This window comes from Nostoc sp. T09 (assembly GCF_002154695.1).
Taxonomy (GTDB): domain Bacteria; phylum Cyanobacteriota; class Cyanobacteriia; order Cyanobacteriales; family Nostocaceae; genus Aulosira.
Genome location: NZ_MTAV01000028.1, coordinates 1 through 90,435, shown reverse-complemented (window position 1 = coordinate 90,435; position 90,435 = coordinate 1). Strand labels below are relative to the sequence as shown.

Below are 90,435 nucleotides of genomic sequence, written 5' to 3'. Positions count from 1 at the left end.
CAAGCATAAAGACTGTTTTACTTCTGAATTCTGAATTCTAACTCCTGAATTCTGCTGTAAGTAGGTGTATGCAGCGCACATCCCAGTCAGTGGGTTTTTGAGCCTAAGTTACTGCCCTAGATAGTTGCGGCTAATTCTTGGCAGGTAATTTCATAACTGATAGCTTCAATTAAAATCCTGATGAAGGCGAGTTTGAGGGATTAAGGTTGACCTACGTGCAAGGGAACGCGGGGAACTTTAATTTTCTTGCTCTTAGCGTCCTCGGTGTAAAACTGTCAATTCAAGCTTGACAGAGTACTAATCCTTAATCCCTAGCCTCTTTTTCATACCTGCGAGTATACGCACAGCGCGATCGCAGTCATTCCACGAGCGGGATACCAATCACCGCGCATTTACGCAGAAGTATCTAGCTAATTAATTGTATCGATTATGTTTAATTACCGAGTTTATAGTGCAATGAGGTGTCATACCCCTGATAACAAATAAGGGAAATTACTGTATTATTAGTCAAATGGGTCAGAAAAAAATATTCTCTGGCAAAATAACTAGTAAATACAAGTAGCCGAATCATAGGGTTACAACTCTTCACCACAGGTTTTCATTTCTGCTTAGTGGTTTGGTAGTACACGCCCAAATATAGTAGGTAAGGCATAAGCCCTACCTATGGTGAATCTGCATTTCAATCAATTGTAAAGTTCTAGATTTTTCCAACCTCGACCTTACATCGAGTAAAAATAAATTTTCTACAGCTTCTGTCCTGTGTAAATTGATCGCACTTCGCCATTACGACGAACGATCGCTTCACCGTTATTGACATCTACTAACGTCCAACCACTTGAGCCAATGCTTTCACCGACAACAAAGCGGTGCGTTGCACCATCGACTTTAAACAAAGCCGCAGATTTGCTTCCTAACTCTAGTATTCCCTCGAGGATATGGCTAGGAGTAGCAGCATTTGTAGTAGTTGATGTAGCCTGTTGCTGGGATGCGGAATATACCGATGCTGTAGCCATAGGAAGTTGTGGCGGTGCAGCCCGGAAAGGTACAACTGGTAATGTTGGCAGCAGATTAGATGATTGTCCGATGACAATCGGTGCAGTGCGTACATTCACAGGTTTGAGATCTGTGCGCACAGCAGCGGCAAACATATTGACACTTACAGGCTTGGCTGGTTTACGCACAGAATTTAAGGCGTTTTTCACAGCATTAGGTCGGGATGTAGCCGATGCAGTCTTTACTGGTGCTATGAGTGTGGGAATACCAGGAAGCAGCGGTGGTGCATAGCGCATTGGAGAAGGTGCTTGATATACAGGTATGTATATGCGCTCAACAATGTTTTTGGCGACGTTAGGGGCTGGTAATGTATTGTTAGCTGTCAGAGGTGTTGGCAAAAGCAGACTTTTTTGATTGCTAGCCAAAGCTAAGACTGGTGACTTGGGAGTTGCGCTAATGGCGAGTCCTGAGTTGGCGTAGCTTTGATTAGTTCTGTTCTGTTGCTGATCTATGACTGACAGTGCTCCTAGCATATAGTCAACCAACTCAGCCTGGACATCAACTCTTTGAGGTGACTGCGTCTGCGGTACCTGAAGATATGCTGCTGTGATTGGCTTGAAAGGGAAAGTTAGCACCCTAGAGTTTAGCAGGTAGATAATGCCAGCGATCGCCACGCCGACAATGGTTGTGCCGACAATTACTAATCTCGCCAATGGACGCCTGTTTTTCTTCAGCTTGCGAGTAACTGCTTTTCTCACAGGCGTGTCAACTCCAAACTTACTCAAAGGCTTTTCCCTCATTTGGGAAACTCCTTGTATGGTTTGGTGCAGTTCATTTGGCAAGACAATCTGCGGTACTTTAACTGTTTGTAGAGGAACATAATCTACATTCACAGTTTGGGAAGCAAAATTCCCACTAGCATCCAGAACATTGTCGATATCGGCAAAGAGTTCATCCATCAAGCCATCAGCATAGACATCTATCGTCCAAGGCTCGTTGGCGATCAAGTCTTCTGATGGTTCTGGAATAATCACATGAGTGCTGGCTTCTTTTAACATAGGCTTTTGGGTGGTAGCTGCTAGGACGGGAAAATACCGCCCCTACTGCCTGGGAATTAGGATTTTCTGTGAAGTTGGCAATCTTCCGCCTAAGTAGACTGGTTGATTGCTCAGTGGTATTAAATTCAACTTAGAATCCAGAGACTGCTGATGATGCCAGTTCTTAATCCATGTCATCTATCATACCCAATCTCTTCCCTACTACTATACTCATGCTTCATGAAGTTTTTTTGAAGCCAACGCTGGAAACTCTGACTGGAACTTTGTTTTACGTAATTCTAGATATATTAACAAGGCATTAAGATCTGCGGGGTTCACTCCACCAATACGTGCTGCTTGACCAACAGTCAGCGGTTTTACTTTACTTAACTTTTCTCTCGCTTCCTTAGAAAGGGTATCAATTTTTGTGTAATCTAAATCCGTAGGCAACTGGCGGTGCGCCTGACGGGAAATCTGCTCAATCTGATTTTGTTGCCGCGCCAGGTAACCAGAATACTTGATGTCAATTTCTGCGCCATCTTTCTCAACAGAGTTGAGGCTGGGATTGCCCAATCCGTACCTATCGAGGTGGAGGTAGTGAAATCCCGGACGCCGTAGCAAGTCAGCTAGAGTAATTGAGCCTTTAATTGCTTGTTGGGTATCAGCTGCGATCGCAACTCCGATTTCATCATGTTCTTTAACCCGTGTGGCGTGCAGCCGTTCTTTTTCCGCAATAATCTGTGCTTGTTTGCGGGTAAATAAATCCCAACGGCGATCATCAATTAACCCGATTTCCCGTCCTAAAGGTGTTAATCGCTGGTCAGCATTATCAGAACGTAGTATTAAACGGTACTCAGACCTACTTGTGAGCATACGGTAAGGCTCACGTAAATCCTTCGTACACAGGTCATCAACCAAAGTTCCTATGTAACTTTGCTCACGCGGAAACACAATCATTTCGCGATCGCGTACAAAGCGCGCCGCGTTTACACCTGCCACAAATCCTTGAGCTGCTGCTTCCTCATAACCTGTTGTGCCGTTAATCTGCCCAGCACAAAACAGTCCCGCAATCTTTTTAGTCATCAGTGTGGGATAACACTGAGTTGCAGGTAAATAGTCATATTCCACTGCATAAGCTGGACGTAGCATCACACAGTTTTCTAAACCAGGAAGACTCCGTAACATTTGCAGTTGCAAATTTTCCGGCAACCCTGTGGAAAACCCTTGAATGTAAAGTTCGGGAATATCCCTGCCTTCTGGTTCAATAAATATTTGATGGCTTTCCTTATCGGCAAAGCGCACAATCTTATCTTCAATACTCGGACAATATCGAGGTCCTTTCGCTTCTACCCAACCACCATAAACAGGCGACAGGTGCAAATTTTCTTGAATCAGGCGATGGGTTTCGGGGGTGGTGCGGGTAATGTAACAAGGCATTTGCTCCCGTTCTACCCATACTTCCGGGTCAAAGCTAAACCAGCTTACTTGTTCATCCCCGGGTTGGATAGACATTTTACTGTAGTCTACCGATCGCTTGTCTACCCTGGCTGGGGTGCCGGTCTTCAGTCTTCCAGTTTCAAATCCCAGACGATTTAAAGTATCCGTCAATCCTTCAGCGGCAAATTCTCCCGCACGTCCCGCCGCCATTGACTTGTTACCAACCCAAATCTTTCCGCCTAAGAATGTACCAGTCGTCAAGATAACTGCTTTGCAGTGGAAGGACACACCAAAGTAAGTCTGAACGCCAATTACTTCATCATTAGCGCCTAGCACTAAATCCGTTGCCATTCCCTCTCGAATGATCAAGTTATCTTGATTCTCAACAATACTTTTCATCACGGCTGCGTATTCCCGCTTATCTGTTTGGGCCCGTAATGCCCATACTGCTGGTCCCCGTGAAGAATTGAGAATCCGCTTTTGCAGATAAGTCCGGTCAGCCACCTTACCAATTTCCCCACCTAGAGCATCAACTTCATGGGTTAATTGGGATTTGGCTGGGCCACCGACTGCTGGGTTGCATGGTTGCCAAGCGATTTTATCTAAATTAAGCGTCAACAGCAGAGTACGACAACCGAGGCGGGCAGTGGCAAGGGCTGCTTCGCAACCGGAGTGACCTGCACCGACGACAATGACATCAAAAGCGTCATGGAATTCAATGGAATTGTGCATGGTCATACTTACAAATTCGGCAAGCTGAGAGTTATTTTCAATTTTAGCTGATACCGTAGTTTCATGGATGTGTTTGGATATGCGATCATATTATCCGCTATTAATCAATATGCATTAAAAAGGAATATCTTGAGATTTCCATTTTTACAATTTAGTTCTAGGCAAAATATATTATATTTCTACTACAAATATTAGGTTAGTAATTTGATAAATTAACTTTCAGCCCATACCAAGCATATATATTAAATAATATTATTTGATATTTGCGTAATGATAAATTAAGTTAAAATCATCTTACTACACCAATGAGCCACTTTTTTACTTTACTAGGTATAAATTATGAAAATAAATCAATTATCATATTATGATCATCAGCGAGAGTGGTGTTTTGAGCCAATACAGTTTTCGGACTTAAATCTTTTGGTTGGTGCTTCTGGCGTTGGTAAAACTCAAATTCTTGAATCGATTATAAATTTGCAGAAAATAGCTAATGGAAAATCCTTCAATGGAGTAAGTTGGAATATAGAATTTACAGTTGATACAAATTTATATAATTGGCATGGAGAATTTGAAACTGGAAAACTGGTCAATTTGATATTAGATAATCAAAATGAAAAAAATCAATTTAAGATAATTAACGAATTTTTATCAGTAAATGGTAAGACTATTATTCAAAGAAATGCACAAGAAATAAATTTTCGTGATCAAATTTTACCAAAGCTATCTTCCTTTCAAAGTGTAGTAGCAATATTGAGCGAAGAAGAAGATATCGCTCCAATTAAATATGGATTTAGTCAAATTAAAGAAAATAGTGAGGATTATGGCAGTAATAGTATGATATTTCTAAGTTTTTTTGCTAATAAGAAAATTTTCGATCATTATTCTTTATTAAGAGATAAGTATTCATCATTAACTTTAGAGGATATCCAAAAAAGTAATCTATTAAATCAAATAAAATTAGGATTAGCATACGAATATTTTCCTGAGATTTTTGATAAAATCAAAAAGCATTTCATGGAAATATTTGTGCAAGTTGAAGATATTAAACTAGAACAAGATGAAGAATTATTTAAATTTCTTAATTCAAAAAACTATCCTTTAGTAAAAATTAAAGAAAAAGATGTAAATAATTGGATCAATCAAATTCAAATTTCTTCAGGTATGTACAAAACGCTAATGTATATCAGCGAACTTTATTTATCTGCTGAAGAAACTGTTATTCTAATTGATGAATTTGAAAATAGTTTAGGAGTTAATTGTATTGATATTGTGACAGAACTCTTATTAGAAAATAAGAAGTTACAATTTATAATTACTAGCCACCATCCTTATATAATTAATAACATCGGCATGGAACACTGGAAAATTGTGACTCGTCGAGGTGGTATTGTGAAAGCGAGAGACGCTAAAGAGTTTAATCTTGGTAAATCTAGACATCAGGCATTTATGCAACTGATTAATCTTGATGCTTACAAAGAAGGCATTGCAGTGGGATGAATCTTTACTTTCTTGTCGAAGGAAAAAGAACTGAAAGAAAAGTTTATCCAGCTTGGTTAGCTTATCTTTTACCAGAACTAAAACAAGTTCAAAGTTACGATGAAGTTAAGAAAAATAATTATTACTTATTCAGTGCCGAAGGTTATCCTTCAATAATTGATATTCATTTACCTAATGCGATCGCAGATATTCAACAACAGGGAAATTACAACTACCTTGTAGTATGTCTAGACGCAGAAGAAAATACAGTTAGTGAAATCCAACAAGAAATTTATGATTTTTTAAATGCTGAAAAAATTCAGATGGGAAATATTGAGCTTGTACTCATCATCCAAAATAGGTGTTTAGAAACTTGGTTTCTAGGAAATCGAAAAATTTACTCAAGACAACCTCAAGATCTTACATTACTAGACTACACTCGGTATTATGATATTTCAGTGAACTGTCCAGAGTTGATGGGTAAATATCACAATTTTAATACTCATGCTCAATTCCATGAAGCTTATTTAAAAGAATTATTTAAAGCCAAAAATATTAACTATTCTAAAAGAAACCCAGGTGATGTATTGAAGCCATATTATTTAGAGCAATTATTAACAAGGATTAAGGCTCAAAATCAGCACTTACCTACTTTTCAAGAGTTTGTAAAATTTTGTACAGAAATTAAAAGCCAATTATCTATTTAATTTATCACTTAATGCAACGAATTCTGCGTAAAATAGCTTTTTTGTCAATTATTTTCTTTATTTCTTTTGCTTTAGTTGCTAGCAATGGAGTTGCTCACCACCAATCAGTTATTAACACCGCACAATTCAACAGTTGCTTAAGTGCTACTTCAATTCCATGTCTAGGCAATCCCCAACAGATAACTTTACCTACGCCAAGTAAACTATTTACACCTAATCCCCAATTAAACGAGCAACAGCGTTTTTTGTCTACTATTGCTAATAAGTTACCAATAATCCCCCAACCTGGTACTTTTGAATATATATTGTTAGATAAATATGGCGCAGCATTTGTCAATCAAGAACCAGAGACTAAACTGCCGCAAAAAGTTATCTTTGCTAACGAGCAAGAAACCAAAGAATTTCAATCTACCCTGACAATGATTAAAGTTGATGGGACGAATGATTGTTATTTACAGCAATCAGCAGGATTAGCTTTTAATAAAGCGCGATCGCTCCAAAAAATTCCTCTCAAATCAGGTTATGGTAGCGGTGATTGTACTCGTACTTTCACCACAAATTTGAGATTTTGGCAAAAATACGCTAACGATAGAACCTTAGAGAAAGTTCGCCAGGGTAAAGAAACAGCAATTCTGGGGATAGTTGCACCACCTGGAACATCACAACATCTTTGGGGATTAGCCATTGATTTACGTGTATCAAGTCAAAAGCAGAGACAAGCTTTAAATCAAAATGGTTGGTTTCAAACTGTAGAAAGTGATATTCCCCATTGGACTTATTTAGGTTTAACAGAAGAACAATTACCTCTGTTTGGTTTTAAGAAAACAGTGGTAAGAGGCATTACTTATTGGTTAACGCCAATTTAGTCAATTGGCAAATATCTTTACAGCTAACTAGAGGAATCTAGTTTAATATTTGAAAAAATTTCTTATATGTCTAAGTACCTTCTTTCCTATTTCCTGCCTTGACAAATAATTTCACAAATCAAATAGGAATGCTATATATAGATAATAGAGCAAGAGCATTTTTATTTGTATCTTAGTGTCTTTATCGCTCATTTTTCAACTCAAAAACACTAAGACACGAAGTATTTGTCAAAGATTATCGAATCTCTACATAACGTAGCTCTGCATTTTGAGTTACTTCATCAACAGTTTCTAAATAGGTTTTAATGGCATCTTTGATATTCTCTAAAGCCTCTTCTTCTGTTTCTCCCAAAGTCCAACATCCTGGTAAAGCAGGGCACCAGATAGCATATCCTCGCTTCGTTTTATTTAACTTGACTTTGTAACGCATATCTAAATAACCGCTTTTGTCTGCCATTCTATATCGTTAAATTAAACAAAAATTGATCATCTGATACTGCACAAACTGAAACTATTGCTTAAACGTACTGGAGTTGAAGATTTGTTGACATAAATCCCAGCGATAATGAAAAAATCAACTCTATTGAGATTTATAGGGTGATGCTACAAATTGCAGGAATTTTAATTGATTATTTTCCCATTTATAGTAGAAACGCCCAATACTTTGTTCTGTGTCCTGACCTCCAGCTTGACCAACAATTATGAGTAACTTGCTATTAGCACGATAGTGTAAGCCACCGTCAGGTCTGGGAGGATTATATCCAGCACCGCGTTGATCGTGATAGCCATAAAGTTGTGTCGGTAGATAAACCTGACCAGTTTTGAGATCGACAATTGCTGCTGTATCTACACCACCCATAGCACGATTGAGATGATCGGCGATCGCATAATGACCTGCAAAATTCGTACCTTTGTTAACAGTCGCGTTCAGTTGTGGTTCGTAGTCTTTGATTTCTTGGCTACTGGCGGCTAGTGCAGCTGGCTTCCCTTGGAATACTGGCTTTGCTGGATAGTTTTTAAAATGCGGTTGTTGAATGCGAGAAGTTTGCTGCTGGGATGCTGCCAATATTGGTACACTTTGGTTGACTACACTTAAGCCAATAACTGTAGTAAAAGCAGCAATAATCAAACTACGTTGTAACATTGAATGCGCACTCTACTAATAATTATAATTAACCTGTTTAAATCAGCTACAAGCTCAAGTTGTAAAATTCCTGGAAATTATCTCAAGTAACTTCTGATTTTGCGGAGAAATTAAAATAGTTTGCTTATGTTAAATTTACCTATATCTTTAGTTATATTTTGACTAGTTAAAGAGCAGATTTTTGGATAAAACCATTATCATAAAAGGGTGTTTGATTAAAAAAAATCTGTACACCTCTATCTTCCTTCTTTCCTGTTCCCTATTCCCCTCCTCTTTATAGTGAACTGTTACAAGTAGCTTTTCTCCCATGATAATAATTACTACAATAAAGTCACACACCTGACTCTGGAGTTCTAACAGTGGGCTTATTTGATGATTTAAGTCGGTTTCTGGAAAACCGTTTAGAAGAATTCTTGCGTAATAATCCCCATTTGGAATTAGAAGCGCTGTTAGAACAGCTGCGGGAGCAAGAGGAAGATACGTTAAAGCTGGTTGCAGATTTGCAATTACAGGAAAAGCGATTGCAAGAGGAAATTCTGTCTACCGCTCAAGAAATTCAGCGTTGGCACATCCGCGTTCAAAAGGCGAAAGCTGCTGCTAGAGAGGATTTAGCCGTTGCGGCCCAAGAAAGAGAAGCAGCTTTATTGCGTGAAGGAAATCAGCGATGGGGACAGATGCAAGGGTTAAAAGAACGCATTAATCAATCTAAAGAATTACTCAAAAAAATTCAGGTTCGACGACAAGAGGTGCAAGCCAAAGCTACCGAAGCGCAAACAACACGTGCAAAAGCTCAAGCTCAACAGCGCTTAGAAACTGACGGGTGGTCAAAAGCAACTAGCAATTATTCTAGTAGTTTTGACGACTTAGAAGATAAGTTTCGCCGTTGGGAAACTCAGGATGAGTTAGAACAAATGAAACGAAATCTCGGGAAATAATTAGTAACCAGTAATCAGTAATCTGCGTACTGATTACTGGGTAATAGTATTCAATTATATTTAATGTAATTTTTTGATTATTTAAGTTAGACGCATCTAAAAATTGAATTATTGAAATTTTATTTAATTTATTAAGTTAGCTTGCAATTTTTGTTAAATTTGATTTAAACAGACTTTTACACCTCCTTATTGTTTGTCTATTCACTATTTTTTGCAATTGCCGCAGTATTCCCTAGAGTTTCCAAATGAGAACTGAGGCATGGAACACAGTATACTTCTAGATGTTTTATCTAGCCTACAAAGATTATTTGTAGGTTATATTCCAGCCGCTATTTTAGGTGGTTTCATTGGATACTTAATTAGTATCAATGGCACAATTTACCAGCTATTCAAGCGGATATTTCAAATACCTCATAGTATCCCTCCTATAGCCTTACTACCGATTGCGCTTATAGTATTTAAAGATAGTGAAGTCGCAACTGTAGTCGTAATTTTCATTGGAACTCTCTGGACAATGATAGTGAATACTGCAATAGGAATGCGGCATTTTTACAGACAGAACAATAACTTTCGAGCAGCAATATTTCATATATTTCATGCTTTGAAAGTAGGCATTTGGGTAGCGTGGTTCACAGTTATTGCTACAGAAATGTTGACAGGCCCAAAAGGACTTGGCTCACTCGCCTGGGATGCTTATAAAATTGGCAACACAAATTACATCATCCAGGCAATACTCTACATTGGTGTTATTGGTAGTTTACTAGATCAGTTTTTAGACATTAGTGCATATCTTCTGACACAAATGGTCTCACAAGGTAACAGATCTGCTTAACAATTAAATAGCTGTTTAGAGCCTACATCTATGATATATAAAACTTCTATGAGAATCCGGTTTAATTTTTGAAATAATGACCTACTTTTGGAGCTTAATCGTAGGCAATGCCCACCATATCTAGGTTTTATTGGGCAATACCCTTAAGCAAAAATTTTTGCTCATATCTCCGAAGTATTCAATAAGTCAGGGATCTAAATCCACCTTATTTCAGCGATATTCTTAAGTATGTGATGTTGCAGACATGTAATGATTTAAGTAGTTGAGACTATGAAAACTAGCCGTCAGGCACTGCATTTGATAGGGTATTACTACAAGTTAATGTTTACTTTCTAAAGTATCTCTTGCCTTTATTTTGTTAAGATAATTGCAAATTTTGGAGAGTCTTGCCGTGTTAACCCACGATAAAAAACTACTTTTGATTGGTCAAGTAACAGATTTAAGCGGAGTACCAATCAGAACAATTCGCTATTATGAAAGTTTAGGTTTAATTAAGTCATCAGGAAGAACTGAAGGAGGTTTTCGACAGTTTTCAGCAGATGTGCTGGCTCGTTTAGCCTTCATCAAAAGGTCACAAAGTCTAGGCTTGAGCCTAGAAGAAATTGGGGAAATTTTGAATGTCTATGACGAAGGACAACCACCCTGTGATGAAATCCAAGAAAAGCTTGAAGAAAAGCTGATGCAGATCGATAGCCAGATAGCTCAGTTGCTAAAATTACGGTCTGATATAGAAATATTGCTTTCCGGTTGGAAGAATGTGGATAATAAGCGTGAGGATACAATTTGTCCTATCATCCAACCTTAATGTTGTCTTTAAAAGCAGCACAATGAATACAAAGCAGCTTTTGCTATGAATCTAAGGCTATACAAAGATAGACACAGGTTTCTAAATGGTTGCCTACAAAAATAAGATGCTTCTGTATTGTTTTATGGTTGAAGTTGAAACTCTGTAGAGACGTTACATATAACCTCTCTACACTTAACGCTGTCAAGGATTAGGCAACTGGATAACCAGCAGCAGCTAACGCTTCCTTAATGACATTTTCTGAAGCTTGAGTATCTACACTTACAAGCTTAGTTTTAGGATCTGCCTGAATATTAGCATTGGCATCTACTGCTTTAAGTGCATTAGTAATAGTGTTTGCACAAGCCGAACAAGCCATGTTGGGAACTGTGAGTTTAAGTGTCATAAGTTTAAAATAACGAAGGGAAAACCGATCGAGACCAAGCTTGATACCATTGCTGCATTTGCTAAATTTCAGCAATTTGCGATTTGATGATAGCTTGAGCGAGGTCAAGAATTTGTGAGTGAGTAGCTATATTTAAAGCCATCCTCGACAATTTTTGCATTTCAGGATCTTTAGCTTTTGGCAAAGCCGCTATCTCAACTGCTCCTAAATGTTAGGGCTTATCTAGAGTTTTGCTGTTACTGATTATTGGCTGAGATTTACCTTAACTTCATCCTAAAATCTCTACCCAACTGGAGAGTCAAGAGTATATTACAAGTTTTTCGCTAAATTTAAAGTTCGTTTACAAGTTTGGTCTAGCTGAGTTAACTATAGCCTTCTGTAATTTAAGCGCAGTACAAAGTACTACAAAATGCTTGTCAACCTATAAAAGGTTATTTTATGAACGTTATATAACCTGTTGTTTTCCCCACAACGCTGGGAAAATAACTCCTTACAACAATTGAGACGCGGCTGCTGAACCCAAGTCTCCTAATCTCTTCAATACCAAGAGTCTTTTTTAAGACTACTCAGGAATTTTCATGCAGCCAAAAAATCTTCAACGTCTCTTGCGTGCTTTAGCGCGGCAAGGTTTGGATGTTAGCTATAGCGATGTCTCACGACAAGCCGCTAGCCTGCGGCAACGCTCCCGAACGCGTCTACGCACTTATTCTGTCCGTTTAGGAAATTCTCCTGATGCACCAGTAGCAGACATACTACTACCTGAAGGATTCCCCGTAGAAGCTAAAGCACTCAAGCAGTTAGCAAATCTCGCCAACGTTCACCACCCAGGAGGTGGATGTGTCTGTCGCGCCTGTGCTACGCCTGACTTTCACCCTGTTTTGCAATTCAGCATCGCATGGCGCGGGAAGAGTAAAGTCGCGTTTTGACCTCAACCGTAAAGGTGCATCTCAAAGTGAAGCCGAACTGGGATTAATTGGAGTTGACTGCATCACCTTACGAGAAGAACGTCGAATTGAAGAAGCACCAGCTGCTTACAAGCCGATTCAGTCTGTGATTGATGTGCAAGTCGAGGCGGAGATGGTGGGTGTTGTAGCGCGGTTGTGTCCGGTGTTGACGTTTAAGGCGTAAGCGATTGTCAATTGTCAAATCTCGAATAACATTGCGCTAAGGTCGTTCTAGAATGTGTGACAATTCTATAAATATAAAAAGACCCAGATTCCCGAATTCCTAGAGAATTCGGGAATCTTATTTTCAGGAATAATCATTAAACTTTGTTAGCTAAATTGATCAACTGTTTAAAGTTGACCAAATAAATGATGTTATTTGTGCTGTCAATTTCCAGCCAGCCTTTTTCATGCAGTTTTTCCATGATTTTGCCAGTTTCGTCAACACTGATTTCTGTCACTTCTGCCAAATCTTTGAAGGGAATGTTAAAAATTTCTCTTCCTTTGTCTGATTTTTGACCGTAGCTTTCGCCCAAACTAACTAGGGTCTGAGCTAGTTTGACTGCTGGTGGTGAAGAGCGCATTTGCAGGCGCAGATTGATTTGTCGCAATCGCCGCACCATCAGTTGTAGCATTCGGTGATGTAAATGCGGATCTTTAAATAAGATTTGAATAAAACGCTCTCGAGAAACACTAAGTAACTTTACAGGCGATAGAGCAATCACATCAGTTGAGCGCGGCGATTCATCTAAAACTGCCATTTCTCCAAAAAAATCGCCTCGACCTAAAATTGCTAGAGCGACAAAATTATCTCCGGATGTGCGCCGAACTTTGACCCAACCAGAAACTAAGAAATAAACTGCATTACCCCAAGCATCTTCCATCAAAACAGCTCGTTCAGCCGGGTATTCATGGTCAATTGCAACATTCAGCAGCCATTCCAAAGTTTGGGGATTGGCTGTACTTAGTAAGGGAAAAAGTTCACTAAAAACCTCAGTCTGCATGAAATATCTGCAAAAAATTGATTCAGGAGGAGCAAATTAGGTCGGCTATTATATTTTTTAAAACCGCAATCATTGGTTGAATACGGTAGCAAAATAGTTACAAATTAATTAAGAATTTTCAGATTTTTAAGTCTGAGATTCTAGTACAACATAGCAATTATGTCTGGGATCGCAATCAGCGGTTTTACTGACAGATGTATTATTTACTGTTTTTTGGTAGCTGACTATCTCCAGCCAAGACATTGAGTTGTTTGTCTAAATTGTCCACTAGTTGAGTTAGGGCGACCATAGCCTTGAATTGCTCAGATTGTAAGTTAGGGGTAAAGAGCAGTCTTTGCTCTAGTTCGTGCAACTTGAAGCTTAGTTGTTTAGCCATTACTAATGTATCGTGGCTAAGTCGGTTCAACTGTTGCTGTTGATAGAACTTTAATGCTGCTCCCCGTAGGACTTGTAGTGTCGCCTCTTCACCGTAAATTCCAGGCATCACTCGTAAGCGTAATAACAAACTATGGTTTTGATATAGCCATTCCTTCTCTACCTGTTTTGGTTCGGGAAAAGTAGCGATGGGTAGACCAGCAAATTGCTTGAATTCATTGATTACGTCTTGGAAAACTGCAAGCGGCAAATTTTCGATCACCGACTGCAAGACCCCATTGTCGCTCCAGAGTATTCTGCCTTGGTCATGTTGTCTTTCTAAATACAGGCGGCCAATTCCCCCAAGCAAGACTCTTGCTAATAACTCTTCTAGTAATTTTTTTGATGGTAGCGTTGCCAACACTTCAATCGAGCTTAATGTATCTGGAATTTGCACTGGCAAAACAGTTAAATTGCTCGGAAGTACTACCTCAGTCGTTTGCTCCCCTTGACTTTGATCAACAGAGGTAGCTGTAAGAGTTCCAGACACGCTATTTGAATTGGGGGTTGCGGATAAATCGGCTTGTGAAATAGAATCTGGCAGAATTTCTGTTTGCGTCTCAATCAGTGAGGGTTGTAGATCTAATTCAGAGTAGGTAGTTGCAGAAGAATTCAGTTGCTCGCTGAGGGGAACTGCCCTGTTGTTTGAGGTAAAGTCTACTTTTGACTGATGCGTTTGTTTCGCATCTGAGGAGTATCGGTTTTTATAGTTGAGGTAGGCTGACAGGGTAGTGTGGTGAATCTCGCCTTCAATTGGCTCAGTCACCAATATGTAATTGATAGAAGACAGAATACGGCTAACGTAATCTAATGCCTCGCTGTCTTGCGGATCAACCATACCCAGTAACAGTTGATTGCCTTTTAACTTCAAAGGCAAAATTTGGTGGTAAAGGCAAGCTTCTAAGGACAAGAGAGTATCAATTAACGAGAAGATGTGCTCGCGATCGCTAGGTAACTCCTTGGGATTATTGGATTCTGGCTCACCCGTAAGTGGAGTTACATCTGGGATCGGCGGCTCAGTTTCTTCGTTATCAGTGAGTTTGCCCTCGGAAGACAACATATGCTTATTTAATATTTGCTTTATTTTCTTATAATTCTATTGTGCTTCTAAGTTAGTGTGTAGTAAATAAAGATACTTTATATGTTAGGGAAAGTTTGATTAAATACAAAGGTCTAGAAGTTAAATCTAGGATTGTGGATTGGGGATAAATCCCAAATCCAAAATCTGAAATACTTACTCTCAAGGCATTTTTATTCTATGTATGAATAGAGATAGCTCCAAATTGAGCCTTATACGAGTACATCAGAATATATACCAGGCTCATAGCTAAATTTTGTTACTCTTGAGTTCTTAAACTTTGGGCTACAAGATAGACTTTTGTCCATTCGCCCAACACCTGATGGGTTTTGAGCTTTAATTCTTTAGCTGTGGCTTCGATTGAGTTGCCAGCTTTTCTTAAATCTAAAATCTGTCGCCCAAGTTGACTCAATTGTTCATAGAGTTGCTGCCATTGGTTTTGTGTTAGCCCCAAGTTGTGTTCTTGCAAAGAAATTGCTAGCCAGTTATCCACTAGTTCTGGCTTACCTTTGAGAGCAAAAACACGCACGGCATGGTAGCTAATTTTTTCCCGCAGTCGGTATACTTCCTTAATCTGCTTCTTCAGTCTTTTGGCGATTTCGTCTTGAGACTTACCTTGCAGATAAAGTCGCAGCCACTCTACGGCTTCTGCGCCGAGATTTGCTTGTAAATATTCTTCAAATTCTTGTTGTACAGCCTGACGCAACATCTGTTGCTCTTCTAGTTCCTGTGTCTCTTGATATTCTGCGATCGCCTGACTATCAACCAAATTAACTCTATTGTCACTGTCATCCGTAAGGATTTCTTCTGAGACTAGCCTAATCAAATCACTGCTTGGCACTTGAGTTAAGCCACCACGCTGAGTACGGCGCAGATAGTTCACAAAGCGGTAAACCAGCAGGGGTTGATTGCGTACTGGTCGCAAACAGTATTCTTCTATACTGGCAAATAGTAGAGTATCTCGCAGTCGCCGATCGGTTGTAATTTCAGCGATGCAAGCCATTTGATCTTGAATGTAGCTATCGCCTTGTAGTAATTCCTGGATGATTTCTTGTAATACATCAATTACACTGCGCTGGCGATCGCGGCTGAGGGAAACCCAAGTCTGAATTTTATTCCGCAATGTCATCAGACTGGCTAGCCGAGTTATCAGGTTGCGATAAGCACGTTCTCGTGCTATTCCCAGGTAACGTTGCAGTAAAATCCGATAACGGTATTCCATTGCTTGCTTGGCAATCTCAAGTTCCTTCGGGTTGAGCAAATCAAACCGTTGGAAGTCACGTCCCAACAGCCAAAGAATGATACTTTCTTTGGCTGCTGCGCTTTGTTCTGGACACTCGGCCACTAGACGTTTTCGCCAATATTGCGCCAGTTTTTCTGCTTCCGTTGCCATAACGAGATTGCGCTCCTCGAAACCCTGTTTTAAAGTTTGCATCACAACCCCCATTTGTCACACTTAACTTATTAACTGGCAGCTGCCCCTAAACTCATCTTCTTGATGAAGATTTTTTAGTGATTCCATTTTTATTACGTCTGGAATAACTAAACTTATGCAAAAATTATCCATTGCTAGTCTTAACTTTTAATCTCCAACTCCTGAAAACCCCACTATCTAAGGCATTTTTCTCAATTCTGCAAATTTTAAATTTTTGTAAACCTATGCATCAGCAACCCAGAAAAGCAACCTGCATAGCCTAAGTAAATTATGATACACTAATGCTGTATAGGGGTTTAGGAAAGCTGGCATTTTGCATTTGACTCAGAGGAGCGAAGATAATTCACCTCAATCCAGACGTAGTTTGATTCATATAAGTTTCACTCCTCTAGAGTTTGTCTGTGAGAATATAAACATTTTTTTAACTAGCCTCAACAATTTTTGCAAAATTGTTTACATTAAAGGCAAGACATACGACTTTATTCTGAAAAGTCCACTGAAAATTTCATAGTACCCATCATGGTAATATCTTGATCTAGGACATGAAACATAAGGCAAGTTAATTCATTGCCTTAGTATCCCAGTTTTTGGGGTACTCTTTTGAATTGTTTAGTATCTTGGTAAAGGCTGACAGGCTCTGTAGCGTTCGGCAATGCGCCCTTTCAATGCTGGGGAAATTTCTGTGTGGGGTGTGGCTATAGCTGGCCAGCGATGCCTTCGGCAGGCTACTCCAACGCAGTACTATTTCATCAATTAAGCCTACAACTATATAGTCTACTTCTGGCAACAGTGCGTGCCATGCATCTGTACCGACGATTTTATTAAAATTCGATGGGGTTCAGGTTTCGGAACTACAGCTACGAAACCTGCGATCGCTTAATTTAGGAGTCCTATTTGATTCGTGAACTTACTCCTAAAGTCAGGCAATAAGCCGATTTTTCAAAATCAAATATGATTCACATAGAAAATATAACGCACTCATCAGTACAGATTTTCATTCTTTGAGTAGATACTTGCAGGCTCGCCATCTACTAGATGAATTAATCCTAAATATATTGCTAGTGTTATCCTTTGCATTCATACGTACTATAAGACATAATCATCAGATTTTATTTCTATAAACTTATAACCCAAGAGGTGATTTATCTCGTTATGCTCTAAGCCTTCTGATAGTGTATTTCTCAAAACCAAAAAGTCTAGGCTAGGTATGTTTAGTTATAGTACTTAACGGACTTTTTAGTAATTGAAACAAGAGGCTTAATGAACGTATCACAAATTAAAGAACACTTGCCCGTTTATGCAGAAGGCCCTGGCGGTTTAGAAGGAGCATCTGACACACATATTGGGAATATCGACTCTGTAGAGGGGGGCAATTACGTCAAATTGACGAAGAATAATGCTCCTGATGGTCAACATCACTGGTTTCCCATTAGTTGGGTGAGAGCAGTAGATGAAAGAGCTGTGTACCTCAACAAAACAGTGGACGAAGTGGCTAAAGAATTACTTAACGAACAGCCTGCTGGTGTTTAGATTCCTGACTGCTGAAGTTGATACTACAGCTAGATTGCGATCGCTATTCTTTTGATAGGCAAGAGGCAATAATATTTATCTCTTGCCTATTGCCTAATTTAAGTTTTGACAAATACTTCCAAGCTAGACCAACGTTCTTGTAAAACCCCAGCTAAAGAACGTAAACCCCACCATTCGCTGCGACGATGACCAACTGCGATCGCTCCTATTTTAGTTTCTTGCATTGCTGCTGCGGCTGGTTGTCGCAACTGTCCTGTGATGAAAACATCAGCACCACGATTAGCTGCTTCCCGAACTAAGGAATCTGTCATAGCACCAACTACAGCAATGCGTTTCACATCAGAATTAATTGGTAGATGTACTTGTTCTTGTCCGCCGAAAATTTGAGTAATACAATTGCAAAGATGCGTAAAGCTCTGAGTCGGAATTTCTCCAATCATGCCAATTGCTCTGTTTTCTTTTGCTCCTAATACTTCTAGCTGAGACATTCGCAAAATTTGAGCTAGGCGGAGGTTGAAACCTAGCGTCAAGCACTCATCAAATGGTAGATGATAGGAAATTACTCCAAGTTCGGGCGAAATTTCTTCTGTTGTTAATTTCCAAGGGCGATGTAAGAATAGCGCATCTAAATTTTGGGTTTTTATCCACTCGTGTAACTGCGTGTCTGGTTCAAGTGCTAATCCTAGTCGTGTTACAGGATGTGATGATGCTAAATATATGCCTCCTTTTTCACTTATGGGGAATAGTTCAACATTAAAGAAGCAATTAAGGAAATCTACTATTTCTTGTAGAAAAATTGAGTTACATTGAGATGTCATTGGTATATATAACTAATAATGTTGTTTAGCAAGTCGCAAATATTACTATTACACCTATTTTTCGAGTAAATAATCTATCTAAATATGGTTTGATTTTTGAAAAAGTTACCTATGTGAGTAACCAGGACAATTAAATTGTCGAATTATCTTCCAAATTCCTGGATGTCCATCACCTAAACAGGTTAATGGCGAAATTAGTTAGGCACGCTCTGCTTTGAAACATAAAACCTTATAGAGAAAGGCTTTTGTGGGAATCCGCCACAATGCTTATTGACGACGTTAGAATAATACGTAAAATAATACGTAAGAGTGATAAACACACATTAAATGATTCAGCGTTTTCAGAAAACGCAAAAATTATGTCTCTTGCATTTGTGAACAACGCTTACTTAGATGAGCTAATTTCCGCTACAGAGTTAAACCGTCAACCAGGTCATATTCTCGATAAAGCTGCTAAACATCCCGTAACAATTACACGCAATGGACAGTTTTTTGCTTTATTGCCTAGAGAGGAAGTAACTTGTCTAGTTAAAACAGCTACTCAAAGTAAAACTGTTTTTGAATCATTAACTGTCGCTTTTTCTCTGTTATTAGGCAAAGAAATTGGCTTTGAACATCCTTACGGATGGTTGAGTGTGTTTGACTCAGATGAACTTCAAGAGTTTATTAAGGAATTAAGTAAGGCTTTTCGGTTGGTAGATTCTTCAACCACAGCATGGGAGATGATTGACGCAATCATTCATGAATGGCATGAAAGCGCTATTGCAATCTCTAGCCCTGAGCTTGCGGCTGCTTTTAATGACGAGACAGATGAGATACTATTGACACAACCATCTGTTGAAAATGCTAAGTGAATTCTCTTATGTCTGATATTCCGCCAGACCAAGAAATAAGCAATGATAATTTGGAGCCGCCAGAAGTTAAACTGACGGCTCCAAATGTATCTGAGGTAAACAAAACATGGTTAGTTGTTGCCAAGAATCGAAGGATTAACAAAGCGTGGGAAGCTTTAATGCAACGTAGTCCAGAAAACACAAAACGTTGCTATGAAGATTTATGTACTGCACCAATGACACGGAAACCAAAACGAGTATTTCCTTTAAAAGGTAAGAAATATAAAGGAGCGTGGGAATACGAAGTAACTTCTGGAGATAGAGTCTTCTACATTCCTGATGAATCTCAAAGAAAAGTCTTAGTTTATTATGCTGGGGAACATATTGAACCTGCTCCAACATCATAATTGACACATTTCATCACAACTGTGCTGTTTTCTGGTTATGCGATCGCAGTTTAACATTAAGATAGAAGGGGACCACGGATAAACACAGATGAACACAGATTATATCTGTTTATCAGTAGTTTGATATTCAAAATATTGACTGATGCTAGAGGTTTGATCAACAGCAATTAATGAACGCAATCCAGCCTGAATTAATCTCTGCTGTAATTGGGTGTAGCGTTGTTGTCTATCGGTAGAATTTACAGCTAAAGAGATTGCTTTTTTCGCACCAATTATAATTGCTAACTGTTTAGCACGAGTCAAACCAGTATAGATGAGGTTACGGCTCAGCATCATGTAGTGCTGCATATATATTGGCAGAATTACTACTGGATATTCAGAGCCTTGGCTTTTATGAATTGAGGTAGCAAATGCCAGGGATATCTCATTTAAATCAGCATAATCGTAAGTAACAATGCGTTCACCATTGGGGTTGCCGCAGGCATCGCAATACTGGACATTCACTTCTTGCTCAACAGTATCAATGGCGGTAATTATTCCCAAATCTCCGTTGAATACTTCCCGTTGATAATCGTTCGTCTGCTGAATCACTCTGTCGCCTACCCGCAGCTTAATTCCACCTCTGGAGATTTCCACTTTCTCAGCACTGGGAGGATTAATCAGTTCTTGTAAGACTTGGTTGAGGTTGCGAGTACCTACTATTCCTCGTGACATTGGGCAAAGTACTTGCACATCGGTGGCGGGATTAAAGCCTAAATTCGGAATTAAGTCTGTAATTAGTTCGCAAATCGCTTGAACACCGTGTTCTGGTTGATATCCGCCACCATGCCAAAGACAATCGGAAACAGGGCGATCGCATATCGGTTCAATGGCTGGGTAATGTCCGCGATTGATTTGATGGGCTGCTGTGACGATCGCACTTTGTTGGGCTTGGCGAAATACTTGATTTAAGCGGACTAGTGGCACTCGATTAGAATTAATCAGGTCAGCGAGTATGCTTCCTGGTCCTACAGATGGTAACTGATCGATATCGCCTACTAACAACAGTTGAGCATTTTTGGCGATCGCTTTCAGCAGCGAGTTAGCCAGAAATAAGTCCAGCATACTGGCTTCATCAACGACAATTGCTGTTACTGGCAAAGGATTCTCGCTGTCGCGCTTAAAGCCCATTGTTTTGGGGTCAAATTCCAACAAGCGATGTATGGTTTTTGCTTCCAAACCAGTCATTTCACTCAAGCGTTGGGCGGCGCGTCCTGTGGGTGCTGCTAAGGCAATGGATTTACCCATCGCTTTCCACAGTGACACAATGGTGTGGGTGGTGAATGTTTTGCCGACTCCGGGCCCGCCTGTAAGTATCATTACAGGGGCGTAAGCTGCCATTTCTACTGCTTCTTGCTGCTGGGTGGAAAGTTCAATTTTTTGGCTGGTGGTAAAGCGTTCCAGCCAAGAACGAACACGGGGAAAGTCGGTAGCAACAGGTTGATTCAGGCGTTGGTGTATCAGTTGTGCTAGGTTTTGTTCTGTGTGGAAGAAAGCAGGCTTGTAGCAATTCATTATTTTATCGGCGCTACTTTCTCTAATTAGCTCGTCCTTGAGAGCCATGTCTTTGATAATTTTTGTAAGTGCGGCTTCTGGTGGCTGATGAGTTTCAGTAGTTAATAAGGGAATTACTTTCTCAATCAGTTCGGCTTGGGGTAAATAGCAGTTTCCATCTTCTGCTGCTTCACTTAAAGCATGGATAATTCCCGCACAGTATCTATATTCGGAATCTGGTGCAACTCCTAAATTCCGAGCAATTTTATCAGCAGTGAGAAAGCCAATACCGTAGATGTCGGTAGCTAACTGATAAGGATTATTCGTAACTGTAGCGATCGCCTCATCACCGTACTGTTTATAAATTTTTACCGCGTAGGTAGTAGAAACACCATGTCCTTGTAAGAACACCATCACCTCTTTGATGGCTTTTTGGGTTTCCCAAGCGGTTTTAATCATATTTATCCGCTTCTTAGCTATACCTTGAACTTCCACCAAGCGCTCAATTTGGTTTTCAATAATTTCTAGAGTTTCCAATCCAAAGTGTGCAACTATTCGCTTTGCTGTTACTGGCCCTACACCTTTAATTAGTCCACTACCCAAATACTTTTCAATACCTGTAAGGCTGGCAGGTTTGGTTTCTTTGTAATTTATTACTTGAAATTGCGGCCCATACTGCGGATGGTCACGCCAGAAACCGGTTAGTTGCAATGTTTGCCCCGGTTGGATATTAGCAAAGCTACCGACAATTGTGGTTAAATCTTTAACACCAGAGCGTGTCAGCCGTGCCACTGTATACCCCGATTCCTCAGAGTAGAAAGTCAAGCGTTCGACTACTCCAGTAATAGTTTCGTGTTGCTCTACTAGCGTGGACATTGCTTGCTGATTAACAATAGGAGCTTTATAGTACATTTATACTAAATATATGATAAAAAGTTGTATCTGTTATACAGCATCTAAAAAGCAGGTGCTATGCCTAAACGCCTTCTCGTAGTTGAATCCCCTGGTAAAGTCAAAAAACTCAGTGAAATTCTCGGTGCTGAGTGGATTGTGCGTGCCAGTTGCGGCCATATTCGCGAACTCAGCGATCAAGGAGAAGATTCGCTGGGATTTAGTATGGATAACGGTAATGTGCAATGCAACTATGTCCCCCGTGACCAACGCTCAAAGGAAACAATTCAGCAATTAAAGACTGTAGCTAAACAGGTAAGTGAAGTTGTTTTAGCGACCGATCCAGACCGAGAAGGGGAAACGATCGCTTGGCATCTTAAAGAAGTGCTAGGTTTAAGAGAAGCCAAGCGAGTAGTATATACAGAAATTACCGCCTCGGCTGTCAGAACTGCGATCGCTCATCCGCGAAAACTTGACCTAAATTTAGTCGGTGCAGGTTTGTGTCGAGATTGCCTAGATAAACTAGTAGGCTATAAGGGCAGTCCGTTAGTATGGGCATTAAATAATGGTGCTAAGAGTGTGGGCAGAGTGCAGAGTGCCACATTACACCTAATTTGTCAGCGAGAACGCGAAATACAAACCTTTGTACCCCAAGATTACTGGAGTGTTTGGGTAGATTATGCTGAGGGATTCCGGGCTTTTTATCATGGGATGGCGAATGCTCCCCAGGAAGCAGCAAAGCAGGAAACAGAGGTGCATGATGATACCACGGTTAATAATCAAACAGCACCAGAATCTACACGCGTACTTTCCGAAGCAGAAGCCAACCGCTTAGTTGAAGAAGCGAAACGCCATCCCCATCAAGTTGTGCAATATGAAGGGAAAGTTACCAACCGCCAACCACCGCCACCGTTTATCACTTCCACTCTCCAGCAAGCTGCTGGTTCTCGGTTGCGATTTGCACCTGAGAAAACCATGCAAGTAGCTCAAAAGCTTTATGAAGCAGGGTTAATTACCTACATGCGGACAGATTCAGTGATGTTAAGTCCTGAATTCTGTGAAAGTGCGCGCAAGTGGTTAGAAGCAAACGATCCGCAGAATGTACCGCAACGCACAACGAGACATCGCAGCAACAAAACTGCGCAAGAAGCCCATGAAGCGATCCGTCCGACAGATGTATTTCGTCCTTCGGTGGAGTTACGAGTGCAATTGCCTGCCGATGAGTTTAACTTATATGTTTTAATTTGGAAAAGAGCGATCGCTTCTCAATGTCGTCCTGCTCAACTGCGGAAAACGAAAGTTGTCATTCAATCTGGTCAAATTTTTTGGCAAGCCAGAGGACAAGTCGTTGAATTTTTAGGATATGCAAGGTACTGGCCAAATCTTGGTAAAGATACTATCTTGCCAGCTTTGCAACAAGGACAGATGCTAACTTTAGCAGATGCAGGACATGAGAAAAAACAAACTCAACCGCCGCCACGTTACAGCGAACCAAAATTAGTGCAACTGATGGAGCGTAAAGGTATTGGTCGTCCCAGTACTTATTCTCCCACCATTGCTACATTGAAAAAACGAGATTATATCCAGCTAACAAAAGAAAGTATCCAGCCCACAACTCTAGGGTTAGAAGTTGACGTTTTTTTACAAAAAGCGTTACCAGATTTACTTGAGGCAGAATTTACCGCCAAAATGGAAGATGCCCTAGATGCGATCGCTTCTGGAAAACAGCCTTGGCAGCAATACCTCACCAGTTGGAATCAAAATTACTTTGCACCAGCATTGGCAAAAGCAAAAACTGTAGTTGTGAGTTCAGGAATTGGGGCGAAAACTTCTGCTGTCGCTGAACGCAAATTTGAAACTTCTAGAACTCGTTGCCCTGAATGTAATAAATTTCTCGCGAAAATTCCCAGCAGTAAACTCAAAAAGAAATACTTTCTCAAATGTAATAACGGCTGTGAAAATATTGTCTTGTTTTGGAATGAGTTTCAGAAAGCTTGGGAAGCACCGCGAACCAAAGAAACCAAGAATGAGAAATCTCCAACCAAGATTAGCTCACATCCTTGCCCAGTGTGTAAAAAGTTTTTGGAGGAGTACAGCTACACCAAAGATGGACAGCGCAAAACCATGCTGCGATGTTCCGATCCCCAGTCTCGTCAAGACAAAAAACATAAAGATGTGGCTTACTTTAATACACAGAAAGGTTGGTGGAGTCCCAAGTTTGGTGAGATGAAAGTGTAATTTTAGTTTTTTATCTTGAAATCAAGTTACCATCACCTGCGATCGCTCGTCGCGCCACAACTGATATAACCGATTCGCTGGCATTGTCAAATATAAAATATCCCCAGGATTAAGTTGGGTTTCTAGTAAATCCCAGCCGTGAAAGGTTTGGCAACTTGTTTCTACGTACAAAGGCACAAAGTCAGCAGACATGGCTACATCTTTCACAAATTGGCCGCAAAAGGGGTGTATCTGTGTAATCATCGTAGCAAATGCTACCCAAAGGCTATCTGCTGTGATGCCATTACCTAGGATGCGTCCCCCTAGCGCAGCTGCGGCAAAAGCTGGGGCCGCCAATTCCGCAGGACTTAGTACAGCCTCGAAATCAAATACTTGTTGGGCCATACCCGCAAAATCAGGGTCGGCATAATGGACAATGACTGGAATGCTAGGCGATAATCCTTTGGCTTTCAGAGCAATCTCTAAGTTAATCGCATCGTTGCTGGTAACAGCCAGCACTGCGGCAGCAGTATTTATATTACTGGCTTTGAGTATTGTTCGGAAACTGGCATCGCCTTGAATTACAGGAATGCCGAGTCCGCGAGTGGTGTTGACAAATCTATTGTTGCTGTCGGTTTCAATAACTACCACCTCATGCCCACTGGCGTGAATTTCTTGGACAATTTTGACGCCAATGCCACTCAAGCCGCAAACTATGTAATGATGGCGCTGGGGTATGCGAGCTGCGTCCCAAAATTGCTTGAAGCGGTTTCCCAGCACAAAATCAGTGAGCATTGCATACCAAATACCAATTACCGCTGCTCCAACCAGCATCATCACAACGGTAAATATCTTGATAGTATTGGGAGCATTTTCTACTATTTTGTCATTACCACCGGCTCCAGTAATCATGCCAACAGCAAAATATAAAGCATCGACAAAAGAGATATTTAAATTAGCAGAAACATAGGTAAGTGTAGCAAGTAAAATAATTACTAATAGAACAGCTGCCATCGCTACAACCGATTGGGCATGTTTTTGAAATTGCTTCAGACTAGTACAGACTTTGAGCAGTTTTCTTACCCATGATTTACGGATGGGACGGATGCGGGGTTGGATACCAACAATTATGCGATCGCCTACTTTTAATTCTTGTCCAGATAAAACCGCAGTTATCAAATCTATCTCGCCTTGCACAGGCAAGTAATAAATCAGCATCCGCGAACGATCTTCCCATAAATCACTTAGTTTACAACCTAGCCAAGGATGGTATTCATCTATATATTCTTCTTGAATCGGCCAGGTTTGTTGAAATAACTTAATTTGTCCGATCGCTTTATTACCTAGTGCAGCAAAAGTAAATACTGGTGCTGCCAAACCAACAACACTCATACTCAAGTGATCTGGCAATGTCTGATCCAGACGCTCGGCCAAACTTGTATTATAAAAGCGGTTGATAATCCGAATTTGGGGATTCAGTACTCGCGCTTGTAACATAATTGCTAAATTGCGCGCATCATCCGAACCAGCAATTACTAAAGTATGAGCCTGTTCAATTCCCGCTGCTGTTAGGGTAGCAGCTGTGTGTAAATCGCCAACAATCACATCTCCAGCCGCTTCGCTAGGGATGGGTTTGTGATGAATACCAACGACAAACGCACCCTGCTGTCTTAGCAACCGAAAGACTTTATATCCAGTACGTCCTAAGCCACAAACAATAATTCGAGGTTTCATGAAATAGCAGCATTATTTGAGAAGGGGCTGCATTCTTAGATATTTATTAATATTGTTGCCCACTTTCCTTAGCTATAACTGTAGCTGAGAACACGGTAAGCCCAAATAAAACGGCACTTTTATAAATTGCTACAAGTCAATGTTATTTAGATAGCTTAGATGGGCAAAACTTCAATTTATGGATAATTTGTTACAACTAAAACTTCTCGGTGGTATTTTATGCCCACTAGCTGTAGTGGGAACAATGTATGCTTCTGCACAAGCACAGCCACAGTCAGTACCAGGGCCAATTTCTGCCCCCAATGTGACAATGAATGTCCAAACTAAGGCTGGTACTTGTCCCCAGACAGTTGGGTTATGGTGGTTAACATTGCCTTATGAAGGTGGTGCTGAACATACAGTAGTTGCAGATACTAGAGCATTTGCCAACTCTAGTAAGTTAGTTTCATCTAATAAGCAGTTTGTTGAATTTGTGTCACCTTTACGTGAGGATTACGCTTCTTGTGTTGGTCAAACACAGAGTCAAGAATATCCTTTCTATACTGTGCAATTTAAGAATAAACAAGCTTATTTCCGTGTAGATTTGCAAAAAATTAATGCCCCAGGTAAGTTAATCAATTACAAAACTGTAGCAGCTTCTCGTCCTTATGTAAGGTGGGCGATCGCAGACTAAAAATCGCGTTCTCTTGAATCAAAATTATCAGGGCTGATTCTAAGACGATAGGACGCAGGAATGTTGTGTATACATAGTCGGTTAAAGCACAGGAGATTTTACGCCAATCGCAAATGGTGTATGGCATTTATAACCCAATACGGTTCAGTTAAGAAAATTCTTCTGTGAAGGCAAGGGAACAGGGAACAGGGAACGGGGAACAGAGAGAGAAAAAACAGGCTTATCTGAACTGTATTGATTTATAACCACTTCGTGACCAAAGTCATGGTTGATTCATTACTTTCGTCTGAATCATTCTTTTATCAAAATAGTTTTAATAACTAATAGGGGCGAAAAGCAGTTACTACTTAATAGTGGGTCAGGACATGAATAAGTAGTAGCTGTAAATCCCTGGGTTAAAGCTAGTTCACTCCTTATTGCAAATATAGCTGACATACTCACAGCTATATGAGCAGAATCAACAATCATTTCTCATTAAGATCATCTAGAAGCTACTTATCTGTAGCTTCTTTTTTTATGCAGAATTTAGAGGAAATAGATATTGTAGCGTTCTCATTTGCTACATAGAGAATCAATGCAATATCTCAGGTTATTGCTGAGTTACTTGCTAACTTTCCAGTTAAAAAATCTCTCCCCAGCCCTACCGTATAAGCCGGAAACAATTCCTAGATTGTGCATTAAGCTCCTCAAGCTTGCAGCTTGGGGGTGGTTGGCTGTATGGAGGAGGGGTCAGTCCTTTGATTCGCCAAATGTAAAGTTAAAATAAGAATAATTATTACAATACCAACTTTCTAAAGTGATTAATAAGTTAAATAAGTATGAGGCTAAAGGACTATTGATGCCCATTGCGAGCTTCGTCCCTAGCTTAAATAAAAATCAGAATCTTTAATAATTTAAATTTTGAGTAAAATTTTTATAATAAGTAAATCTTTATGACAGAATTGTTACATAATTTTTTTTTCCTAATCAGTTTATCCCACATGGGCATTGTTACCTTTGGCAGCCACAATTAGTCTGGTTGCATATCATCTCAGATTCGCTAATTGCACTGGCTTATTATTCAATTCCAGTGATGCTGGTTTATTTTGTCCGCAAGCGAAGAGATGTGCCTTTCGACTGGATTTTTCTGATGTTTGGCACATTCATCGTTGCTTGTGGCACAACCCATGTCATAGAAGTGTGGACGCTTTGGCATCCCACCTATTGGCTATCAGGACTGATTAAAGCTATCACTGCCTTTGTATCTGTATATACAGCTATAGAACTGGTGTCATTAATTCCTAAAGCGCTTGTTCTACCTAGCCCTGCCGAATTAGAAGCAGCAAACTGCCAACTAGCCAAGGAAATTGTTGAACGCAAACGAACCGAGGAGGAGTTAAGAGAAAGTGAACAACGTTGGCAGTTAGCTCTGCGTGGTAATAACGATGGCATTTGGGACTGGAACGTTAAAAATAATGAAGTTTTCTTCTCGGCTCGCTGGAAGGAAATGCTCGGTTATCAAGAGCAAGAGATTTCCAACCATTTCGATGAAATGATCAAACGAGTGCATCCAAATGATCTCGATAGGGTGAAAAAAGCAGTTAAGGATCACTTTGCTAAGAGAACACCGTTTTACACTAAGGAGTATCGTGTTTTATGTAAAGACGGCGCATACAAATGGATTTTGGATCGGGGTCAAGCGCTGTGGGATGAAGATGGTAAAGTAGTGCGGATGGTAGGCTCGCATACTGATATTACCGAGCGTAAGCAAGCAGAGGAAAATCTCAGCCAACTACTCGACCAATTAGAAAGCAAAGTTGAGGAACGGACAGTAGAGTTAAAAAGAATTAACGCATCACTACAGGCAGAAATTACTGAACGTCAGCGAATCGAGGAGGCATTACGAGAAAGCGAACAGCGATTTCGTGCCGCATTCGATCAAGCAGCTGTTGGTATTGCTCATGTGGGAATTGATGGACGGTGGTTATTAGTTAACCAAAGGCTTTGCGATATTGTTGGTTATACATCCCAAGAACTACAATTGCGAACTTTCAAAGATATTACTTATCCAGATGACATGAAAGCCAGTCTGAAATACGTTGACCAAATATTAGCAGGTGATATTCCTACTTTCTCTTTGGAAAAGCGTTATTTACGTAAAGACAGTTCTATAGTCTGGATTAATGTAACTGTATCTTTAGTTCACGAACCTTCTGGTATTCCAAAGTATTTTATTGCTGTAATCGAGGATATTAGCGATCGCAAGCAATCAGAGGAACAAATCCAAGCATCACTTCGAGAAAAAGAGGTTCTATTAAAAGAAATTTATCATCGGGTCAAAAACAATTTCCAGGTAATTTCCAGCCTGTTGAGCTTGCAATCTGAATATATCAAAGACAAACAGGATATGGAAATATTCCAACAAAGCCAAATGCGGATCGCATCAATGGCTTTGGTTCACGAAAAAATGTATCAATCACGAGACTTATCGAGAATTAATTTCGGTGAATATGTCCAAGATTTGGTAGCAACTTTATTGACTACATACGAAGTCTCTGAAGATGCGATCGCCCTGAATATAGATATCGAAGAGCATATTTTACTAGGCTTAGATACAGCAATTCCTTGTGGATTAATTATTCATGAACTTGTTTCTAATTCTTTAAAATATGCATTCCCATTGGGGAGAAATGGTGAAATTGGCATCGCAATTAGAAAAATATTAGAAAATAGAATTTTACTTACTATTCGTGATAATGGCATTGGTTTACCTGCAAACTTCAATTTTACAGATACAGCATCATTAGGTTGGCAATTAGTAGATGCGTTAGCCAGTCAGCTTATAGGCGATATCAATATTCACAGCGATATCGGAGTAGAATTCCAGATATCATTTCCCATAGGATAATTGTACAGAGATACCAAATGACAAACGCCAAGATTTTGGTTGTAGAAGATGAAGCTATTGTGGCTAAGGATTTACGAAATCGACTGACAAGATTTGGTTATATGGTTCCTGGCGTTGCTTCTTCAGGACAAGATGCAATTAATAAAGCACTAGAATTTTGTCCAGATTTAGTGCTAATGGATATTAGATTGAAAGGTGAAATGGATGGTGTAGAAGCTGCTCAAGAAATTCATAAGCATTTAGATATACCTATAATTTACCTAACTGCTTATGCGGATGATAATACATTAGAGCGAGCAAAGGTTACTGAGCCATTTGGTTATCTACTCAAACCTTTTAAAGAAAGAGAACTACAAACTAATATTGAAATAGCATTGACTAAACATAGGCTAGAAAAAGAATTAAAAGCCAGCCAGAAATGGCTATCTACATTGCTTAGAAGTATAGGTGATGGAGTAATTGCTAGCGATGTCCAAGAGTCAGTAAATTTTATGAATTCTGTGGCAGAAAATTTGACAGGATGGCAACAAGAAGAAGCTTTGGGAAGAAATTCAGCAGAAATATTTAACATTGCCAATGCAGCAACTCGTAACTCTATTGAAAGTCCGATCAAAAAAGTTCTTCAAGATGGTGCAGTCATCGAACTACCGGAAGAAACTATTCTAATTGCTAAAGATGGTCAGGAAGTACCAATTGATGATAGTGCTGCACCAATTAGAGATGACAAAGATAATATTATAGGTGCAGTTTTGATATTTCGGGATATTACTGAGCGCAAAAAGGCTAGTGAAGCGCGGAAAAGGGAAATTGAGCAAACGCAACTTGTAGCGCAGTTAGAAGAACTCAATCAACTTAAAAATGATTTTTTAAATTTAGCTTCCCATGAATTGCGATCGCCTCTCAACAACATGAAGGTGATGATTGAAGTATTGCAAGTCTCTACCAATCCTCAGACATTCCAGCGTTATCTGGATTTGATGAGAGCTGAGTGCGATCGCGAGATAGCTCTCATTAACGATTTGTTAGACTTACAACGACTGGAAACTTCTTGCTATTTCCCCATTGCTCCTGACGCACTACTATTACAGGATTGGTTACCTTTATTGATCGAGCCGTTTCAAGCTCGTGTTGCAGAACATCAACAAACTCTACAGCTAAATGTCCCTTCTCATCTGCCAGCATTGATATCAGACCGCACCAGCTTAGAACGAATATTAATAGAATTGCTCAATAACGCCTGCAAATATACTCCTGCTGGCGGTGAAATCATCGTAAATGTGCGTCATAACTTCTCGGTAGCACCCCCGCAAACTATCATTACTGTTAGTAACTCAGTAGAAATTCCCACAGCAGAATTAGCGCGAATTTTTGAGAAATTCTATCGCATCCCTAATGCAGACTACTCGAAACAAGGCGGTACGGGGTTAGGATTAGCCATAGTACAAAAGATAATGGAACAACTCCAAGGCAGCATTCAAGTAGAAAGCAGCGAGGGATGGACAATTTTCTCGCTCACACTAACTGATTTAGTAGTTCCTTTCAACGAGTAGTCTGCAATATGGCTATATGCGCTCAACTCAATACAAAAGTATACATTTCTTAATATTCTTAGCTTGTTACTCAATTCAGAGAATTAATATTTTCTTTCATTCAATAGATAGGGGAAATAAGAGTTGTTTAGAGTTAATATTCGGCTTGTGAATGTCTGAAGAACGTTAATATTCGCCCTGGAGTCTATCCAGGGCCTTATTTTTAAGATTTAACTTTATTTAACTTAGATGTGGCTCAAAGACAACGACCGAGTGTATTTTGCCTTTTACATCTGTGATGGGTCACAACATAACACTTTTAGGAATATTTGTACACCCCAAATAGAAAGATGATATCTAAGAAGAGTATGTCTAAATTATCTATATATGGTAAACACCTGGTATATCTGGAGGCTTGGTCTTAGCCGAGCCTTTTTCATATATAGTATATAAGTATGTAAGTATATGCTTATATGCTGAGAATTTTTCACATAGCTAGTATCTTCAGCAAGTAATTGCTTAGCAGTTTTTGGCATATTTGGATACAACCCCTAGGATGATGCTCTGTCATAAGAGTAGGTCTAAATTTATTTAGTACGTTGTTAAGCACAGCAATGATCGAGGTTTGGCTCGCGACCAAACCTTTTTTTCTTAACAACAAGGTTACTTTCTATCAGCCTTGAGACAATTTGCACACATCCTCTAGGATGATGAACTGCAAGTAAAGGTAAGTCTAAATTAAGCTTGGTGTAGTAAATGCTTGGTATATACAGAGGCTTGGACAAACCAAGCCTCTTTCATGTTTGTAGAGCGACAAATTATTTGTCCGTGGCGACAGATTGTTGATCAAATTTACACTCATCAGCCTTTAGGATAACTGGATACAGCCCTCAGGAAGATGAAATATACAAAAGTTAGTCCTAAATTAATCTGGGATGTCTGTTTAAGCACCAGGATATGAGGAGGCTTAGTTTAATGCTGAGCCTTTTTCTTCTGGATAGCAGATGCGATCGCATTCAGATAAATTGCGCTGTTAATTATACAGTTGGTTGCGAGAAAAGCTGATCCCAGTCAATTACAGGCGGTCTTGTTCCCTGATTCACCAATTCAAAAATTTGCTTTTCACTCGCTGGGTGAAAAAGACACTCCACACAAGCTGCGGCCACGTCAATTCGGCTAGCATCAGCTAAGAGTTTATCGCCCTTGCCGATTACCACACCTAACTTGCTGTCTGTTTTTGCTTTAAAAAGAGTGTTGAGGTCGTATGAGGTATAAGGGCCATCAATCAAACGTCCGGGACGGATAATAGTGTAGGGTAATCCCGAATTAACGATCGCTTGCTCACCTTTTTCTTTAGCATCCAAGACGCCAAAGCCATTGAGAATAGTCCAAGGAAGCTGATCTTTACGCAGAATGCCGCAAGAAGAAACGAAAACAAATCGCTGGAGATTAGGTGGTGCTGCTGCTACTAAGTTACTGACACCTTGAGCATCAACCTTTGCCGGACTGTTCTTGGCTCTAGATTCACGATGTTTACGATCAACAAGCAACTGAACCCATTCAATCCAACTAGGACTGGGGTCAAAGTCCCATTTACTAGAAGGAAACGCACTAGTACCAGTACAACAGATGATATGAGTGACATTCTCCATTGCGGCTGGAAGTGTAGCTGGGTCGCGGATATCACCAACAGCAACTTCGACTCTGTTATTAAACATATTTTGGGCTTTTGCTGGATTGCGTGTCAGGATGCGAACCCTTAAGCCTTTTTCTAGCAGTTCACCTACTACAAGTTGCCCTACTCCACCAGTAGCACCAGCAACTAGCACCAAATCTTTAACTGAAGAAGTCATAATTGCCCCTAAGATAGCCTATTGCTAATCTAATCAAAAATGCCGTTCAAGCCATCGCTCTATGGGTGATGCTGTCTAACTGCATTTTATGCCTCACGCCAAAAAGCTCTTAATCAAAAGCCCAATCGTTATGATTGGGCTTTTGGGTGGGGTTATATTCCCCAAACAGTTAAATATAGAAAGTTAGCAATAAATCAATATCCTTTTATCCTGAAGATAACTACCATTGCCAAGTAGCCAGTTCCAGAAAATTTAAACACAAATTTCCGGAGGATTTTAGTAACAATCAAAAAGTGGATGCGATCTACATAGCATTGGGGTTTTATGGGTAATTAAGCCCCGTAGCCCCAGATTTAGACAATTTAGATACTATGCGATCGCTGTTTTACCACTAATCCTCCAAATATTCTCAATGGCATTGCTGGGGCAAGCACTTATACCAAGAACAGATGGTAGCTTGATTTTTGCGGCACGGTACTAGTTGATTAATTGGTAAAGAATGCTATCTGAACTAGAACTGTGCAATGCTATCTGGGCTATGAGTTTGCCTTGCCAATATATATCTCCACAGTAGAAGCCGCAAAGCATACGAGCAAGTTATAATTCTCTTGCGGAGAGACGTAACAAAAATTTATGAGTAACCCCATTTTGCAAGCCTTTTTCGTCGGCAGAGCTGTAGCTGAAGTTGTTAACGAACGCTTAGAGGTCGCCTTAACTGATGCTTTAAGCGAACTTGGCAAATTTGATGCTGAAGCTAGAGAACAGTTGCGCCAGTTCACAGATGAAGTCTTAGAGCGGGCAAATCGAGCCGCAGAGGCTGCTAATGTTGGTCAATCTACTACTACAGTACGTGGACCAAGCGGTTCTGACCCAGTTGACTTGCAAGCCATGATTGATGAACTGCGAGCAGAAATCGCCTTATTGCGTACCGAATTGCAGAAGTATCGTAGTAGTTCTGTATAAAAGTTAAGAAAAATCTACTAGAAAGCATACTTAGTCATTAGTCATTAGTTATTTGCCATTAGTCAAAAGTTATGGACACATGACAAACAACAGAGGACGAATGACATTTGATCACAAACAGTTTAGGAATCAGAGTGTCTTTTCTTCCAGGTGATTCGGTTAAAAACCAACGGTACGCAACAAATATGGAAAAAGGTTATTCGGATAAGGCATACCGTTGGAATCGGGAAAATTATTCTAGTAGACGGCGCTTTGTGGACATTTGGTCTTTTGTGTTGACCTTAATGTTCAAGCTTTGGCGATACAACAAATCCTGGAGTTATCCAGGCGGAATAACTGAGGCAAAGCAAGCTGCAAGGCGGAAAGCGCAAGCTGTCTGGATTCGTAATACTCTGCTCGACTTAGGACCAACCTTTATTAAAGTTGGGCAGTTATTTTCCACCCGTGCTGATATATTTCCGCTCGAATATGTAGAAGAACTAGCAAAGTTACAAGATAAAGTACCCGCCTTTAGCTATGACCAAGTAGAGACGATTATTCAGCGAGAACTAGGTAAGAAAATTCCCGATCTTTTCCAGAATTTTGATCCTATTCCCTTAGCGGCTGCTAGTTTAGGGCAAGTACACAAAGCTGTGCTGTATAGTGGCGAAGCCGTTGTTGTGAAAGTGCAGCGTCCTGGACTGAAGAAGCTATTTGAAATTGATTTACAGATTCTTAAAGGAATTACTCGGTATTTTCAAAACCATCCCAAATGGGGACGGGGGCGAGATTGGCTCGGAATTTATGAAGAGTGTTGTCGCATTCTTTGGGAAGAAATTGATTATTTGAACGAAGGCCGTAATGCTGACACTTTCCGGCGTAACTTTCGTGGCTACGATTGGGTAAAAGTACCTAGGATTTACTGGCGTTATACCTCACCCCAAGTACTAACTTTGGAGTATCTCCCAGGAATTAAAATTAGCCAATACGAAGCAATAGAGGCTGCGGGTTTAGATCGCAAGATAATTGCCCGTCAAGGTGCCCAAGCTTACCTCTTGCAGCTGCTCAATAATGGCTTTTTCCATGCCGATCCCCACCCAGGAAATATTGCCGTTAGTCCGAATGGGGATTTGATATTTTACGATTTCGGTATGATGGGGCGAATTAAATCCAATGTGCGTGAAGGACTGATGCAAACGCTGTTTGGTATTGCCCAAAAAGATGGCGATCGCGTAATTCAGTCTTTGATCGATTTAGGAGCGATCGCACCAGTAGATGATATGGGGCCAGTGCGGCGTTCAGTCCAGTATATGCTGGATCATTTCATGGACAAGCCCTTTGAAAACCAATCAGTTGCGGCAATCAGTGACGACCTCTACGAAATAGCGTATAATCAACCATTTAGATTTCCAGCAACCTTCACTTTTGTGATGCGAGCTTTTTCCACTCTTGAGGGAGTTGGCAAAGGCTTAGATCCAGAATTTAATTTTATGGAAGTTGCCAAACCGTATGCAATGCAACTTATGACCAATATGAATGGTTCTGAGAGCAATAGCTTCCTAAATGAATTAAGCCGCCAAGCAGTTCAGGTCAGTACTACTGCTTTTGGGCTACCACGTAGATTAGAAGATACACTAGAAAAGTTAGAGCGCGGCGATATGCGTATGCGGGTCCGTTCTCTAGAAACGGAACGCTTACTGAGGCGGCAAAGCAATATTCAAATCGGAATTAGTTACGCTCTGCTTATCAGTGGATTTACGCTTTCAGGCACCATTTTATTGGTGAATCATTATGTATTATTAGCAGTACTAGCTGGTGTAATTGCAGCAGCGATCGCAGGGCTACTGATTCGATTACTTTTACGTCTCGAACGTTCTGACCGTATGTATTAATTTTTGCAGTAAAAATTTATGAAACTTAATTTCACGGGTCTTAGCGATCCGGGACTTATTCGTTCTAATAACCAGGATGCCTACTATATTGACCCTGAAAAGCGATTCTGCATCGTTGCTGATGGTATGGGTGGTCACGCTGGCGGAGAAGAAGCCAGTCGAATTGCCACTGAGGAAATTCAGGCGTATTTAGTTGAGAATTGGCAATCTCCTCAGTCATCTCAGGAATTGCTAGTACAAGCTTTATGGCGGGCTAATGAAGCAATTTTGCAAGATCAGCAAAATTATCCTGAACGCGCTGACATGGGTACAACGGCTGTAGTAGTTGTATTTCGCGACCCAGAGTCGCCTTGGTGTGCTCATGTTGGCGATTCTAGACTTTATCGGCTTCGGAATTCCCAATTAGAACAGATCACAGAAGACCATACTTGGGTGGCAAGAGCCATTAAACTCGGTGATATTACTTTCGAGGAAGCGCGGATTCATCCGTTTCGTCACGTTTTATCACGCTGTTTGGGGCGAGAAGACTTACATCAAATCGATGTCCAACCTTTAGATGTTAAAGTTGGCGATCGCTTGCTGTTGTGCAGTGATGGTCTGACAGAAGAACTGGTAGAGCGCAAAATTGCTGACTATCTTCAAGACAACTCTGTGCTAGAAAAAGCAGCCTACGCTCTAGTTGAGGCTGCTAAAGCTCATGGTGGACATGATAATATTACGGTCGCGATCGTCGCAGTAGAGGAGAATTAATTCCCAAGTGATAGTCAACAGGAGGCTATGCGTTGCTTGGGTTCCCAAAGTACTCTTTCGCTCTTATGACTTGCAGACGCCCATAGAGAGGTTTCCCGCAGGGTAGCAACTGCGTCGTAGACTCTGCCGACTTCTAGACGTCCTTAGGGCGACAGCGCTGCACAGAACGCCCCTAGATAGACTAGGGCAGATGTCCGCATAAGATTAACTGGCGTGCAAATGTCGTCACCTCTGCTAACCTCTAATACCTGGCGTTTAAAGATCAAATGTCTAATAACCTAGACTTTTGAATATTTTTGGTAAATATACTCAGCAATTTGTTCAGCCTGAGCATTTTTCCCATTTCTAACTTGATACAAATATTTCTAGCCTTCCAAGTTACCTAAAGGAGGCTGAATTTCCATATTTTGTTAGATTGACATCTTGTCGTTAATGAGGTATAGAGGATATAATAATTTACCCAGATTTCCTTTTATTTCTTCTTAAGAAAACCTTAAAAGCAATACTAGGAAAAGCAATGCTTTGGCTTACCTATGGTTAGCTAACATGCAAATTTAACGAAATCCGTCTTAACAGGCAGACTTCGGTTGTATGTCAGTAGAGTTAGGTGTCACACAACCAAACAGAAAACTAACCCATAGGTATGTGGGCAAAATTAAGCCATAAGGATGTAGGCAATTTCGTCAAACTATTGTTATCTTTCTTAATACAGAGGAACAAAGGTGTAACGAATACCAGTCCCAGTATTATCCTTTTCTCACTTCTGTAACCTAAACCAACATAAACTTTACGCGTTGTTTTTTTTGGAGTTAACTATGAACGGACCAATCGAACTGTCCTTGGAACAACAATTCACTATCCGCTCATTTGCCACCCAAGTGCAACATATGAGCCACGATCAAGCTAAAGACTTTTTGGTCAAGCTTTATGAGCAAATGGTAGTACGTGAGGCAACTTATCAAGAGTTACTTAAGCACCAATGGGGCTTAGATTCAGGCTCCACTTTGGCATAGATTATGTTCTATAGTCGCAGTGGACGACCTCCTTCTCTTGCTCGGTTCCAACGAGGAAAAAAGCTGGGGATGCTGGGGCGTCAACTTCGATAGGCAATTCCACTAAAATTGACAGCAAATAAAAAATATCATTGAATCCTAGCCATCAAGCTAAATTCACCACATGTAAATCAACTATCTATACTTAGCCAAACAACTTACTGTTAGCTACTTTGATAGTCGCACTTCTGCATCTTCAATAAACTAACTGCACTCTGTACAGAGTAATATTTGTAGAAATTTAAATAAATGCACTTCCTACAAGTCTTACCGTAGCCAATTATATTTTTTATAAATACAACTTACAACTAGTTATAGATTTTTATTAACAAAACTTAACTATTTTTGCGTTTATGCTCTCATTCATACATAAGTTACGTAAAATACAAATATATTTACTTAGCCGGAAAGGTCAAATTGGGAATTACTATTTATTCCTTCCAACTTTGTCAAAATCAAGGGCTTAATTTTTTCATATTCGCGTTTTAGCAAACCCTTACTCATTTGGGGTTCTGCGGAAGAAACCAGAACTTGACTGCTTGTTGCCCACTCCTGTAATTTTTGGCATTGGGCAGGCGCAATACTGCAAACTAGCATATGAGAACATGTACCTGGTGTCTCTCTAGCAAAGAATAACAGGCGATAGTAACCTGTTTGTCCCAGTGCAGTGGCTATTTCTTGGCCGAAACTGGTTTTTAGATCGAGGTAGTAAGGCAACCATTTAGGGCCATGCTTGCGGTTATAGATCGCAGTAATCCACAGCAGCATGGGGTGGGGGATAGTAATAAACAGAAATTGATTGTAGCGTTTACAGACTAAGCGCTTTTGAATTTCCTCTTGCGGTAGCATTATCCACAGAGATGGTAAAGTTCCGGCATTAGTACGGATGATTTGAGGAAAAACAATATCCGCAATTGGTTTATTTTGAGGCCAAGAATAGGTGGGAGCGATTTCGCTCTCAAAATCAGATCTCTGTGAGTCAGCTTTTGTCTGTTGTGCAAGTTCAACTTTAACTGTCTTCCCATCAGCCAGCACATCAGTTTCTGAGATAGTAAGGCGTGTGTGATAATGCTGTTCTATAGATGCTAAAACGCTAAGGATTTCACTAATATTTTGGGGGCGATCGCTTGCTGCTTTAGCGAGACAACTCATCACTAAATCTTCCACTTGCTTTGGTAATTGCAAAGCAGGAGCAGCCTCAGCAAAAGAAGTTGGTTCTTGATAACGATGCGCTTTATACCATGCGCCAAAAGAGGCGGTTGTTGGCACCAATGGCATCGTGCCTGTGAGCATCTCAAACATCATAACGCCCAAACTGTAAATATCAGAGCGGTTGTCTAATTCTTTACCCTCCATCTGTTCTGGAGAAGAATAAGCTAAAGTGCCCAAATAATAGTTAGTAACATTGCCATCTGACTGTAGTAACTTAGCAATACCAAAATCTAGAACCTTCACCAATTCCCCAAAACTGGAATCTTGAATTACCAACATATTACTGGGCTTAATATCGCGATGGATAATTGGGTAGATAGTGCCATCAACCGAGATGCCATCATGAGCACATTGCAAACCCAGACAGATCTGACGCACCATACTCAAAAATCTTGGTAAAGTCAGATTTTGGAGACGAACAATATTGCTCAAACTCTGTCCTTGCAAATATTCCATGACATAGAAGGGGGTATTCTTGCCATCTACTCCATAGTCCATGACTCTGACAATGTGAATGCTTTTTTGCCCTAGTAAGGCACAGGTTTTCGCTTCTCGCTCAAAACGTTCTTGCAATCGCATTTTTTCATTTTGTATGGATAACGCAAGAAACTTAACGGCTACAGGTACTCCTCCCAACAAAACATCCTTAGCACGATAAACTCGGCCCATTGCTCCCGTACCGATTAATTCTTGAAGTTGGTAGCGTTTGCTCAGTAAACGACCAATGTTGGGATCTGACATAGAAAATTTGGCTCCAATGTCCAACAATCGTGGGTAATTCCTCTGTATAAGACAGGTTGTAAGCTTTTAAGGCTAACGGTTCGATTCCACTAAACCAAAGATTTATACCATTATTTATACTTAATTATTATTGTGCCCAAATTTGCCTAGACAAGTATCTAGACAAAATACTGAAGAAATGCTGAAAATTTATTACCTCGGCTTGGAGAAAATAAAAATCCTCTTTTCGACTGCACTAAAAAATTTTGAGCTAGGCTGCGATCGCTGAAACCCAGATATTACCGTTTAATAGTAATTTCCTCAATTACAGTTGCAAATTATTCTCCCCTACTCTCCATTTGTCGTGACCTTAGAACGAAATGTATAACTTGCAATTCCTAATGATCTCGCTATCATAAGAATGCCCAATTAATCAAAAAAAATATCACTGTGACAATTGTGACTGTAAAAAGCCGTAATTATTGTTAAAAGTATGATTTCTACATTGGTAATAATTGCCTGCATTTGGTTGATTATTAGTATTCCTGTAGCTCTTGTTTTTGGTCAATTATTTTACGACCTAAATTTAAGTTATGACGATGAAAAGACCATACACGACGAACAAAATAATATTGTTAATCAACCAGCAAAAGCAAATTTAAAATAAAATCTTACTTTCTACGTTCTGCCCTAAAACGAAAAATTTTACTTTTTTGAGAGTTAAGTGAATTTAAATAAGCACAAAAATCTTCCTTAAGGCTGATCTAAAACATGTTTCAAGTAAGAAGCCTTTACGCTCCAACGCATAGATAATGTAGAAACACATTAGTTAAAACTGGTAGTTGCAACTATGTTTAACATTGGGGACTATGTGCTAAATCAAAAAACTGGACATCTCGGCAAAGTAATTGGTTATGGGCACCAAATAATGAATAATGTCTATACCACAACGCTGAAAGTCCTAGTAGCTGAAGCTAGAAATTCACAGAAAAAAGAATTAGTAGTAGAAGATGTAATTTCAGTATGGACACAGGGTTCACCAGCTTAAATTTAGCCCCTGCGGCACTTGCCAGATCTATCCAAATATTATAGATATGGCTTTTTTAGATATAGAATACCTTGATTATTACAAAGAAAAGCCAAAGGTCAAGACGTCCATAACTGGCGATCGCCTACTCTGAGTGTATCTCTGAAAAGTTAAATTTTAATCTCTTCTGGCGATTAGAAATCGCTGCTATACAAATACAACCTGTCCTTACAGGTTATTGCATAAAGTCCGCCTGCGCGGACTTTACTTTTGTAACAGCTAATTTTATCGCCCTAGCTTTTTCAGACATCCTCATCAAGAGGAGTTATCCCAAAGTGCGCGACTTATCAGAAACTATATGTTTAAGACAGCAAGCTAGCAGAATTTGGATCGAGAAATAAAGTTGCTTGAGCTTGTTGGCGCAGAATAGAAGCAGGAACTTTTGGATTAATCGACCTCTGCAATATATCCTTAACTACATTCGCTTTACGTTTTTCTGGCGCAAGGCAGATAATCTTTTTAGCCGAACAAATCAAGGGTAAAGTCACAGTAAATGCGTATTGTGGCACACTGTCCAAATTTGGAAAATGACCTGTATTGACTTGTTGTTGTCGGTTAACAGAATCTAACTTGACTAGTTTGACTCTGTAAGGATCTTGAAAATCAGCCACAGACGGATCGTTGAAAGCCAAATGTCCATTTTCGCCTATACCAAGACAGCATAAATCAATTGGTTGTGCTTGCAGCAGTTTAGTGTAGCGATCGCATTCTGCTAAAGGTTGCAATGTATCACCTTCTATATAGTGAAATTTCTGAGGATTAACTCGCTGCTCTACACGCTCCCGCAGATAGCGCCGGAAACTAGCAGAATGATCGCTAGAAATCCCTAAATATTCATCTAAATGAAATAAGATAATCCGCGACCAATCTACACCACCCAAAGCAATCAAAGCATCGAGAAATTTAAGTTGGGAGTTTCCTGTCGCTAACAATACAGCGGCTGTTTCCTGTTGCTGAAGAAGGTTCTGTAAATACTGTTGTACAATTTTCGCAACATCTTGGGCCATTTCGGCTTCAGTGTTATAAATCTGCACAGTTAACTCATCGACACGAAAAGATTTTGTGGCGGCTAGCATTTGGTTACACAGGCGGCGATCAATATATGGCTCAATTAAATCAATTAAGGTAGTTAGCAGTTGAGTGCAATACAACTTTTAGAGTTGGGGAAAGGGGGAACGGAATTAGCAGATTAATTTCTGGTTGTTTGCCTTGATGAACATTGAAACAATGACTAAGGATAAAAAAGAATGTAAACTATGTAAGTAAAGTTAACAATTATTTACATAATACATAGAAGTCATGCTAGCTGCAATTCTCTTTGACCTAGACGGCACTATTGTCAATACTGACCCTATACACTACCAAGCTTGGCAGCAAAAGCTCAGCAATTATGGCATAGAAATTGACGAAACATTCTACAAATCCAGAATTAGTGGACGGTTAAACCCAGAAATTGTCAAAGACATATTGCCACAATTATCGCCAGCAGATCGAGAAAAATTTGCAGATGAAAAAGAAGCGCTTTTCCGAGAACTTGCACCAAATCTCAAGCCATTGAATGGATTTTCGGAACTAATAGCATGGACAGAAGCACATCAGTTACAACGCGCTTTAGTAACTAATGCTCCTAGACTAAATGCCGAATTTATGCTAGAGGTTTTGGGCATCAAGGAAGCTTTTCATACAATTGTTTTGGCAGATGATTGTATAGCAGGTAAACCAGATCCTGCACCCTACCAAGTTGCTCTTACTAAGTTAGGAATTCAGGCACAAGAGGCGATCGCCTTAGAAGATTCCCCCTCTGGAATTCGATCTGCTGTTGGTGCTGGTATCCGCACTATTGCGATAGCTTCTACTCATGATCCCAAAGTTTTAGTAGAAGTTGGCGCTTTTATGGCAATTCCCGATTTTACTAGTTTGCAACTGTGGACATTACTAAATTCAATGAGTGAACAAGATGTGAGTAGTTTCTCATCGTCCTTTTGAGTGCAGAACAGGCAAGAGTCAAGAGTGATTATCCTTGTCTCTTCTGCTTACCCTGGCTTGAAAGAGTGCTGAGTACAGAGTTAAGAGTAATTAATTAACTCCCTTGTCCCTTTCTCATACATGGCGATGAACTTTTTTCATCGAGACTGTCTTCTACCACAATCAATCTTACGGAAAAACCATACAGTTCACTGATTTCTTTTGTTATTTCTCCGGTAGGCTAATACCGACCTTCCTTTAGCTATTAAACCAATGCCAATCAAAGAAGCTAACACAGTTGTTGGTTCAGGAGCCTCTCTTGTTGGTTGTGGTATTTTTGATGCAATTTCTCCAGTTCTAGCGCCAATCAAATTCTGATGGTTATTTATATTGGGAGCTTTGCCACTACCAAAAGCTTGTGACAGTCCTAGAAACGGAATTAAACTACCTAATATACCTTCCCCCGCTCCCCCCGATCCTGCTGGAATCGTGGGTAATACACTTGCTTGATCTAACTTTCTGATTGCCCATTCCTCAACTCCACCTTCAGCATCAGTGAATTGAGAAAATAGATAAACATATTTGTTTGCTGCTTTTTTGCCTTCTGTAAAAAAACTGTTACTGATATAAACTAAGTAATCATGCTTACCATGCTCAGAGTTTATATCTTGAAGCAAAACTGAATTTTGCTCGAGATCGAAAGTTTTGGTAGCATGACCATCAAAAGTTGGGTAATTAGTCAGATTTGGAGCGTTGCCCAAAAAAATCTGTAACTTTTCCAATACAATCTTTGGTAACTCTGGATTTGCCTTTGTTTTATCTGGCTCGTTGATAGTTAAGATAAACTCACGGTAATCTGTACCACCTATGTTGACTATCGGTACATCACTTAACTTTAATGAGTGAGACAATAGCTGTTTTTCGCGATCGCGAGACTTAACCAGAGATGCATCTGTGTTGAAGCCTTCTTTTGTTGAAGTCTCAGGTAAGGATTCAAGCCGCAAAAATGTATCTATTTCTTCATCGTCTTTAATAGTGCCTTTACTAATTTTCTTGATACAAGCATCCTTACCTTTGATACAAGTAGACTCACTAGGATTAATCAGGCTGATTCGAGTAGCTGAAGCTTCATAAACCGCGATCGTGCTTAAAAACGTTAGGTCACAGACAGCTATTAAGCCAAATTTTCCTAAAATTATCCAAATTTTTGGCGAAAGTATTTTTTTTGTATTGCGTAAATAAAAGTAACTACGTAAATAGTTAAACATAAAAATTTTAGTTAATTCCTCTGTCCGTATGATTTATGTTTTTGTATAAAATGACATAGCAAGAATGACTAATGTATTCCGAAAATTACCAGTCTTGATAGTTAGGTTTGTATTTTTTATACAATCTTTATAATATTCACTTAAGTAATAAATTTGCATGAAGTATAATTTAATTCAAAAATAACGTGATATAGATGAAATATCCGTGCATAAAGCACCTACGGAATTCGCGCAATTGACATCGCCTCTATGCAAAACTTCTAAATATTGCGTAATTCAGTAAAGGAAGATGCGAGTGCGAGCCTATGAAGTCCTAAGCTGAATCTTTAGTAATATTTCGTACTCTTTACCCAAAGTTCACCACGTCTCCCACGCATCATCTGCTACCACCTTTTGGAAAATTGGTCCAAATTCCCGATCCTAAAATCTATCCACCTCCTGCTTTTTCTTGCGATAATTCCCAAGAGGCATAAGCTTCTACACTGGTTAGTCAAGGGAAGATAGATGACCATCAAACGGTTGGGTTTAATTGGGCTGACGCTGATCTCGTTGGTGTTGTCCGGCTTATCTCTATTTAGCAGTTGGCAGGAACCACAGTTCCAAAGTCGCCTGGAACTGTACCAAACAAATATTGCGCTGCAAGCGCAAGCTTGGCAACCAGAAGATAACAAAGACGAGAATTTCCAGGTAGTTAGGGATGCCATACTTGGCGATCAACCTCTGGACAACGCTGTCAAGCAATATCAAGAAGCGCGAAAATCGGTGCAAACCAATTTGGACAAAGCCAAAAATCAACTGGCAAAACTGCGCTCTCAACCAGTGACTACTCCCGCACCTCCTAAACCCTTACCAGAAACCCGTCCATCTGAAAATCCCTCTAGCCAACAGCAGCAACAGTTGGAGCAGTCTCTCAACCAACTGCAAAAATTATTAGGTGAATTAGACTTACGCCTAGGAATTTTACAAGCACAGCAAGGAAAGACAGAGCTAGCACTGAAGACTTGGACTGATTTGCAGCAACGCTCAGATATTAAACCCGAATTTCAAGAAACATCTGCTGTGTTAATTGGTTTGTGGAGTAATCCTCCTCGTCTGCTACCAAATGCTCAACAGCTGATTCAAAAAAATTTAGAAGGTTGGTTTCGCGCTAATGCGCTAGTGCAACTATACAAACTCCAGCAACGCCCAGAAGCACTATCAGCAGTTCAAGCCGCACAACAGCAAGCTGCTACCCAAGCTGTATTGAAATTAGCAGTGATTGGGATTGTCCCTACCTTGGCAGCTTTAATCGGGATCATACTGCTGATTGCTGTGTTTGCTCAACGCTTGGTGACAGGAAAAGCAGCCTTACTAGCTCAAAACGCTGATGTACCTTGGTCAACCCCTTGGGGTGGTGAAACGATTTTACAGGTTTTTATTCTCGGCTTTTTCTTGATGGGACAACTGTTTGTGCCCCTGTTATTCTCGTTGCTCCCCATCTCGCTTACTGGCGGTAATGTGCGTTTTCAGGCTTTCTCAGTCTTGCTGCGTTACCTTTTAGTAGCATCAGGTGCGTTATTGGTACTGTATTTATCGATCAAGCGCTTTTTTCCCCTACCAGAATTATGGTTTCGCTTCAATTTCCAAGGTAAGTGGTTTTTGTGGGGACTAGGCGGCTATTGCGCCGCTTTACCGATAGTCGTAGTGGTGTCTTTGATTAATCAACAACTATGGCAAGGGCAAGGTGGTAGTAATCCTTTGTTGCAACTAGCGCTGGAAAGTCAAGATTCTATCGCACTGGGTATATTTTTCTTAACAGCTGCGATCGCCGCGCCGTTTTTTGAAGAAATTCTGTTTCGTGGTTTTTTGTTGCCCTCGCTAACTCGTTACCTTCCTGTTTGGGCGGCGATTCTTACTAGTAGCCTGCTATTTGCCGCTGCTCACTTGAGCTTGTCGGAAATTTTACCACTGACAGCCTTGGGGATCGTTTTGGGAGTAGTGTACACGCGATCGCGTAATTTACTTGCTCCTATGCTCTTGCACAGTCTTTGGAACAGTGGTACTCTACTCAGTTTATTTATCCTAGGTAGCGGTAATTAAATAACCGTATAATTACGGTTGCCAAAAAATCAAAATATTTGCTTTTATCTCCATATATGGGAATAATATATGGCAAGCGTTTAATGTTTATAAATAGCAATAAGCATAAGTAAGTGCTAGGTTCAGGGGAAATATTGCTGATGGCAAAAGTCACTTTAGCAATACCGATAAATACATAGCAAACTCTCTATCAGATTTTCATTTTTTTTGGGTAATCTTCACCCTTTGCAAGATGCGCATTACTTTCTCAAGCTCTTTTTAGTTAGAATGCTTGTGAAATTAGGTAGCAGCCATTGATGGGATTTCTCAAAATGCTACTACTTTGCACTTTGGTGGCAGCGAAATTTGTTTCTATTCTGTGGAACAATGACTACGCTAGTACTGTCCACAAAAGATGTCCTCATCATTGCAGCCAGATCCAAAAAAATCCGGACATAAAAGTGATTGACCCGTAGAAAGGTTTATTCCAGCATAGGAGTATTTGCTGATTATTCAGAGTGAATTCTTCTCAAGGGAAATCTCTCACTTGAAAATCCGTAAAGCTAATGTGCTGAGATTTGTCGCTCAAAGAACCGAAAATTTAACCAACGCTCTATAGCTCCAGGCAATAGCAAATAATCTTCTCTATGCAATTATGATGGCATTCCCTAGGGCAATGTAACACCTTAGCTGTGGCTATTTATCTGGAATATTGCTTTTTCATTAGAGAAAGTAAAAATATATTTACCACATAAATATATTCAGGTATTTTCTGGAACAATCATTTAAAATTACTCCCTATTTATTCAGGAGCAACACTCAATATGGCAAATCTAAACTCGAGTCAAACAACCAAACAACTTATGGCTGGTTACTGTGGGATTATTTTCGGAGGTTTTGGCGTCCATAAATTTGTTTTAGGATACGCCCCAGAAGGTTTTATTATGCTAGTTATTTCTGTAGTTGGTGGCGCTTTCACCTACGGTTTTACTTTGTTAATTATGCAACTTGTAGGTCTAATTGAAGGCATGATTTATTTAAACAAGCCCCATGAAGAATTTGTAGATACTTACTTTGTCAATAAGCAAGGCTGGTTTTAAAAGTTTCTCTGTCTCACGTTAACTTCTATTTGAGCCTATCTATCCTACTTGTATCCTGGCAATTTATATCTACTGATATGCTAATCCTCAAACGTCAAAAGCTTACCTTGGTTTTGTGCTGGCTGATCGGCGTGGGGTATTTCAGTGCTATGTCTAATTTAGAAATCAATTATTTTTTGAAAAGCCTGATTGCCATTCTCCCTATGCAGGTTGGAGCATTGATTTACACGTCTCATCAACGCTGGACTCGTCGTCAAGACTGAATTGATTTAGGGAAATTAAGAATTTAATATGTTTGACATGCAGTCTTAGTTCCAGATTTCGCTACCCTCAAATTAGGGCGCTTTTAGTCGAGCGTCAGATTTTTGAAGCGAATCTAACTAAACTCTTGCCATGCAACTTGTTCCCAAAACTCAGATCACCCCAGAACCGATCCCAATTACAGAGAAAATAATTCTGGATGTTGGGGGCATGAAGTGTGCTGGATGTGTAAAAGCAGTAGAAAGACAGCTAACCCAACAGCCAGGAGTTAAGAATGCCTGTGTGAACTTGGCTACAGAGATAGCAGTCGTAGAGTTAGAAGCTGGGGCGGTCGATGCAGAGTTACTGGCAAAGCATTTGACCGCCAACGGCTTTCCCACTCAACCCCGAACAGCCGCAGGTGAGACAGCTGCTGGAGAAGACCCCCAAGTGCGACAGCAACGAGAAATGCGCTCTTCATTAAGGCAGTTGGTGGTTGCTGGGGTGCTGCTAGTCTTATCTGGAATTGGACATTTTGGTACTATTAGCGGCTTAACATTGCCGTTATTAAATAACATTTGGTTCCACTGTGGACTGGCAACATTGGCCATACTAGTCCCAGGTCGCCCGATTTTAGTGGATGGTTGGCTGGGCTGGCGACGAAATGCCCCCAATATGAATACCCTAGTAGGATTGGGAACTCTGACAGCCTATACGGCTAGTTTGGTGGCGCTACTGTTCCCCCAAATGGGTTGGGAGTGCTTCTTTGATGAACCAGTGATGATGTTGGGTTTTATTCTTTTAGGACGCACATTAGAGCAACAAGCTAGAGGACGTGCCGCCGCAGCATTTAGGCAACTGCTAGCACTACAGCCACAGGTAGCACGATTGATTGCTAACCCAGAGATAGTTGGGCAAGTAACTGATGGAGATGGTTCGCACTATAGCCAAGATGCCATTGTCGGGTCGGCTATCGTGGAAATTCCAGCAGAACAGGTGCGAGTTGGTGAATGGTTAAAGATACTACCAGGTGATAAAGTTCCTGTTGATGGTGAAGTTCGTTTTGGGCAAACCACGGTGGATGAGTCGATGCTGACTGGGGAATCCGTACCTGTAATCAAGCAACCAGGGGATCTTGTAACAGCAGGTACTCTCAACCAGTCGGGAGCGATCGCTATTCAGGCAACCCGTACAGGCAGCGATACAACTTTAGCTCATATTGTCGCTCTGGTAGAAGATGCCCAAACCCGGAAAGCACCTGTTCAGAAATTAGCAGATACAGTTGCTGGTTACTTTACCTACGGGGTATTGGCAGCAGCTTTATTAACATTTATATTTTGGTACTTCTTCGGTACCCATATTTGGCCAGATATCACCATATCAGGCGGCATGGATATGATGAGTCACACAGATCACAGTGTTCAGCACTCATCACTCAGCCTGCATCATTCGCCATTGCTCATCAGCTTAAAGCTAGCGATCGCAGTTATGGTAGTTGCTTGTCCTTGTGCTTTGGGGCTAGCTACACCAACAGCTATTCTCGTAGGAACCGGCTTAGGTGCGGAACGGGGTCTATTAATTAAAGGTGGCGACGTTTTAGAACGGGTACACCAGCTAGATACTATTGTCTTTGATAAAACAGGCACGCTGACGACAGGTAATCCGACTGTGACTGATTGTTTGCCGATTGGGGAATTGGGCAGAGAGGAAAACTCTTCTCAATCACTCCTGCAATTGGCAGCCGCAGTAGAAAGCGGCACATGCCATCCTCTCGCCAAAGCGATTCAACAAGAAGCACAGCGGCAACAGCTAGCTATCCCAGAAGCTGTAGAGTTTCATACAGAACCAGGACTCGGTGTGTCTGCTAGCGTACAGGGCAAAAGTATACTGCTGGGTAATTGGGAATGGTTAAGTTGGCACGGAATCGCAATTAGCGACACTGCACAAAAGTTGAGTCAGAAGTTAGCGACAGAGGGAAAAACAGTTGTTTGTGTAGCAGTGGGCGGAAATTTAGCTGGAATCATTGCCGTTAGTGATACTCTTAGACCTGATGCTCAAGCCACAGTAGATCGGTTACGTCAGATGGGTTTACGGGTAATGTTGCTAAGTGGCGATCGCTTAGAAGCTGCTAGTGCGATTGGTAAACAGCTGGGTTTAGATAGCGCTGATGTGATCGCTGGTGTTCCCCCCAGCAAAAAAGCCACCGCTATCCAATCTCTTCAGGCAGGAGAGATGAGGAGAATACCTAATCCAAAATCTAAAATCCAAAATCCAAAATCCGTTGTCGCAATGGTTGGAGATGGGATCAATGATGCTCCGGCTTTATCTCAAGCAGATGTAGGAATTGCTTTATACTCCGGCACTGATGTAGCAATGGAAACTGCTGCTATTATACTAATGCGCGATCGCCTCAGCGATGTTGTCGAATCAATTCACCTCAGCCGTGCCACCTTCAACAAAATCCGTCAGAATTTGTTTTGGGCTTTTGCATATAATACAATTGGTATTCCCTTAGCAGCAGGTGTTTTGTTACCCAGTTTGGGTTTTATACTTAGCCCATCTGGTGCCGCCGCATTAATGGCCTTTAGCTCAGTTAGTGTTGTTAGTAACTCAGTTTTATTACGGCGTTTAGCTCATCGACCCTAAACTTCTCTCTTGAAGGTTAAGTTCTCAACTCAATCTCGCTCCTATTCTTGTTGGGCAAACTAAAATCGTATTCAGGAGTTAAGCATCTACCAAAGCATGTTGAGAATCTGACAAAAGTTAAACTAGCAGGAGTAGAAGAGTCATATTCTACTCTTTTGGAGCAATATGCAATTTAATGCTTATTAGAGCAGTACCACAGACTGTAGTGCGTAAGAATGGCAGGAAACTATATTAAACAAAGCTTGAGCAATCACAGTTCAACCAATGTTAGCAGCGATGCATCAATGGCAGCAGAAACCAATGAAAGCCATCTTCTGATTATTGAAGACGATCAAGGTCGTAAGGAATTTACTCTGGAAAACCCCGTCTACTCTATCGGTAGAGATCGCGAGTGCAATATCCGTTTGGTGTCGCAGTTTGTCTCCCGCCGCCATGCCACATTGGTGAGATTACCACGAGAGCAGAATAGTCAGAGCTATTATTATCGAATCGTCGATGGTGATGCTAAAGGCAAGCTCAGTTCTAACGGTTTGATGATTAATGGACGCAAGATGCCGTCCCACGATCTGAGAAATGAAGACGAAATTATTTTTGGTCCTCAGGTACGTGCTATTTATTACTTGCTACGTAATACCCAGCGTTCGGGTAATACAGATGCTAGCGAGTATGATATTACATTGATTAATCCTGGTATGACAGACGATATAGAGGAACTCTAGAACCAACAACATTATTGAATCAGAGACGCTTGCTCAAGAATAGTCAAGCTGTCCACATCAAGCGGCAGTGCTTACCATAAATGTTGAAGCTTTATGCTAGCGGCTGTTCATGAGACATCATGTCCGCAAAATTTAGGTAAAGACCTGATGTTGTCATGATTTCTTGACAAGAGTATAGTTTGGGATTACTGGCAAAGCAGCGTGGTCAAGACTTATGAGCAAAAATCACGCCACTTGCTACCTTTTGAGCGTTTACAAGTCTAAATACCGAACGGAGTGGCTTGAGAACCAGCGCAACCCATAACCTCTGTAACACAGTAGGTTCAAAATCTCAAATCCAAAATTTGTGTAGTTTTAGCTTATTGCGTAGCTTTGCCATTCAGCTAGCCGCAGCGGATGCCTAAACAAAAGCAGCAAAAGTTATCCTGCTAGACTTTCAATCAGATGCCAATGGCGACTGTGTTCAATCGCCTGCTTCACAAATTCAAATACTTGTCGACAGTGATTATCAAGTTGGAGTGGTAGTTCCTCATTTTTAACCACAATACTCAACCGGGTTTCTGTTTCCGTCGCTGTTGATTTATCAATCAGTACTTCCACCTTAACTAACTTGGAAAAAGAAACAGTCCCGGGAACCTCACGAGCCATAATGTAATCGGCCGTGTAGTATTGAACATCCAAATCACAGTCTTGTAAGAGATCTACAAGCAACGGCTGGAGATGCTCAACAGGAACAGAAACAATAAAAGAACAGGTATAGCGAGCCATAATAGCCCCACGCCTTGCAACACTCCGTCCATCCTATAATACCGAAGTATGTAAACTGCAAGTCTTTATAAATTCATTAAACAAATCTCCTACACTCAAAAAGGAAGGGGGTGCAAGTAGAAAATCTGATAAAAAACTTTAAAATAAGACTTTGGCGGACGTGTGTGCATCATGAAAGTAGCAATTGCTGGAGCAACAGGTTTTGTAGGTAGTCGTTTGGTAGAACGACTCCACCAGGATGGTTATAGCGTGTTGGTGTTAACACGTAACACCGCTTTTGCCCAAAAAGTTTTTTCTTCTCAGGCTTTTCCCAATGTAGAAATTGTTGCTTATGAACCTATTGCATCAGGCTCTTGGCAAGATACTATTACAGGTTGTGATGCTGTCGTTAACCTAGCAGGCGAACCCATAGCAGAGGAACGCTGGACCTCAGAACACAAACAGAAAATTCTCAATAGCCGCAAGCTAGGTACACAAAAAATTGTGGAAGCAATCGTCAAGACTAACCCTAAACCAACAGTATTAGTCAACGCTTCAGCTATCGGCTTCTACGGCACTAGTGAAACTGCTACCTTTGACGAAACCAGCTCCTCTGGAAATGATTTTCTTGCTGAAGTCTGCCAAGCTTGGGAAGCAGAAGCGAACAAAGTTAAAGATGCAGGCGTGCGATTAGTAATTCTGCGTTTGGGTATTGTTTTGGGGATGGGTGGAGCCTTAGGTAAAATGATTACTCCCTTCAAACTTTTTGCTGGTGGGCCAATTGGCAGCGGTCGGCAGTGGTTTTCTTGGATTCACATAGACGACTTAGTTAACCTCATTCTGCAAGCTTTAACCAAACCAGAGATGGAAGGCGTATTTAACGCCACTGCTCCCAACCCTGTACGAATGGTAGATTTGAGCCAAACTATGGGGCAAGTAATGAATCGCCCTTCCTGGTTGCCAGTCCCAGCTTTTGCACTAGAAGCACTCTTAGGAGATGGGGCAAAAGTAGTTTTAGAAGGTCAACAAGTTCTTCCCAAGCGCACTTTGGAAGCTGGTTTTGGGTATCAGTATCCCAATTTGAACTCGGCACTTACAGAAATTTTAAATTAGGTCAAGAGGAGCCAGTCACGTGCTTTGGTTCCCAAAGTTGAGTGAACTGGCATTCAAAGGTCAAGGGTGAATGATTATTAGAAGTTAGAATCTTGCCCTTGACTAGACCTCAACTTATTTTGAATTCCCTAGAGGTTGACTAATCGGCCTGAAATTTTCGGGAAATCCAATTGATCAGACCACTGAGAATTGCGCCCCCCATAAGAATCCCAATGGCTGGGTTAAACACAGGTTGCCACAGTTGATGCCACAAATCTAGTCCTAAATTTACACCAGAGGCATCACCAATCACCGCGATCGCAAACCATCCAAAACCAAACAAAACCAGGAATACATCTGCAACTAAAACAAAGTTTAGCCAGCTTAAAAGTTTATCTTTCATCACTGTCTTGTTGTCAAATTGTCTAAAAATGGCACATTGCTTATGGGTAATAGTTAGTTGTCCTTTGTTTCTAGCTAGTGACAACTAACAGAATTACCATTTACGCGTCAAACAGCCAGCCTTTGACTTTTGCCAAACTCTGCCAATCTGGTTTTCTAGTTAAACCGTCTTCAATGCTGTTTTTGATTTCGTCCTCCCATTCTTGATTTACAAAAATTAACTGTTGGGCGAAATCAACGTGTTCCCGCAAACCTTTTTGTCCGGTTTCTAGCATGGCAACAGCAAGATTAATTCTGGCTTGTGGGTCTTGGGGATTGAGCTTGACTGCCTTCTGTGCGGCTTTATAAGCTAAGTTACCTTTGTTATCGAGCAGATACAACCAAGCCAAACAAGTCCAAGCAGAACTGCTTCTAGGAGCGCGATCGCAAACTTCTTTAAACACAGGGATTAAAGAAGCTGCACTTTCCCCTGCTTTATAGCGTTCCAAACCTGTATCAAACAGGGATTCAACCGTATTAGTCATTGGTCAATTGTCAATTGTCAAGGGTCAAGGGTCAAGGGTCAAAAGCTCTTGGACTTTGGACTCTGGACTTTTGACTTTTGACTATACACCAAATGACTTACCGCAACCACAGGTTTGATTGGCGTTGGGGTTAGTGAATTGAAAGCCGCCACCAATCATGGCATCACTATAATCGAGCATTAAGCCATAGAGGTATAATAAGCTTTTGCGATCGCAAACAATTTTGAAGCCATCATAGTCAAAAACTTCATCCTGGGGAGTGATCTTGCTGGAGTCTTCAAAATCCATCATGTAAGACATCCCAGAGCAGCCACCTTGTCTCACGCCTACCCGCAAGCACAAATCTTGACCTTGCCTGTCACGGAGAGACTTTACTTGGTGTAATGCGGTTTCGCTCAACTGAATTCCGCGTTGTTGCGGTTGAATTGCTTGTGTCATCTGCTGTTTCAACTCCTTAAGTAGTCTAACCAGTACCCTAGGCTTGTAGTTGGTGTTTTTGTATCCATTCTAGCGACATTGATGTTCCTGGTTGCCAAATTGTAAAGACTCCGTCAAAAGCCGCTAAATATTTTTATTCTAGAAGTGAGAGATTTGGTGCGTTTTGAGATTCGCTATTTTTGGAAATTCAGCCTGGTGGCAGCCTGAATAGCAACCAATCTTCAGGTATAGCTAGGAAAATTTCATCCGAGACTAACCATTCCCAAAAATTGACGAAGATACTGCTTCTTTTAATTAACTTACTCTATGACAAGTTTTAATCGCTCTACCAGTCGTCGGTTGAAGAAATTATCCCAAATTCCTTCTATATGGGAGGGCGATCGCCGTCCGTTGTCATCATCACAAACTCAGCCAAGAGACGCGGAAGGAAAGGGTGATTGCATACTTTGGGTGGATGGCTCTCAAGGGATTGTCAGGGGAATGGATGTGGTAGGATCCGACTCTGGTCCGGAAGCAGTTGTTCGCACTTTAATGCGGGCAATGGAGCATCCCCATAGTCCGGCCAAACCTGCTCGGCCGCAAAGAATTGTCGTCCGCGATCGCGAGATCCAATTTTATCTGCGCGGAGTACTGCAAGACTTAGACATTGCCATTGACTACGCACCAGAATTGCCGTTAATTGACGAACTGTTTCGCTCGTTTGGCGAAATCCTCGATAGCCAAATTCCCGATTTACCCCCCCAGTATGCACAAGCCTTGCAAGATAAGGCATTTGCAATTTGGCAGGCATCTCCCTGGGAGTTTTTAGAAGAACAGCAAATCTTGTCCATAGAGATTAATAAGTGGGATGTTGGTAAACTCTACGCCTCCGTCATGGGAATGCTGGGGATGGAATATGGGATTTTGTTCTATCGTTCCGAAGATTCCTTGAAGCAGTTTCGCGCCGCCGTGTTAAGAGATGAGGAATCACAAGGGCGTTTAGAAGAAGCGTTTCTCAAACAAGATTGCCTGTTTCTCACCTTTGAGGGTAGTGATGAAACAGATGAAGTTGACGATGATGAAGGTGACTTAGCAGATCTACCATTATCAGAAATTGACCCTACCTTTGGTAATATCCATCCTTTAGAAGGACTGCGGTCTGTTTTGTATGACGAAGAAGCACTTGTAGTATTTGTGGCTTTAGAGAGCCTGAACCGCTTTATCCGCGATCACCGTCGCCAGCTATCTGGAGACTCATTCCCTAGCCTCAACCATCGCTATCGGATTACCCTCCCTCAGTGCAATGAAGCGGCTAAAACAGTATCTGTGACTGTCTCTACCATGCCAGAGTTGGCAGCGGAATTAGAGGAAATGGCAGGCTTAGATCATGAGGATGGGCAGATGGCAGAATCTTCTACGATGTTCCATTCATTACGAGATGATTTGATCCCAGAAGACTCTTTCCTTAGTTTAGGAGTAGTCTCTTGGGAGATGCTGGAGTATTTACGTCAAGGCGTTACCTATCATCCCGTTGGTGAAATTCAACAAGTAGGTGACGGGTTGCCTGTAATTTTAATTCAAACTTCTCGTCCGAGGGGTAAGACGGTAATTGAACATTTAGAAGCCGCTGGGGGACTGAAAGCAATTTGTTTTAATCCTGGAGCCGATCCCTTTGATGGTAATAAGTATGACTTAGGTTTATTGCAAACTCACAATGATGAATTATTCCTATTTGGCGAATTTTTAGATGACGATCCCATTCATGTAGAAGCCCGAAAAAAATGGAATCAGCGCTGTAAAAATACCAAAGGCTACTGTGGTTTAATCATTGCTAAAGGACTAACGGGATCAGCCCGTGGCAACCCTCAATTGCGAGATATGATGGCTTTGTTTGAAGCGCGATCGGTTTCTCCAAAAGATTTAGGCATTGGTACTTTGCAACTCGTACCTCAACTTCAATTTGAATAGTACTGCCTCAAAAGGGGAGCAATGCTTCCTGAGTAAATAAATACCGAGATTGAAACTGGATAACATCTCGAATCGCATGACATTCCGCAATGGCTACACAATTGCTTACTCTGCAACATCTCCTGTGGAGTACGCAACTTGGGATTAATTTTGAGTAGTGTTAGCACTGCACCTACCTAGCTGGCTTAAATAACGGAAGAGCATAGCATTTAGACTAAATCACTAAATAGAAGCCAGTTCCAAAAAAATAGTTTTGACTACGATGTATAAAAATTTCAGTTTTCTTTGAGCCAGTCTCTGGCGGAGTTCCTCTAGCTCTGTCTTACCTCGTCTCTGCGTGTATTTTCAGGTGAGATTAAGTCTATCTACCTACTATAAGTAGGCGTAATAGTTATTACTTCTATGCTGCCCTCAAGGAAAAGTCCTTTGACTGCTGCACATCATAGTAATTACTTGCTCAAAACTTTATGAAGTAACTATATTCTTATCCTTTTCTAGTGACTGTTGGGGCTAGCTACAACAGTATAAAATAGCACAAACAATAAAATGCTTAGACAAAGTTGGGCCAGTTTAAATTAAACAAACTTGTTTCAATATCTGCCTTTCTTCTCATTCAGGACTTTGTTATTTATGAATCTTATTCATTGAAAGTTTAGCCTAATAAAGATTACTTTATAATTCTTTTATAAAGCCAGATAAATACTGTTATTTAGCTCTTGAATAAAGATTATTTAAATTTTAGTCAGAATAGCTTTAATAAATGCACTTAAAAAATATTGAGGTGTACAATATTTTTTATACAGTGATGGTTATTTGCATAATGTTTGAATAGCAAGCAGCTTTTAGAAGCTGTTTAAAATGCTTCGATAGCTAGAGCACTTATCTGGAATTAAATTTTAATGCCAATAGCAACTCTAGGTTTATGAATAGGCTGTATCTACCACATCTCAGAGTACATTAGCCCTTCAAGGAATGAGTAATCATCTCCGCAAAATTAATGCTGGAAAATATTTGTTTCTCAAAGAAAACTACTGAGCTATATAAGGTATGGAGAATTTAAAAATTTTGCTAGCAATTATAGATTAATTGAGCGGAGGTCAATAGCATTATCAAGTTTTGATTATTCTATCCAAAGCCTGATTAATAAAAGCAATGTATTTAATCAGAATATAGTCACAGTCTAGTAGATAACAGGGTCAATTTTAGTAGAAGATATGAAAACAAAAAATACCAAAGCCTTACTCTCAGAAAAATCTTAATTTACGAGTATGAAGTTTGATGACAGTAACATGAACAAGTGCGAAAGCTCCCCCCCGCCTGGAGACCTAGCTAGTTAGTGTGAACTTTACCACGAGCGATCGCAAACTACATATGCTACTAAAAAATCTTTACTAGCCAGCATTTAACAATGATAATTTTCTCTCACTTGATTGTTAAATGTTATGGTATTATGTTCTCTCCAGAGTTTTGTAGCGAACTGAGTTTAGAGAGAAAGAGAAATGCTTTTGATAAAGAAAAATTTGGGTAATCTTTATTTTGTTAACAGCATGGATACCCATTGATTTAGAAAATTTAACTGTTAGCGTTTAGTCGCTATACTTTTGCCGATATAAATTACTTTCACGGCAAGTGTGCGCTATTTTCCCTGTCACAACAGTAACAAATGAATCATGCCTTTTATATTTTATTGGAAAATGAACAACATTTGACAAAACTAGCATTTTTAATATTAATGGCATTGCTTGTTTACTGGCACTAATTCTTAAGAATATTATCTTTTTATTCTTTAGTTAGATGTCTTTGATGATGTTAATATATAGCAACTAGCATGATAATGACAAATAAAAAGTGGGCCGTAAAACGTATAACAGTTAATCTTGCAGCACAGGAAGCTGAAAAACTGGAACAATATTGTCAGCAAACTGGTAGACCAGCAACCGATGTCATTCGGGAACTGATTAGAGGTTTACCTATCTCTGAAGATACTAAAGAACACAGCAAGTAGGAAGGTGTTTGCCAAGAATACTTCCAATACTTGTTTTATTCAGTCGTAACTAAGTGAATGCTGAGTTACCCAATCCCTAGAGTTGACTTATTTACGAGGTATTATTCGTTACTTAGAAGTCTTGGGATACAAAAGTGTGTAACCGGACACCGCTATGCAGCTATGTGCTAATCGACTGAATATGAGTAGCAAATTCCGACACCAAGCCAGTTACAATCTGTAAAGAAACTGAAAAGGAACGACGGAATGCGCGTTGCAATCGTAGGTGCGGGACTGGCAGGGCTAGCAACTGCCGTGGATTTAGCTGATGCTGGCTGTGAAGTACAGATTTTTGAGTCCCGTCCGTTTGTTGGTGGAAAAGTTGGCAGTTGGGTAGATGGCGATGGCAACCATATTGAAATGGGGTTGCACGTGTTTTTTGGCTGCTACTATCAACTGTTTGACTTGATGAAAAAGGTAGGGGCGTTAGACAATCTACGCCTAAAAGAACATACCCACACTTTTATCAACAAAGGGGGGCGCACTGGTGCTTTAGATTTTCGTTTCTTCACAGGTGCGCCTTTTAATGGGTTAAAAGCATTTTTCACTACTTCCCAACTATCATTACAGGATAAATTGCAAAATGCGATCGCCTTAGGCACTAGCCCGATAGTTCGTGGTTTGGTGGACTTTGATGGGGCGATGAAAACCATTCGCAATTTAGATAAAGTCAGCTTCGCCGATTGGTTTCGCAGTCACGGTGGTAGTGAAGGTAGCATTAAGCGGATGTGGAACCCCATTGCTTACGCCTTAGGATTTATTGATTGCGAAAATATGTCTGCCCGTTGTATGTTGACAATCTTTCAGTTTTTCGCGGTTAGAACTGAAGCTTCAATACTGCGGATGCTGGAAGGTTCTCCTCATGAATACCTACACAAACCCATCTTGGAATATTTGGCAGCTAGAGGCACTCAAGTTTACACCCGTCGGCAAGTACGGGAAATTCAGTTTAGAGAACAAGGGGAACAAACCCATGTTACAGGTATAGTAGTTGCCCAAGGTGAGACAGAAGAAGTGGTTACTGCTGATGCCTACGTCTTTGCCTGTGACGTGCCTGGAATTCAACGCATCCTGCCTCAACAGTGGCGTCAGTGGACTGAATTTGACAATATTTACAAACTAGATGCCGTGCCAGTCGCCACAGTACAGCTAAGGTTTGATGGTTGGGTAACAGAACTGCAAGATGAAGAGCAACGCAAACAGCTAAATCATGCCGCGGGGATAGATAATTTGCTCTACACAGCGGATGCTGACTTTTCTTGCTTTGCAGATTTAGCCCTGAGTAGCCCTGCTGATTATTATCGCCCAGGACAGGGTTCATTGTTGCAGTTAGTGCTGACACCGGGAGATCCATTTATCAAACAAAGCAATGAAGTGATCGCCCAGCACGTTCTTAAGCAAGTGCATGAACTCTTCCCCTCGTCGCGAGAGTTAAATATGACTTGGTACAACGTGGTAAAACTTGCTCAGTCTCTTTACCGAGAAGCGCCAGGGATGGATATATATCGTCCTAACCAAAAGACACCAGTAGCTAATTTCTTCTTGGCAGGCAGTTACACTCAGCAAGACTACATCGATAGTATGGAGGGAGCAACAATTTCCGGGCGACGTGCGGCGAAAGTGATTTTGGAGAATGTGAAGCAATAACGAACCGCACGAGGCAAGAGAAAGCGCAGAGGAAGGAAATAAAATGTCAGACTGGCTAGAGCATAGTGTACAGGTCGAGGTTGAGGCTCCTATAGATTTAGTATGGAGTCTCTGGTCTGATTTGGAGCAAATGCCCAAATGGATGAAGTGGATTGATTCTGTGAAAATATCGCCTGATGATCCAGATATATCTATTTGGAAGCTGAGTACTGGCGGTCTGGATTTTACTTGGAAATCCCGGATTCTCAAAGTCATACCCAATCAGATTATCCAATGGCAATCAATTGATGGCTTGCCCAATCAAGGAGCGATTCGCTTTTACGATCGCCACAATAGTAGTATTGTCAAAATGACTATTTCCTATGCTATCCCTGGCTTTCTTGGCAAAATCATGGATAACTTGTTTTTGGGAAGAGTTGTGGAATCGACAATTCAAGCCGATTTGGAAAGGTTTCGACAATACGCCCTCAATAAGTAATTTCACCTGATGAAGCTAACAGAAATTTTTAACTGAAAATCAGGAAATACCAAGAAACAATTTGACTTGCCATTTAGTATTTGAAAGCCTGCTTCCGCAGGCTTTGCTGGTGTAGCGACACCCTAAAGGGTATCGAATACTTAAAATTGTTTCCTAAATTTACTGAGCAATAGACAATACCCAATCTTTCAAAAGAGAGTTTACTTGACCTGGTATTTCATCATGGGGACAATGACCTGCTAATAGAAAATGTTCTTGCAGTTGCGGATAATATTGGCGAAACTTCTGGGAACGCTCTCTAGCATTCATCCAAGGGTCAGCTTCTCCCCACAACAACAATAAAGCGCAAGTTAATTGCTTCAGCAGTACATCAACTTTTTCTCCTTGGGGAGTACTAAACACCGAGACAAATACATCAAATGCACCTGCATCGTAAGCCGGCCGATAAATTTCTTCTATCAACTGGTCTGTAATTGCACTCTTATCCAAATAAACTTTTTCTAGGGTTTGGCGAATTACCCAACGTTGTCGCACATATTGAAATAATAAAAACTGGGCTAAAGGTTGCTGAAACATCCACTTCACACTGTCACCCAGCAACTTCTGCAATCCCGATTCTTGTTTGGGAGGCTGAATTTGTGTTTGCAAAGCTTCGGGTTCAGATGTTGGCTGTTCGTTAAAGGGGCCTGCACTGTTCAGTAAGACTACACCAGCAGCACTATCGGGGCGTTGTGCAGCAACACACAAGGAAGCATAGCCACCGAGAGAGTTACCTACTAAAACTGCTTTTTGACCAATGATTTCACTGATAAAGTCGTGCAGTTGGTCACGCCACAAGTCACCACCGTACTGCATTTTAGGTTTGGCTGAGCGTCCAAATCCCAATAAATCGATCGCAAATACTTGAAAATCTTGGCTTAGTTCTGTGATGTTCTTGCGCCAGTGGTCTGTGGAAGCACCAAACCCATGTACAAATAACAAGGGCGGACGTTGCGGATGTTGTTCTCCGGCTCGTACATAGTACACTTTGTGCCCTCGCCACTGCCAGTATTGACCGGGAATTGGGGTTGTAGAGGGGGCTGTAATTGCCTGCATGATTCTAAAGAAATGTGAAGTAGCTTTTAATAATTGTAATCCAGCACAAAGGTTCGGTTGAAGGTAGTGAAAACCAATATCAACACTCAAATTGTTAGATTTAGTTAGCCTACAGTAAAACGGGGTTTATCGGTAAAATTTAATACATTATATATTTACCCTCAAAAGTTAGATAAACAAAGTAAAAAACTATTACTTACTATTAATTTTTTTCATTCTCAATCTGGCAATTGTGTTTATATGTGCTATTAAAATTGGGTTTTTTACCTCTATTTATTTAGATAAAAAATTATTTTTAATTTAACTCTATTTGATGGTGTAAAAAAGCTTACATTAGCAAATTTGATATAAAGTTAAAATTTGCTTAACCTAAAATTAACCTATTGTTAATCAATAACTAAGAATCTAATTAATGATGTCAATAACAAATTAACTAGTATCAAAATTACTCTGAACTACAACAAAAAAATCCTAAAATTAGTGTTTAAATCGAGAAGAAAAAGCGTTTTAAATACTTATAAGATAAATTGTTATTGACATTAATTAAACCTTGAATTTTCCAGCAAAGCCTTGGTAACGGGATATACAAGCTCAAAATTTTAACTTTTAAACAAGGTTTGATATAGATAAAAGTAAAGTTAAAGGTAGAAAATATTCCTTTCATATTTTATCTAAATAGACCTTATTTAAAATATAAATACCTGAGAAAAAATAATGCATTAATCTGAGAAATATTAAACAGATATTGATATCTGGATTCTACAAAATTTTCTCCGAATAAATTAAAAATTAATATGGTCAAATCCAAACAGATAACCACAGCTATTAACCTGAGTGACCCGCAGTATTACTTTAATCGAGAGCTAAGTTGGTTAGAATTTAATCGGCGAGTTTTGCATGAAGCGTTGGATTTGCGTACACCTTTATTGGAAAGACTGAAGTTTACCGCTATCTTCAGTTCCAATTTAGATGAATATTTCATGATTCGCGTGGCAATTCTCAAAGATCAAGTCCAAGCGCAGGTAAGTAAAAGAACTCCAGATGGTCTGACTCCACAAGAACAATTAAAAGCGATCGCGCAATTACTACGTCCAATGGTAATTGCACAGCATCACAACTTTGAGAAAGTGTTGCGTTCAGAAATGGCATCCCAAGGTATTCATATTCTCAATTACATAGATATCAGTTCAGAACAACGTTCTTACCTGCGAAAGTTATTTAAACAGCGGATTTTTCCAGTTCTGACACCCTTAGCAGTAGATCCTAGCCATCCCTTTCCCCGAATGGCGAATCTCAGTCTGAACTTGGCAGTAGTTGTCAAAGATCCAGTCACAGAGAAACAAAAGTTTGCCAAAGTCAAAGTGCCAAATATTCTGCCGCGATTTATTGAGTTACCTCAAGATTTACAACCAGAAAATGGCAGAGTAAATCACTGGATGGGTGTACCAATAGAACAGGTAGTAGCTCACAATTTAGAAACTTTATTTCCTGGGATGCTCGTTCAGGAATATCACCTATTTCGGCTGACTCGTAAGGCAGATTTAGCAGTAGCGAAAGAAGAAGCAGATGACTTACTATTAGCAATTCAGCAAGAGTTACGAGGACGGCATTTTCGTGGTTCTGTAGTACGTTTAGAAATTCAACCATCAATGCCTCAGTCTGTGCGACAAATGTTATGTCCAGAAATGGAACTGACTGAGACAGATGTTTATGAAATAGATGGACTGTTAAATTTAAAGGATTTAATGTCGTTCCTGGCTTTGCCATTACCGGAACTGAAAGATTCACCTTGGACACCGATAATTCCACCTCGGCTGCATGATATTCATCAATGCAACCAAATAACTAAATCAAATAAAGCAGAAGCAACAGAGAATATTTTCTCAATAATTCAACAAAATGACTTGCTAGTACATCATCCCTACGAATCTTTTAGCGCCTCTGTAGAGCAATTTATAGCTCAAGCTGCCCGCGATGCTCATGTCCTGGCAATTAAAATGACACTTTATCGCTCTTCTGGAGATTCTGAGATTTTTCAGTCTCTGATTACTGCGGCGGAAAGTGGCAAACAAGTTGCTGTCCTTGTAGAATTAAAAGCCCGTTTTGATGAAGAAAATAACATTACTTGGGCGCAGAAACTAGAAAAGTCTGGAATTCATGTTGTATATGGCTTGGTGGGACTCAAAACTCACACCAAAATAGTCTTGGTGGTGCGTCAGGAAGGAGAAAAGATTCGTCGCTATGTTCATATTGGCACTGGCAACTACAATCCGAAAACAGCGAAGTTATACACCGATTTAGGGCTGTTTAGTTGTCGAGAAGATTTAGGTGCAGATTTAACTGATTTATTTAATTACTTAACGGGCTATGCCCATCAGCATTCTTACCGCAAGCTGCTAGTATCACCTGTAAGTATGCGCGATCGCATGATTGCCTTGATTCGTCGTGAAATTGAAAACAGCAAAAACGGAAAAACAGGCCGGATTGTTGCCAAGATGAATTCTCTGGTAGATCCGCAAATTATTACCAGCCTCTACGCCGCATCGCAATCTGGGGTACAAATTGACCTAATCGTTCGAGGTACATGCTGTTTGCGTCCGGGAGTACCAGAAATCAGCGAGAATATCCGCGTGATCAGCATTATTGGCCGCTTTTTAGAACACTCTCGGATTTTTCACTTCCATAATAATGGGCAAAATGAAGTATACATTGGTAGTGCTGACTGGATGCCTCGTAACTTAGATCGGCGTGTGGAAGCTGTTACACCAGTGGAAGATCCCAAGATTTCGCAAACTTTACAAGACATTTTGGAGATTATGCTGGCAGACAATCGCCTAGCTTGGGATTTGCAATCAGATGGTTCCTATATCCAACGTTACCCACGTAAGCATGAGCCAGAACGCAGTAGCCAAAATATACTGATGGAAATATGGCAATCATTTAAAACAGATGTCTAAATAATGTCACCATTGTGGTAAATTTCCCTCAGGCTGGAAGTTACTGGCTGACAAAGTATGTTGCAGATTACAGGCAAAACTAAACTTTTAGGGGTAATTGGGCATCCGGTGGAACATTCGTTATCACCAGTGATGCACAACGCTGCGATCGCCCAGTTGGGATTAGATTATGTTTATCTTCCCTTTCCGATAGCACCAGAGAATTTAGAAGTTGCGATCGCAGGTTTTGCGGCTGTTGGGGTTGTTGGCTTTAGTGTCACGATTCCTCACAAACAGGCAATTATGCCATTGTTATCAGAAATTACGCCCATTGCCCAAGCTATAGGAGCAGTTAATACTGTTACTCGCCAAGATCATCAATGGGTAGGCACAAATACAGATATAGAAGGCTTTATTGCCCCTTTGCAAACAACATATCACCAAGATTGGAGTCAGAAGGCGGCGGTAATTTTAGGTAATGGCGGTGCGGCGAGAGCAGTTGTAGCAGGTTGTCACCAGCTAGGTTTTGCAAAGATTCATGTTGTGGGACGCAATCAGCAGAGGTTACAAGAATTTTACGATAGTTGGCATAATTCCTCACTAGCTGCGAATTTACAAGTCCATACATGGGAGAAATTAGCCAAACTAATTCCGCAAGCAAATTTGTTGGTAAATACAACCCCAATCGGAATGTATCCCAAAGTTGATGAATCGCCGTTGAGTGCGACGGAAATCGCGGAGTTACCAAAAGAAGCGATCGCCTACGATTTGATATATATTCCTAAACCGACACAATTTCTCCAAATAGCAGAAAAACAAGGTGCAATTGCGATCGATGGATTAGAAATGCTAGTTCAACAAGGTGTAGCAGCATTAAAAATCTGGTTGCAGCAAGAAACTGTACCTGTAGAAGTGATGCGCCAAGCACTGCAAAATCACTTGGGTTTAAGGTGAAGGGCGTGGAGATGGGGATATAGGGGTAAAAGTAGCGAAGAGATAATTTGCCGCTACGCAATGTCTGAAAAGCATATATAGGAAGCATTTCAGGAAAAATAGCTCTCCTAAGTACAAAATGAGTTGAATTCCCTTAACTTTTGATTAACTTCATTGATGTCGAACTCAGGTTGGATTAAAGCTTTCGTAGATAACATGAATATTTTAAAAGCTTCGACCGCGTAATACCGTCGTGGTTTCTTCCATGATTGAGTAGGCGTAGATATAGCGGTGCGATGTACTAGGACTGAAATCTTAATACAGTAAGCCTTTCCAGCAAAGTGGCACTAACTCACATGAATCATGAGTCGTGGCTCAATCCTATTAAGCTGTGGTTGACTGTAGAAATATGATTTTATAAGTCAAATTTGTTTCGGTATCTAGGATTATTTAGTAAAAATATAGACAATATGGCCAATCTAAAAAAAGACGCTCTGTCAATCATTGACTCCATAACGCTCGCTGTAGCAGGCTCTGCGCCATCTTACTCTTTGAATGCTACTACGGGTGCCTTGGTTGCAGCAGTCGGTCTAGCAGCTCCAGGATCGTTAGTCTATGGAGCAATTCCCATGTTTGGCATTTCTTTTGCGTTCATGTACTTAAACCATTGGCGTGCTGATGCTGGAGCTGCCTATACTTGGGTGGGGCGATCGCTTAATCCTTCTCTGGGATTTTTGTGTGCCTGGACATTTCTGGTTCTGAGTACGACATTCATGGTTACAGCAGCTCTGCCTGTAGGGGTAATCACTTTACATCTAATTGCTCCTCTATATGAGGAAAACGTTGTTCTTGCTACCATTACTGGTGGAGTATGGTTTGTGGCAATTGCTACACTGACGCTCCTTGGTGTACATGTTGCCGCCGGATTCCAGAGATTGATGACAGGGATTGAAGTTTTTGCCCTGTTAGCGCTGGTAATTGGTGGTTTGATTAAGTTCTTTGCCAATCCGGTCAATCCTTTCTCGCTGTCATGGTTTTCACCAACAGCATTTGGTAATTTTCAGACCTTTTTTGCTGGAGTTCTGGTGTCCATGTTCTACTACTTTGGCTGGGATGTGTCCTCCAACGTAGCAGAAGAAACAAAGGACTCGAACAATACCGCAGGCTTTAGCGGTGTCTTGGGTATGATTGGCGTCTTTTTGCTATTCATTTTAATGCAGGTGACGATCCAGACAGGCTTTAGCTTGGAAGATATTGACAAGAACAGCGCCAACTTGTTGTCTGCAATGGGTGATGCAATCTTTCCCCATCCTTGGGGCAATATTGCAATTCTGGCAGTTCTGATCAGTACGCTGGGAACAATGGAAACGCAGCTAACACAATGTACGCGCCTGTTATTCTCAATGGGACGCGATCGCGTAATTTCTCGTCGCTTTGAAGAGATTCATCCCAGGTTTCAAACCCCTTGGCTAGCGTGTTTAATAATCACAGTCTTGGGGCTGTTTTTAATGACCCTATCAAGCACCAGTGAGAGTATTGCTGCTGTGATGAAAAACCTCATTCGCTCGATTGGGATTATGGTGTCATTTTACTATGCAATGACTGGGATAGCTTGCGCGTGGTATTATCGCAAAACTCTTGGGAGTGGTAAGAAAACACTCTTTATGCAGGGGATTTGGCCAGTTAGCTCTGCAATTGTGCTATTGATTGTGGGAGTTGCACAATTGCCACAACTGGGACTTGAGATTTCACTGTACACTATCAGCTCAATTGTGTTGGGTATCATCCCGATGCTGTATTATCGTTGCAAGTACAACAGCTCGTTCTACTCGGAGCCTCCTGAATACCATAATCCCAGCTTGGCTGTGGAGAAATAGCTCAAGATTTAGTGATATTGAGTTGTATTTGTGAAGTGGGGTCACTGACAAACATCTTGCTCGCGGCTTCTTCTAAAAACGACTATGACAATTTCTGCTTCAATTCAGGCCGATTCTGCTCAACCTGTTCTTCATCCCCTTGAACCTTTAACGGCTAAAGAAATTGAGATTGCTGTAGCAACTGTGCGGCGAGAACATAACGTAGGAAATAACTTTCGCTTCCCAACGGTAACACTCAAGGAACCTCCCAAAGAAGTGGTGCTAAACTTTCACCTTGGCGATTCGGTCAAACGAGAAGCTTTTCTGATTCTGCTTGACAATACTACGGGCATGACCTACGAAGCAGTGGTGGATTTGGCAAGTCACACACTCACTTCCTGGCAGCACATTCCCAATGTCCAGCCGAATATTATGGCGGATGAAATACAAGAGTGCGAAGTGAAGGTAAAAGAGCACCCGGATTTTCAAGCAGCGTTAGCGCGACGGGGAATCAGTGATTTGGATTTGGTGGTTATTGATCCTTGGGCAGTTGGCAACTTTGGTTTTGCTGATGAGGAAGGGCTGCGCCTCTCCCGATGTTTGTGCTATATGCGGGCAGTAGCGAATGGTAACTTCTACTCTCGCCCAATTGATGGTTTGGTACCCGTTGTCGATCTCAACACAATGCAGGTGATTCGGGTTGAAGATTCAGGGATAACAGATGTCCCGTCTGATCGCGGTGAATATGCTAGAGCCTTCATTCCTAAATTCCGCGACGACGTGAAACCACTGCACATCACTCAACCTCAAGGGCCAAGCTTTGAGGTGAATGGACATCAAGTGCGCTGGCAAAAGTGGCAGTTTCGTATCGGTTTCACTCCTCGCGAAGGGTTGGTGCTTTATACCGTCGGCTATCAAGATCAAGGAAGGTTGCGTTCAATTCTTTACCGAGCATCAATGGCAGAGATGGTGGTGCCCTACGGCGATCCGCGATCACAACACTTCCGCAAAAACGCCTTTGATATTGGCGAACACGGGATAGGAATGCTTGCCAATTCTCTTACACTTGGGTGCGATTGTTTGGGAGAAGTTTACTATTTTGATGCTGTTCTTACCAACAGTCGAGGAGAGGTTGCAACTACCGAAAATGCTGTCTGCCTGCACGAAGAAGATTACGGTATCCTCTGGAAGCATACTGATTGGCGCTTGGATGAAGTTGAGGTGCGGCGATCGCGCCGTCTGGTTCTCTCTTTTATCACCACTGTAGATAACTATGAATATGGCTTCTTTTGGTATTTCTATCAAGATGGCACGATTCAGTATGAGGTGAAATTAACTGGTATTCTACTCTGTGCTGCCATAGCCAACCAGCCGAAATATGGAACAATCGTCGCGCCAGAACTCAATGCTTTAAATCACCAGCATTTCTTCTCGATGCGGTTGGATATGGATATCGATGGTCAACCAAACTCTGTGTATGAAGTGAACACAGTAGCCGCACCACCAGGAGCAGAGAACCCTTACGGCAACGCTTTTTATGCTGAATCGACCCTACTAGCAACAGAACAGCAGGCTCAACGCATCATCAATCCCCTATCTTCACGTTTTTGGAAAATTCTCAACTCAAATGTCCACAACCGCTTGGGGCAACCTGTCGGTTACAAACTCCTTCCCGGCGAGAACGTGCTGCCCTTTGCTTACCCAGATGCCCCAATCCTCAAACGATGTGGCTTTATCACCAGACACCTGTGGGTAACGTCCTACAACTCTGACGAACGCTTTCCCACAGGCAACTATCCGAATCAGCATCCTGGTGGGGAAGGGTTGCCTCACTGGACAAAAGCAAATCGCTCAATTGAAAACACAGATGTGGTATTATGGTATACTTTTGGGCATCACCATATTCCACGACCTGAGGACTGGCCGGTTATGCCTGTTGCCTACTGCGGTTTTACACTCAAACCTGTAGGTTTTTTTGATGCTAATCCTGCTCTTGATGTACTGCCTACTAACGTTGAATTTAGTAGCTGCTGTGCCTCTTCTGAAGACGAGGTGATGGGATATTAGGGAAAGCGAACGCTGCAATCCAAACAAAAGGATTTACCCAGATGAAGAGCTATTCTTCAGTTTCGGCTGAAGAACAAGAACCCTTCCAAAAAACTGTTGATAGAGGTTGAAACCCCATATACTTAAAAAGTTTGTGAGCAGTCTCATTTTTAACACCACTTTCCAGTAAGCAGCACTTAGCTCCCTTCTCCTCAATTCCCCAAGCAAGCACTCGTTCTACCAAATTTCGTCCGACTCCGTGTCTTTGCCAGTTTAGGCTAACTCCCAGATCATTAAGCCAACATTCCAAATTTACATTGTTACGGTGTAAGACAACCACAGCAAAACCAACTACCTTACTGCCACAGCTAGCAACGAAGAGACCATTGGTTGAAGTGTCACAGAGTAAATCTTTCAATTCTTCTCGAAAAATCTCCGGTGCCTGCTCACAAGATACTCCAGGGGCTGTTCCCATTCCGGCGCTGAGTTCTCCAAAGCCAACATAGGTGCCGTCGAAAACCTCAGCATAAATATCTACAACAGCATTGATATCTTCATGCTGCATCTCTCTAATAACTATTTGCTCCATAACTCAATCACAACTTGGGTTGATTGCAACAGGATAATCTCTAGTTCGAGAGATCGAGAAGTGAATTACAATAATTCTTTGCTAAGTACATTACATTTAGTGTCAGCAGGTGTAGTCATTAAAACTACTGTACATGACCCAAATCAATATACCATAGTATCTAGCCTATGACATCAGTCTGCATGTGTTAGTCTTCAACTGCTCCCAAAGCTTTCAAGGCCAACTTCTGTGGGTCTGTTAAACCCTTAGCGCCTGTGATATTCATCCCTTGATAGGGTCCTTCAATTTTCAGCGTTTGGAGACACCTTTGTTTTTGAACAACTCCAATTTCTTGGATATCCCATATTTTCACTGTTTCATCTGAGCTGCAACTAGCAAGAGTGGCTCCATCAGGGCTAAAAGCCGTTCTCCAGACCCAACTGTTGTGTCCTTCTAGTGTCTCTAGGCATTCACCACTATCGATATGCCAAACTTTTACTGTGTAGTCACCGCTAGCACTTGCCAACAGCGTACCGTCAGCATTGAAAGCCACAGACCAAATCCAGTCCTCATGTCCTGTTAGCGTTTTCAGGCATTGACCTGTACCTACATCCCAAAGCTTGATTGTACAGTCATCGCTACCTGTGGCCAGAATTTGATCGTTGGGACTGAAGGCAACTGTCCAAACCTGATCGGTATGTCCTTGGAATTGTCTTAAAAGTTCACCAGTGTTGACAACCCATAACTTTGGGACAGAATCAGCACCACCACTGGCAAGCAGAGTTCCTTGAGAATTAAATTTGACGGAGAAGACGCGATCTTTGTCTTTCCAAGTTTTGACAGGTCTAGAGTTTGCAGATCTCCAAACTTTATTGCTGACATCCCAGAGATTGATCTGGTAATCTTGACCAGCACTGGCAAGGGTTTTACCATCAGGGCTGAAAGTCACTGATTCTAATCGACCTTCATGTTTTTTAAGTTCTTTGTATCTGATTGCCCCTTCAAGCGATCGCATATCCCATAATCTGACTGTTTGGTCTTCGCTCCCACTAGCTATAAAGTTGCCATTAGGGCTAAAAGCAACAGTTAATATCCAGTCTTTGTGACCTGCAAGTTTTTTGATCGGTTGTCCAGTCTGCATATTCCAGACTGTAACTATAAATTCTTTGCCATCACTGGTTTTGCCACTGCTAGCTAAAAGCCTACCATTGGGGTTGTAAGCTAGTGTCCAGACTGGACTGGAATGACCGTATAGAACCTGAATACACTGCCCAGTTTGCACATTCCATAACCTGACTTTACAATCACTACTGCAACTAGCCAAAATAGAACTATTGGCATTGAAGCTTACTCGCCCAATAGCACTTTGATGCCCTTGCAGGACATGACGGACTCTGTGTGTGCGAACATCCCACAAGATACCGATACCATCATCGTCTCCACTAGCAAGGATTTCACCATCAGGACTAAATACAACAGATTCAACATGATTTTTATGTTTATCTAGCGTATCGATACACTGGTAAGTTTCCATATTCCAAAGTTTCACCGTGCGATCGCCACTCCCACTCGCCAGGGTTTTACCATCGCCACTGAAACAAACTGAATATACCCAACCATTGTGCTCAGTAAGCGTTCTAATACAGCGACCAGTTTCCACATTCCACAATTTCACTGTATTATCTCGACCGCCACTTGCCAGAGTTTTACCATCAGGACTGAACCGGACAGAGAGAACTCCTGCTTGATGCCCTTTCAAAACTTTACGACATTTAAGCGTTTCCACATCCCAAATTTTCACCAAATGGTCTGCACCGCAACTTGCCAACAGAGAATCATCAGGACTGAAATCCAAAGATCTGATCCAACTCGTATGTGCTTTTACCTTGGTCTTGGGTTTCCCAGTTTCAACATTCCAAACGAAAAGAGTGCGATCATCTCCTGCGCTTGCTAACCGGGTTCCCTGGTTGTTGAATGCCAAGGTGCGGATGACATCAGTGTGGTCTGGATAAATCTCAACAGGTTCCCAGTCTCCTTCTCGCCACAAACGAACTAGACCATCGTCACCGCACCCAGCTAAAAATTTGTGTTGGCGACTGAATGCGATCGAGCGAATTGTACCGAAGTGATCCGCAAATACCGAATCAGTGAGATCGGCATTGGCAAAGTTTACTCCATGCAAGACTGCTTCTTCTAAATAAGCTTGACGAATGATTAGATGTGAAAAGTCATAATCTTTCAAATCATCTCCCATTTGGCACAGAAGATTGAGTATATTTCCTCCTAAATAACCAGGTTTGTGTGGATGTTCTTTTTGCCAACTTGATAAAAGCTGAGTCAATTGAGCTTTAACATTTTTACTGTTATCAAACTTCTCAGTCAGCCTATGCAAAATTGGTTGGATAATCAGTTTGCGTTGAGCCTCTCTCACATCATCTTCTGTAATCGCTTTGAGTAGAGCAAATTTATTGAGAAAGTCGATTTTCTGAGTTACCAGATCTTTGAACGCATATTTCATTAATCTTCTAGTTGCGTCCTCAATTAAGACAGGTTGTAGTGTATACGCTATTTGATTATTACTGTACTCAAGAGGCAGAGATTTTTCGATTAATTCTATAGTTGATGAGACTCGTTCTTTAGCTTCTGATAAGAGAATGTCACGCTTAAGATCGTCAATTGAAATTGGTTTACGATTAATCGCCAACCAGTACACGATTTCTTGCTCTTTTTCCGACAAATGTTCAAAGTGCCAATCCAACAATCTCTGACGAATCTCTTGAAATACCTTATTTTCTTGCTTTAAAAAACCGGAAATTTTCCCAGCAAAGACTTTCTTAATATGTCTGGCTGCTAGTTCCAAAGCTAAAACATTTCCTCGTAGGAAATCAGTAAGTTCTTGCCATTCAGTATCTGAACCCGAAAAACCAGAATCAAGGTCTTCAAAGATTTCTTTTGCAGCTAAGTAGTCTACACCTTCTAACTCAAAAAAGCGGACGGGTTTTGCATTTCCCGCTTGCGCTTCTATCTCCCTTGGTCTTTCTCGGCTAGTTAACAGTAGACAACTTTGATGCGGAACTTCTCCAAACTGCTTCAATAATTGACCGTAGGCTTCATAGCCATCCAAATACTTGCCAGCATTCTCACCCGGTTGCATGACAGTGTCAAAATTATCCAAAATCAGCAAACAGCGATGCTTATTGAGGTATAAAAATAGCCGCTTGATCTGTTCTTCAACAGTATTTGGTAATTCAGTTTCTGCCCCATCTGAAAGAAAGCTAACCAACTTTGAGAGGTATTCAGAAGGTTGGGTAGGATTCAGTAGTCTCTGCCAAAAAACGTACTGAAACTCGTTGCCAATGTCTTTTGCTAGCCTAACTGATAAATCAGTTTTACCGATGCCTCCTTGAGTCAATCCACGCCCAGCTTGCCCACCTCGACCCAAGCTGACAGCCATACTGGATTTACCAACCCCAGCCATGCCCACGATCGCTACTAAGCGGCAATTATCTTCTAGTATCCATCGTTTTAACGTTTGGAGTTCTTCATCACGACCAAATAGCGACGGTACTGATGGTGCATCTCCCCAATCTTCCCGCGCACCCATTGGCGAAGATGAAATCACAGAGGATGGTCGCGGCTCTGGTGTAATTGGTATATCTACGGGAACCCCTGGCCCAGAGTTAAGAGCAGACGATGTTGGAGTATTAGAAAAGTATTCTCGATGAGATAAAGCTTGCTCAATTTTGTCTAACTCGTCATTCAACTGTGCCAGTTGTGTTTCCTCATCTTGAATTTGTTTTTGCAACTGAAAGCGATGGGCAGTTTGTGCTTCGATCACATAAGATGTTCGTAGTTGCTGTAACCTCTCATTTCTCAAATCCCACTCTTGTTGAAGATCATCTCGTTTTTTCTCAAATCGTCGTTTTTGATTGGGTGTTAAGTTGCTGTAAGGAGTACTGGGCAGGGGCTTCTTAGAGGCTGTGTCTTCTCCCTGTTGTTCACGCACATCTATTTTGATTTCCGCAGATAGATCTGGAACTGGCGACTCTAGTGTTTGTGCAGAGGTCTTTTCTATCTGGCGTTGAAACAAATGCCCGTCTTGCACGCGCATAAAAATAACTGGGGTGGCAAAATCCCGTGTCCGGTACTCTGTTGGGCTGAAGGTGATTGCTAACCGACCAGATTGTGCGGCGACATCCACAGGGTTGCCTTCTGCGAGTTTTTCATAAAAGCAACGAGCAAAACGACCAGCAGTGCTGTTGGACACCTCGTACTGCATTGCTACTACAACTGGAACATTTTGTTGCATTAGCCGAGAAGCTACACCAACAAAAGCTCGTGAAGGAGATAGCATTCCTCCTTCACAAGCCTGTAACACAACAACACCAGGGCGATGTCGGTTAAATAGGCTACCAAAGTAGTTGGCATCAACCCATCTGGCGCAGTTTAAGTCATCCACCAGGGCAATCTCACCCACTTCTTGGTTTTGGGCATTCTGTAAGCGACCATGCCCGATAAAATGAAATAGATGCGGTTTTTTTCTTAACACTGCATCAATCGCTTGGGGGTTAGCTGGATGAACAATTGGCAACAACTCTACCCGATTTGCTTGCGTGGCAGCCAAATTCTCTAAATCCTGCTGTACCCGATCAAAGACAACTGTACCTAAATCTTCGGGTGCAGAGATAACCAAGGCCATTCGTAGTTTTTCATTGGGTTTTAATTGGATAGGCTGTGGTGATGTCCAATGCGATCGCCGACGCGAGAAAATGACATTGTGAGCAGTCCCCAACCAAAGTGTGCCTTGATTCGCGCTTTCGGGTATGCACATAAACTCCCAAGGCAAAGCTGCTACCTCTGGCATCTTTTGCTCATCAATGTCTAGTTCTACTCTGAGAAATTGACCTTCTTGTTGAACAACACGCTCATAAAAGTTAATGAAATCCTGACAAAGCCGATCATCAAACAGGATATTGAATAACGTTTCTCCTAATAGTCTGCACTGATGAGAATTATTTAGTGTATTATTACGAGTAGACTGGATCAGGTTTTCAATCTTTTGAATCAGCTTTCTCCGGTAGCTAAATTTTCCAGATGGTTGTTCAATATCTTGATTTTGAGAGCCTCTCTTTTCAACCTGTACACTATTACGATTACTAACACGAATGCGATATGTATAGTAGGACACTAGTGTTTTAGCTATTCAGTGTAAATAGTACACATTTGTCCTATTATCACATACTTTTTACCCAAGCTGGACATTGAGGCAGTAATTGTACTAGAGTAAATTCACTTAGGCAGTCTCAATGGCTGCCACTCTTCAGCTGCACCAGTTGGCAGCTTGCAGACTGCCCCATCCTGAAAACGAAAGAGATTTTTGAACCTATCTGCTAATTCGCTAAAAACATCACGAACCTCGGCCGCCAGCCAATTCATGTTTGGTTCTGCCCACACAATGGCATGAAGATTGACAAATTCCGTACCTTTGGGGACTTTGAAAACAGTAACGAATTTTACCGTTGTCATTCTTTGTAGATCTGGCTTCTGGATGTACCAGTAACAGGTGGAGCTACCTTCACCTTTGACTTTTTTAGATAGTGTTTTAGACTTGTTGTTCGAGGCTAAACAGCTAAAGCAAACTTATAACAAATAGCAAACATCACGAGCACTCATGTATATCAATTAACTATGACCAGCAAATTGTTCAGCAAGTAAAGTGCTGAATGTGAAGGACTAAGTTCAATGTTTTGTCTATTGCATTTGCCAATAGTAGCTAATGATATAAGTATTAATGTCGAGGTTTTGTTCATAACAGAGTATAATTTGAAATCCTGTAATGAATCAATCATCTATAGGCTCGAAGTCCTTAAATTGTGTTCATAAGAATTTTAATAGTTTAATAGACGATGGCTAAATCTTTGCTGCACAAAACTTTACGTCATGCATACAAAATTATTCAATTATCTCAAAAGTCTGGAATCCCTAATGATGAGCTGCTGGATATGCTCAGAGAAAATAACAGATCTAGAGTGTGCTTTTCTCGTCGTCGTTTATTGTACAGTGGGATGGCTTTGGCCGGTTGTGCTGCCACCACTGGTTTGAATTGGACAACTGGCGATCGCGCTGTTGCTCAGTCCCGCGTCAGCCCTGTACTTATCGTTGGAGCGGGGATTTCTGGACTAACAGCTGCTTACCGATTATGGCAAGCTGGCGTACCTGTTCATGTGATCGAAGCGACTGGGCGAGTCGGAGGTCGGATGCGAAGTTTGCGGAATGCGGTTGGAACAAAGCTTACCGCAGAGCTTGGGGGAGAGCTAATCAATACGGATCACCCTCATATCCTGGGTCTAGCGAAAGAGTTAGGAATCAAAGTGGTAGACGTGCTAGTTTCTCAAGAAGGACTAGTTGACACCCACTACTTTGAAGGACGTAAGCTCCCACTTGAGGATATCATCAGAGACTTTACGCCAGTCGCTAACCAGATCAGCACAGATCTCAAGAAAATCGCTAAATTTGAAAATTATAAGACTGTTGATCGCCAGGCAGTTGCCCTAGATCGGCTTTCGATTACTGAGTATCTAGAGCGCATCCCTACTTCAAGTAATATTCGTCGTCTAATCGAGGTCGCTTACAACGTTGAGTATGGTCGGGAAGCTGACGAGCAGTCTTGCTTGAATATGCTGTATTTAATCGGCACAAAGCCAAGTGAGTTTGAAGTCACAGGCGATAGCGATGAGCGGTTCTATATTGACGGTGGAAACGATCAGATTCCTCGTAGGTTAGCACAGTTGCTGTCAAACTACATTGAGCTTGAAACAGCTTTAGAGTCCATAAGTACTTTATCAGATGGGCGTTACCGAGTTACTCTGCAATCCGGGGCTAAAACCACCGAGCGTACCTATGAGCGAATCATTTTAGCAATACCATTTAGTGTCTTGCGGCACGTTAACCTAAAGGTTGATTTACCATCGGTGAAACGCTTGGCTATTGATACCCTGGGTTATGGAACCAATGCCAAGCTAATCACGGGTTACCGTGAGAAAGTCTGGCGAACCCGTTATAACGCTAATGGTGAAACTTTTACTGACTTGGGGTTCCAGGACGTATGGGAGAGCGCTCAAAGTCGCTATACACAAGGACTTGGTTTGATCACAAATCTCACAGGTGGTCACCAGGGTGTAGCTGTTGGTACAGGAAACATTTCAGATTTAGCTGAAAAGCTTATCCTGCAACTCGATCAAATTTTTCCAGGCATGAAAGCAGGGAATATTGCTGGTAAGGTTGCTCGTTCCTATTGGTCAACTAATCCCTACATTCAGGGTTCCTATGCTTGTTACTTATTGGGCCAATGGACAAGGTTGCATGGTGTAGAGCAGGAACGGGTCAATAACCTGTTTTTTGCAGGGGATTCTGTTTCACTTGAAAATCAAGGTTTTATGGAGGGAGGTTGCGAGACTGGTGAAGCAGCAGCTGAAGCTATTATGAAAGATCTGAAATTAAAACACAAATCTACTGAGTAAAAAGTAGCATAATTTGGAACACGGTTATATTAACTTTGGATAAATTGAACCAATCAGGAGGGCTTCTTGAGATACAAGTGAGGATAGACATGAAATGAGCAACCGTACAGAAAGTTACGCTAAGGCTAAAACGATTACTGGATAAGGTTTTCAGGTTTACTTCTCCAACGCCGATTCAGAGCCTGACTATCTGTTTCGCTACTTTTACCCCATATACGGAGAATATCTTGTCCGGTAAATGTTTATATAACCTTATTGCGGTGGCGGAACGCCTTCCTCTAGGGTATTTAACGAATTGGAGCTTAGCAATCACAAGGTCTCTGCGATTATTTGACCTCAAGTCTATGTTGATTCCATCCACTCAATACACTTGTGCATTTGCTGGGCCATCGTATCAAGATCAGCGTGAAATCTCCGCCCATGACCTGGTAACACCCACTCAAATGAGTAATCAGCTAATTTACGCATTGATTTAAGCTGTTCTGACCAGGAATACCAGCAGACATCGCGGAACGCAATCAATTGGTCTCTATCTTCTGACCAAGCAAGATGGTCGCCAGTAAAAAGAAACTTATTTTTATAAAGTAGAACAGTGTGTCCTTTAGAGTGGCCTGGAACAGGGATAATTAATAAATCTGGATTCAAAGCAAATACTTCAGAACCAGTAAGTTTGATTTCTACATTGCGAGTACCCGCAGAAATATCATCAGTATGAAGGATGCGTTGACATTTAAAATGTTCGGCAAACTTTTGATGGTCGGCTACATCATCTCTGTGAGTCAGGTACATATAATGAATTCCCCCCATCTCTTCTAGACGCTTCACTAAAGGCGGCGTAAACCGCGGGGAATCAACTAAAATATTACCTTCTGCTAATTGAATAAAATAGCTAGCAGCACCGTAAGATTTTTCGGAGTGGTAGCCACAATGGTAAACATTTTCCTCGATTAAGTTCGGAAAAGTAGCTTGAGCAATTTTGATATCTTGTGGCTTTTCAACAGTGCCAATAGAACTAGTAGGACAAGCTAAAAGTGCTTGGAGTGCAGTTAATCTTTCTACCTCATTTGTAGGTTGATGATAAACTGCCGATTGTTCATCAACACGATAAAACACTTCAGGAGTCATCCAGCGACAGGTATCACAATCGATACAGCTAGTATCTACATAAAAATCGCCGTTGACGTTTTCGGGGTGACGCAATTTTAAATTAGCCATGTTAAACCTCTGTGCACCGTAGCTAATTACTCAGGAACGAGAAACTCTATATCACCACGCTAGCAAAAGTAAGCTAATACTATTCTGCATCACCTTTGAAAAGGTACTCTCAGGGTGTTCCTGCGTCCCCTTGTCTTCTGTTTCCCCCACCCATCAATAAACCAATCTCTTCCAATGTCGCCGTCTGCGCATCCAAAATAGCCACAAACTCACCTCTGTAGATGACAGCAATGCGATCGCTCATGGCCATGATTTCTTCTAACTCAGTAGAAATATACAAAATTGCGGCACCGCGATCGCGTTCTGCTAATAATCGAGAATGAACTGCGGCTGTCGCCCCCACATCTAACCCCCGTGTGGGTTGCATGGCGATAATTAAAGCTGGTTCCCGCGCCAGTTCTCGCGCCAACACTACCTTTTGTTGATTTCCCCCCGAAAGCTGGCTTACTTTGATATTTTTCCCTCTCGCCCGGATATCAAATTCTTGCATTGCAGCTTGGGCATGAAGAGCGATCGCTTCTTGTTGTAACAAAAAACGGCGACAAAATGGCAAATATTTAAAAGCTTTTAAAATCAAGTTTTGAGCAATGCTAAATTGCAGTATCAATCCCATCGCTTGCCTATCTTCTGGAATGTAGCCCACTAAGGAAGGGTGATGCGTAAACTCAATTTTCCCTTGCTTGATAGTTCGTAAACCTGCTAATGCATCAGCTAATTCTCGCTGTCCATTGCCATCTACACCAGCCACTCCTAAAATTTCTCCCCCCCGCAGTTCAAAAAATACATTACTTACAGCAGGAATACCTCTATCATCAGCAACTTGTAAATTTTCCACCGACAGGATAATTTCTCTTGGATCTGTAGGAGTTTTATTTAACTGTAAAACTACTTCCCGTCCTACCATTAATGCTGCTAACTGCTGAGGTGTGGCTGCTTTAGTTGATGTTGTTGCTACTACCTTTCCCTGGCGCAAAACTGTGACTGTATCGCAAAGATTAATTACCTCTTCTAATTTATGACTGATAAAAATAATTGTGTTACCTGCGGCTGCTAGTCGGCGCAAGATAGCAATTAATGATTCTACTTCTGGCGGTGTTAAAACTGCTGTTGGTTCATCGAGAATCAACAATTTAGCTTGGCGATAGAGAACTTTGAGAATTTCTATCCGTTGTTGTGTCCCGACAGGTAAATTTTCAACTTTAGCAGTGGGATCAATTTCTAATCCATAAGCTTGGGATAAAGCAGCGATTTCTTGCTGTTTTTGCTGTAGATTCAGCCGCCAACTTTTCTCCCTTCCTAAGATGATATTTTCTGTGACAGTCAATTGGGGTAACAGCATGAAATGTTGGTGAATCATGCCAATACCCAATTTAATTGCCTCATTGGCTGAGGTAATTTTTATTGGTTGTTCTTGGAGGTAAATTTGTCCAGCATCAGGTTGATATAATCCACTAATAATATTCATTAAAGTACTCTTACCTGCACCATTTTCGCCTAGAATTGCATGAATATTTCCCGGTGCAATACTGAGGCTAATATCGTCATTGGCAACAAAAGAACCAAAGCGTTTAGTAATATTTTCTAAGCGTAAATAGTTCATGCTGCTATTCATATATATATTTAGCCTGGGTTAGTAGGCTTTGTTTATATAGCCCTACCCTTCTAGGGTATAGGCAATTTGACAATATATTATGCTAAATCTATGCTGTTGCTTTCTTCACACAGCGTGTATCTTTACCAGTCTCTTTGCAGTCTTCAAAAAGAATTTTTTTATTAACAATCTCTTGCTTTGCGTTTAATGCTTTTTGTTGAACTTCTGCTGGCACATTCGCTCCAAATTTTCCTAAAAATAATATATTTGGTCTTTCTAGCCCAATAGTATATATTTGTCCTTTGATTTGTTTTTGTTTAGCTAGTTCTGCTATATAAGCTATAGCTAAATCCAAGCGTTTGACAGCACTGGTTAAAACAGCTTTTGGCGCAACATCTAATTGATCGTTTGTATTACCAAAAGCATATACTCCTTTTTCACTCGCTGTTTGTAAAACCGTGGCTGAGGCATTATCTAACCATTGATAGATGACATCAGCACCAGAGGAAACTAAAGCGAGAGTCGCTTCCTTAGCTTTAGCAACATCATTCCAATCACCCGTAAAAGTAGAAGTGATTTGGATATTTGGTTTAACAGATTTTGCCCCTAATTCAAATCCCCGCAGTTCTCCCTCGGTTGCAGGAAACTTCTCGCCTGCAATATAAGCTAATTTATTAGATTTAGTGACAGAAGCGCCGATAATTCCACATAAATAGCTACCTTGGAGGTGATCTATTCGTAAAGAGGCAATATTCTCTCCCTTGAGATTACCATTCACACCGACAAAAAAGGTATTGGGGAATTGTGCAGCGACTTGTTCAATAGCGGCATCAAATTGTCCGCCATGCGCGAAGATGAGATTGTAGCCTTTACGAGCAAAATCTGTGATTACTTCTGTTTGATCTGCTTGTGCTACTTTTTCCACATAGGCGGTTTCTGCACCTAACTTTTGTTTGGCTAGGTTGATTCCTTCATAACCAGATTGATTCCAGGCTTTGTCGGTAATGATTCCAGGAAGAGCGATCGCTATTTTAAACCCTTCAGCACCACCCGTTGTTGTCGCTGTTGGTGTCGTCGGGTTACTACTACAAGCTTTCAGCAGTAAACTAGTACCAAACGCCGCTGAACCAAACAAGATAAATTGACGCCGACTAAAGTTTGTTGTCATACCGCGCCTTCAGATAGCTATTTGAGTTATTTCAACACTCTAAAGTCGGAGGTGATATTTGGGAAGCAGTTTCTTAATTTTTCTCACTGTTGACTGAAGACAAAATTAGATAAGTCAACAAAACTGAAGAGATGTAAGTAAATCAAGAATCAGGCTAATCCCATGTACAAAAATAAGGAACTTTGGCGCGTCATCCTGGCGGTATCGATAATTATAGTTGGAGTGACGCACTTTGTTGTTCCACAACCATACGTCAAAATTATGCCCCCACAACTGCCATATCCTTTAGGATTAGTTTATCTCAGTGGCTTTTATGAAATTTTGGGTGGGATAGGATTATTAGTTCCGCCTGTGAGTCAAGCAGCCGCTTGGGGATTAATTTTATTATTTATAGCGGTTTTTCCTGCGAATATTAATATGGCTGTTAATCATATTAAGATTGAAACCATACCATATTCAGATTCATCTTGGGTGCAAGCAATTAGGCTTCCCTTCCAAGCAGTTTTCATTGCTTGGGCTTGGTGGTATACGAAACCTTCAGACAAAGAAAAACAAGCGTCAATAATTCCCAAGTCACTCATTCCCAAAGAGTTAGAATGGTAATTTCATAATCTTATGAGTACATCTCAAACAGTACAACAATTGCACGCAGAATGGGTAACAGCAGAAAACTTTCTTCGTTATGGACAGGTGATTTTTCCTAGTTCAGATGGTAAGGCTTTTGATGCAGAAGATGCCCAATTAAATCTACAAAATGGCACTCCACGCTTTTATATTATGCGCCTACATAGTAGAGGGCGAAAGTTTCACAAAATTACGCGCCATGTGCAATGTACTCAATGTTTAGGTTCTTTGGAAGGAAAAGATTGGTTAATTGCGGTTTGTCCTCCTCATAATGAATTGAATGAACCAGTTTTAGAGGAGATTGCGGCTTTCCGAATTCCTGGGAATTGTTTTATTAAGTTAAATGAGGGTACTTGGCACGCAGGCCCTTATTTTGACCATGAAGTTGTAGATTTTTATAATTTAGAGTTGAGTGATACGAATGTGGTGGATCATTTCACTCATGATTTTCTTACGAGTCATCATTTGGAGTTTGAGATGGTTTAGCTGAAGGCCAATTTAGTATTTTTATGCGGGAACATATTTTAGTAGGTTGATGCTAGTTTTAGCAGCTTGCCTAACATCAGGATGCTCATCGTTAATAACTAATTGCTGTAGATAAGGAATAGCCTGTATATCATCTAACTCTCCTAATTCATCAGCTGCGCTTTCACGCACTATATAATCGGGATCGTAAATTTTTTCTATTAATAAAGGAAAGGCTTCCTCAGGATATAAACGCCTCATAAAGCGCAAAACGCTACTTCTTACATAGGGTGAAGGATGTTCTAAAAGTTCTAAAATATCCTTTTTAGGGCCAATACATCCTAGCCTGCTTAAACCATCTATTGCTTCCATAACAATTAATGGACGCTCATCCTTGAGATAACTTACAACTAAGCGGAATAGATCGGGTTCGGCAAATGGATGAGCAAGTGGTGTTTCTGTTAAGGCAAACAAAATAGCTTGCAATTGAGGCGTATTTGCATTTTGTATTTCCTTGATTAATAAGTCCTTACCAGCTTGACCGTGAGATTTAATCAGGTGGGCTATCTCTTGATAGTAGGTACCAGCATCTTCGCCTTCCGGTGGAGGTAGGTGAAAGCGTTGTACTAAATCTTCTAAGTTTAGGTTGTCGAGTTCTGGATAAAAACTCAAACTCATATTATTTATCCTAATCTTGAATTAATATTAATCCTAATATGCTCTAATTTCATTAAGATTCATCTCACTAAACTCTCCAGGAAATTCATTACGTAGTTTTGCTGGAAGATTCGAGGCTCTAATTAATCCGTTATCGCGCAATACATTAAGTTCTTGGATTTTTTGCTCAGATAACCTTAAACCATATTTATTTGCTAGCCGTTCGTATTGTGTAAGTATCTTAATCGCCTTTTGTGCGTTTTTAGCTGTCATTGAACCTCATATCGATTCCCCTGGAAGCTAAGCATATTATGAACCACATAGGTTGTTGAGTTGTTGCCAAATTCGTTCCGGTGTCATGGGGAGTTGGCGAATTCTGCATCCTGTGGCGTGGGCGATCGCATTGGCTATGGCAGGGGCTGTACAATTGGTTGTAATTTCTCCCACACCTTTAGCACCGAATGGCCCGTAAGGATCGGCGGCTTCGACTAAAATTACTTCCATTGGTGGCATATCTGCGGCTGTGGGAATGCGATACTGGCGCAATGTGGGGTTAAGAATTTGTCCTTGTTTATCAAAGAATAACTCTTCGGTTAAAGCATAGCCAATTCCCATTGCAATTCCACCTGTTGCTTGTCCGTAGCATATACGCGGATTGATTGCTTTACCTAAATCAATGGCTTGGACGCATCGTAAAACTTGAACTTTACCTGTTTCTGTATCAACTTCTACTTCTACTCCTTGCACGGCAAAAGTTAAAGTTGATTCATCTGCTGTATAGGTAAGTTCGACGCTAGTTTCATTTGTGGAAAGTAGTTGTTCGGCTGTTAGCTTCACAGCTTGTCCAGAAATATAAACTGTTGCAGAAGCATAAGAACCTGCATCAAATGGTGTTTGTTGAGTATCACCGGAAATAATATTAATATCGGCAATGCTGACATTTAAAACTTCTGCTGCTATTTGTCGTAAGGTAGTATCTGAACCTGTTCCTACATCTACGCTACCTGTTCTTAATTCATATTTGCTATTTGCTAACCGTGATAATTTCACACTTGCAATGTGGATTTTACATAAACCACTTCCTTGCATAGAAACGGCGAACCCGACACCACGACGGCGCGAACCTTCTATTATCGGCGGTGTGTTAGGAACATATCCTAGTGATTGGATAACTTTTTCCCAACATTCTTCAACGGCGTAGCTACCAATTAAGTTAAAGTGGCTATCAGCGTTGCCTAAATTAATTACATCTCCCGCACGAATTAAGTTTTTACAACGCATTTCTACAGGGTCAATCTTTAGCTTTTGAGCAATTTCATCGATTTGGCTTTCCATGACAAAAGTGCCTTGAGTTGCACCATAACCGCGAAATGCACCCGCAGGCATTGTATTTGTATAAACAGCAAAACCTTCAAATCTTTTATTGGGGCAACGATACAAACCTAAAGGTATATAACCTGATAAAAATACCACTGTTTGTCCATGATTGCCATAAGCACCTGTGTTGCCAATTACTTCCATATCTTGGGCAACAATTGTACCATCTGCTTTCACACCAGTTTTTATTTTAATTTTCATAGCATGGCGGCTATTTGTGGCAGTAAATTCTTCTTTTCTAGTAAATTCCCACTGCACGGGTTTACCTGTGTGTAAAGTTGCTAATACACACAAATCTTCGGATAAAATCTCTTGTTTATTCCCAAAGCCGCCGCCAAGCTGTGCTTTATAAACTCGGATTTTATCTTTAGGTAAGTTGAATATTTGCGAGAGTAAACGTTGACAATGAAATGGTACTTGAGTACTGGAACGAACAACTAAAGTACCATCGGCTTCTAGCCAACTAATAGTTACATGAGGTTCCAAGTGGACGTGTTGAACAGCTGGTAAATTATAGGTATTTTCGACAATTAAATCTGCTTCTTTAAATACCTGTTCTACATCACCAGATTCGAGAAATATTTTGCCAGAAATGTTGCGATTTTTATCAGGTATTTGAGTTGATTCTGGTTCATCGTGAATCACGACTCCACAATCGTTCATCGCTTGCTCAGGGTCGAGAACGTAGGGTAAAATTTCGTAATCAACAGTAATTAATTCACAAGCTTGTTCCGCAATACTGGGTGATTCTGCAACTACAGCCGCCACGCGATCGCCTACAAATCTTACTTTATGATCTAATAGGTAATGATCTAGCGGATCGGGCACTGGTTCAGCATGACCGGCTGTGGTGTAGGGTATCCTGGGGACATCTTCGTGGGTAAAAATTGCCACTACACCGGGGAGTGCTTTCGCTTTGGCGGTATCAATCTTGCGGATACGGGCATGAGCATAAGGCGATCGCAGTACCTTAAGATGTAGTAATCCTGGTGGTGCAATATCTGCTGTGTATGATGCATTCCCCGTGACAATTGTTGCACCATCTTGTTTGGGAATGCTTTTTCCTACAGACTCTAAAGAATTGCGAACACTAATATTACATCTGTGTTTATCTGTGTTCATCTGTGGTTGATAATATTGCAGAATACTTTCAACAATCGCTTGATAGCCAGTACAACGACAAAGATTTCCTTTTAAAGCCAACCGTAATTCATCTTCTGATAACTCCGGTAACTTTGCTGCACTCATAATCATCCCAGGGGTGCAGAAACCACATTGAAAACCTTGTGCAATTAAAAATGCTTGCTGTATTGGTGCAAGTTCTCCATTTTGAGAAAGTCCTTCAATTGTAGTTACCGATTTATTAGCAATTCGCATTGCTGGGTAAATACAACTGTGAATTGGTGTGTCATTTACCCAAACAGTACAAGCACCACAATCACCCGAATCGCAAACACGATGTACACCAAAATAACCCAATTGGCGTAATAAACGCAACAGGCTAGTTCCAGGTTGACAAGTTTCTGTATAAGGTTGGTTATTCACATAAAATTTTAATAGTTCTATCATATTAAAATTTGAATTATTGTAGTGAACGCTTAATTAAAACTGCTGTCATTTCTCGGCGATAATTTGCACTCGCCCTAGCATCTTCGATAAAATTTTCTTTTTCGAGCAAGCTAATATATTGGTTTTCTAGAACTTCTATACTTTCAAATTCCAACAAGCGGGGTGCAACAACACTCGCCGCAATTACACAACGGATTTGTTGAGGAGTTTTAGCAGTGACGACAATTGCCAAAGCCGGATCGGTTGCTGCTATGCTCATGCGTTGATAATTGACTTGCCATGTTAAATTTGGCAACGGAATTAAAACTCGCCTGAGAATTTCTCCTGGTTGCAAAATTGTTTGACGAGAACCAATTTGAAAATCTCTAGCTGCAACTTGATGTGACTCTGCCTGCAAATTATAAATCTCGTAACTTGCACCTAAGGTCACCATCAAAGGTGCTAAAGTTCCTACCGATAAAGCTAGACAAATATTTCCTCCTACAGTCGCCACATTAATTACTTTTAACGACGCTGCTAGTGCAGAAACAGCACTTTTTAAACTGTCGATTGCTGTCCATTCTGCTAACCAAGGATATTCCAATAATTTAATCAAAGGACAAGTCGCCCCAATAATTAAATAATCTCCTTGAACTTCAATCTCTGACCATCCTAAACGCTGTATATCGACTAGCACTTTTAGATGTGGTTGTGGTTCCGAAAATAACCATGTCCCGCCCGCTAACCAAGACCAATCATTACCCCAGTTAGTGATATTTTCAAACTCATCAGGACATAAATAATTTTGTATATTTGGCAAATCCATTGATTTACCTAGATAAGTAAGCCAAAAGTCAAATGCTTAGTACAAGATTTCACAAAAAACTCTGCGTTTAAAAAGGCTAGAAATGCAAAGCTGTACTTCGCTTGCCAATTACGATAGCACAAGATTCTTTGAAAAACGAAATATTACGCATAACGCTACTATCACAACCTGACTAAGTTTTTCAAAGTTCAAGGCAGGTTGCAAATTAAACCTGAGATAATGTGCATTTGCGTATAGCTGCTTTGGCATATTCAAGATTATCTAAGAAAAGTATATGGTTAGCGATTCCAAAAGAAATCCAATTGTCCTGATCCACGGCTACTCTGCCTCAGGCGAATCTTTTAAAGTGTGGGAACAGAGACTAGAAGCACGGGGATACGATGTTTCGACTATCCATATTTGTAGTTATGTAACGTTGACTAACGAAGTAACAATCAAAGATATCGCCGAAGGCTTTGATCGAGCATTATCGATAGATGGTGGTTTAGCACCAGAGCAAGAGTTTGATGCGATCGTCCATTCAACTGGGATGCTAGTAATTCGCTCTTGGTTAACAGCATACTCCAGTAAGCGACGGAATCGGCTTAAGCACTTGATTGGGCTAGCGCCTGCAACTTTCGGTTCGCCCTTAGCCCATAAGGGACGCAGTTGGTTAGGTGCAATGTTTAAGGGAAATAAAGAATTTGGCCCAGACTTTCTAGAAGCGGGAGATCAGGTACTTGATGGCTTGGAACTGGGAAGCAGGTTCACTTGGGATTTGGCACATAAAGACCTATTGAGTAGCGAAACATTCTATGGCACGAAAACTGACACGCCTTATGTATTTACCTTCTGTGGTACAAACCCATATAGCGGCTTAGCTAAATTTGTGAGCGATCCTGGTACTGATGGTACTGTGCGCTGGGCGGGATGTGCTTTAAATACCCGCAAGATAGTACTTGACCTCACGAAGCAGCCACAGCAAGGTCAGCGGATCGATTTTGATGGTTCCAGCAACAATGGTATTGCTCCCACAGTACTCGTGAAGGGGTTAAACCACGACACAATTATGAGCAATCCTAGTAATGAACTTGTGGATGCGGTCTGTGAAGCGCTGCAATTCTCCCCCGAACAAGATATTCAGGATTGGTACAAAAAAACTAGCGATAAACTCACGCCGAAGGATATTAACCCTTGGCAGCAGTTTGTCGTCCGTGCAGTGGATGAACGCGACGATCCTATTCCTGACTACCACGTTCAGGTGTTCACGCAAGGCAATGAGGAATTCCGAGCAATTGAGAGTTTTGGTGTAAACGTGCATACATATAGTGGCGACAAAAGCCTCCGCTGTTTTTACGTCAACCTGAATGGTATTTTGAATCCACACAATTTACTGCAACCAACGGCTTTACCAAATTTGGTGATGCGTGTGATTGCCTCATCAGGATCGCAGTTAATAGACTACCTCGGAATCAAAAATTCCGGTGAATGGGATGCACAAATGGATATTTCATACCTATTACGCGAGTCCAAAATCAAGCTTTTCTGGCCGTTTACAACTACTCTCATTGAGTTGAAACTCAACCGTGAACCTCGCAAAGAAGTGGCACAGTTTTTACAAAGGCTTCAGGCTACTAAGAATTAAAAGCAAAGCCCTGAGAAAATTTCAGGGCTTTTTAAATTTAATATTTAGACTAGTACAAGCTTATGCTACTAGCGTCAGCTTATTTCGGATATTTTGCCTTTGAATTTCGTTTGGACGAAGTGGTCTTGTCGCAGTTTGTAGATGAAGCGGTAGTAACCTCCGACTTGATGGAGCAATGTAAAGTGTCGTATTGTGCTCAAATAATTGAGCACTAGGTGTTGTGATTTAGCAGTGATGAAACAAAGTTTCTAGATAAACTTGAGCAACACGACGATCGCCATCTGCATTTTGTAATAGAAAAAGTGATACGGCTGCCGTCAGAACTCGGTTTTCATCCCAATCGGGATGCTGTTCTAAATAGTCTTTTAAACAGTCATGAAGGACTTCGGGAATTTCTGTCAAAATGCTAACTGTTGCGTTCATGAGATTTTGCTCCTATCGAGCAAATCAATAGGGACAAGGAACTTGCGGTGAAGACGTTTAGCACTGCCTTACACCATCTTTTGCCACTCAGCTAGTCTGCAAGAACACTAGAGTAATTTTATACATTAATGTTATTGCTTAAACGGACTGCAAAAGCCTGTCGAATTATTGTGCGCTCAACAAGGGTTGGTTTGTCAATATTGCGAAATATTAAACTCAACTATAAAGGAAATAAATATTTACGAGAAACCTAGGGTTAGAGCTATATTTTTGTAACTTTAGTTCATAAAAACTCAGTAACTAATAGCTATGATGTGAAAATAGCATAATCCTCAGTAAGGCTAGAAAAGACTATTGGCTTGTAAAGCACCTGTGGAAAACAACGGAAATACCTGTGGAAAAGCTGTTGAATAACTGAGGAAAAATCCAGCTAATAATAAGAATTACGAAAATGGCACGCTTTGTAATCTTCGGTTTAGATGTAGGAACCAATCTTATTTACACTACGCTCAACTGACTAGCCGATAAATCATTTACGTTCTGCGATCGCTCTTGGCATTCCGGCTGGTAGGTAAGCTGTTAAGCTAATCCGGCTTTAAGTTGCATAATCCTTAGCCTCAAAAAGACGTGGGGACGCGAAGAACGGGAGACGCCAACGAAAGTCGTAGATAATTTATCTATTTTGTTAGGGTGATTTCAAGACGTTCTTCAGATGTTTCTCCTTTTTCTAGATCCTAGAATCCAGAAATTATGAGGTCATATTGAAGCAAAATTTTTATGAACAAAACTTATTTGCTGAATATCAGTCTCTTGCTTGTGCTCTTCGGGTTGAGTGCTGGTAATACCCACGCCCAAAGCACATCCACCATTTCACCAGATGTGCCGAAAAACCTGCAAGTCCCGCCAGAACAAAGCCTTATATTCAAAGCATCTGCTAAAGGTTCACAGATATATGTTTGCAAGGCTAAGCCAGATAATCTCAATGCTTTTGAGTGGAAGCTTAAGGCTCCAGATGCATTGTTGTTCAACGAGCAGGGACAACAACTAGGTAAACATTATGCTGGCCCTACGTGGGAGTCGAATGACGGTAGTAAAGTCATCGCTCAGATGAAAGCTCAGGCAAATGCACCGCAAGGTACTACAATTCCCTGGTTGCTGTTGCAAGGGCGATCGCATCAAGGCAATGGTATCTTCAGCCAAGTAAATTGGATACAGCGTTTACATACTGTTGGCGGTAAAGCCCCGGCTAACGGCTGCGATCGCGCCCACGCAAACCGTGAGATTCGCATCGGTTATCAAGCAGATTACTATTTTTGGGGCGTTCCTGGTAACAAGGGCGTTAAAAGATAGACAACTCCATAATAGTTTTTACTCGTTCTCAAGCTGGAGCCTGGGAACGAGAACAACACAGGGATTCAAGGATAAACAGAATCAGCAAAAGTGGGGAAAACCCAAATAATTAGTTAATCTACACTTATCTTGATCACCAAATTAAACTTTTTTTCTAGTTTGCCGGGATACCCAGGATCAGATGTGGACGAACGCCCAGAGCAAGCTAAAAAAAAGACTTATCTGATTTCATAAAACTTTTAATTTGATAACGCTCAGTAATTGTAGAAATAAAATTAAGATGGTTCTTCAGTACCTAGTATGCTAAATTTACGTGAGAAAATCTCAAAAAGCTTGGTATACATGGGAAATCATGCTTATTTGTCAGATTATTTCTTAATATTGCCTCTTTCCCCTGTTCCCCGTTCCTTGTTCCCCTTCGGGTGACGCTCGTACCTCGCTACCGCTGCGCTAACAGCAGTTGCTCATGGGGGAAACCCCCAAGACCGCACTGCTTCACCTGTTCCCTCTTAAA

Annotated in this window: 70 protein-coding genes; 39 read left to right on the top strand and 31 right to left on the bottom strand. The window is 40.9% G+C overall.

The window, feature by feature from the left end; translation table 11 throughout:
• Nucleotides 1–743: 743 nt before the first annotated feature.
• Together BV372_RS08445 and mnmG are read right to left on the bottom strand one after the other, a co-directional pair.
• Complete coding sequence (locus tag BV372_RS08445; RefSeq protein WP_086685792.1) at nucleotides 744–2,051, bottom strand: hypothetical protein; 1,308 nt, start codon at nucleotides 2,049–2,051, stop codon at nucleotides 744–746.
• A gap of 210 nt (nucleotides 2,052–2,261) precedes the next feature.
• Complete coding sequence (gene mnmG, locus BV372_RS08440; RefSeq protein ID WP_086685791.1) at nucleotides 2,262–4,205, bottom strand: tRNA uridine-5-carboxymethylaminomethyl(34) synthesis enzyme MnmG; 1,944 nt, start codon at nucleotides 4,203–4,205, stop codon at nucleotides 2,262–2,264.
• 333 nt (nucleotides 4,206–4,538) lie between these two features.
• Between mnmG and BV372_RS08435 the strand changes: the two genes are divergently transcribed.
• Genes BV372_RS08435 through BV372_RS08425 form a run of 3 tightly spaced genes read left to right on the top strand, consistent with a single transcriptional unit; the run spans nucleotide 4,539 to nucleotide 7,248 of the window.
• Nucleotides 4,539–5,696 carry an AAA family ATPase gene (locus BV372_RS08435; protein WP_086685790.1) on the top strand — a complete coding sequence of 386 codons (1,158 nt, stop codon included), beginning with the start codon at nucleotides 4,539–4,541 and terminating at the stop codon, nucleotides 5,694–5,696.
• On the top strand, nucleotides 5,693–6,382 hold the full coding sequence (locus BV372_RS08430; protein WP_086685789.1) for a hypothetical protein: 690 nt from the start codon (nucleotides 5,693–5,695) through the stop codon (nucleotides 6,380–6,382). Before BV372_RS08435 ends, BV372_RS08430 begins: the two co-directional genes overlap by 4 nt.
• 11 nt (nucleotides 6,383–6,393) lie before the next feature.
• The gene (locus BV372_RS08425; RefSeq protein WP_086685788.1) at nucleotides 6,394–7,248 is read left to right on the top strand and encodes a D-alanyl-D-alanine carboxypeptidase family protein; all 855 of its coding nucleotides are present in this window, start codon (nucleotides 6,394–6,396) and stop codon (nucleotides 7,246–7,248) included.
• A gap of 235 nt (nucleotides 7,249–7,483) precedes the next feature.
• Here BV372_RS08425 and BV372_RS08420 read toward each other — a convergent pair whose 3' ends face one another.
• The gene (locus BV372_RS08420) at nucleotides 7,484–7,678 is read right to left on the bottom strand and encodes a type II toxin-antitoxin system HicB family antitoxin (protein ID WP_086685807.1); all 195 of its coding nucleotides are present in this window, start codon (nucleotides 7,676–7,678) and stop codon (nucleotides 7,484–7,486) included.
• Between the two features lie 150 nt (nucleotides 7,679–7,828).
• The gene (locus tag BV372_RS08415; protein ID WP_086685786.1) at nucleotides 7,829–8,392 is read right to left on the bottom strand and encodes a hypothetical protein; all 564 of its coding nucleotides are present in this window, start codon (nucleotides 8,390–8,392) and stop codon (nucleotides 7,829–7,831) included.
• Nucleotides 8,393–8,751: 359 nt separating this feature from the next.
• On the opposite strand from BV372_RS08415, the gene BV372_RS08410 reads away from it, so the two are divergent.
• The 3 genes from BV372_RS08410 to BV372_RS08400 all read left to right on the top strand — a co-directional run bounded on the left by BV372_RS08410 (nucleotide 8,752) and on the right by BV372_RS08400 (nucleotide 10,964).
• On the top strand, nucleotides 8,752–9,327 hold the full coding sequence (locus tag BV372_RS08410) for a TIGR04376 family protein (protein ID WP_086685784.1): 576 nt from the start codon (nucleotides 8,752–8,754) through the stop codon (nucleotides 9,325–9,327).
• 259 nt (nucleotides 9,328–9,586) lie between these two features.
• Complete coding sequence (locus BV372_RS08405) at nucleotides 9,587–10,159, top strand: nitrate transporter (RefSeq protein WP_086685782.1); 573 nt, start codon at nucleotides 9,587–9,589, stop codon at nucleotides 10,157–10,159.
• Nucleotides 10,160–10,550: 391 nt separating this feature from the next.
• Entirely contained in the window at nucleotides 10,551–10,964 is a 414-nt protein-coding gene (locus BV372_RS08400) for a heavy metal-responsive transcriptional regulator (RefSeq protein WP_086685780.1), read from the top strand.
• A 190-nt stretch (nucleotides 10,965–11,154) separates the two neighbouring features.
• Here the strand turns inward: BV372_RS08400 and BV372_RS08395 are convergent, their stop codons facing one another.
• The gene (locus BV372_RS08395) at nucleotides 11,155–11,349 is read right to left on the bottom strand and encodes a heavy-metal-associated domain-containing protein (protein ID WP_086685779.1); all 195 of its coding nucleotides are present in this window, start codon (nucleotides 11,347–11,349) and stop codon (nucleotides 11,155–11,157) included.
• 578 nt (nucleotides 11,350–11,927) lie between these two features.
• On the opposite strand from BV372_RS08395, the gene BV372_RS37435 reads away from it, so the two are divergent.
• Together BV372_RS37435 and BV372_RS37430 are read left to right on the top strand one after the other, a co-directional pair.
• Entirely contained in the window at nucleotides 11,928–12,275 is a 348-nt protein-coding gene (locus tag BV372_RS37435; protein WP_256973121.1) for a hypothetical protein, read from the top strand.
• Complete coding sequence (locus tag BV372_RS37430; protein ID WP_256973120.1) at nucleotides 12,187–12,477, top strand: RtcB family protein; 291 nt, start codon at nucleotides 12,187–12,189, stop codon at nucleotides 12,475–12,477. Before BV372_RS37435 ends, BV372_RS37430 begins: the two co-directional genes overlap by 89 nt.
• A gap of 136 nt (nucleotides 12,478–12,613) precedes the next feature.
• Here BV372_RS37430 and BV372_RS08385 read toward each other — a convergent pair whose 3' ends face one another.
• The 3 genes from BV372_RS08385 to BV372_RS08375 form a co-directional block, all read right to left on the bottom strand.
• Nucleotides 12,614–13,297, bottom strand: a complete 684-nt coding sequence (locus BV372_RS08385; RefSeq protein WP_086685777.1) for a Crp/Fnr family transcriptional regulator — start codon at nucleotides 13,295–13,297, stop codon at nucleotides 12,614–12,616.
• 199 nt (nucleotides 13,298–13,496) lie between these two features.
• Nucleotides 13,497–14,771, bottom strand: a complete 1,275-nt coding sequence (locus tag BV372_RS08380; protein ID WP_086685776.1) for a pilus assembly protein PilB — start codon at nucleotides 14,769–14,771, stop codon at nucleotides 13,497–13,499.
• 277 nt (nucleotides 14,772–15,048) lie between these two features.
• Nucleotides 15,049–16,236 carry a HetZ-related protein 2 gene (locus tag BV372_RS08375; protein WP_086685774.1) on the bottom strand — a complete coding sequence of 396 codons (1,188 nt, stop codon included), beginning with the start codon at nucleotides 16,234–16,236 and terminating at the stop codon, nucleotides 15,049–15,051.
• Between the two features lie 1,248 nt (nucleotides 16,237–17,484).
• Between BV372_RS08375 and BV372_RS08370 the strand changes: the two genes are divergently transcribed.
• Nucleotides 17,485–17,754 carry a DUF2171 domain-containing protein gene (locus BV372_RS08370; RefSeq protein ID WP_086685773.1) on the top strand — a complete coding sequence of 90 codons (270 nt, stop codon included), beginning with the start codon at nucleotides 17,485–17,487 and terminating at the stop codon, nucleotides 17,752–17,754.
• Nucleotides 17,755–17,852: 98 nt separating this feature from the next.
• Here BV372_RS08370 and BV372_RS08365 read toward each other — a convergent pair whose 3' ends face one another.
• Nucleotides 17,853–18,572 (bottom strand): Nif3-like dinuclear metal center hexameric protein, encoded by a 720-nt coding sequence (locus BV372_RS08365; protein WP_086685771.1) that lies wholly within the window; start codon nucleotides 18,570–18,572, stop codon nucleotides 17,853–17,855.
• A 359-nt stretch (nucleotides 18,573–18,931) separates the two neighbouring features.
• Between BV372_RS08365 and BV372_RS08360 the strand changes: the two genes are divergently transcribed.
• On the top strand, nucleotides 18,932–19,426 hold the full coding sequence (locus BV372_RS08360) for a type II toxin-antitoxin system prevent-host-death family antitoxin (protein WP_086685769.1): 495 nt from the start codon (nucleotides 18,932–18,934) through the stop codon (nucleotides 19,424–19,426).
• A gap of 8 nt (nucleotides 19,427–19,434) precedes the next feature.
• The gene (locus tag BV372_RS08355; RefSeq protein ID WP_086685767.1) at nucleotides 19,435–19,812 is read left to right on the top strand and encodes a hypothetical protein; all 378 of its coding nucleotides are present in this window, start codon (nucleotides 19,435–19,437) and stop codon (nucleotides 19,810–19,812) included.
• 99 nt (nucleotides 19,813–19,911) lie between these two features.
• Here the strand turns inward: BV372_RS08355 and BV372_RS08350 are convergent, their stop codons facing one another.
• Complete coding sequence (locus BV372_RS08350; RefSeq protein ID WP_086685805.1) at nucleotides 19,912–22,221, bottom strand: ATP-dependent RecD-like DNA helicase; 2,310 nt, start codon at nucleotides 22,219–22,221, stop codon at nucleotides 19,912–19,914.
• Nucleotides 22,222–22,317: 96 nt separating this feature from the next.
• Between BV372_RS08350 and topA the strand changes: the two genes are divergently transcribed.
• Nucleotides 22,318–24,474, top strand: a complete 2,157-nt coding sequence (gene topA, locus BV372_RS08345) for a type I DNA topoisomerase (protein WP_086685766.1) — start codon at nucleotides 22,318–22,320, stop codon at nucleotides 24,472–24,474.
• 21 nt (nucleotides 24,475–24,495) lie between these two features.
• On the opposite strand, the gene BV372_RS08340 is transcribed toward topA, so the two are convergent.
• The gene (locus BV372_RS08340; protein WP_086685764.1) at nucleotides 24,496–26,187 is read right to left on the bottom strand and encodes a TrkA family potassium uptake protein; all 1,692 of its coding nucleotides are present in this window, start codon (nucleotides 26,185–26,187) and stop codon (nucleotides 24,496–24,498) included.
• A gap of 178 nt (nucleotides 26,188–26,365) precedes the next feature.
• Between BV372_RS08340 and BV372_RS08335 the strand changes: the two genes are divergently transcribed.
• The 3 genes from BV372_RS08335 (at nucleotide 26,366) to BV372_RS08325 (ending at nucleotide 31,297) form a co-directional block, all read left to right on the top strand.
• On the top strand, nucleotides 26,366–26,860 hold the full coding sequence (locus tag BV372_RS08335; RefSeq protein ID WP_086685762.1) for a hypothetical protein: 495 nt from the start codon (nucleotides 26,366–26,368) through the stop codon (nucleotides 26,858–26,860).
• 1,105 nt (nucleotides 26,861–27,965) lie between these two features.
• Nucleotides 27,966–29,747 (top strand): PAS domain S-box protein, encoded by a 1,782-nt coding sequence (locus tag BV372_RS08330; protein WP_218776695.1) that lies wholly within the window; start codon nucleotides 27,966–27,968, stop codon nucleotides 29,745–29,747.
• Nucleotides 29,748–29,764: 17 nt separating this feature from the next.
• Nucleotides 29,765–31,297, top strand: coding sequence for a response regulator (locus BV372_RS08325; RefSeq protein ID WP_086685758.1), 1,533 nt, complete (start codon nucleotides 29,765–29,767; stop codon nucleotides 31,295–31,297).
• A 1,016-nt stretch (nucleotides 31,298–32,313) separates the two neighbouring features.
• Here BV372_RS08325 and BV372_RS08320 read toward each other — a convergent pair.
• A complete protein-coding gene (locus tag BV372_RS08320; RefSeq protein ID WP_086685756.1) occupies nucleotides 32,314–33,129 on the bottom strand; it encodes an SDR family oxidoreductase in 816 nt (271 codons plus the stop codon).
• Between the two features lie 633 nt (nucleotides 33,130–33,762).
• Between BV372_RS08320 and BV372_RS08315 the strand changes: the two genes are divergently transcribed.
• The 4 genes from BV372_RS08315 (at nucleotide 33,763) to BV372_RS08300 (ending at nucleotide 37,726) form a co-directional block, all read left to right on the top strand.
• Nucleotides 33,763–34,092: a DUF6825 family protein gene (locus BV372_RS08315; RefSeq protein WP_086685754.1), complete on the top strand. Its 330-nt coding sequence runs from the start codon at nucleotides 33,763–33,765 to the stop codon at nucleotides 34,090–34,092.
• A gap of 185 nt (nucleotides 34,093–34,277) precedes the next feature.
• Nucleotides 34,278–35,963, top strand: a complete 1,686-nt coding sequence (locus BV372_RS08310; RefSeq protein ID WP_086685752.1) for an AarF/ABC1/UbiB kinase family protein — start codon at nucleotides 34,278–34,280, stop codon at nucleotides 35,961–35,963.
• 18 nt (nucleotides 35,964–35,981) lie between these two features.
• Nucleotides 35,982–36,713: a Stp1/IreP family PP2C-type Ser/Thr phosphatase gene (locus BV372_RS08305; RefSeq protein WP_086685750.1), complete on the top strand. Its 732-nt coding sequence runs from the start codon at nucleotides 35,982–35,984 to the stop codon at nucleotides 36,711–36,713.
• Nucleotides 36,714–37,528: 815 nt separating this feature from the next.
• Nucleotides 37,529–37,726: an NblA/ycf18 family protein gene (locus tag BV372_RS08300; RefSeq protein WP_086685748.1), complete on the top strand. Its 198-nt coding sequence runs from the start codon at nucleotides 37,529–37,531 to the stop codon at nucleotides 37,724–37,726.
• Between the two features lie 438 nt (nucleotides 37,727–38,164).
• Here the strand turns inward: BV372_RS08300 and BV372_RS08295 are convergent, their stop codons facing one another.
• Nucleotides 38,165–39,718, bottom strand: a complete 1,554-nt coding sequence (locus BV372_RS08295; RefSeq protein WP_086685746.1) for a serine/threonine-protein kinase — start codon at nucleotides 39,716–39,718, stop codon at nucleotides 38,165–38,167.
• 829 nt (nucleotides 39,719–40,547) lie between these two features.
• Between BV372_RS08295 and BV372_RS08290 the strand changes: the two genes are divergently transcribed.
• Nucleotides 40,548–40,745, top strand: a complete 198-nt coding sequence (locus tag BV372_RS08290; protein ID WP_086685744.1) for a hypothetical protein — start codon at nucleotides 40,548–40,550, stop codon at nucleotides 40,743–40,745.
• Between the two features lie 341 nt (nucleotides 40,746–41,086).
• Here the strand turns inward: BV372_RS08290 and BV372_RS08285 are convergent, their stop codons facing one another.
• Nucleotides 41,087–41,860, bottom strand: coding sequence for a glucosamine-6-phosphate deaminase (locus BV372_RS08285; RefSeq protein WP_086685803.1), 774 nt, complete (start codon nucleotides 41,858–41,860; stop codon nucleotides 41,087–41,089).
• A 223-nt stretch (nucleotides 41,861–42,083) separates the two neighbouring features.
• On the opposite strand from BV372_RS08285, the gene BV372_RS08280 reads away from it, so the two are divergent.
• Nucleotides 42,084–42,770 carry an HAD family phosphatase gene (locus tag BV372_RS08280; RefSeq protein ID WP_086685742.1) on the top strand — a complete coding sequence of 229 codons (687 nt, stop codon included), beginning with the start codon at nucleotides 42,084–42,086 and terminating at the stop codon, nucleotides 42,768–42,770.
• A 188-nt stretch (nucleotides 42,771–42,958) separates the two neighbouring features.
• On the opposite strand, the gene BV372_RS08275 is transcribed toward BV372_RS08280, so the two are convergent.
• Complete coding sequence (locus tag BV372_RS08275) at nucleotides 42,959–44,017, bottom strand: hypothetical protein (protein WP_086685740.1); 1,059 nt, start codon at nucleotides 44,015–44,017, stop codon at nucleotides 42,959–42,961.
• Between the two features lie 504 nt (nucleotides 44,018–44,521).
• Between BV372_RS08275 and BV372_RS08270 the strand changes: the two genes are divergently transcribed.
• The 4 genes from BV372_RS08270 (at nucleotide 44,522) to BV372_RS08250 (ending at nucleotide 50,780) form a co-directional block, all read left to right on the top strand.
• Entirely contained in the window at nucleotides 44,522–46,096 is a 1,575-nt protein-coding gene (locus BV372_RS08270) for a CPBP family intramembrane glutamic endopeptidase (RefSeq protein WP_086685738.1), read from the top strand.
• A gap of 803 nt (nucleotides 46,097–46,899) precedes the next feature.
• Nucleotides 46,900–47,175 carry a TM2 domain-containing protein gene (locus BV372_RS08265; protein WP_086685736.1) on the top strand — a complete coding sequence of 92 codons (276 nt, stop codon included), beginning with the start codon at nucleotides 46,900–46,902 and terminating at the stop codon, nucleotides 47,173–47,175.
• A gap of 393 nt (nucleotides 47,176–47,568) precedes the next feature.
• Nucleotides 47,569–50,061: a cation-translocating P-type ATPase gene (locus BV372_RS08255; protein ID WP_086685732.1), complete on the top strand. Its 2,493-nt coding sequence runs from the start codon at nucleotides 47,569–47,571 to the stop codon at nucleotides 50,059–50,061.
• Between the two features lie 215 nt (nucleotides 50,062–50,276).
• Nucleotides 50,277–50,780: an FHA domain-containing protein gene (locus tag BV372_RS08250; RefSeq protein WP_086685730.1), complete on the top strand. Its 504-nt coding sequence runs from the start codon at nucleotides 50,277–50,279 to the stop codon at nucleotides 50,778–50,780.
• 420 nt (nucleotides 50,781–51,200) lie between these two features.
• Here BV372_RS08250 and BV372_RS08245 read toward each other — a convergent pair whose 3' ends face one another.
• On the bottom strand, nucleotides 51,201–51,548 hold the full coding sequence (locus BV372_RS08245; protein ID WP_086685728.1) for a hypothetical protein: 348 nt from the start codon (nucleotides 51,546–51,548) through the stop codon (nucleotides 51,201–51,203).
• A gap of 171 nt (nucleotides 51,549–51,719) precedes the next feature.
• Here BV372_RS08245 and BV372_RS08240 point away from each other — a divergent pair, with 171 nt between their 5' ends.
• On the top strand, nucleotides 51,720–52,640 hold the full coding sequence (locus tag BV372_RS08240) for a TIGR01777 family oxidoreductase (protein ID WP_086685725.1): 921 nt from the start codon (nucleotides 51,720–51,722) through the stop codon (nucleotides 52,638–52,640).
• A gap of 139 nt (nucleotides 52,641–52,779) precedes the next feature.
• On the opposite strand, the gene BV372_RS08235 is transcribed toward BV372_RS08240, so the two are convergent.
• The 3 genes from BV372_RS08235 to BV372_RS08225 all read right to left on the bottom strand — a co-directional run bounded on the left by BV372_RS08235 (nucleotide 52,780) and on the right by BV372_RS08225 (nucleotide 53,983).
• Nucleotides 52,780–53,022: a hypothetical protein gene (locus BV372_RS08235; RefSeq protein WP_086685723.1), complete on the bottom strand. Its 243-nt coding sequence runs from the start codon at nucleotides 53,020–53,022 to the stop codon at nucleotides 52,780–52,782.
• Nucleotides 53,023–53,122: 100 nt separating this feature from the next.
• Entirely contained in the window at nucleotides 53,123–53,545 is a 423-nt protein-coding gene (locus BV372_RS08230) for a M48 family metallopeptidase (protein ID WP_086685721.1), read from the bottom strand.
• An 81-nt stretch (nucleotides 53,546–53,626) separates the two neighbouring features.
• A complete protein-coding gene (locus BV372_RS08225; protein WP_086685719.1) occupies nucleotides 53,627–53,983 on the bottom strand; it encodes an iron-sulfur cluster assembly accessory protein in 357 nt (118 codons plus the stop codon).
• A 306-nt stretch (nucleotides 53,984–54,289) separates the two neighbouring features.
• Between BV372_RS08225 and BV372_RS08220 the strand changes: the two genes are divergently transcribed.
• The 4 genes from BV372_RS08220 (at nucleotide 54,290) to BV372_RS08205 (ending at nucleotide 60,099) form a co-directional block, all read left to right on the top strand.
• On the top strand, nucleotides 54,290–55,930 hold the full coding sequence (locus tag BV372_RS08220) for a hypothetical protein (RefSeq protein ID WP_086685717.1): 1,641 nt from the start codon (nucleotides 54,290–54,292) through the stop codon (nucleotides 55,928–55,930).
• A 1,828-nt stretch (nucleotides 55,931–57,758) separates the two neighbouring features.
• Nucleotides 57,759–57,935 carry a CopG family transcriptional regulator gene (locus BV372_RS08215; protein ID WP_179198012.1) on the top strand — a complete coding sequence of 59 codons (177 nt, stop codon included), beginning with the start codon at nucleotides 57,759–57,761 and terminating at the stop codon, nucleotides 57,933–57,935.
• 246 nt (nucleotides 57,936–58,181) lie between these two features.
• On the top strand, nucleotides 58,182–59,621 hold the full coding sequence (zds, locus tag BV372_RS08210; RefSeq protein ID WP_086685713.1) for a 9,9'-di-cis-zeta-carotene desaturase: 1,440 nt from the start codon (nucleotides 58,182–58,184) through the stop codon (nucleotides 59,619–59,621).
• 43 nt (nucleotides 59,622–59,664) lie between these two features.
• The gene (locus BV372_RS08205; protein WP_086685710.1) at nucleotides 59,665–60,099 is read left to right on the top strand and encodes an SRPBCC family protein; all 435 of its coding nucleotides are present in this window, start codon (nucleotides 59,665–59,667) and stop codon (nucleotides 60,097–60,099) included.
• A 159-nt stretch (nucleotides 60,100–60,258) separates the two neighbouring features.
• Here the strand turns inward: BV372_RS08205 and BV372_RS08200 are convergent, their stop codons facing one another.
• Complete coding sequence (locus BV372_RS08200) at nucleotides 60,259–61,194, bottom strand: alpha/beta fold hydrolase (RefSeq protein WP_086685708.1); 936 nt, start codon at nucleotides 61,192–61,194, stop codon at nucleotides 60,259–60,261.
• 794 nt (nucleotides 61,195–61,988) lie between these two features.
• Here BV372_RS08200 and ppk1 point away from each other — a divergent pair.
• From ppk1 to BV372_RS08180, 4 genes are all read left to right on the top strand, one after another.
• Nucleotides 61,989–64,151, top strand: a complete 2,163-nt coding sequence (gene ppk1 / locus BV372_RS08195; protein ID WP_086685706.1) for a polyphosphate kinase 1 — start codon at nucleotides 61,989–61,991, stop codon at nucleotides 64,149–64,151.
• Between the two features lie 57 nt (nucleotides 64,152–64,208).
• Nucleotides 64,209–65,084: a shikimate dehydrogenase gene (locus tag BV372_RS08190; RefSeq protein WP_086685704.1), complete on the top strand. Its 876-nt coding sequence runs from the start codon at nucleotides 64,209–64,211 to the stop codon at nucleotides 65,082–65,084.
• A 449-nt stretch (nucleotides 65,085–65,533) separates the two neighbouring features.
• On the top strand, nucleotides 65,534–66,940 hold the full coding sequence (locus tag BV372_RS08185; protein WP_086685702.1) for an APC family permease: 1,407 nt from the start codon (nucleotides 65,534–65,536) through the stop codon (nucleotides 66,938–66,940).
• Nucleotides 66,941–67,024: 84 nt separating this feature from the next.
• On the top strand, nucleotides 67,025–68,986 hold the full coding sequence (locus BV372_RS08180) for a primary-amine oxidase (RefSeq protein ID WP_086685700.1): 1,962 nt from the start codon (nucleotides 67,025–67,027) through the stop codon (nucleotides 68,984–68,986).
• A 49-nt stretch (nucleotides 68,987–69,035) separates the two neighbouring features.
• Here the strand turns inward: BV372_RS08180 and BV372_RS08175 are convergent, their stop codons facing one another.
• The 3 genes from BV372_RS08175 to BV372_RS08165 all read right to left on the bottom strand — a co-directional run bounded on the left by BV372_RS08175 (nucleotide 69,036) and on the right by BV372_RS08165 (nucleotide 75,059).
• Nucleotides 69,036–69,554, bottom strand: coding sequence for a GNAT family N-acetyltransferase (locus BV372_RS08175; RefSeq protein ID WP_086685698.1), 519 nt, complete (start codon nucleotides 69,552–69,554; stop codon nucleotides 69,036–69,038).
• A 187-nt stretch (nucleotides 69,555–69,741) separates the two neighbouring features.
• Nucleotides 69,742–74,721 carry a CHAT domain-containing protein gene (locus BV372_RS08170; protein WP_086685696.1) on the bottom strand — a complete coding sequence of 1,660 codons (4,980 nt, stop codon included), beginning with the start codon at nucleotides 74,719–74,721 and terminating at the stop codon, nucleotides 69,742–69,744.
• 101 nt (nucleotides 74,722–74,822) lie between these two features.
• Entirely contained in the window at nucleotides 74,823–75,059 is a 237-nt protein-coding gene (locus BV372_RS08165) for a hypothetical protein (RefSeq protein ID WP_086685694.1), read from the bottom strand.
• Between the two features lie 380 nt (nucleotides 75,060–75,439).
• Between BV372_RS08165 and BV372_RS08160 the strand changes: the two genes are divergently transcribed.
• A complete protein-coding gene (locus BV372_RS08160; protein WP_086685692.1) occupies nucleotides 75,440–77,053 on the top strand; it encodes an NAD(P)/FAD-dependent oxidoreductase in 1,614 nt (537 codons plus the stop codon).
• Nucleotides 77,054–77,395: 342 nt separating this feature from the next.
• On the opposite strand, the gene BV372_RS08155 is transcribed toward BV372_RS08160, so the two are convergent.
• The 3 genes from BV372_RS08155 to BV372_RS08145 form a co-directional block, all read right to left on the bottom strand.
• Entirely contained in the window at nucleotides 77,396–78,268 is an 873-nt protein-coding gene (locus BV372_RS08155) for an MBL fold metallo-hydrolase (RefSeq protein ID WP_086685690.1), read from the bottom strand.
• Between the two features lie 109 nt (nucleotides 78,269–78,377).
• A complete protein-coding gene (locus tag BV372_RS08150) occupies nucleotides 78,378–79,868 on the bottom strand; it encodes an ABC transporter ATP-binding protein (protein ID WP_086685793.1) in 1,491 nt (496 codons plus the stop codon).
• Between the two features lie 100 nt (nucleotides 79,869–79,968).
• The gene (locus tag BV372_RS08145; protein WP_086685688.1) at nucleotides 79,969–81,027 is read right to left on the bottom strand and encodes a BMP family protein; all 1,059 of its coding nucleotides are present in this window, start codon (nucleotides 81,025–81,027) and stop codon (nucleotides 79,969–79,971) included.
• A gap of 162 nt (nucleotides 81,028–81,189) precedes the next feature.
• Between BV372_RS08145 and BV372_RS08140 the strand changes: the two genes are divergently transcribed.
• Together BV372_RS08140 and BV372_RS08135 are read left to right on the top strand one after the other, a co-directional pair.
• Nucleotides 81,190–81,630 carry a DoxX family protein gene (locus BV372_RS08140; protein ID WP_086685686.1) on the top strand — a complete coding sequence of 147 codons (441 nt, stop codon included), beginning with the start codon at nucleotides 81,190–81,192 and terminating at the stop codon, nucleotides 81,628–81,630.
• Between the two features lie 12 nt (nucleotides 81,631–81,642).
• Nucleotides 81,643–82,137 carry an ureidoglycolate lyase gene (locus BV372_RS08135; protein WP_086685684.1) on the top strand — a complete coding sequence of 165 codons (495 nt, stop codon included), beginning with the start codon at nucleotides 81,643–81,645 and terminating at the stop codon, nucleotides 82,135–82,137.
• Nucleotides 82,138–82,158: 21 nt separating this feature from the next.
• Here BV372_RS08135 and BV372_RS08130 read toward each other — a convergent pair whose 3' ends face one another.
• From BV372_RS08130 to BV372_RS08115, 4 genes are read right to left on the bottom strand one after another with little or no spacing between them, the layout of a single operon-like run.
• Nucleotides 82,159–82,794, bottom strand: coding sequence for a HEAT repeat domain-containing protein (locus tag BV372_RS08130; RefSeq protein WP_086685682.1), 636 nt, complete (start codon nucleotides 82,792–82,794; stop codon nucleotides 82,159–82,161).
• A gap of 33 nt (nucleotides 82,795–82,827) precedes the next feature.
• The gene (locus tag BV372_RS08125) at nucleotides 82,828–83,046 is read right to left on the bottom strand and encodes a hypothetical protein (protein WP_086685680.1); all 219 of its coding nucleotides are present in this window, start codon (nucleotides 83,044–83,046) and stop codon (nucleotides 82,828–82,830) included.
• A gap of 36 nt (nucleotides 83,047–83,082) precedes the next feature.
• On the bottom strand, nucleotides 83,083–85,719 hold the full coding sequence (locus BV372_RS08120) for a molybdopterin-dependent oxidoreductase (RefSeq protein WP_086685678.1): 2,637 nt from the start codon (nucleotides 85,717–85,719) through the stop codon (nucleotides 83,083–83,085).
• Nucleotides 85,720–85,732: 13 nt separating this feature from the next.
• A complete protein-coding gene (locus BV372_RS08115) occupies nucleotides 85,733–86,524 on the bottom strand; it encodes a xanthine dehydrogenase family protein subunit M (protein ID WP_086685676.1) in 792 nt (263 codons plus the stop codon).
• Between the two features lie 274 nt (nucleotides 86,525–86,798).
• On the opposite strand from BV372_RS08115, the gene BV372_RS08110 reads away from it, so the two are divergent.
• A complete protein-coding gene (locus tag BV372_RS08110) occupies nucleotides 86,799–88,148 on the top strand; it encodes a triacylglycerol lipase (protein WP_086685674.1) in 1,350 nt (449 codons plus the stop codon).
• A gap of 225 nt (nucleotides 88,149–88,373) precedes the next feature.
• Here the strand turns inward: BV372_RS08110 and BV372_RS08105 are convergent, their stop codons facing one another.
• A complete protein-coding gene (locus BV372_RS08105; RefSeq protein WP_086685672.1) occupies nucleotides 88,374–88,571 on the bottom strand; it encodes a DUF2811 domain-containing protein in 198 nt (65 codons plus the stop codon).
• A gap of 777 nt (nucleotides 88,572–89,348) precedes the next feature.
• Here BV372_RS08105 and BV372_RS08100 point away from each other — a divergent pair.
• Nucleotides 89,349–89,921 carry a DUF3455 domain-containing protein gene (locus BV372_RS08100; protein WP_086685670.1) on the top strand — a complete coding sequence of 191 codons (573 nt, stop codon included), beginning with the start codon at nucleotides 89,349–89,351 and terminating at the stop codon, nucleotides 89,919–89,921.
• Nucleotides 89,922–90,435: the final 514 nt, after the last annotated feature.

Coding starts and splice junctions, on each gene's coding strand:
- BV372_RS08445 (WP_086685792.1), bottom strand. CDS start 2,051: ATGTTAAAAGAAGCCAGCACTCATGTGATTATTCCAGAACCATCAGAA.
- mnmG (WP_086685791.1), bottom strand. CDS start 4,205: ATGACCATGCACAATTCCATTGAATTCCATGACGCTTTTGATGTCATT.
- BV372_RS08435 (WP_086685790.1), top strand. CDS start 4,539: ATGAAAATAAATCAATTATCATATTATGATCATCAGCGAGAGTGGTGT.
- BV372_RS08430 (WP_086685789.1), top strand. CDS start 5,693: ATGAATCTTTACTTTCTTGTCGAAGGAAAAAGAACTGAAAGAAAAGTT.
- BV372_RS08425 (WP_086685788.1), top strand. CDS start 6,394: ATGCAACGAATTCTGCGTAAAATAGCTTTTTTGTCAATTATTTTCTTT.
- BV372_RS08420 (WP_086685807.1), bottom strand. CDS start 7,678: ATGCGTTACAAAGTCAAGTTAAATAAAACGAAGCGAGGATATGCTATC.
- BV372_RS08415 (WP_086685786.1), bottom strand. CDS start 8,392: ATGTTACAACGTAGTTTGATTATTGCTGCTTTTACTACAGTTATTGGC.
- BV372_RS08405 (WP_086685782.1), top strand. CDS start 9,587: ATGGAACACAGTATACTTCTAGATGTTTTATCTAGCCTACAAAGATTA.
- BV372_RS08395 (WP_086685779.1), bottom strand. CDS start 11,349: ATGACACTTAAACTCACAGTTCCCAACATGGCTTGTTCGGCTTGTGCA.
- BV372_RS37435 (WP_256973121.1), top strand. CDS start 11,928: ATGCAGCCAAAAAATCTTCAACGTCTCTTGCGTGCTTTAGCGCGGCAA.
- BV372_RS08385 (WP_086685777.1), bottom strand. CDS start 13,297: ATGCAGACTGAGGTTTTTAGTGAACTTTTTCCCTTACTAAGTACAGCC.
- BV372_RS08380 (WP_086685776.1), bottom strand. CDS start 14,771: ATGTTGTCTTCCGAGGGCAAACTCACTGATAACGAAGAAACTGAGCCG.
- BV372_RS08375 (WP_086685774.1), bottom strand. CDS start 16,236: ATGGGGGTTGTGATGCAAACTTTAAAACAGGGTTTCGAGGAGCGCAAT.
- BV372_RS08370 (WP_086685773.1), top strand. CDS start 17,485: ATGAACGTATCACAAATTAAAGAACACTTGCCCGTTTATGCAGAAGGC.
- BV372_RS08365 (WP_086685771.1), bottom strand. CDS start 18,572: ATGACATCTCAATGTAACTCAATTTTTCTACAAGAAATAGTAGATTTC.
- BV372_RS08360 (WP_086685769.1), top strand. CDS start 18,932: ATGTCTCTTGCATTTGTGAACAACGCTTACTTAGATGAGCTAATTTCC.
- BV372_RS08355 (WP_086685767.1), top strand. CDS start 19,435: ATGTCTGATATTCCGCCAGACCAAGAAATAAGCAATGATAATTTGGAG.
- BV372_RS08350 (WP_086685805.1), bottom strand. CDS start 22,221: ATGTCCACGCTAGTAGAGCAACACGAAACTATTACTGGAGTAGTCGAA.
- topA (WP_086685766.1), top strand. CDS start 22,318: ATGCCTAAACGCCTTCTCGTAGTTGAATCCCCTGGTAAAGTCAAAAAA.
- BV372_RS08340 (WP_086685764.1), bottom strand. CDS start 26,187: ATGAAACCTCGAATTATTGTTTGTGGCTTAGGACGTACTGGATATAAA.
- BV372_RS08335 (WP_086685762.1), top strand. CDS start 26,366: ATGGATAATTTGTTACAACTAAAACTTCTCGGTGGTATTTTATGCCCA.
- BV372_RS08325 (WP_086685758.1), top strand. CDS start 29,765: ATGACAAACGCCAAGATTTTGGTTGTAGAAGATGAAGCTATTGTGGCT.
- BV372_RS08320 (WP_086685756.1), bottom strand. CDS start 33,129: ATGACTTCTTCAGTTAAAGATTTGGTGCTAGTTGCTGGTGCTACTGGT.
- BV372_RS08315 (WP_086685754.1), top strand. CDS start 33,763: ATGAGTAACCCCATTTTGCAAGCCTTTTTCGTCGGCAGAGCTGTAGCT.
- BV372_RS08310 (WP_086685752.1), top strand. CDS start 34,278: ATGGAAAAAGGTTATTCGGATAAGGCATACCGTTGGAATCGGGAAAAT.
- BV372_RS08305 (WP_086685750.1), top strand. CDS start 35,982: ATGAAACTTAATTTCACGGGTCTTAGCGATCCGGGACTTATTCGTTCT.
- BV372_RS08300 (WP_086685748.1), top strand. CDS start 37,529: ATGAACGGACCAATCGAACTGTCCTTGGAACAACAATTCACTATCCGC.
- BV372_RS08295 (WP_086685746.1), bottom strand. CDS start 39,718: ATGTCAGATCCCAACATTGGTCGTTTACTGAGCAAACGCTACCAACTT.
- BV372_RS08290 (WP_086685744.1), top strand. CDS start 40,548: ATGTTTAACATTGGGGACTATGTGCTAAATCAAAAAACTGGACATCTC.
- BV372_RS08285 (WP_086685803.1), bottom strand. CDS start 41,860: ATGCTAGCCGCCACAAAATCTTTTCGTGTCGATGAGTTAACTGTGCAG.
- BV372_RS08280 (WP_086685742.1), top strand. CDS start 42,084: ATGCTAGCTGCAATTCTCTTTGACCTAGACGGCACTATTGTCAATACT.
- BV372_RS08275 (WP_086685740.1), bottom strand. CDS start 44,017: ATGTTTAACTATTTACGTAGTTACTTTTATTTACGCAATACAAAAAAA.
- BV372_RS08270 (WP_086685738.1), top strand. CDS start 44,522: ATGACCATCAAACGGTTGGGTTTAATTGGGCTGACGCTGATCTCGTTG.
- BV372_RS08265 (WP_086685736.1), top strand. CDS start 46,900: ATGGCAAATCTAAACTCGAGTCAAACAACCAAACAACTTATGGCTGGT.
- BV372_RS08255 (WP_086685732.1), top strand. CDS start 47,569: ATGCAACTTGTTCCCAAAACTCAGATCACCCCAGAACCGATCCCAATT.
- BV372_RS08250 (WP_086685730.1), top strand. CDS start 50,277: ATGGCAGGAAACTATATTAAACAAAGCTTGAGCAATCACAGTTCAACC.
- BV372_RS08245 (WP_086685728.1), bottom strand. CDS start 51,548: ATGGCTCGCTATACCTGTTCTTTTATTGTTTCTGTTCCTGTTGAGCAT.
- BV372_RS08240 (WP_086685725.1), top strand. CDS start 51,720: ATGAAAGTAGCAATTGCTGGAGCAACAGGTTTTGTAGGTAGTCGTTTG.
- BV372_RS08235 (WP_086685723.1), bottom strand. CDS start 53,022: ATGAAAGATAAACTTTTAAGCTGGCTAAACTTTGTTTTAGTTGCAGAT.
- BV372_RS08230 (WP_086685721.1), bottom strand. CDS start 53,545: ATGACTAATACGGTTGAATCCCTGTTTGATACAGGTTTGGAACGCTAT.
- BV372_RS08225 (WP_086685719.1), bottom strand. CDS start 53,983: ATGACACAAGCAATTCAACCGCAACAACGCGGAATTCAGTTGAGCGAA.
- BV372_RS08220 (WP_086685717.1), top strand. CDS start 54,290: ATGACAAGTTTTAATCGCTCTACCAGTCGTCGGTTGAAGAAATTATCC.
- BV372_RS08215 (WP_179198012.1), top strand. CDS start 57,759: ATGATAATGACAAATAAAAAGTGGGCCGTAAAACGTATAACAGTTAAT.
- zds (WP_086685713.1), top strand. CDS start 58,182: ATGCGCGTTGCAATCGTAGGTGCGGGACTGGCAGGGCTAGCAACTGCC.
- BV372_RS08205 (WP_086685710.1), top strand. CDS start 59,665: ATGTCAGACTGGCTAGAGCATAGTGTACAGGTCGAGGTTGAGGCTCCT.
- BV372_RS08200 (WP_086685708.1), bottom strand. CDS start 61,194: ATGCAGGCAATTACAGCCCCCTCTACAACCCCAATTCCCGGTCAATAC.
- ppk1 (WP_086685706.1), top strand. CDS start 61,989: ATGGTCAAATCCAAACAGATAACCACAGCTATTAACCTGAGTGACCCG.
- BV372_RS08190 (WP_086685704.1), top strand. CDS start 64,209: ATGTTGCAGATTACAGGCAAAACTAAACTTTTAGGGGTAATTGGGCAT.
- BV372_RS08185 (WP_086685702.1), top strand. CDS start 65,534: ATGGCCAATCTAAAAAAAGACGCTCTGTCAATCATTGACTCCATAACG.
- BV372_RS08180 (WP_086685700.1), top strand. CDS start 67,025: ATGACAATTTCTGCTTCAATTCAGGCCGATTCTGCTCAACCTGTTCTT.
- BV372_RS08175 (WP_086685698.1), bottom strand. CDS start 69,554: ATGGAGCAAATAGTTATTAGAGAGATGCAGCATGAAGATATCAATGCT.
- BV372_RS08165 (WP_086685694.1), bottom strand. CDS start 75,059: ATGACAACGGTAAAATTCGTTACTGTTTTCAAAGTCCCCAAAGGTACG.
- BV372_RS08160 (WP_086685692.1), top strand. CDS start 75,440: ATGGCTAAATCTTTGCTGCACAAAACTTTACGTCATGCATACAAAATT.
- BV372_RS08155 (WP_086685690.1), bottom strand. CDS start 78,268: ATGGCTAATTTAAAATTGCGTCACCCCGAAAACGTCAACGGCGATTTT.
- BV372_RS08150 (WP_086685793.1), bottom strand. CDS start 79,868: ATGAACTATTTACGCTTAGAAAATATTACTAAACGCTTTGGTTCTTTT.
- BV372_RS08145 (WP_086685688.1), bottom strand. CDS start 81,027: ATGACAACAAACTTTAGTCGGCGTCAATTTATCTTGTTTGGTTCAGCG.
- BV372_RS08140 (WP_086685686.1), top strand. CDS start 81,190: ATGTACAAAAATAAGGAACTTTGGCGCGTCATCCTGGCGGTATCGATA.
- BV372_RS08135 (WP_086685684.1), top strand. CDS start 81,643: ATGAGTACATCTCAAACAGTACAACAATTGCACGCAGAATGGGTAACA.
- BV372_RS08130 (WP_086685682.1), bottom strand. CDS start 82,794: ATGAGTTTGAGTTTTTATCCAGAACTCGACAACCTAAACTTAGAAGAT.
- BV372_RS08125 (WP_086685680.1), bottom strand. CDS start 83,046: ATGACAGCTAAAAACGCACAAAAGGCGATTAAGATACTTACACAATAC.
- BV372_RS08120 (WP_086685678.1), bottom strand. CDS start 85,719: ATGATAGAACTATTAAAATTTTATGTGAATAACCAACCTTATACAGAA.
- BV372_RS08115 (WP_086685676.1), bottom strand. CDS start 86,524: ATGGATTTGCCAAATATACAAAATTATTTATGTCCTGATGAGTTTGAA.
- BV372_RS08110 (WP_086685674.1), top strand. CDS start 86,799: ATGGTTAGCGATTCCAAAAGAAATCCAATTGTCCTGATCCACGGCTAC.
- BV372_RS08105 (WP_086685672.1), bottom strand. CDS start 88,571: ATGAACGCAACAGTTAGCATTTTGACAGAAATTCCCGAAGTCCTTCAT.
- BV372_RS08100 (WP_086685670.1), top strand. CDS start 89,349: ATGAACAAAACTTATTTGCTGAATATCAGTCTCTTGCTTGTGCTCTTC.